Annotated in this window: 99 protein-coding genes and 2 riboswitches (2 of these 101 only partly in view); of the genes, 42 read left to right on the top strand and 57 right to left on the bottom strand. The window is 65.6% G+C overall.

All coding sequences use genetic code 11. The annotated features are described in order from the left end of the window. From thpD to HF684_RS02475, 14 genes are all read right to left on the bottom strand, one after another. A protein-coding gene (thpD, locus tag HF684_RS02540; protein WP_169251216.1) for an ectoine hydroxylase crosses the window boundary here: on the bottom strand, nucleotides 1-118 show its 5' end (the start). It extends 791 nt beyond the left edge of the window; only the first 118 of its 909 coding nucleotides appear in the window; the start codon lies at nucleotides 116-118; its stop codon lies off the left edge, out of view. A 196-nt stretch (nucleotides 119-314) separates the two neighbouring features. Next, on the bottom strand, nucleotides 315-1,013 hold the full coding sequence (locus HF684_RS02535) for a hypothetical protein (RefSeq protein ID WP_169251215.1): 699 nt from the start codon (nucleotides 1,011-1,013) through the stop codon (nucleotides 315-317). A 262-nt stretch (nucleotides 1,014-1,275) separates the two neighbouring features. Beyond that, complete coding sequence (locus HF684_RS02530) at nucleotides 1,276-1,683, bottom strand: ectoine synthase (RefSeq protein ID WP_135810511.1); 408 nt, start codon at nucleotides 1,681-1,683, stop codon at nucleotides 1,276-1,278. Nucleotides 1,684-1,854: 171 nt separating this feature from the next. Beyond that, the gene (gene ectB, locus HF684_RS02525) at nucleotides 1,855-3,159 is read right to left on the bottom strand and encodes a diaminobutyrate--2-oxoglutarate transaminase (protein WP_169251214.1); all 1,305 of its coding nucleotides are present in this window, start codon (nucleotides 3,157-3,159) and stop codon (nucleotides 1,855-1,857) included. Nucleotides 3,160-3,321: 162 nt separating this feature from the next. Further along, a complete protein-coding gene (ectA, locus tag HF684_RS02520; RefSeq protein WP_025778552.1) occupies nucleotides 3,322-3,816 on the bottom strand; it encodes a diaminobutyrate acetyltransferase in 495 nt (164 codons plus the stop codon). 598 nt (nucleotides 3,817-4,414) lie between these two features. Next, complete coding sequence (locus HF684_RS02515) at nucleotides 4,415-5,947, bottom strand: L-serine ammonia-lyase (protein WP_169251213.1); 1,533 nt, start codon at nucleotides 5,945-5,947, stop codon at nucleotides 4,415-4,417. Nucleotides 5,948-6,097: 150 nt separating this feature from the next. After that, entirely contained in the window at nucleotides 6,098-6,496 is a 399-nt protein-coding gene (gene gcvH / locus HF684_RS02510) for a glycine cleavage system protein GcvH (RefSeq protein WP_167193660.1), read from the bottom strand. 108 nt (nucleotides 6,497-6,604) lie between these two features. Next, complete coding sequence (locus HF684_RS02505) at nucleotides 6,605-7,867, bottom strand: glycine cleavage system aminomethyltransferase GcvT (RefSeq protein WP_169251212.1); 1,263 nt, start codon at nucleotides 7,865-7,867, stop codon at nucleotides 6,605-6,607. Beyond that, on the bottom strand, nucleotides 7,867-10,800 hold the full coding sequence (gene gcvP, locus HF684_RS02500; RefSeq protein WP_169251211.1) for an aminomethyl-transferring glycine dehydrogenase: 2,934 nt from the start codon (nucleotides 10,798-10,800) through the stop codon (nucleotides 7,867-7,869). Before gcvP ends, HF684_RS02505 begins: the two co-directional genes overlap by 1 nt. A gap of 98 nt (nucleotides 10,801-10,898) precedes the next feature. Then, nucleotides 10,899-11,013, bottom strand: a riboswitch (glycine riboswitch). Nucleotides 11,014-11,348: 335 nt separating this feature from the next. Next, entirely contained in the window at nucleotides 11,349-12,638 is a 1,290-nt protein-coding gene (locus HF684_RS02495) for an MFS transporter (RefSeq protein WP_169251210.1), read from the bottom strand. 96 nt (nucleotides 12,639-12,734) lie between these two features. Further along, complete coding sequence (locus HF684_RS02490) at nucleotides 12,735-13,817, bottom strand: phosphotransferase family protein (protein ID WP_169251209.1); 1,083 nt, start codon at nucleotides 13,815-13,817, stop codon at nucleotides 12,735-12,737. Continuing rightward, nucleotides 13,814-15,073 carry an acyl-CoA dehydrogenase family protein gene (locus HF684_RS02485; protein ID WP_169251208.1) on the bottom strand — a complete coding sequence of 420 codons (1,260 nt, stop codon included), beginning with the start codon at nucleotides 15,071-15,073 and terminating at the stop codon, nucleotides 13,814-13,816. The genes HF684_RS02490 and HF684_RS02485 overlap by 4 nt, the downstream gene beginning before the upstream one ends. Beyond that, nucleotides 15,070-15,849: an SDR family oxidoreductase gene (locus HF684_RS02480; protein WP_211168053.1), complete on the bottom strand. Its 780-nt coding sequence runs from the start codon at nucleotides 15,847-15,849 to the stop codon at nucleotides 15,070-15,072. Before HF684_RS02480 ends, HF684_RS02485 begins: the two co-directional genes overlap by 4 nt. A gap of 38 nt (nucleotides 15,850-15,887) precedes the next feature. Next, a complete protein-coding gene (locus HF684_RS02475; protein WP_169251207.1) occupies nucleotides 15,888-17,633 on the bottom strand; it encodes an AMP-binding protein in 1,746 nt (581 codons plus the stop codon). A 249-nt stretch (nucleotides 17,634-17,882) separates the two neighbouring features. Here HF684_RS02475 and HF684_RS02470 point away from each other — a divergent pair, with 249 nt between their 5' ends. Then, nucleotides 17,883-18,497: a TetR/AcrR family transcriptional regulator gene (locus tag HF684_RS02470; protein WP_169251206.1), complete on the top strand. Its 615-nt coding sequence runs from the start codon at nucleotides 17,883-17,885 to the stop codon at nucleotides 18,495-18,497. 10 nt (nucleotides 18,498-18,507) lie between these two features. Here HF684_RS02470 and HF684_RS02465 read toward each other — a convergent pair whose 3' ends face one another. Next, nucleotides 18,508-19,326 (bottom strand): SDR family oxidoreductase, encoded by an 819-nt coding sequence (locus HF684_RS02465; RefSeq protein ID WP_169251205.1) that lies wholly within the window; start codon nucleotides 19,324-19,326, stop codon nucleotides 18,508-18,510. A 165-nt stretch (nucleotides 19,327-19,491) separates the two neighbouring features. Here HF684_RS02465 and HF684_RS02460 point away from each other — a divergent pair, with 165 nt between their 5' ends. The 4 genes from HF684_RS02460 to fabG all read left to right on the top strand — a co-directional run bounded on the left by HF684_RS02460 (nucleotide 19,492) and on the right by fabG (nucleotide 24,375). Beyond that, nucleotides 19,492-20,790 carry a DUF1990 family protein gene (locus tag HF684_RS02460; protein ID WP_169251204.1) on the top strand — a complete coding sequence of 433 codons (1,299 nt, stop codon included), beginning with the start codon at nucleotides 19,492-19,494 and terminating at the stop codon, nucleotides 20,788-20,790. 247 nt (nucleotides 20,791-21,037) lie between these two features. Continuing rightward, complete coding sequence (locus tag HF684_RS02455) at nucleotides 21,038-22,273, top strand: CoA transferase (RefSeq protein WP_169251203.1); 1,236 nt, start codon at nucleotides 21,038-21,040, stop codon at nucleotides 22,271-22,273. 31 nt (nucleotides 22,274-22,304) lie between these two features. After that, nucleotides 22,305-23,468 (top strand): acyl-CoA dehydrogenase family protein, encoded by a 1,164-nt coding sequence (locus HF684_RS02450; RefSeq protein WP_169251202.1) that lies wholly within the window; start codon nucleotides 22,305-22,307, stop codon nucleotides 23,466-23,468. 97 nt (nucleotides 23,469-23,565) lie between these two features. Next, complete coding sequence (fabG, locus tag HF684_RS02445; RefSeq protein WP_169251201.1) at nucleotides 23,566-24,375, top strand: 3-oxoacyl-ACP reductase FabG; 810 nt, start codon at nucleotides 23,566-23,568, stop codon at nucleotides 24,373-24,375. A gap of 182 nt (nucleotides 24,376-24,557) precedes the next feature. Here the strand turns inward: fabG and HF684_RS02440 are convergent, their stop codons facing one another. Continuing rightward, complete coding sequence (locus HF684_RS02440) at nucleotides 24,558-25,871, bottom strand: acyltransferase family protein (protein ID WP_169251200.1); 1,314 nt, start codon at nucleotides 25,869-25,871, stop codon at nucleotides 24,558-24,560. Nucleotides 25,872-25,969: 98 nt separating this feature from the next. Next, a complete protein-coding gene (locus HF684_RS02435; RefSeq protein ID WP_169251199.1) occupies nucleotides 25,970-27,898 on the bottom strand; it encodes an amidohydrolase in 1,929 nt (642 codons plus the stop codon). A gap of 181 nt (nucleotides 27,899-28,079) precedes the next feature. Here HF684_RS02435 and HF684_RS02430 point away from each other — a divergent pair, with 181 nt between their 5' ends. Beyond that, on the top strand, nucleotides 28,080-28,577 hold the full coding sequence (locus tag HF684_RS02430) for a hypothetical protein (RefSeq protein ID WP_169251198.1): 498 nt from the start codon (nucleotides 28,080-28,082) through the stop codon (nucleotides 28,575-28,577). Nucleotides 28,578-28,896: 319 nt separating this feature from the next. Here HF684_RS02430 and HF684_RS02425 read toward each other — a convergent pair whose 3' ends face one another. From HF684_RS02425 to HF684_RS02350, 16 genes are all read right to left on the bottom strand, one after another. Continuing rightward, nucleotides 28,897-29,622, bottom strand: coding sequence for an ATP-binding cassette domain-containing protein (locus HF684_RS02425; RefSeq protein WP_169251197.1), 726 nt, complete (start codon nucleotides 29,620-29,622; stop codon nucleotides 28,897-28,899). Then, the gene (locus HF684_RS02420) at nucleotides 29,619-30,725 is read right to left on the bottom strand and encodes an ATP-binding cassette domain-containing protein (RefSeq protein ID WP_169251196.1); all 1,107 of its coding nucleotides are present in this window, start codon (nucleotides 30,723-30,725) and stop codon (nucleotides 29,619-29,621) included. The genes HF684_RS02425 and HF684_RS02420 overlap by 4 nt, the downstream gene beginning before the upstream one ends. Next, nucleotides 30,722-31,504 (bottom strand): ABC transporter permease subunit, encoded by a 783-nt coding sequence (locus HF684_RS02415; RefSeq protein ID WP_169251195.1) that lies wholly within the window; start codon nucleotides 31,502-31,504, stop codon nucleotides 30,722-30,724. The genes HF684_RS02420 and HF684_RS02415 overlap by 4 nt, the downstream gene beginning before the upstream one ends. Further along, a complete protein-coding gene (locus HF684_RS02410; RefSeq protein ID WP_169251194.1) occupies nucleotides 31,501-32,529 on the bottom strand; it encodes an ABC transporter permease subunit in 1,029 nt (342 codons plus the stop codon). The genes HF684_RS02415 and HF684_RS02410 overlap by 4 nt, the downstream gene beginning before the upstream one ends. Continuing rightward, the gene (locus HF684_RS02405; protein WP_169251193.1) at nucleotides 32,496-34,088 is read right to left on the bottom strand and encodes an ABC transporter substrate-binding protein; all 1,593 of its coding nucleotides are present in this window, start codon (nucleotides 34,086-34,088) and stop codon (nucleotides 32,496-32,498) included. The genes HF684_RS02410 and HF684_RS02405 overlap by 34 nt, the downstream gene beginning before the upstream one ends. 241 nt (nucleotides 34,089-34,329) lie before the next feature. Beyond that, nucleotides 34,330-35,112 carry an urease accessory protein UreG gene (gene ureG, locus HF684_RS02400; RefSeq protein WP_282433932.1) on the bottom strand — a complete coding sequence of 261 codons (783 nt, stop codon included), beginning with the start codon at nucleotides 35,110-35,112 and terminating at the stop codon, nucleotides 34,330-34,332. Between the two features lie 124 nt (nucleotides 35,113-35,236). Next, nucleotides 35,237-36,118 carry an urease accessory protein UreD gene (locus HF684_RS02395; RefSeq protein WP_169251192.1) on the bottom strand — a complete coding sequence of 294 codons (882 nt, stop codon included), beginning with the start codon at nucleotides 36,116-36,118 and terminating at the stop codon, nucleotides 35,237-35,239. After that, nucleotides 36,096-36,869 (bottom strand): urease accessory UreF family protein, encoded by a 774-nt coding sequence (locus HF684_RS02390; RefSeq protein WP_169251191.1) that lies wholly within the window; start codon nucleotides 36,867-36,869, stop codon nucleotides 36,096-36,098. Before HF684_RS02390 ends, HF684_RS02395 begins: the two co-directional genes overlap by 23 nt. An 8-nt stretch (nucleotides 36,870-36,877) precedes the next feature. Further along, nucleotides 36,878-38,590: an urease subunit alpha gene (locus tag HF684_RS02385; RefSeq protein ID WP_169251190.1), complete on the bottom strand. Its 1,713-nt coding sequence runs from the start codon at nucleotides 38,588-38,590 to the stop codon at nucleotides 36,878-36,880. After that, nucleotides 38,583-39,200 carry an urease subunit beta gene (locus HF684_RS02380; protein WP_169251189.1) on the bottom strand — a complete coding sequence of 206 codons (618 nt, stop codon included), beginning with the start codon at nucleotides 39,198-39,200 and terminating at the stop codon, nucleotides 38,583-38,585. Before HF684_RS02380 ends, HF684_RS02385 begins: the two co-directional genes overlap by 8 nt. After that, nucleotides 39,200-39,520: an urease subunit gamma gene (locus tag HF684_RS02375; protein WP_211168051.1), complete on the bottom strand. Its 321-nt coding sequence runs from the start codon at nucleotides 39,518-39,520 to the stop codon at nucleotides 39,200-39,202. Before HF684_RS02375 ends, HF684_RS02380 begins: the two co-directional genes overlap by 1 nt. A gap of 398 nt (nucleotides 39,521-39,918) precedes the next feature. Further along, nucleotides 39,919-40,719 carry a gamma-glutamyl-gamma-aminobutyrate hydrolase family protein gene (locus HF684_RS02370; RefSeq protein WP_248279086.1) on the bottom strand — a complete coding sequence of 267 codons (801 nt, stop codon included), beginning with the start codon at nucleotides 40,717-40,719 and terminating at the stop codon, nucleotides 39,919-39,921. An 81-nt stretch (nucleotides 40,720-40,800) separates the two neighbouring features. After that, entirely contained in the window at nucleotides 40,801-41,520 is a 720-nt protein-coding gene (locus HF684_RS02365; RefSeq protein ID WP_169251188.1) for a gamma-glutamyl-gamma-aminobutyrate hydrolase family protein, read from the bottom strand. Beyond that, nucleotides 41,517-42,272 carry an ABC transporter substrate-binding protein gene (locus HF684_RS02360; protein ID WP_248279085.1) on the bottom strand — a complete coding sequence of 252 codons (756 nt, stop codon included), beginning with the start codon at nucleotides 42,270-42,272 and terminating at the stop codon, nucleotides 41,517-41,519. Before HF684_RS02360 ends, HF684_RS02365 begins: the two co-directional genes overlap by 4 nt. Continuing rightward, nucleotides 42,269-43,747 carry a glutamine synthetase family protein gene (locus tag HF684_RS02355; RefSeq protein WP_169251186.1) on the bottom strand — a complete coding sequence of 493 codons (1,479 nt, stop codon included), beginning with the start codon at nucleotides 43,745-43,747 and terminating at the stop codon, nucleotides 42,269-42,271. The genes HF684_RS02360 and HF684_RS02355 overlap by 4 nt, the downstream gene beginning before the upstream one ends. A 120-nt stretch (nucleotides 43,748-43,867) precedes the next feature. Further along, nucleotides 43,868-45,076: a cytochrome P450 gene (locus HF684_RS02350; RefSeq protein WP_169251185.1), complete on the bottom strand. Its 1,209-nt coding sequence runs from the start codon at nucleotides 45,074-45,076 to the stop codon at nucleotides 43,868-43,870. Between the two features lie 402 nt (nucleotides 45,077-45,478). Between HF684_RS02350 and HF684_RS02345 the strand changes: the two genes are divergently transcribed. The 4 genes from HF684_RS02345 (at nucleotide 45,479) to HF684_RS02330 (ending at nucleotide 48,870) form a co-directional block, all read left to right on the top strand. Then, nucleotides 45,479-46,822 (top strand): FAD-dependent oxidoreductase, encoded by a 1,344-nt coding sequence (locus tag HF684_RS02345; RefSeq protein ID WP_169251184.1) that lies wholly within the window; start codon nucleotides 45,479-45,481, stop codon nucleotides 46,820-46,822. Continuing rightward, nucleotides 46,819-47,271: a flavodoxin domain-containing protein gene (locus HF684_RS02340; RefSeq protein WP_169251183.1), complete on the top strand. Its 453-nt coding sequence runs from the start codon at nucleotides 46,819-46,821 to the stop codon at nucleotides 47,269-47,271. Before HF684_RS02345 ends, HF684_RS02340 begins: the two co-directional genes overlap by 4 nt. Nucleotides 47,272-47,377: 106 nt before the next feature. Then, nucleotides 47,378-48,142 (top strand): FCD domain-containing protein, encoded by a 765-nt coding sequence (locus HF684_RS02335; RefSeq protein WP_169251182.1) that lies wholly within the window; start codon nucleotides 47,378-47,380, stop codon nucleotides 48,140-48,142. 11 nt (nucleotides 48,143-48,153) lie between these two features. Further along, nucleotides 48,154-48,870, top strand: coding sequence for a cache domain-containing protein (locus HF684_RS02330; RefSeq protein WP_169251181.1), 717 nt, complete (start codon nucleotides 48,154-48,156; stop codon nucleotides 48,868-48,870). A gap of 155 nt (nucleotides 48,871-49,025) precedes the next feature. Here HF684_RS02330 and HF684_RS02325 read toward each other — a convergent pair whose 3' ends face one another. The 7 genes from HF684_RS02325 to HF684_RS02295 all read right to left on the bottom strand — a co-directional run bounded on the left by HF684_RS02325 (nucleotide 49,026) and on the right by HF684_RS02295 (nucleotide 56,825). Further along, the gene (locus HF684_RS02325; RefSeq protein ID WP_169251180.1) at nucleotides 49,026-50,522 is read right to left on the bottom strand and encodes an amino acid permease; all 1,497 of its coding nucleotides are present in this window, start codon (nucleotides 50,520-50,522) and stop codon (nucleotides 49,026-49,028) included. A gap of 423 nt (nucleotides 50,523-50,945) precedes the next feature. After that, nucleotides 50,946-51,701 carry an ATP-binding cassette domain-containing protein gene (locus tag HF684_RS02320; RefSeq protein ID WP_169251179.1) on the bottom strand — a complete coding sequence of 252 codons (756 nt, stop codon included), beginning with the start codon at nucleotides 51,699-51,701 and terminating at the stop codon, nucleotides 50,946-50,948. Continuing rightward, nucleotides 51,698-52,945, bottom strand: a complete 1,248-nt coding sequence (locus HF684_RS02315) for an iron chelate uptake ABC transporter family permease subunit (RefSeq protein WP_248279084.1) — start codon at nucleotides 52,943-52,945, stop codon at nucleotides 51,698-51,700. The genes HF684_RS02320 and HF684_RS02315 overlap by 4 nt, the downstream gene beginning before the upstream one ends. Further along, nucleotides 52,946-54,052 carry an iron chelate uptake ABC transporter family permease subunit gene (locus HF684_RS02310; RefSeq protein WP_169251178.1) on the bottom strand — a complete coding sequence of 369 codons (1,107 nt, stop codon included), beginning with the start codon at nucleotides 54,050-54,052 and terminating at the stop codon, nucleotides 52,946-52,948. It lies immediately after the preceding gene. After that, a complete protein-coding gene (locus HF684_RS02305; RefSeq protein ID WP_169251177.1) occupies nucleotides 54,052-55,041 on the bottom strand; it encodes an ABC transporter substrate-binding protein in 990 nt (329 codons plus the stop codon). The genes HF684_RS02310 and HF684_RS02305 overlap by 1 nt, the downstream gene beginning before the upstream one ends. Before the next feature lie 162 nt (nucleotides 55,042-55,203). Beyond that, nucleotides 55,204-56,169: an inositol monophosphatase family protein gene (locus HF684_RS02300; protein WP_169251176.1), complete on the bottom strand. Its 966-nt coding sequence runs from the start codon at nucleotides 56,167-56,169 to the stop codon at nucleotides 55,204-55,206. Nucleotides 56,170-56,672: 503 nt separating this feature from the next. Continuing rightward, complete coding sequence (locus HF684_RS02295) at nucleotides 56,673-56,825, bottom strand: hypothetical protein (RefSeq protein ID WP_169251175.1); 153 nt, start codon at nucleotides 56,823-56,825, stop codon at nucleotides 56,673-56,675. 350 nt (nucleotides 56,826-57,175) lie between these two features. Between HF684_RS02295 and HF684_RS02290 the strand changes: the two genes are divergently transcribed. Further along, a complete protein-coding gene (locus HF684_RS02290) occupies nucleotides 57,176-60,274 on the top strand; it encodes an FAD-binding and (Fe-S)-binding domain-containing protein (RefSeq protein WP_248279083.1) in 3,099 nt (1,032 codons plus the stop codon). A gap of 49 nt (nucleotides 60,275-60,323) precedes the next feature. Here HF684_RS02290 and HF684_RS02285 read toward each other — a convergent pair whose 3' ends face one another. Both HF684_RS02285 and HF684_RS02280 read right to left on the bottom strand, forming a co-directional pair. After that, a complete protein-coding gene (locus HF684_RS02285) occupies nucleotides 60,324-60,713 on the bottom strand; it encodes a universal stress protein (RefSeq protein WP_169251174.1) in 390 nt (129 codons plus the stop codon). A 124-nt stretch (nucleotides 60,714-60,837) separates the two neighbouring features. After that, nucleotides 60,838-61,920 (bottom strand): WYL domain-containing protein, encoded by a 1,083-nt coding sequence (locus tag HF684_RS02280; RefSeq protein WP_169251173.1) that lies wholly within the window; start codon nucleotides 61,918-61,920, stop codon nucleotides 60,838-60,840. Nucleotides 61,921-62,075: 155 nt separating this feature from the next. Between HF684_RS02280 and HF684_RS02275 the strand changes: the two genes are divergently transcribed. Beyond that, nucleotides 62,076-62,678: a DUF664 domain-containing protein gene (locus HF684_RS02275; protein WP_169251172.1), complete on the top strand. Its 603-nt coding sequence runs from the start codon at nucleotides 62,076-62,078 to the stop codon at nucleotides 62,676-62,678. 92 nt (nucleotides 62,679-62,770) lie between these two features. Here HF684_RS02275 and aceB read toward each other — a convergent pair whose 3' ends face one another. Continuing rightward, nucleotides 62,771-64,378 (bottom strand): malate synthase A, encoded by a 1,608-nt coding sequence (aceB, locus tag HF684_RS02270; protein ID WP_169251171.1) that lies wholly within the window; start codon nucleotides 64,376-64,378, stop codon nucleotides 62,771-62,773. A 243-nt stretch (nucleotides 64,379-64,621) separates the two neighbouring features. Continuing rightward, nucleotides 64,622-65,932, bottom strand: a complete 1,311-nt coding sequence (aceA, locus tag HF684_RS02265; RefSeq protein ID WP_169251170.1) for an isocitrate lyase — start codon at nucleotides 65,930-65,932, stop codon at nucleotides 64,622-64,624. A 148-nt stretch (nucleotides 65,933-66,080) separates the two neighbouring features. On the opposite strand from aceA, the gene HF684_RS02260 reads away from it, so the two are divergent. Beyond that, complete coding sequence (locus HF684_RS02260; RefSeq protein WP_348981421.1) at nucleotides 66,081-67,565, top strand: helix-turn-helix domain-containing protein; 1,485 nt, start codon at nucleotides 66,081-66,083, stop codon at nucleotides 67,563-67,565. 115 nt (nucleotides 67,566-67,680) lie between these two features. Here the strand turns inward: HF684_RS02260 and HF684_RS02255 are convergent, their stop codons facing one another. Then, nucleotides 67,681-69,333: an FAD-dependent oxidoreductase gene (locus HF684_RS02255; protein WP_248279081.1), complete on the bottom strand. Its 1,653-nt coding sequence runs from the start codon at nucleotides 69,331-69,333 to the stop codon at nucleotides 67,681-67,683. 37 nt (nucleotides 69,334-69,370) lie between these two features. Between HF684_RS02255 and HF684_RS02250 the strand changes: the two genes are divergently transcribed. Then, nucleotides 69,371-70,717, top strand: coding sequence for a site-specific DNA-methyltransferase (locus HF684_RS02250; RefSeq protein ID WP_248279080.1), 1,347 nt, complete (start codon nucleotides 69,371-69,373; stop codon nucleotides 70,715-70,717). Between the two features lie 329 nt (nucleotides 70,718-71,046). Continuing rightward, entirely contained in the window at nucleotides 71,047-71,343 is a 297-nt protein-coding gene (locus HF684_RS02245) for an antibiotic biosynthesis monooxygenase (RefSeq protein WP_169251169.1), read from the top strand. A gap of 117 nt (nucleotides 71,344-71,460) precedes the next feature. Here the strand turns inward: HF684_RS02245 and HF684_RS02240 are convergent, their stop codons facing one another. Then, nucleotides 71,461-72,198: a TrkA family potassium uptake protein gene (locus HF684_RS02240; RefSeq protein WP_169251168.1), complete on the bottom strand. Its 738-nt coding sequence runs from the start codon at nucleotides 72,196-72,198 to the stop codon at nucleotides 71,461-71,463. Between the two features lie 27 nt (nucleotides 72,199-72,225). Then, on the bottom strand, nucleotides 72,226-73,560 hold the full coding sequence (locus tag HF684_RS02235) for a potassium transporter TrkG (protein WP_169251167.1): 1,335 nt from the start codon (nucleotides 73,558-73,560) through the stop codon (nucleotides 72,226-72,228). A 169-nt stretch (nucleotides 73,561-73,729) separates the two neighbouring features. Here HF684_RS02235 and HF684_RS02230 point away from each other — a divergent pair, with 169 nt between their 5' ends. After that, complete coding sequence (locus tag HF684_RS02230; protein WP_169251166.1) at nucleotides 73,730-75,184, top strand: APC family permease; 1,455 nt, start codon at nucleotides 73,730-73,732, stop codon at nucleotides 75,182-75,184. Nucleotides 75,185-75,492: 308 nt separating this feature from the next. On the opposite strand, the gene HF684_RS02225 is transcribed toward HF684_RS02230, so the two are convergent. Continuing rightward, a complete protein-coding gene (locus tag HF684_RS02225) occupies nucleotides 75,493-76,713 on the bottom strand; it encodes a glycine cleavage T C-terminal barrel domain-containing protein (protein WP_211168050.1) in 1,221 nt (406 codons plus the stop codon). Nucleotides 76,714-76,941: 228 nt separating this feature from the next. Between HF684_RS02225 and HF684_RS02220 the strand changes: the two genes are divergently transcribed. Next, the gene (locus tag HF684_RS02220; protein ID WP_169251164.1) at nucleotides 76,942-77,802 is read left to right on the top strand and encodes a methylenetetrahydrofolate reductase; all 861 of its coding nucleotides are present in this window, start codon (nucleotides 76,942-76,944) and stop codon (nucleotides 77,800-77,802) included. A 115-nt stretch (nucleotides 77,803-77,917) separates the two neighbouring features. On the opposite strand, the gene HF684_RS02215 is transcribed toward HF684_RS02220, so the two are convergent. Further along, complete coding sequence (locus HF684_RS02215; RefSeq protein ID WP_169251163.1) at nucleotides 77,918-78,667, bottom strand: IclR family transcriptional regulator; 750 nt, start codon at nucleotides 78,665-78,667, stop codon at nucleotides 77,918-77,920. Nucleotides 78,668-78,785: 118 nt separating this feature from the next. Here HF684_RS02215 and HF684_RS02210 point away from each other — a divergent pair, with 118 nt between their 5' ends. Continuing rightward, nucleotides 78,786-79,562, top strand: a complete 777-nt coding sequence (locus HF684_RS02210) for an IclR family transcriptional regulator (RefSeq protein ID WP_169251162.1) — start codon at nucleotides 78,786-78,788, stop codon at nucleotides 79,560-79,562. A gap of 109 nt (nucleotides 79,563-79,671) precedes the next feature. Here the strand turns inward: HF684_RS02210 and HF684_RS02205 are convergent, their stop codons facing one another. Then, nucleotides 79,672-80,265, bottom strand: coding sequence for a short chain dehydrogenase (locus tag HF684_RS02205; protein ID WP_169251161.1), 594 nt, complete (start codon nucleotides 80,263-80,265; stop codon nucleotides 79,672-79,674). A gap of 236 nt (nucleotides 80,266-80,501) precedes the next feature. Between HF684_RS02205 and HF684_RS02200 the strand changes: the two genes are divergently transcribed. The 6 genes from HF684_RS02200 to HF684_RS02175 all read left to right on the top strand — a co-directional run bounded on the left by HF684_RS02200 (nucleotide 80,502) and on the right by HF684_RS02175 (nucleotide 89,014). Then, the gene (locus HF684_RS02200; protein WP_169251160.1) at nucleotides 80,502-80,729 is read left to right on the top strand and encodes a hypothetical protein; all 228 of its coding nucleotides are present in this window, start codon (nucleotides 80,502-80,504) and stop codon (nucleotides 80,727-80,729) included. Nucleotides 80,730-80,901: 172 nt separating this feature from the next. Beyond that, a complete protein-coding gene (locus HF684_RS02195; protein WP_169251159.1) occupies nucleotides 80,902-83,415 on the top strand; it encodes an FAD-dependent oxidoreductase in 2,514 nt (837 codons plus the stop codon). A 1-nt stretch (nucleotide 83,416) separates the two neighbouring features. Further along, a complete protein-coding gene (locus HF684_RS02190; protein WP_169251158.1) occupies nucleotides 83,417-84,253 on the top strand; it encodes an electron transfer flavoprotein subunit beta/FixA family protein in 837 nt (278 codons plus the stop codon). Beyond that, the gene (locus tag HF684_RS02185; RefSeq protein WP_169251157.1) at nucleotides 84,250-85,254 is read left to right on the top strand and encodes an electron transfer flavoprotein subunit alpha/FixB family protein; all 1,005 of its coding nucleotides are present in this window, start codon (nucleotides 84,250-84,252) and stop codon (nucleotides 85,252-85,254) included. The genes HF684_RS02190 and HF684_RS02185 overlap by 4 nt, the downstream gene beginning before the upstream one ends. A 114-nt stretch (nucleotides 85,255-85,368) precedes the next feature. Next, nucleotides 85,369-87,135, top strand: a complete 1,767-nt coding sequence (locus HF684_RS02180; RefSeq protein WP_169251156.1) for a HAMP domain-containing sensor histidine kinase — start codon at nucleotides 85,369-85,371, stop codon at nucleotides 87,133-87,135. A 22-nt stretch (nucleotides 87,136-87,157) separates the two neighbouring features. After that, a complete protein-coding gene (locus tag HF684_RS02175) occupies nucleotides 87,158-89,014 on the top strand; it encodes a glycosyltransferase (protein WP_248279079.1) in 1,857 nt (618 codons plus the stop codon). Nucleotides 89,015-89,221: 207 nt separating this feature from the next. On the opposite strand, the gene HF684_RS02170 is transcribed toward HF684_RS02175, so the two are convergent. From HF684_RS02170 to HF684_RS02160, 3 genes are all read right to left on the bottom strand, one after another. Next, a complete protein-coding gene (locus HF684_RS02170) occupies nucleotides 89,222-89,584 on the bottom strand; it encodes a response regulator transcription factor (RefSeq protein ID WP_169251155.1) in 363 nt (120 codons plus the stop codon). A gap of 172 nt (nucleotides 89,585-89,756) precedes the next feature. Further along, complete coding sequence (locus tag HF684_RS02165) at nucleotides 89,757-90,854, bottom strand: Zn-dependent alcohol dehydrogenase (RefSeq protein WP_169251154.1); 1,098 nt, start codon at nucleotides 90,852-90,854, stop codon at nucleotides 89,757-89,759. A gap of 60 nt (nucleotides 90,855-90,914) precedes the next feature. Next, nucleotides 90,915-92,345, bottom strand: coding sequence for an aldehyde dehydrogenase family protein (locus HF684_RS02160; protein WP_169251153.1), 1,431 nt, complete (start codon nucleotides 92,343-92,345; stop codon nucleotides 90,915-90,917). 313 nt (nucleotides 92,346-92,658) lie between these two features. Between HF684_RS02160 and HF684_RS02155 the strand changes: the two genes are divergently transcribed. Next, nucleotides 92,659-93,054 (top strand): thioesterase family protein, encoded by a 396-nt coding sequence (locus HF684_RS02155; RefSeq protein ID WP_169251152.1) that lies wholly within the window; start codon nucleotides 92,659-92,661, stop codon nucleotides 93,052-93,054. A 90-nt stretch (nucleotides 93,055-93,144) separates the two neighbouring features. Beyond that, complete coding sequence (locus HF684_RS02150; protein ID WP_169251151.1) at nucleotides 93,145-93,552, top strand: VOC family protein; 408 nt, start codon at nucleotides 93,145-93,147, stop codon at nucleotides 93,550-93,552. A gap of 104 nt (nucleotides 93,553-93,656) precedes the next feature. Here HF684_RS02150 and HF684_RS02145 read toward each other — a convergent pair whose 3' ends face one another. Then, nucleotides 93,657-94,406 (bottom strand): helix-turn-helix domain-containing protein, encoded by a 750-nt coding sequence (locus HF684_RS02145; protein WP_169251150.1) that lies wholly within the window; start codon nucleotides 94,404-94,406, stop codon nucleotides 93,657-93,659. Nucleotides 94,407-94,540: 134 nt separating this feature from the next. Here HF684_RS02145 and HF684_RS02140 point away from each other — a divergent pair, with 134 nt between their 5' ends. From HF684_RS02140 to HF684_RS02110, 7 genes are all read left to right on the top strand, one after another. After that, nucleotides 94,541-95,188, top strand: coding sequence for an HAD domain-containing protein (locus HF684_RS02140; RefSeq protein WP_169251149.1), 648 nt, complete (start codon nucleotides 94,541-94,543; stop codon nucleotides 95,186-95,188). Continuing rightward, nucleotides 95,185-95,967 carry an aspartate/glutamate racemase family protein gene (locus HF684_RS02135; protein WP_169251148.1) on the top strand — a complete coding sequence of 261 codons (783 nt, stop codon included), beginning with the start codon at nucleotides 95,185-95,187 and terminating at the stop codon, nucleotides 95,965-95,967. The genes HF684_RS02140 and HF684_RS02135 overlap by 4 nt, the downstream gene beginning before the upstream one ends. A gap of 96 nt (nucleotides 95,968-96,063) precedes the next feature. Then, nucleotides 96,064-97,098: a slipin family protein gene (locus tag HF684_RS02130; protein WP_211168049.1), complete on the top strand. Its 1,035-nt coding sequence runs from the start codon at nucleotides 96,064-96,066 to the stop codon at nucleotides 97,096-97,098. Between the two features lie 42 nt (nucleotides 97,099-97,140). Beyond that, nucleotides 97,141-97,737 (top strand): DUF308 domain-containing protein, encoded by a 597-nt coding sequence (locus HF684_RS02125; RefSeq protein ID WP_169251147.1) that lies wholly within the window; start codon nucleotides 97,141-97,143, stop codon nucleotides 97,735-97,737. Between the two features lie 357 nt (nucleotides 97,738-98,094). Further along, nucleotides 98,095-99,597 (top strand): inorganic phosphate transporter, encoded by a 1,503-nt coding sequence (locus HF684_RS02120; RefSeq protein WP_169251146.1) that lies wholly within the window; start codon nucleotides 98,095-98,097, stop codon nucleotides 99,595-99,597. A gap of 455 nt (nucleotides 99,598-100,052) precedes the next feature. Then, the gene (erm, locus tag HF684_RS02115; protein ID WP_348981420.1) at nucleotides 100,053-101,165 is read left to right on the top strand and encodes a 23S ribosomal RNA methyltransferase Erm; all 1,113 of its coding nucleotides are present in this window, start codon (nucleotides 100,053-100,055) and stop codon (nucleotides 101,163-101,165) included. Between the two features lie 197 nt (nucleotides 101,166-101,362). Continuing rightward, nucleotides 101,363-101,473, top strand: a riboswitch (SAM riboswitch). A gap of 43 nt (nucleotides 101,474-101,516) precedes the next feature. Further along, nucleotides 101,517-102,029, top strand: coding sequence for a hypothetical protein (locus HF684_RS02110; protein ID WP_169251144.1), 513 nt, complete (start codon nucleotides 101,517-101,519; stop codon nucleotides 102,027-102,029). A gap of 36 nt (nucleotides 102,030-102,065) precedes the next feature. On the opposite strand, the gene HF684_RS02105 is transcribed toward HF684_RS02110, so the two are convergent. Continuing rightward, entirely contained in the window at nucleotides 102,066-102,734 is a 669-nt protein-coding gene (locus HF684_RS02105) for a metal-dependent transcriptional regulator (protein ID WP_169251143.1), read from the bottom strand. Nucleotides 102,735-102,865: 131 nt separating this feature from the next. Here HF684_RS02105 and HF684_RS02100 point away from each other — a divergent pair, with 131 nt between their 5' ends. The 4 genes from HF684_RS02100 to HF684_RS02085 all read left to right on the top strand — a co-directional run bounded on the left by HF684_RS02100 (nucleotide 102,866) and on the right by HF684_RS02085 (nucleotide 108,672). Then, on the top strand, nucleotides 102,866-103,414 hold the full coding sequence (locus HF684_RS02100) for a hypothetical protein (RefSeq protein WP_169251142.1): 549 nt from the start codon (nucleotides 102,866-102,868) through the stop codon (nucleotides 103,412-103,414). Nucleotides 103,415-103,587: 173 nt separating this feature from the next. Further along, complete coding sequence (gene betT / locus HF684_RS02095; RefSeq protein ID WP_169251141.1) at nucleotides 103,588-105,846, top strand: choline BCCT transporter BetT; 2,259 nt, start codon at nucleotides 103,588-103,590, stop codon at nucleotides 105,844-105,846. 144 nt (nucleotides 105,847-105,990) lie between these two features. Continuing rightward, nucleotides 105,991-107,136 carry a hypothetical protein gene (locus HF684_RS02090; RefSeq protein WP_169251140.1) on the top strand — a complete coding sequence of 382 codons (1,146 nt, stop codon included), beginning with the start codon at nucleotides 105,991-105,993 and terminating at the stop codon, nucleotides 107,134-107,136. 3 nt (nucleotides 107,137-107,139) lie between these two features. After that, nucleotides 107,140-108,672, top strand: a complete 1,533-nt coding sequence (locus HF684_RS02085; protein ID WP_169251139.1) for a lipase maturation factor family protein — start codon at nucleotides 107,140-107,142, stop codon at nucleotides 108,670-108,672. A gap of 115 nt (nucleotides 108,673-108,787) precedes the next feature. Here the strand turns inward: HF684_RS02085 and HF684_RS02080 are convergent, their stop codons facing one another. Continuing rightward, complete coding sequence (locus tag HF684_RS02080) at nucleotides 108,788-110,059, bottom strand: Nramp family divalent metal transporter (RefSeq protein WP_169251138.1); 1,272 nt, start codon at nucleotides 110,057-110,059, stop codon at nucleotides 108,788-108,790. Nucleotides 110,060-110,144: 85 nt separating this feature from the next. Between HF684_RS02080 and HF684_RS02075 the strand changes: the two genes are divergently transcribed. The 5 genes from HF684_RS02075 (at nucleotide 110,145) to HF684_RS02055 (ending at nucleotide 114,500) form a co-directional block, all read left to right on the top strand. Next, a complete protein-coding gene (locus HF684_RS02075; protein ID WP_169251137.1) occupies nucleotides 110,145-110,762 on the top strand; it encodes a TetR/AcrR family transcriptional regulator in 618 nt (205 codons plus the stop codon). Between the two features lie 10 nt (nucleotides 110,763-110,772). Beyond that, entirely contained in the window at nucleotides 110,773-111,132 is a 360-nt protein-coding gene (locus tag HF684_RS02070; protein WP_169251136.1) for a DoxX family protein, read from the top strand. Between the two features lie 271 nt (nucleotides 111,133-111,403). Beyond that, the gene (locus HF684_RS02065) at nucleotides 111,404-112,219 is read left to right on the top strand and encodes a methyltransferase type 11 (RefSeq protein ID WP_169251135.1); all 816 of its coding nucleotides are present in this window, start codon (nucleotides 111,404-111,406) and stop codon (nucleotides 112,217-112,219) included. A 90-nt stretch (nucleotides 112,220-112,309) separates the two neighbouring features. Then, complete coding sequence (locus HF684_RS02060) at nucleotides 112,310-112,822, top strand: hypothetical protein (protein WP_169251134.1); 513 nt, start codon at nucleotides 112,310-112,312, stop codon at nucleotides 112,820-112,822. Between the two features lie 205 nt (nucleotides 112,823-113,027). After that, a complete protein-coding gene (locus HF684_RS02055; RefSeq protein WP_169251133.1) occupies nucleotides 113,028-114,500 on the top strand; it encodes a uracil-xanthine permease family protein in 1,473 nt (490 codons plus the stop codon). A 63-nt stretch (nucleotides 114,501-114,563) separates the two neighbouring features. Here the strand turns inward: HF684_RS02055 and HF684_RS02050 are convergent, their stop codons facing one another. Continuing rightward, on the bottom strand, nucleotides 114,564-115,343 hold the 3' portion of the coding sequence (locus HF684_RS02050; protein WP_211168048.1) for a LacI family DNA-binding transcriptional regulator. The gene runs 405 nt beyond the window's last position; 780 of the gene's 1,185 nt are visible here — the last part of the coding sequence; its start codon lies off the right edge, out of view — the gene reads right to left on this strand; the stop codon is at nucleotides 114,564-114,566.

Raw genomic sequence — 115,343 nt, 5'->3', positions numbered from 1 at the left:
GGCCGCCTCCGGGAGAACCGAAGACGATCGGACCCGTGCGCGGGAGAACCTCAGTGGTGTCACCGGAGCGAGTCGGATAGAGATCTGTGGTTGCGGTCGCAGCTGACACTGCTGTCATCATTTCTCCTTCCTTCGCTGTGTGCCGTCTGCCGGGCAACTTCTCATCTGCCCCGCAGATCGGGTTGTGCGGCCACCGTAACAGGAGGACATCGTCCCCGGTACCCCGGTCAGAGCCAGAACAGAGAGACCGGCACCCTCGGTGCGACCCAACAGAGATGAATCGCTTCCAAAGGTGCCGGTCATTCTTTGGACGGTCAGCGTTTGACCGACTTCGAGGTCGCTCCGGTTGCCCAGCTGACCTGGCTGAAGGTGACACGGTAGTACTTCTTGCTCTTCGACTTCACCTTGTAGGTGGCCTTGCCCTTCTTCGCGGAGACCGTCTTCAGCGTCTTCCACTTGCTGCCGGACTTGACCTGGAACTTCACCTTCGGGCTGTACTTGATCTTCCCGTAGCGCTCCGGGTGGTAGACCTTCGACGACGAGGTCAGCGTGACCGTGCTGCCGCTGCGCTTCGAGGACAAAGACGCATACGCTTTGCCGCGAACGTAGAAGTACCCCTTGGTGTAGTCGGTACGGTCGACGTACTTCGAGAAGCTGGAATTGTTCGCCCAGACATCTGACGGACCGAGCGTGTATTTTCCAAGCCCCGACCAGTCCGGGCAGACCATCGAACGCGCTCGCTTCGTGTTGCCGTCATGACTGAAAGACACGTAGTCGACTATTCCGCCGCTCCGAGTGACATCAACATCGACGAGCCATTCGGAAACACCCGATTTCTTGTGAGCCATCGTCACGTCGACGTTGCGGCAGTTCGAATTGGCGACAACCATGCTCTTGGCAGAGAGCTTCGTGACGTCGAACTTCTCACTCGCCGCCTCGGCGGAGACGGCGGGACCGACGGCGAGAGCAAGAGCGGCAACGGACGCCACAAGGGCGCGCTTGAGGAACTTCATGGAGACTCCAACTGAAGATGGGATGGAAGGGGATGCCTGAGTCGGAGTCAACTAATGTGTAATCGGCAACGAGAAGTCACGAACTTGAAAGTTGTATGACCGAAGATTATCACACCTGCAGTCCGTCCGGCCCCGCTCAACGGTGCCGTTCACCCGGAAGCCTCAACCACACGCAAAAGACGGCCCGAGCGCAATGCTCGGGCCGCCTCGGCGAGTGAAGCTCAGTCAGCTTCCGCCGATCCAGTCTTCGACTGGACCTCGATCAGTTCGCGGGTGCCGCTTCATCCTCGAGGATGAGCGGGTACACGCCGTTCTCGTCGTGGACCTCACGGCCGGTGACCGGCGGGTTGAACACGCAGGCCATGCGGAGCTCTTCCTCAGCCACGACGGTGTGCTTCTCGTTTCCGTCGAGCAGGTACATGACGCCATCGTGGAGCGGGTAGACCTTGCCGGTCTCCTCGTCGGTCAGCGTTCCCTTGCCCTGCACGCAGTACACGGCTTCGACGTGGTTCTGGTAGTGGAACGTCGAGGTGGTTCCGGCGTAGATCACGGTGTCGTGGAACGAGAATCCGACGCGCTCCTTGCCGAGCACCATGCGGCGTGAGCGCCAGGTCTCGGACTTCACATCGCGGTCGGTGTCGTTGAGGTCATCGCGGTTGACTACGTACATCTGTGGTCCTTTCGCAAAAGGTCGGTGAAAGTGTTCAGGGGGTGGGCCGCGGACGTCCGTCGCACATCAACGGCGTCCGTCGACCCGGGTGGACGATCGAACAGGTGAGCTCGATTCCGCCCAAAGCTCGGGCCGGCGCCACAGCTGCGACGCCGGCCCGGCAGAGGTGGGTCAGGCCAGTGCGGCCGTGGCTGCGGCGGGAGCGAATTTGGCCACTCCGGCCTCGATGATGTCCAGACCCGCTTGCAGATCGCGCGAGTCGATCGTCAGCGGCGGCATGATCTTGATGACTTCGTCATCGGCGCCCGAGGTCTCGAGCAGGAGACCGTTCTCGAATGCGTAGGCGGCAACCTTCTCGGCCACCTCGAGGTCCTCGAAGCACAGGCCGGCCAGCAGGCCGCGTCCGCGGATCGATGCGCCTTCGGCCTTCTCGACGATTCCGTCGAGGCGCTGGTGCAGAGCGGCGATGGTGTCGGCAAGCTGGTTCTGGAACTCATTGTCGGCCCAGAAGGTCTTGATGGCGGCGGTGGCAGTGACGAACGCGGGGTTGTTACCGCGGAAGGTGCCGTTGTGCTCGCCGGGCTCCCAGACGTCGAGCTCGGGACGGAACAGGGTCAGTGCCAGCGGCAGACCCGAACCGGAGATCGACTTCGACAGGCAGACGATGTCGGGCTCGATGCCGGCTTCTTCGAAGCTGAAGAACGAACCGGTGCGGCCGCAGCCGGCCTGCACGTCATCGACGATGAGGAGGATGTCGTGCTTCTTGCACAGGTCGGACAGAGCGCGCAGCCATTCGGCGCGTGCGGCACGGAGTCCGCCCTCTCCCTGCACGGTCTCGACGATGACAGCGGCAGGTTTGTCGACACCCGAGCCGGAGTCCGCGAGGACCTTCTCCAGCCACAGGAAGTCGGGCACCTCGCCGTCGAAGTAGTCGTCGTAGGGAATCTTCGAGCTGTTGGTCAGCGGGATTCCTGCGCCTTCGCGCTTCATCGAGTTGCCGGTCACCGACAGCGAGCCCAGCGTCATGCCGTGGAAGGCGTTGGTGAACGAGAGCATGTGCTGACGGCCGGTCACCTTGCGGGCGAGCTTGAGAGCCGCCTCGACGGTGTTGGTGCCAGTCGGCCCGGGGAACATGACGGAGTAGTCGAGTCCGCGCGGCTTGAGGATGAGGTCCTGGAAGGTCTGCAGGAACTCACGCTTGGCCGGAGTCTTCATGTCCATCGAGTGCAGCACGGCACCCGACTGCAGGTATTCGATCAGCGGGTTGATCACGGCCGGGTTGTTGTGGCCGTAGTTGAGTGCACCGGCACCGGAGAAGAAGTCGAGGTATTCGTTGCCGTCCTCATCCCACTGCTTGGCGCCCTGCGAACGGGCGAAGGTGGCGGGCCAGGAACGGCAGTAGCTGCGAACAGCTGATTCGCGAGTTTCGAAGATGTCGGGCTTGTCAGTTGGTGTGGGCTTGGCGCTTTCAGTCATGACTTGAGTCCTTTCGACTTCCAAAGTTGTGCGTCTGCATCGGATGCAGTCGCCGAGGCGGTGGCCGCCGGCGCTTATTACGGGCGATCTCTTCCGCCTCCTGGCACCTGGCGCGTCCGCTCCCTTGCAGCAGGGGTCCGCGCGGCACCGGGGTGGGGCTCGTTACAGGGGCGCGATCTCGTAGAGGTACTCGGTGTCGTGGCCGTCCGGGTAGAGGTCCGGAGTGAACAGCGGGCGACGGTCGAAACCGGCCCCGCGCTTCTCCGCGAACGTCTGGAACAGACGGTTGGACGCCGCATTGTCATCGGTGATCGTCGTCTCCATCCGCAGAGCACCGGTGCGGTCGGCCAGCTCGTTGAGCATGGTCGATGCGAGTCCGTGTCCGCGGAAGTTCTCGTCGACGGCGACCTGCCAGATCATCAGGGTGTCCGGATTCTCCGGACGGGTGTAGCCGGTGACGAAGCCGGCGGGCTCTCCGCCGATCCGTGCGATCACCGAGGTGTCCGCGAAGTCACGGCACCACAGCAGGTACGAGTACGAGGAGTTCAGATCGAGCACGGCTGTGTCTTTCGCGAGCCGCCATAGATGTTGCCCGTCCTCCAGCTCAGGAGTCCGGACGTCGATTTGCGTCTTCGGTTCAGCGAGTGCGTTAATCACGCCAACAAACCTAGCGGGATGAGATTGAGCGTCAACCTCGAAACCGTCGATTCCGGGCCACTTTCACAACGTTGCCCCCGGCCTGCCGACATGTAACAGACCGGACTTTCCCCATGGCATCTCTGGGATGCGTCGGGGCGCTTCTTCGCGCTCATACCGCGCCAGAGGTTCGTTATCGTTTCGTTACATTTGCGCGGAGTTGGAACAAGGGTTCCACGTGTTCCATGTCACTTCACTCGAATTTGGATAGCAAGGATGCCTGCTGGTCGGTGAGGCGCCCGAGGCCCTGTGAGCGGCTTCGCGGCGGCTGCGAGGTTGTTCACGCAAGCGCGAAGCTGTTCGCGCAGGAGCGAGGTTGTTCGCGCAGCGCCGCCATCAGCCGGAAGCTGAGCGCCTGCCGCCGCCGACACGAGTTAAGTGTGCGAAGAATGTCGCTGAGAGGCCGATTTTCGGCATTCTTCGCACACTTAAATCTTTCTCCCCGCTGCTTCAGGCCGCTGCAGAGGTACGGAAGCACATGAGTGCGCAAAGCCGGCTCGAAAGGTCGCGACTCAGGTGAGCCCCGCTTGCCTGGCTCCGAACCTCAGACGCACTGGCCTCAGCACTCGACGACGTTGACGGCGAGGCCGCCCATCGCCGTCTCCTTGTACTTCGAGGACATGTCCGCACCGGTCTGGCGCATCGTCTCGATCACCTCGTCGAGGCTGACCCGGTGCTGGCCGTCGCCCCACAGCGCCATACGGGAGGCGTTGATGGCCTTGCCGGCGGCGATCGCATTGCGTTCGATGCACGGCACTTGCACGAGCCCGGAGATCGGGTCGCAGGTCAGGCCGAGGTTGTGCTCCATCGCGATCTCGGCGGCGTTCTCCACCTGCTCAGGGGTCCCGCCCATCACGGCGGCCAGTCCCCCGGCGGCCATCGACGAGGCGGATCCGACCTCGCCCTGGCAGCCCACCTCGGCGCCGGAGATCGACGCGCGTTCCTTATAGAGGACGCCGATGGCCGCCGCGGTGAGCAGGAAGTCGACGATGGCCCGGTGCTTCGCGGACTCGCCGCCTTCCACCACCGCGGGAACGTAGTTGAGCGCATAGTGCAGCACGGCGGGGATGATGCCGGCCGCCCCATTGGTGGGTGCGGTGACGACGCGGCCGCCCGATGCGTTCTCCTCGTTCACGGCCATCGCGATGAGGTTGACCCATTCGAGGTAGTAGCCGGGGTCCCGGTCGGGGTCCTCGGACTTGAGTTTGAGGTACCAGTCGTGTGCGCGGCGGCGCACCTTGAGCCCTCCGGGCAGATAGCCGGAGCGGTCGAGGGACGCGGAAGCGCATTCCTCCATCACCGAGTAGATGTGGAGCAGGCCGTGCCGGATCTCGTCCTCGTCGCGCATCGACAGTTCGTTGGCGTGCATGATCTCCGCGATCGACAGGTCGTTCTCGCGGCAGCGTTGAAGCAGTTCGACACCTGAGTGGAAGGGATACGGCAGCTCTTCGTCGTAGGACTCGAGCTCGGCATCGACGACAGAGTCCGCGACCGCGAACTCGGCGCCGCCGCCGTCGGCAGCTGTGCCGTCGAATCCACCGTCGCTGCTGCCGTCGACAGCCGCGCCGTCGCCGCCGTCGTCACCAGCCTCGGCGGTCTTCTCCTTGTCGAGGAATTCGGTCTCCGAGGTCACGAACCCGCCGCCGACGGAGTAGTAGGTCTCCTCGGCCAGCGTTGCCCCGGCGGCGTCATAGGCGGTCACGGTCATGGCATTCGTGTGGCGCGGCAGCACGGTCAGGGGTCGTTTGACCATGTCATCCTCGGTGAACGAAAGCTCGACGCCGTTGCCGGTCGAGTCGCCGAGGATGATCGTCCCGGTCTCGGACATCCGCGTCCGCCGGGCGGTGAGTTCATTGGCTTCGATGAGATCGGGACGGCACCCCTCGAGGCCGATGAGGATGGCGTCGAAGGTCCCGTGGCCGGCGCCCGTGGCGGCCAGGGAGCCGAACACGTCGACACGCAGATCCGCCACGGATCCAAGCGAATCGCCGAGGAGGTCGATGAAGCTCGCGCCGGCACGCATCGGCCCGACGGTGTGGGAGCTCGACGGTCCGATGCCGACCGTGAAGAGGTCGAAGACACTCAATGGCATGGCAATCACTTCGTTTCTGATGAGATGACGACGGGGCCGACCGAACAGCCGTGCACTCACGTGCATGGCGTGCCGATGCCGACGATGTGTCGGCACCGACCTCGACCGACCCCGCTTCAGGGTTTGTGTCCTCCGCCCGGAGGATGTAGCTCAGAGGGAGTTCGCCTCGGCGTAGCCGGCGGCGTCCATGACTTCGCCGACCTCGGTCACGGCGACCTCGAACAGCCAACCCTCACCGTAGGGGTCGGAGTTGAGCAGTCCGGGTGAGTCCACGGCCGCCTCGTTGATGGTGACGACCTCGCCGGTCACCGGGGTGTAGAGATCGGACACGGACTTCGTGGATTCGACCTCACCGCAGGTCTCACCTGCGGTGATGGTGTCGCCGACCTCGGGCAGGTCGACGTAGACGACCTCGCCGAGGGCGTCGGCGGCGACGGCGGTGATGCCGACCTTGACGGTCTTGCCGACGAGCTCATCGGCCGCGCCGTCGACCCATTCGTGTTCGGCGGAGTAGGTGAAGTTCTGCGGGAGCGGGGGCAGCTGTGCCATCTGTCTTCCTTACTGTGACTGCCGGTCAGCGGCGGTCACGATGTTGTTGTGCCGGATGGGACCAGTCTACGAGTCACCGGTCCCATCCGGATGAACTTTGGGTGAGCCTCAGTGGGCCTGGCGCTTGTAGAACGGCAGTTCGACGACGGTGAAGTCGTGTGCCTTGCCGCGGATGTCCACGGTCACGGCGGTGCCCGCCTCGGCGCGGTCCCGGTCGAGGTAGGCCAGGGCGATCGGGTGGCCGAGCGTCGGTGAGGGCTGACCGGAGGTGACGGTGCCGACCTCGGAGCCGTCGATCGACACTGCGGCTCCGGAGCGGGCGGCACGGCGCCCCTCCGAGCTCAGGCCGACGAGCACGCGCGGCGGTTCGGTCTCACCGAGTTTCGCCAGAGCTTCGCGGGCGAAGAATTCGTCCTTCGTCTTGAACCCGATCATCCGGCCCAGCCCCGCGTCGAACGGGGTGGTGTTCTCATCGAGTTCGTTGCCGTAGAGCGGCATCCCGGCTTCGAGCCGCAGCGAATCGCGCGCGGCCAGTCCGCAGGGCACGAGTCCGTAGTCGGCGCCCGAGGTCACGAGCGTGTTCCACAGGCGGGTGGCGCCGATGTTCGGGATGTAGAGCTCGAACCCGTCCTCACCGGTGTATCCGGTGCGGGCGAGCATGAGGTCGATCCCGGCGATCGTCAGCGGCATCCACGCGTAGTACCCCAGGTCGCGCACCGCCTGACCGATGGTGATGGTGTCATCCCCCGCCGAGGTGGCTCCCCCGTTGGCATCGTCGGTGACCTGGGCCTTCGCCTGGTCTCCGGCACCGGTGCGGGGTCCGAATTCGCCGTGGCCGGACTCGTCGAGGGCGCGCAGGATGATCGCCTCCGAGTTCGGGCCCTGCACGGCGATGAGCGCGGTGGCGTCGGATTCGTCGGTCAGGCGCACATCGGAGCCGGGGGCGACGTCCTGGACGAAGTGCTCCACCCGGTCCTTGAGCGCTGCGACCACGGTGGGCGTGTTCGAGGCGTTGGGGACGATGAGGAACTCCTCGTCGCCGATGCGGTAGGTGATGAGGTCGTCGAGCAGGCCGCCTGACTCGTTGACGATGACTCCGTACTTGGCCTTGCCGATCTTCATCTTCGAGTACTTCGCGACGAGCGCGTAGTCGAGGAAGGCGGCGGCGTCGGTTCCGCTGATGCGCACCTCGCCCATATGGGAGAGGTCGAAGAGGCCTGCGGCCTCACGCACGGCACGGTGTTCGGCGAGTTCCGAACCGTACTTCAGCGGCATGTCCCAGCCGCCGAAATCGGTGAACGAGGCACCGAGCTCGGCGTGGATGCCGTGCAGCGGGGTTTCTTTGGGCGTGTTCGCAGTCTGATCGGTCATCACTTGTCCCCTTCCTCGAACTCTTCGAAGGCCTCTGGCGGCGGGCAGGAGCACACCAGGTTGCGGTCGCCGTAGGCTCCGTCGATGCGGCTGACCGGCGGGAAGTACTTCGTGTGGCGCAGTCCGGGCACGGGGAACACCGCGGTCTCGCGGCTGTATTTGCCGTCCCAGTCGTCCATCACCACGGTCGCCGGGTGCGGCGCAAGCGCCAGCGGCGACTCTTCGTAGGTATACGACTTGCCGATCTCGTCGATCTCGGCACGGATGGTGCGCATGGCTTCGATGAAGCGGTCGAGTTCGTCCTTGTCCTCGGACTCGGTGGGTTCGACCATGAGGGTGCCGGGCACCGGGAAGGCCAGGGTCGGGGCGTGGAAGCCGAAGTCGATCAGCCGCTTGCAGACATCTTCTGCGGTGACTCCCGTCGCCGCGGTGATCGCGCGGAGGTCGAGGATCGTCTCGTGGCCGACGAGTCCGTTCTCACCCGAGTAGAGGATGGGGTAGACGTCGCCGAGCTTCTTCGCCAGGTAGTTCGCCCCCAGCAGGGCGGCCCGCGAGGCTTCGCGCAGCCCTTCGGCACCCATGAGTTCGAGGTAGGCGAAGCTGATGGGCAGGACTCCGGCGGAGCCGAACATCGATGCGGAGATCGGCAGTTCCTTGGCGTCCGGGTCGCCGGCGACGAGTTCCGGCAGGGTGGCGTCGCCGGGCAGGTACGGGGCGAGGTGTTCGCGCACCGCGACGGGGCCGACTCCGGGGCCGCCTCCTCCGTGGGGGATGCAGAAGGTCTTGTGCAGGTTGAGGTGGGAGACGTCGCCGCCGAATTCGCCGGGCTTGGCGAGTCCGACCATGGCGTTGAGGTTCGCACCGTCGACGTAGACCTGGCCGCCGGCGGCGTGCACTTTGTCGCAGACCTCGCGGATCTGCGGTTCGAACACACCGTGGGTCGACGGGTAGGTGATCATGATGCCGGCGATTGTGCCCTCGTGCTTGGCGATCTTCGCATCGAGGTCGTCCATGTCCACGGATCCGTCGTCGGCGGTGCCGACGACCTGGACCTGGAGTCCGGCGAGCACTGCGGAGGCGGCGTTCGTGCCGTGCGCGGACTGCGGGATGAGCACGACGGTGCGGGCATCGTCGCCGTTCGCCACATGGTAGGCACGGATGGCGAGCAGTCCGGCCAGCTCACCCTGCGAGCCGGCGTTGGGCTGCAGGGACACGCGGTCGTAGCCGGTGACCTCGGTCAGCGAGTCCTCGAGGCGGCCGATGAGTGCGCGCCAGCCCTCGGTCTGCTCGGCCGGGGCGAAGGGGTGGATGGAGGCGAATTCCGGCCAGGTGATGGGTTCCATCTCGGCGGCGGCGTTGAGCTTCATCGTGCACGAGCCCAGCGGGATCATCGTCCGGTCGAGTGCGAGGTCCCGGTCGGACAGGGTGCGCAGGTAGCGCATCATCGAGGTCTCGGAGCCGTGGGCGCTGAAGACGGGGTGGGTGAGGAATTCGGTGTCCCGGTGGAACTTCGAATCGTATGCGGGTTCGGGCACGGCGTTGGCTCCGAAGGTCCCCGCCGAGGCGGCTTCGAACTCGTCCGCGTCGACCCGGGCGATGATGCCGAGGGCTTCGAGCAGACCGTTGGCATCGGCGACGGTGTGGGGTTCGCCGAAGGAGACGCCGACGGTGGTGTCGTCGATGACGCGGATGTTGAATCCGGCCTGGTCGGCGACGTAGCGGGCGGCTTCGGCATCGGCCACGCGCAGCGCGACGGTGTCGAAGAAATCCCAGGTGAGAACCTCGGCGCCGGGAGCGGTGTCTGCGGCACCGGCGAACGCGTGCGCGAGGCGGTGGACGCGGGAGGCGATGCGGGTCAGGCCGATCGGGCCGTGGTAGACGGCGTACATGGAGGCGACGTTGGCCAGCAGCGCCTGCGCGGTGCAGATGTTGGAGGTCGCCTTCTGGCGGCGGATGTGCTGCTCGCGGGTCTGCAGGGCCAGGCGGTAGCCGGGCTTGCCCTGGGCGTCCTTGGACACTCCGACGAGGCGGCCGGGCAGCTGGCGCTGGAGTCCGGACTTCACGGCCATGAAGCCGGCGTGGGGGCCGCCGAAGAACAGGGGCACACCGAAGCGCTGGGCCGAGCCGACGGCGATGTCCGCGCCTTGGGAGGCGCAGTCCTTGAGCAGGGTGAGTGCCAGCAGGTCGGCGTCGAAGGTCACGAGCGCCCCGCGGTCATGCGCGCCGTCGACGGCGTCGGTGAAGTCGCGGATGGCACCGGTGGTGCCGGGCTGGGCGCAGACGATGCCGAAGATGTCTTCGCCGACGAGACCTTCGGCGAGGTCGGCGACGGTGACGCGGAAGTCCATGGCCTTGGCACGGGCGCGGACGACGGCGATGGTCTGCGGGTGGAGCTCGGAGTCGAGGACGACGGTTGTCCCCTTCTTCACGGCGCGACGCATGAGCAGGACCGCCTCGGCGACGGCGGTGGCTTCATCGAGGAGGGAGGCATTGGCGATGTCGAGGCCGGTGAGATCCTGGACGACCTGCTGGAAGTTCAGCAGCGCTTCGAGCCGGCCCTGGGAGATCTCGGGCTGGTAGGGGGTGTAGGCGGTGTACCAGGCGGGGTTCTCGACCAGGTTGCGGCGGATGACGGCCGGGGTGATCGTGTCGTAGTAGCCCTGGCCGATGAGCTGGGTGCGCATGACGTTCTGTGAGGCGAGGTCGCGCAGGTCGTTCAGCACATCGAATTCGGAGCGGCCTGCGGCCAGGTTGAGTTCGTCGTTCTGGATGGATTCCGGGACGGCAGCGGATGAGAGCGCTTCCAGGGAGTCATAGCCGAGTTCGGCGAGCATGGCCCGGGCGTCGTCGGCGCGGGGGCCGATGTGGCGGTCGGAGAAGGGGCGTGCGGTGTCCCCTGTTGCCTGCGTCGTATGGGCGAGTGAACTGGTCAATTGCCGTCCTAGGGTCGGTGTCGCGTCCACCGATGGGAGGACGCAGCGTTCGCTGAGTGTCCTCCCCGATCTGTCGGACCGGAGCCCTTCAGATATGCCTGCAATCGGTGGTACTGGGCCTGAGAGTTTCCCGGGGAGGGAATTGCACCTACGGCGCTGCTCGATGCCCGGCTCGGTTCGGCCTGACAGCGGCAGCTCTCCCACGTCTTGTCTTAGCGGCGTATGAAGTTATGCGCACAGCCAAGTGGGCCTCGGTGGACCCCGGCTGAGACTGCGCCTCCGATTCTAGTGAATGAAGTCACCCCCGACAAACCCCCTGCTGGCCCTCTCGCCGTGACCGCTCGTCGGACCGCTGCGAGGCCCAGCTCCCCGCGGCAGCTCCGCCTTGCCGCGTATGCAGAAATAGGTCGCTATCGGATCCTCTGCTTGCTCAGAAGTATCCGATAGCGACCTGGATTCGGGCCGCAGTATCCGATTGCGACCCATATTCTGTGCGGTCAGTTCAGGATCGCCCGCCCCGAGGCGGCTCTCCCGTCCCGCTGCGATGTTCAGATCGCGTTGAGGTCCTTGCCCTTGGTCTCGGGCAGCTTGACCACGGCGACGATCGTTGCCAGGCAGAGCAGAACCACCCAGCCGCTGGAGAGCCAGCTGAGGTCGAGCGAGTTGAACAGTCCGTTGAGATACGGTGCCGTTCCACCGAACACAGCCACAGAGACTGAGTATGCAAACCCGATTCCTTGGGTACGGACCTTCGTCGGGAAGGCCTCGGACAGGACTGCCGACAGCAAGGCTCCTGCCATCGAGACCACGAGCAGTGCCAGCGTCGACGCAACGAACAACGTCCAGCCGGTGTCCGTGATCATGCCCATGAGCGGATACTGCAGGATCGCCATGAGCACTCCGAAGCCGATGAGCACCGGCCGACGACCGATCCGGTCGGAGAGGGATCCCCAGAAGGGCAGCGACGCGAGTGCGATGATCTGCGCACCGACGGTCGCCCAGTAGGCGGTCTGCGCATCCATACCGCGTTCGGTGATCGCCAAGGTCGACGCGTACGACGTCCAGGTGTAGTGAGCCGCGGTGATACCCGAGGTCATGAGCACGACGAGGACGATCGCACGAGCCACACGGCCGCGATCCAGCGGGGTCGGGTCGACAACTTCTTCCGCTTCATCGGATTCGAAGACATCGCTTTCGACCATTCCGCGCCGCATCCACAGCGCAACGAGCGCGAGCAGACCGCCGAGCGCGAACGGAATCCTCCATGCCCAATCGGAAACAGCCGCCTCGGAGAAGACATTCGTGATTACGCCCCCGATCGTGTAGGCGACCACCGAACCGCCGAAGATGGCGACGAATACGATGGAGCCCCAGAAACCGCGTTTGTGGGCCGGAGCGATCTCGGCGATATAGGAGTTCGCCGTTGCCGACTCTCCGCCGTGGGCGAAGCCCTGTGCCACTCGGATGAGGAGGAGGATCAGTGAGGCGAAGACGCCGATCTGTCCGTAGGTGGGCAGGACGGCGATGAGGAACGAACCGCCTGCCATGATGAGCATCGTGACGATGAGAACGAACTTGCGCCCCTTCACATCGGCGATCTTGCCGAACACGATGCCGCCCAGGGGTCTCATGAGGAACCCTACAGCGAAGACGCCGAGGGTTGCGAGGACGGAGGAGACCGGGTCCTCACTGTTGAACATGGCGGCCGCGATGAACGGCGTGAACACCGCGTAGGCGCTCCACTCGTACCATTCGAGGATATTGCCGATGGTGCTCGCAACGACGGATCGCCGTTTCAGCTGCAGAGGCACCTTTGTCTCTGCGATCGTGTCGGTCATGGCTTCCTTTCCACTGCTTCATTGGAGGTGGTGGTGGTGCTGTATATCTCTGTGGTGCTGCTCGGTGGTGCGGATCCTCCTGTCTCCAGTTCGCCCTCAGACGACGGTGGCGGCGATGGCTTCGGCGGCTGCGATGAGTTCGGGGACTCCGGTTTCGAGGTTGCTGGTGAAGTCACCGGCCGCCGGTGCTTCGCCGTTGAGCCACCTCGTGTAGATGGCTTCGGAGAAGATCGCGGCCTTCCACAGCGCGAACGCCTCGTACCAGGGCAGGTCGGACAGATCGAGTCCTGTCTTCTGCTGATAGCGAGCGGCGAGTTCGGATCGGGTGAGGAACCCCTCCCCTGCCGTGACCGGGGTGAGGTCCATGACCGTGCGCGGGTGCTCGGCGTCGGTATAGGTGACGAGGAAGTAGCCGAGGTCGGCGAGCGGATCGCCGAGCGTCGACATCTCCCAGTCGAGGATCGCGGAGACCTCGACCGGCACGGACGAGGCGATCATCGCGTTCCCGGCCCGATAGTCGCCGTGGACGACCGCGTGTCGCTGAGCGGCCGGAATGTTCGCGGCCAGCCATTCGCCGAGGCGGCTGACCTGGGGCAGGTCTCGTTGAGTGTTCTTCTCCCAGAGGGAGGCGAACAGCTTGACCTGGCGCTGCATGTACCCGTCGGGACGGCCGAGGGCTGCCACCGCGGGAATGGAGACGTCGACGGAGTGGAGGTCGACGAGGCGGTCGACGAGGGCTTCGCTGAGTACGCGACGGTCGGCCGCCTCGGCGAGGAAATCGGGCAGGGTGTCGGTGACGACAGTGCCGGGAACGAAGTCCATGACGTAGAACGGCACGCCGAGCACGGACTCGTCCTCGCAGATATGGAGGATGGTCGGCACGGCCACGTCCTGGGCACCGAGGACCTGCTGGATCTTCGCCTCGCGGACCATGTCGTGGGTCGACTTCGGGATCGGGGGACGCGGCCCACGGCGCAGCACCACGTCGATGTCGTCGCGGCGGATGCGGAAGGTCACGTTCGACTGGCCTTCGCCGATGCGGTCCCAGCGGACGGGGCCGGAGCCCATCCCGTGTTCGTCGAGGTAGTCGGTGATGGCGTCGATGATGAGCAGCGGCGGCGTGGTCAGGGCGCGCGCCTCGGCGGCGGTGTCGACGACGTCGACGAGCTTCTCGGTCATCGCGCCTCTCCGACGTTGTCGAGGCGGGGTGCACCCGCGGCGACTTCCTTGCGGCGTTTCGACGAAGCGCGACGGGAGATCGCGAACTTGTGTGTCTCGGTGGCGCCGTCGTAGATGCGGAACGGGCGGACGTCGTTGAGGTACTGGATCAGCGGCAGCTGGTCGGAGACTCCGTCGCCGCCGGTGATCTGAATGGCGCGGTCGATGACGCGGTAGACGGCTTCGGAGCAGTAGACCTTCGCGATCGACGATCGCGAGTTCGCTTCACTCGCGTCGGTCGCGAGCACCTCGGAAGTCTTCGTGATCATCGCATCCGAGGTTTCGATGTCGATGACCGACTGTGCGATGAGCTCCTGGGCGAGTCCCTGGCGTGCCAGGATGTCGCCGAATGCCTCACGGTGTTCGGCGCGGTCGAGTGCCGTGTCCAGTGCGCGGCGGGCCAGTCCCAGCCACCGCATGCAGTGCGTGAGGCGGGCGGGGGCCAGGCGCACCTGAGCATAGGCGAATCCCTTTTCGGGTTCGCCGAGGATCGCCGAGGCGGGGACGCGGACGTCGTCGAAGTGGACGTAGGGGTGACCGCCGGCGATGGTGCGATCGACCGTGTGGATCGACCGGCCGACGCTGACGCCGGGAGTGTCCTTGGGTACGAGGAACATCGTGGCTGCCTGGCCCTTGCGGGCCTGGGCCGAGCCGGAGCCTTCGCCGGTGTCAGCGGAGTCCTCGGCGACGGTGGCGGCCATGACGATGAAGAAGCTGCACAGCTCAGCCCCGGAGATGAAGCGCTTGTCGCCGTTGATGACCCACTCGTCGCCGTCCTTGACCGCGCGGGTCGCCAGCGCCGACGGGTCGGAGCCCGTGCCCGGATGTGGTTCGGTCATGGCGAAGGAGGAGCGGACGTCACCGGCGGCCAGCGGAGCGAGGAACTGCTCCTTCTGCTCCTGTGTGGCGATCTGCTCGAGCATGTGCATATTGCCTTCATCAGGGGCCATGCAGTTGAGGACGGCAGGTCCGATCGGCGAGTAGCCGGCTTCCTGGAAGACAGGGGACCAGAATTCGATCGGCACGCCCTGGCCGCCCCATTGGGTGGGCACGTGTGGGGCGAAGACGCCGGCTTCCTTGGCTTTGGCCTTGAGGTCGGTCAGCACTGCCTCGTCGAGGTAGTCGCCCGGATGGGGTTCGGCGGGTATGACGACCTCGCGGATAAAGGTGCGGGTGCGCTGGCGCAGCTCCTCGACCTCTGCTGGAATTCGGCTCATGCTGTGCCTCCTGCTGTGATGAGTCCGCCGTCGGCGGTGAGAATCTGGGCGGTGACCCAGGCAGAATCGGACGAGGTCAGGTATGCGGCGGCTGCGCCGATATCCTCGGGAGTGCCGAGGCGGCCGGCCGGATAGGCGGCGGTGACTTCTTCTTCCTTGCCTTCGTAGAGGGCGGTGGCGAAGCGGGTCTTGACCACGGCAGGCGCAATGCCGTTGACGCGGATATCGGGCCCGAGTTCGACGGCGAGCGTCTTCACGAGGTGGGCGACGGCGGCCTTTGAGACGCCGTACATGCCGATGCCTTCGCTGGGGCTCTGTCCGGCAACCGAGGAGATGGACAGAATCCGGCCCTTGTTCTCCCGGAACTTCAGTCCCTCGTGATGGACGGCCCCCTGGATCCAGGCCAGGGTGCCGAGGACGTTGACCTCGAGGATCTTGCGGGCGGCATCAAGGTCGATGTCGACGGTTTCGCCGTACACGGGGTTGATGCCGACGTTCGTGACGAGCACATCGAGGTGGCCGTACTTCTCCGCGATAGTGTCGAAGACCTCGGTGCGGTGGGCCGGGTCATCGGCCTTGCCGGCGATGCCGATCGCGGTGCCGTCGGGGAATTCGGCGACGGTCTCGGCGAGCGGTTCGGGCTTGCGGGCGGTGAGGACGACGGTCGCACCTTCGGCCTGCAGCCGCTGGGCGATGCCGAGTCCGATGCCGCGGCTCGATCCCGTGACGAGGGCGACCTGGCCCTCGAAACGGCGTCCGATCGTTGATTCGCTCAATGTCTCTCCTGTGCTGCGTGGTTGTCTGTCAGTGGTGCCTATTTGTTCGACGCTGCTTCTTTTCCGGAGTCGCGCAGCAGTCGGCGTTGGATCTTTCCGGTGTGTGTTTTGGGCAGGTCGGACATGACGTGGACGGTGCGTGGGTATTTGTAGGCGGCAAGCCGTTCTTTCGTGAAGGTGATGAGCTCCTCGGCGCTGGCGCGCTGTCCGGCGCGCAGGGAGACGTAGGCGACGACAGTTTCGCCGCGGTAGTCGTCGGGCTGACCGACGACGGCGGCTTCGAGCACAGCTGGGTGTTCGTAGAGGACGTCTTCGACCTCGCGCGGCCACACTTTGTAGCCGGAGGCGTTGATCTGGTCCTTGATGCGGTCGACGAGGTAGATCCAGCCGGCGGCGTCCATGACTCCGACATCGCCGGTGCGCAGCCAGCCGTCGTCGAAAGCCGCCTCATCGGCCTCAGGTTTGCCCAAGTAGCCGGGCGTGATCTGGGGTCCGCGCAGTTCGAGTTCGCCGGCGATGGAATCGGTGACGACGGTCCCGTCGGAGATGTCGACGATGCGGGCTTCGAGTCCGGGGAACGGCACGCCGATGGCCAGGGTGTCGGTGGCCGGGTCGACAGGGGCTTCGGTGTTCGGCGGGACTCCGATGACCGCCGAGGCAGTTTCGGTCATTCCGTAGATGTTGTGGATGTAATGACCGAACCGGTTCCGGAAGCGCTCGACCGTGGCCGGAGGCACGGGGGCTCCACCGGAGTAGAGGTAGCGAATGTCCTGCAGATCCTCGGCGGTCGCGGACTCATGTTCAAGCAGGGCGTTGTAGACGGTGATCGAGCCGATTGTCACAGTGACCTTGTCATCGCGGATGGCGGTGACGATCTTGTCCGCGTTGACGCGGCCGATGAAGTCGAGCGTGATCGGAAAGATCAGCGAGGTCGCCGCGCAGGCGACGGCTCCGGTGATGTGGAAGAGCGGGGCGATGGCGAGCATGACGTCGCCTTCGCCGAGGTTCATCCACGCTCCGTACGACCGGGCCACGGCAAGCACATTGCGGTGGGTGCCGACGGCGCCCTTGGCCGGTCCGGTGGTGCCGGATGTGTAGGTGAGCAGGGCGGAGTCATCGAGTCCGGGCAGCAGTTCGGTGCGGTGACTGGGAACGTCGCTGCGGTGGGAGTCGAGGAAGGGACCCCACGCGTCGACGGCGATCCCGGACTCGGCGGGGGTCGCCTCGGCGAGGGTGGCCTCTGACTCACGGGAGGCTGCCGCCTTGGCATCGCCGGTGAAGTCAGCAGGGTCGCAGTCGTATTCGTCGTCATCGGTCGTGAGCACCCAAGTCAGCGAGCTGCCGGTGAGGGTCTCGCGAGCCTGGCCGAGATCTGCTTCGTCGCAGATGATCGCCGAGGCGGACGAATCGTCTATGAGCTCGCGCAGTTCGCGACCGCGGTACATGGGATTGAGGACGAGAGGGACGATGCCGACCTTCCACGCCGCCAGCAGTGCGACGGCGAACTGCGGGACGTTCTGGAGGTAGACGCCGACGATGCTCGATTTCTGCAGGCCGCGGGCGAGGAACCCGGCGGCGAGCGCTTCGGCCTCACGGTCGATGTCGGTGGTAGTGAATGTGCGGCCGCGATAGGTCACGGCGGTCTGGTCAGGGTGGGCCTCGACGCGGGCATTCCACGCATGGGCAGTGGACTTGTCGTGGATCTCCGTCGCCTCGCCTACTCCGGCGGGGTAAAGCCGCGTCCACACGTGCTGCGTAGCGGTGGAGGTGTTGTCGGCTGCCATCTGACTGTCGCCCTTCATCATGTCTGGACCGAGCCGGTTCCCCGCGGCCCGACCGAGCGCTCGCTCGGTTAGTTCTGTATCGTAGGTCACACGATGGTCGGGCGCAAGGGCAGACGAAGGAGATGCCTCGGCGGCTTAGGAGAATCAACAGGCGAAGGGATATCTCGGCGACCAAAGGGACCCGCCGGACGAGAATGGCCGTAGATTAGGGATGAGACGACAGTGACACTGAGCAGGCAGGGACGACTCGTGAGCAACGCACCTTCGACCGACTGGCGCGACTACGATGCGCCGTTGCTTTCGCCGATCCTTCAGTCCGCGCTCGACAGCTTCGTCAAAGGCGGATTCCACGGCACGAGCATCCGTCAGCTCGCCGGTGCGGCCGGCCTGTCAGTGCCCGGTCTCTATCACCACTTCGCGTCGAAGCATGCGATCCTCGCCGAGATCGACCGGCTGGCGATGGAGGACCTATGGCAGCGCAGCGTCGCCGCTCTCGCCGACGGCGGGCAGGAGCCGACCGCACGATTCGACAGACTCATCGAATGCCTGCTGCTCTTCCACGCACACCAGTCCGAACTCGCCTTCATCGCATTCAGCGAGATCCGAGCGCTGAAAGATCAGCACCGGGATGCTCATATCGCTGCTCGTGACCGACAGCAGAAACTCCTCGACGAGGTGGTCGAGGAGTGCGTTGCCGACGGCAGCTTCACCACGGAGTTCCCGCGGGACGCCTCACGTGCGATCACGACGATCTGCACGGGCGTCTCGCAGTGGTACCGGGCCGGCGGTGAGCTTGATCCTGCTGGCGTAGCCAGGCGCTATGGCGAGATCTGCGCCCATGCCGCCGGCCTCCCGGTGAGGTAGCGCGTGCCCCTCAGGCGCTGCCGCCGGCGGTGACGACTCCTCCATCGGCGGTGAGCACCTGGGCGGTGATCCAATCGGCGTCGTCCGACGCGAGATAGGCGACGGCACCGGCGATGTCCTCGGGAGTCCCGAGGCGTTTGACCGGGTACGCGGACGCGACCTCCTCCTCCCTGCCCTCGTACAGCGCGGTGGCGAACTTCGTCTTGACCACTGCCGGGGCGACGGCGTTGACACGGACGTCGGGACCGAGCTCGACGGCGAGGGTCTTTGTCAGGTGCGAGACCGCCGCCTTCGAGATTCCGTAGAAGCCGATGCCCTCGCTCGGCACCTGCCCGGCCACCGATGAGATCGCCACCACCCGTCCCCGGTTCTCACGAAAGTTCAGGCCATTATGATGGACCGCGTCCTGCACCCAGGCCAGCGTGCCGAGCACATTGACGTCGAAGATCTTTCGTGCGGCGTCGAGCTCCATGTCGACGAGCGGACCGTAGACCGGGTTGATTCCGGCGTTGGCCACGAGCACATCGAGGCGACCGAACTTCTCAGCGATCGTGTCGAACACCTCTGCCCTGTGTGCCGGGTCGTCGGCCTTGCCGGCGATGCCGATCGCCGTACCCTCGGGGAACTCCGCGACTGCCTCGCCCAGTGCTTCGGGCTTGCGCGCGGTGAGGATGACGGTGGCGCCTTCGGCCTGCAGACGATGCGCGATTCCGAGCCCGATACCGCGGCTGGCACCGGTGATGACGGCGACCTGACCGTCGAAACGACGTCCTGACTTCGGTTCCGCAGAGGCGGCTGTCGGCTGTGCTGCTGAGGTGCTGTCTGACATTGATGAACTCCAGTGTTCGTGCAGTGACATGGTGATTCGGCGCTGACCTGGCGAATCGCCGTGAAGCGAGCGTTCGTTCAGCGATCGGTTCTCATCGTAGGCATAGCCGTCGGAGGAAGACAAGGACTGCCGCGCCAAGCGAGCGCACTGGACGAGAATGGAGTCATGAATCATCTCGAGTTCCACCTCGACGTCGGCCCGGCCGCACAATTCCCACTCGCCCGCGACGCGGTCTTCTCGTGGGCGCTGCAGGACCTCGCAGGCGTCGTCGTCCGCCCGTCTCGCCGGGTGGTCGAGGGCCAGATCGTCGATCTGGGACTCAATCTCCGATGGCCGGCCGCGCCGAGGCGGCTGCGCGGTCGCGATCTGCTCGTGCCCGTGGGTTCGTGCGTCGTGACCCGGGTGATCGATGAGGCAGATCGCGCCGGATTCACCTATCGCACCCTGCCGGGTCACCTCGAGGACGGAGAGGAGACCTTCCTCGTCTCCATCGGCACCGACGGTCGACTGGCCGTGACCATCAGCGCCGACTCCGTTCCCGCGCATCCGCTGCTTCGCCTGGGCGCCCCGGTGACGGTGGCCGGACAGGAGATGATGGCCAGGCGGTATGCCGAGGGCCTGAAACGGCAGCTCAGCACCGCCGACAGCAGACGTCACGGCCGCGCCCTCGCCTCGGCCTCGGCACTGCTCGGTCGCGAGCTGAGCTTCACAGAGACCCTGGCCGGCGGTCAGCACGCACTGACCGTGGCAGTCCGAGACGGAGACGCGGAGCTCGTCGTCCGCGAGTTTCCCACCGGCCACGACGCAGCGATCCGGGAGTCCGCGGTGCTCGATCGGCTGGCCCCGCTCGGCGATCTCGTCCCCCACCTCATCGCCCACAGCGCCGACACCAACGACCCGGTCATCGTCACGACCCGCGTGCCGGGGACGTCTCCGGATCCGGCCACGCCGCTGACCACCATCGCTCGCGAGATGGCCGCGGCATTGGTGCGCATCCACGAACTCGACGGCACCGGCCTGCCGGTGACTCCACAGTCCCCACCTCCTGGAACCTCGGATCTCGCCGTTCGCGCACAACGTGAGTGGGCGAACCTCGACCGCGACGAGGAGGTCCTCACGCACAGGGACTTCTGGGCAGGCAATGCCCTCTGGTCGCAGGGATGCCTCACGGGAGTCGTCGACTGGTCGGGCGCGAGCCGCGGACCACGGGGAGTCGACCTCGCCTGGTGCCGTCAGGATCTCGTGCTGCTCGGCTCCCCCGAGGCCGCCGCCGTCTTCCTCGCCGCATACGAAGAGCGATTGGGCCGCCGCATTCACGACATCCGCGCCTGGGACGTCCAAGCCGCGGCACTCGCCCACGACCGTGTCGAGACCTGGCTGCCGAACTACCACGGAATCGGCCTCACGGACATGACCGCCGAGGATCTCCGCCGCCGCCTCGACGAATGGAACGCCCAGCTGTGAGCACGTCCGGCAGTCGCCGGCGTCCGAAGTCGAACTGAACGGCGGCAGCGCCCGTCGGCCATGCACCCAGCAGCAATCCGATACCTCAACAGTCATGAATGCATGTACATTATTGACTGATTCGATATATGGTGGGATGGACCATACGCGCACCCTGCGTGCTCAAGACAGGATGCGCGAGCCGGGCGTTCCGAACCCGGCAGCACGCGGCGGCGCCGCCGGCCCGACGAGAGGGAGACATTCGACGATGAAGCAGTCGACCACTTCTGAGCACCACGACAGCGGCCCTGGGCACGACCACCACCGGTCGCCTGCCCATGACCGCCTCGAGGAGTTCCTCCCGCGCGCGGGCACAGGTCCGCTGTCGGGGCAGATCGTTGTCGACTTCTCCCGCGTGCTGGCCGGACCGTACTCGACGATGATGCTCGCCGACCTCGGGGCCACCGTCATCAAGGTCGAAGGCCCCAAGGGCGACGACACCCGACATTGGGCTCCACCGGTGCGCGAGGCCGACGCCACCTACTATCTGTCGATCAACCGCAACAAATACGACCTCGTCCTCGACTTCACCGACGCCGATGACCTCGCCACCGCGCAGAAACTCGCAGCGCAGGCCGATATCGTCGTCGAGAACTTCAAACCGGGTGGCCTGGCGAAGTACGGCCTCGACTACGACAGCGTCTCCGCGATCAACCCGACGGTCATCTATGCCTCGGTGACCGGCTTCGGGCGTGAGAATCCACTGCCCGGATACGACCTCCTCGTGCAGGCGCTGTCCGGGATCATGTCGGTCACCGGCAGCCCCGACGGCTCGCCCTACCGCGCCGGAGTCGCCGTCTTCGACGTCATGACCGGGCTGCACACGACGATCGGCATCCTCGCCGCGATCCAGCACCGCACGCTCACCGGCGAGGGCCAGCTCGTCGAAACCAACCTCATGTCCTCGGCGATGTCCGGCCTGGCCAACCAGACCGGTGCCTACGCCGCCGCAGGCGTGAATCCGACCCGAATGGGCAACGCCCACCCGAGCCTCTACCCGTATCAGCCGATGGCCACGCAGTCCGGTGAGATCATCGTCGCCGCCGCCAATGACGGCCAGTTCCGGATCCTCGCCGAGGTGGTCGGACGACCCGATTGGTGCGACGACGAGCGATTCGCCGCCGCGAAGAACCGCAACGCGAACCGCGATGCCCTCGAACCCGAACTGCTCGAGGCCCTGCAGGCCCACACCGCCCAGGAATGGTTCGACAAGCTCTCGGCCGCCGGCCTGCCCTGTGCCCCGATCAACACGATCGCCGAAGGCGTCGAACACGCCGCGAGCCTCGGCCTGTCACCGGTCGTGGACACCGGCAGCGGCGAGCGCATCATCCCGACGGTCCGCAACCCGATCACCCTGTCGAAGTCGCAGGTCTCCTACGACCTCGCTCCCCCGGAGCTCGGAGCCGACTCCGATCGGGTCCGTGCCTGGCTCGACAGCCTCTGAACCGTTCACCACAGACGAAGGAGATCCAACAATGGACAACACGGAACTCGACGACATCCTGTCTGCCGTCCGAGAATTCGTCCGCGAGAAGGTCGTCCCCCTCGAGACCCAGGTCGAGGACGAGGACGCTTTCCCAGAAGCCATCATCAAGGAATCCGCCGAAATGGGACTCTTCGGCTGGGCCCTGCCCGAGGAATACGGCGGCCTCGGCCTCAATGCCGAACAGGACGCGCTGCTCGCTATGGAACTCGGCTACACGACCCCGTCGTTCCGGTCCCTGTTCGGCACGAACAACGGCATCGCCGGACAGGTGCTCGTCAACTACGGCACCGATGAGCAGAAGTCCGAATGGCTGCCCCGCCTGGCCTCCGGAGAGGTCGTCGCCTCCTTCGCCCTCACCGAATCCGAGGCCGGCTCCGACCCCTCGGGCCTGCGCACCAAGGCCGAACGCGTCGGCGACGACTACATCATCAACGGCTCCAAGCGGTTCATCACCAACGCCGAGGCCTCCGACGTCCTCATGGTCTTCGCCCGCACCGACCCGAACGCCACGGGCTCAAAGGGCATCTCGGTCTTCCTCGTGCCCACGAAGTCCGAAGGCGTGACCGTCGGACCGCACGATCACAAGATGGGTCAGGCCGGCGCCTGGACCTCGGAGATCTTCTTCGACGACGTGCGCGTGCCTGCCGCCAACCTCGTCGGCGGTGAGGAGGAGAAGGGCTTCTACGCGGCCATGGCCTCGCTCAACAAGGGACGCCTGCACATCGCCGCGATCTGCGTCGGACAGTCGATCCGCATCCTCGACGAATCCGTGCGCTTCGCCGCCGAGGCGAAGCAGGGCGGCGAGCCGATCGCCCGGTTCCAGCTCGTCCAGGCGATGCTCGCCGACATCTACACCGATGTCGCCGCCGCCAAGTCGCTCGTCCTCACGGCCGCTGAGCGCTGGGACGCCGAGACCGATCGCAAGCTGGGCCCCTCCTCGGCGAAGCTCTTCGCCTCCGAAGCACTCGCCCGCGTCGCCGACAAAGGCGTGCAGATCCAGGGCGGAATGGGCTATATGCGCGAATCCGCGGTCGAACGCTTCTACCGTCACGCCCGCCTCTTCCGCATCTACGAAGGCACCTCCGAGGTCCAGCGCGTCGTCGTCGCCAAGCAGCTGCTGGGTGGCGCACACAAACCGCAGTTCAACCTCTGAGCTGGGCCCTCACTGCACCTGAACGACCAATGGCACGGGCCGCCTCGGCGAGGTCAGCCTCGTGTCGCGGCACCACACCCATACGAAAGGCATCACCATGACTGAATCCACGCCCGCGAATTCCGGCATCACCGTCACCGACACCGGCGGAGTCACCGCCATCCCCGGCCTGCTTGCCGGCAAGGTCGCCGTCGTCACCGGCGGAGCCCAGGGGCTCGGCCTGGCGATGGCGCGCAGCCTCGTCGACTCCGGAGCGAAGGTCGTTCTCGCCGATATGAATGAGGAGAGCCTGCAGGCGGCCGTGATCGAACTCGGCGGAGACGGCGTCGCCACCGGCGCCGTGTGCAACGTCTCCGACCTCGAGGCCGTCGAGAAGCTCGCGAAGGCGGCCACGACCGCATTCGGCGGTATCGACATCTGGGTCAACAACGCCGGAATCACCCGCGATGCGACGATCCGGAAGATGACCGAGCAGCAGTTCGACGACGTCATCTCCGTCCACCTGCGCGGCACGTGGAACGGGCTCAAGGTCGCCACCGCGCTCATGCGCGAGCAGGACCGCGGCGGCTCGATCATCAACGTGTCCTCGATCAGCGGGAAGGTCGGCAACCCCGGACAGTCGAACTACTCGGCGGCGAAGGCCGGCATCGTCGGCATGACCAAGGCCGTGGCCAAGGAGGTCGCGTTCAAGAACATCCGCATCAACGCGATCCAGCCCGGATTCATCAACACCGCTATGACCGCAGCCATGCCCCAGCACGCGATCGATTCGAAGCTCGCCGAGATCCCGCTCGGCCGCCCCGGCGAACCCGAAGAGGTCTCCTCCGTGGTGCTGTTCCTCGCCTCCGGCCTCTCGAGCTACCTCACCGGCACCGTCACCGAGATCTCCGGCGGTCGCAATATCTGATCGTGTTCGCCCTCGCCGAGGCGGCCCGGCGTTCTCGTCGCACCTTTGCCGAGGTGGATCACCCGATCACCGAATGACAACTGCCCGACGTCCCCGCGGGGACGTCGGGCAGTTGTCATTCCGCATCTCCGCGTCCGACGCGGCAACGTTTCACCGTAACGGTCCGGCCGCCTCGGCGAGGATCAGGTCTTGGCGGATCGTCGGCCGGGCAGGCGGACGACGCCGAAGGCGACCATGCCGATGAGCGGCAGCAGCGGCCAGATCCAAGTGACGCCGTGGCCGTCGACCATCCCGGTGTCGGCCAGGATGGCCAGGCCCGCGCAGATCGCCGCCGAGGCGGCGATCGGCATCCACACGGGCGGTGCGGGGCGGTCGTCGGGGGACGGTGTTTCGAACCGGCCGAAGATCGCCACGAGCACCCCGGTGATCGCCAGCAGAACGAGTGCCCAGAGCGGACGGGTGAGCCACCAGATTCCGGTCAGCGGAGTCGGCAGCAGGGCATCGGCGTCGAGGCCGATGAGGACGTTGGCCAGGGCAGTCAGTGCGGTCAGGTGCCAGAGGAACCAGGTCATGATGCGCTGGTTGACGAGCACCGTGAGGAACCACAGTCCGGGGCTGCGCAGGAGTGCGGCCAGTGGGCGCTGAAGCATGAGCACGATTCCGGCCTGAGCCATGCCGAGGAAGGCCATCGTCACTCGGGTCGGGGCGGAATTCGAGATCGTGTCGGTGCCTGCGGTGATCATCGACACCGGGTAGGGGCCGAAGCCGACGAGGAGCCCGAGCCCGAGAGCGCCGATGACGAAGAGCAGCAGGCAGCGTCTGATGCTGGAGAGTCGGCCGTCGAGCCAGGCGTAGCCGAACTGGTGGAAGCTCGCCCAGACGAGAAGGTAGTTCGGATAACCGGCGAGCCTGCTCTCGGTGACGATGCTGATGAGGTCGATGATGCCGGCCAAGCCGATGCCTGCGATGATCGACCACCAGCCCCATCTCTCCCACAGGATCAGACATGGTGGGGCGACGATGACGACGAGCAGGTACGCGGCGAGGAACCACGTCGGTACGAGTGCCATCTGGGACGCCAATTGCACTGCGGCGGGTTCGGCCCCGGCGGCCAGAGCAATGACGCAGGTGACCAGCCAGACGAGCAGCAGTGGGATGAGGGGCAGACCGAGTCGCCGCAGGCGTGCCCGCAGCCATTCGGCGTAGCCGGTCTGCCGCCGCCTGGCCGAACGCCACGACAGGGCGTTGGAGTAGCCGCCGACGAGGAAGAAGATCGGCATCACCTGGAACACCCAGGTCAGAGGGTGCGTCCACGTGGCCTGGTCGAGCAGTCCGTGCGGTTCGATGCCGCCGGTGGCGCTGACGGCGATGATCGTCCAGTGGCCGAGCACGACGACGGTGATCGCTGCGGCGCGGAGGAAGTCGACCTCGCGGCTGCGGGTGTCCGGGGTCGCCTCATCGACCTTGCGGGCTTGGGCCGGGAACGAGCGGGGCATGCGGGGACGTCCTTGTCGGTTGGTCGGGGAACGGCTGTTGAGGGAACGGCCGGTGCGGGTCGCATCCATCGCCGAGGTGGCCGGCCGCCTCGGCGAGGTCAGGCGCGGTATCTGATTTCGCCGCCGACGACGGTGAGCGCGACTCGGGTGTCGCGGATCGCCTCGGCGTGGGTGAACAGGGCTTCCTCGGAAGCGTAGCCGAGGAGCCCGTCGGCCGACGTGCGTGAGACGGCCGGGTCGCTCGACTGCGGGGCCGCCTCGACGGTCACACCGGCAATGGCGCGCGCGGCGAACTCGGGATTGAGCCCTTCGGCCACGCACGGGTCGGTGTCGACGAGGATGAAGTCGGCGTCCATCCCCGGCGCCAGATATCCGCGCCGGTCCTCGAGGCCGGTGGCGAAGGCCGGTCCCTGAGTGTGCAGACGGATGGCCTCGACGGCGCTCATTCGGCGGTGCGGCTGGAAAGTCGTGGATGACTCACCTGAGATGTCCGCCCTGGTCATCGCCGCATAGATCGCGGCGAAGGGGTTGGCGGGTTCGACGGGTCCGTCCGAGCCGAAGACGACGTGCGCGCCCGCCTTGAGCAGGTCCGGCCAGGCATAGGCGGCCAGCTGCGCGGACTCGTCGATGAGGTGGAGCAGATGCAGATCGGAGATGCAGTGGCGTGGCTGCATGGACGCGAGCACCCCGAGCTCGGCGAATCGGGCGACGTCGGACGGTTGGATGAACTGGGCGTGTTCGACGCGGTGGCGCATGGGCCTGCCGAACTTCTCCTCCGCGGCCCGCGTGGTGCCTCGCAGTCGCTCATAGACGGCGAGCACATGGTGGTTCGCCTGGTCGCCGATGGCGTGGATGGCTACGGAGATGCCCGCCTCGGTGGCGATGTGCGCCTGGTCGAAGAGTTCGTCCTCGGTCATCTGCGCGATGCCGAAGTTCTCGGTCTCGCCGTCGGCTTCGGGAAACGGTGAGGACATATGCGAGGTGTGCGAGCCGAGCGCTCCGTCGGAGAACAGCTTCAGCCCGCCGCACTGCAGCCAGTCGTCTCCGTCGCCGGTGTGCCAGCCGGTCTCGATCGCCCACGGCACCTCGGGTGAGCGGAGGAACAGCGTGACCCGCATGTCCTGTCGACCGGCTTCGTGCAGGTCGTTCCACCCCAGTGTCGCTGAGATGCCGTCGAAGTCATGGATCCCGGTCAGGCCCTGCGACAGGAAGAGTTCCTGCGTGGTGGCCAGCCGTTCGACCTGGTCCTCGCGGCTGGGTTCGGGGATGAAGCGGGCGACGAGGTCGGTGGCGTCTTCGCGCACCAGACCGGTGAGCTGGCCGTCGTCGTCGCGGACGAAGCTGCCGCCCGAGGGGTCATCGGTCGTGGAGTCGATTCCCGCGATCTCGAGGGCGTGGGCGTTGACCCACAGGGTGTGCAGGTCGAGTGACCACATCGCCACGGGATGGTCGGGAACCTCGGCGTCGAGGAGGTCCCGGTCCGGATAGGACGGGTCCTCCCATTTGTTGAGGTCCCAGCCGGAGCCGACCACCCAGGCGCCCACCGGGAGCGAATCGGCGCGTTCGCGGATGGCCGCGACCGCCTCGGCGAGCGATTTCGTCTGGGACAGGTCGAGGTCGGTCAGCGAATCGGCGTACATGATCGAGTGGATGTGGCCGTCGACGAATCCGGGCAGGATGACCTGCCCGCCGCAGTCGACCTCGTCGATCTCGAGGCCGGGGATGACCGTGGTCGCACCGACCCCACCCGCCGAGGCGAGCGCCGCCGTCGTCGACGACTGCGCGGCGGCGATGTCGAGCAGTTCGGCCCGGGTGCCGACGGCGACGATGGTCTCCCCGTCGACGAGGATCGCATCGGGGGCCGGCTGTGTGAGGTCGAAGGTCAGGGCGGGAGTCGGGGCGGGGGCCTTGTCTGTGTTCGATGTGCTCGGGTCGGAGGCGATCGACGCAGAAGTGTTCGAGGCGGGGGTACTCGAGGCGGCTTGGGGTGCGAAAGTGCGCACCACGGCGTTGGAGAACAGACGCATGGACACCAGTCTAGAGCGGGTGCGGCGAAGTCGCTGAGTGGGCCGACCACCACCCCCTCCTTGCTACCTGACGGCGGCCCAGATACCTCGCGCGAGGTTGCTGCGCCGCCGTCAGGTAGTAATTGGTGGGCGAAGGTGAAGGGCGCAGTCGGGCTTTTCTACGAGGAGTAGAATCGAGGTCATGACTCACTTCTTCGGCACCGATGACTCGCGGCTGGCGGCGAGCGCTCGGATCATTCTGCCTGCTGTCTGGCTCGGGCTCATCATCGGCATCTCGCTCATCGAGGCGCCGCTGAAGTTCACGGCCCCGGGCATCACGATCCCGCTGGGGTTGGGCATCGGCAGGCTGGTGTTCGGGGTGATGAACTGGGTCGAGTTGGTCATCGCCGTGATCCTGCTGTGGGCGCTGCTCAAGTCGGGTGTCGATCGCGTCTACCGCAGTGTGGCCTGCGGACTCATCGCGGTGCTCATCATCAAGGTCGTCGTCATTCGGCCATTGCTCAATCAACGCACGGATGCGGTTCTCGCCGGCGTCGACGAGGGTGGGTCGTCGCTGCATCTGCTCTACATCGCCGCGGACGGGCTGCTCATCGTGGGGCTGGTTGCCGCACTCGTGCTTGCGGTGCGCCGTTGGGTGACTTTCCGCCCAGCAATCGGAACCAGTTCCTCCGCCGGGTGACGTTCCGCCCGGCCGTGTGACTTTCCGCCCGTCCGGGTGACGATCCGAACGGCTGTGGGCGCAGATTCGCCCGCTGATGAGGCGGCAGCGACACTGTCATCGAGTTTCGTCCCTCGACTCATCGACTTTTGCGCCAGTCATCGGGATTCAACTCGATGCCCTGATCAGAACTCGATGACGAACCTGCGGCTAGTGTCTGACGAACCACAATTGGAGCGCACTACCATCACAATCGGTGCAGGTGCGGCTCACATGTTGTCCCGTACCTCTGTTCGCGCCCGGGGTGACGGACGAATTGTGGTTGCGCCCGCGCTGCGGTTCAGAGCGTGATGTAGGAGTAACCCGTGTCGGTGGCGGCGACGAGGTCTCGGTCGTGGGTCGCCCAGACGATCGTCTTCCCTGCCTCGGCGAGGTCATTGATGAGCCAGGCGATGCGTGCGGCATTCGACGAGTCGAGCGCGGCGGTCGGTTCATCGCAGACGATGGTGTCGATGCCGCTGGCCAGCGCACGGGCGATGCAGACGCGTGCCGCCTGCCCGCCGGAGAGCTCACCGCACCGGTGGTGAGCCAGTTCCGGGCCGAGCAGTGCACGGTCGAGCAGAGCGTCCAGGCAACGGTCATCCCCGGCAGTCCCGGGAGCATCACGACCCCGCTCGGCACCGGTCGCACGGCTTCCGACGCCGCCCGCACCGCTTCCGACGCCGCTCGCACCGCTGCCAGCACGGCCCGCACCACCACCGGCACTTCCTGTACCACCATCGCTCGCGCCCCCGGCACCACGCACGGCCCAGGTGTGTTCGATAACCTCGGCGACGGTGAGTCGTGGGTTGAGCCATTCGCGTGGGTTCTGCGGAACGAGCACCCCGAGGTCGCCTTCGACCTGCCCGCTGCTCGGTGTGAGGAAGCCCGTCAGCGCCAAGCACAGACTGGTCTTGCCGCTGCCCGACGGACCTCGGAGCACCGTCACCGTCCCCGCGGGGACGTCCGCATCGACCGGGCCCACGCGGGTTGAGCCGTAGTCGATGACCACGCCTGTCAGCCTCATTCCGGCCCTCCCCTGCCGTCGAGTCGATTCCGTCCCGTCCCGGCCCCCGGCAGGGTCCGGTCACCCGGCGGAGTCAGGTCACCCGGCAGGTTCCGGTCAACCAGCAAGGTCGGTCCACCCGGCAAGGTCCGGCCGCCGCCCCTGACCTCACCTTCGCCGAGGCGGCGCAGTTCGTCCCCGTCCCGGTACACCCACGGCGCCGGCCGAATCCCGTCGGCCGGCGGCAGCGGGTGCGCACCGGCGGCCGGTGCGGCCGCTGCCAACGCCTGCACATAGGCATTCGCGGCACGGCCGGCGAAGAAGGCCCCGACCGAGCAGTTCTCGACGATATGTCCGTTGAAGGCCACGGCCACTCGGTCGTCGGAACGGGCATTGCGCTGCAGTCCCGACAGGTCATGCGTCACTGCGAGCACCGCGCGGCCGCCTGTCGAAGTCTGCTCATTGAGCACCCCGACGACGGCATCGGCCTGCTCGGGGTCGAGCCCCGCGGTCGGCTCATCGCAGACGAGCAGCCGAGGTGACTTCGCCACGGCTGCGGCCAAGGAGATGCGGGAGATCTGACCTCCCGAGACCTGATGCGGCCGCCTGCGGAGGATCGACTTCTCCAAGCCGTACGCCGCCAGGTCGGGACTCTCGATCCCCGCCCGTGCGAACCAGTCGACCAGACGCATGGTCGGCGGGAACGTGTCCATGGCATTCTGCGGCGCCCAGGCGATCACTCCGGCACGACGCATCCTCGCCAGCGCCCGACGGCCCCGCCCGGCACCGAGGTCGAGGCGACCGTCTCCGGGGACAGCCGCCTCGGCGATGTCGCGCCTCTCACCGGCGGCCCGCTCGCCACGGACGCCGCGCCCACCACGTCCACCACGGACGCCGCGCCGACCTCGATCGCTGACGATCTCACTGAGATCCAGCACCCCGCTGACCTTCGCATCGACGGGGCTGAGTCCGGCGAGCAGATTGCACAGCGTGGACTTCCCGGCCCCCGATTCCCCGACGAGCCAGGTGATCCCTCCGAGGCGCATCTCGAGGTCGAGCGCCGACAGCACCTCGCCGGTTCCGGGCAGACTCAGCGTGATGTCACGAAGATGAAGAGCGGTCACAGCGATCTGGGCCTCTCTCCCAGCCGGCGGGCCAGGATCGTCGGCGGCAGAAGCAGCACCATGAGCGCACATGTCGGGACGACCAGAGTCCACCACGCACCGACCGTCATGTCCGACTGCCCCCAGGCGATGAGCGGCCCGAGCGACACCGCGGCCGGATCGACGCCGATCCCGAGGAACGCCGTCGTCGCCTCGTGCACGACCGCTGACGGGAAGATCACAGCCATCGCCGCCGCCACCCGTCCCCCGGCTGCCGGCAGCACATGCCACTTGAGGATCTGCGCTCGACCGGCACCGAGGCGGCGGTCGAAACGCACCCACCCGGAGTCCCATTCCTCCCGCACCTTCGGCCCGATGAGCTGAGCCGCCAACGGCCAGTGCGTGAGCGCCACGGTCACCATGATCGCCGTCCGACCGCCACCGAGGATGCCGACGACGATGAAGGTGAACAGCATCGAGGGCACGACCAAGGTCGCGATGAGCAGACCCGTCGACACCTTCGACAGGCCGGTCGACAGGGTCGAGACCACACCGATTCCCGCACCGATCGCGGTGGTCACGGCCGCGGTGATGAGCGCGGCCAGGGCCGATCCGCCGGCGGCGTCCCAGACGGTCACGGCCACGCTGCGACCGAAATGGTCGGTCCCGAGCAGGCCGCCGGCGCCGGGCGGCAGGAGTGCACGCGAGAAGTCCGTGCCCTCGCCGGGCAGGAACCGTCCGCAGATGAGCAGGACGAGCACGACCCCGAGGAAGACGGCACCCCACACCCGCCGGCTCATGCGCACCCCTTCCCGAGCACGCCGACACTGGCGCCGGCGGCCAGGAACCGGTCGTCGCCGCCGGCTCCGAACGACCGCACCCCGAGCACCAGCCCAGTCGTCACAGCCGCGGCGATCGCCGTGACCGTGGCCAGCAGCGGCAGATCGGCTCCGGCGGCCGCCTCGACGAGGGCGTTGCCGAGCCCCGGATAGGACAGGACCGCCTCGACGGCGGCCTCGCCGAGGATGACCACCGGCACGTAGATGACCGCCGGTGCCCGCACGGCCGCCACGATCGACGGCAGCACCGTGCGCACCCGTGCCGCAGGGGAGAAACCGCGACCGACGAGGGCGCGCGCCCACGGCGTCGACCACACCTCGGCGGCCGCGGACCGCGCTGCGGCGATGAGCATCGCCGACCACGCCAGGGCGATCGTCACCGCCACGGAGGGGATGAGAGTGATGGGAGCACTCGTGGCCGGGTTCGGCAGCTGCCGACCGAAGAGGACGACGATGATGAGCGCGATGACGAAGGAGGGAACGGCCAACCAGGCGCCGATGAGTCCCGAGGTCGCCGAATTGTGGGCGAGCCCGGGGAATCTCGCCAACAGTATGGAGGCGATGCCCACGATGACCGCGGTGATCACCATGGCGGTCAGGGTCGCGGCCACGGTGTGGAGTCCGCGGCCGAGGACCACCTCGGCGACAGAGGTGTGCAGCAGCCGCGAATACCCGAGGTCGCCCGTGGTCACGGACGTCAGCAGCCACTGCCACCAGGCACCCAGCCAACCGCCTGTGTCATAGGCGGCCGCGAGGTTCTCCCGCGCCTCGGCGGACGCGAATTCCCACCCCGCGACGGTATGAGCCAAGGGGTTGGACGGGGAGGCCGCGGACAGGGCGAACACCCCGGCCCCGCCGGCCAAACCGGCAAGGATCATCCCGCCGAGGACGATGCCGCCTCGGGCCACGATGTGTCGGAACCGGAATGCCCCGGATCCGGTCGGGTGCGATGTCAGTTCTTCTTCCAGTCGGCCAGGTTCCACCACGGTCCCCAGTCGGAGCCGTGGACGTGCGGTTCGAACGTCGTGTCGGGAACATCCCAGCCCTGGGTGTCGGCGACGTAGGTGTGTTCGAGGAAGGCGACGATGAGGTAGCTCGGCGCGTCCATGTACGCCGACTGCACTTCACGGTAGTCGGCATCGGCCTTCGCCTCGTCCGTTTCGACGGCGGCGTGGTCGAGCAGCTCGTCCCCGCCGGGGACGGCGATGTTTGCGGGGTTGTCGAAGACCCCGGAGGTCGTCGTCTGCGTGTGCAGCGCGGCTCTGATCTGGTGGTCGGTGTTATAGGGCTGCTCACCGCCGGCGTAGACGATGGCCTGTCCGGCGAGGTCCTTTTCGATCTCGCCCCATTCCTGGCCCTTGATCTCGAGCTTCACGCCGAGCTGCTCCAGCTGTGCGGAGATCTCGGCGGCGATGTCACCGCGTACCGTGTCGCCGGCCGGATAGGTGACTGGGATGACGGCTCTCTTCCCGTCCTTGACCCGCACTCCACCGGATCCGGCTTTCCACCCGGCCTCGTCGAGCAGCTTCTTCGCCTCATCGAGGTCGACGTCGAACTCGGCGTCGGGGTCGTAGGCGTCGCCGTAGAATTCGCCGACCGGCGTCGAGGCGGGTGTGCCGTGGCCGGCGAGCACCTCATCGACGAGCTTCTCCCGGTCGATCGCGAGATTGAGGGCCTTGCGGACCGTCGCGTCCTTCGTGAAAGGGTTGTCACTGGGCAGGCTGAGTCCGCGCCAATCGGCGGTGCGGGCGGTATAGACCTCCTGCCCTTCGCCCTTGATCTGGTCGACCGAGCGCGGGGGCACGGCGGCGCCGGAGACCTTGCCGTCCTTGACCGCGGCGGCCAGCGCGGAGGTGTCGGCATAGGCCTGCAGGGTCACGGACTTCAGCTCGGGAGTCGTCCGCCAGTAGTCGTCGCGGGCCTTGAGCACGGCCGTGTCCGCTGTCAGCGACTCCAAGGTGTAGGCGCCGGTGCCCACGGGTTCGGAGTTGACCTTCCAGTCCGCGGCCGGGGTGCCTTCTTCGATGGCTTCGGACGGCAGGATGCCGACGGTCAGGCGTGAGGTGAAGGTGGGTGTCGGTTCGTCGAGTTCGAAGACGACCGTGTGGTCGTCGGGGGTCTTCACCGTCGTGATCATGCGGAAGGCGTCGACGGATTCGGAGGCCACTTCCGGGTCGACGATGGCCTCATAGGTGGCGGCGACGTCCTTCGCGTCGAAGTCCGATCCGTCGGAGAAGGTGACATCGTCGCGCAGCTGCACCGTCCACTCGGTGGAGTCGTCGTTCGGCTCCGGGTCTGCCGCGGCCAAGGCCGGTGCCATGTCCGGCATCGCGCCCGATCCGGAGTCCTCCTGGAGTCGCATCAGCCCGTCGTAGAAGGGCGAGTTGCCGTCGACGGAGTAGCCGTTGACCGGGTTGTACCCGCCGAGGTTCTCCGTGCCGATGACCAGCTCCGAGTCTCCCCCGCTGGGGGCCTCGCAGCCGCTGAGCAGGAGCGCAAGTGCTCCCGCACCGGCCGTCCACGCCGTCGCCGTCCGCATTTTCATCCGTTCACCAGCCGCCGAGGCGGCCGTACTCTCCTTCGTCGAATCCCTGTGGATCGATCCCGATCCGTCCCGTCGCCGAGGCTGCCCTCCGCACCGGGCGCCCTCTCACCGAGGCGGCCCTGCCCTTCCCAACCACACCCCCACCGAGGTGGGAGCCGGGTCCCGACCCCTCACCTCGGTGATGGTGTCACCGCGGTGCTCGTGCCACCTCAGTGTTGGTGTCACCTCGGTGATGGTGTCATCAGTGGCTGTGCGCGGCTTCGCCCTCGTCGTGGGTGTGCATGTATCCGCCGCCTTCGCCCGTCTCGTCGGCGTGGAAATGCGGGGCCATCGGGCCCGGATCGACGGGCGTGTGGTCGCCCTTGACGAAGCGGGCGTGGACTTCGCGGACCCAGCCGGCCAGGGCCTCGACGGTCTCGGGGATCTTCCGGGACACACCGAGCACGGGCTGGCCTTCGCGCGCCTCACGTGCATCGTTGAGCATCTGCTCGACGTCGACGTCGACATGCTCGCCGAGGTCGATCTTGTTGATCACGAGCAAGTCGGCGCGGCCGATTCCCGGTCCGCCCTTGCGGGCCACGTCGCCGCCGCCGGCGACGTCGAGGACGAAGAGCTGCGCGTCGACGAGTGCCGGGGAGAAGGTCGCGGTGAGGTTGTCGCCGCCGGATTCGACGAGGACGATGTCGAGCGGGTCGAAGTCCTCTTCCAGGGCTTCGACGGCGAGCAGGTTCATGCTCACATCGTCGCGGATCGCGGTGTGCGGGCAGGCGCCGGTTTCGACGGCGCGGATGCGCTCTTCGGGCAGGACGCCGGCGGCCTTGAGGAAGCGGGCGTCCTCGTCGGTGTAGATGTCGTTGGTGATGACGCCGATGCGGAACTCATCGGCCAGGGCCGTGCAGATGTTCGCGATCGACGAGGATTTGCCGGTCCCGACGGGTCCGGCGATTCCCAGGCGCAGTGCGCGCTTTCCGTGGCTCATGTTCTCCTCCAGTTTGTCGTGTGCGTTGTTGTGTTGGTTCTTCAGAATCTCGCCGAGGCGGCCCCCGCCGATCCGTGTCCGTCCAGGTGAGCGGCCGGTCGGCCGTCACCTCGTCATCCTCCGCCGGGTGCGCCGCGGATCGACCGGTCGGCCGTCACCTCGGCATCCTTCATCGGGGCACCGCGGACCAGCCGGTCTCCCGACCCCAGGGTTCCCCGAGTGCGGCGAGTGCCGCGTCGAGGCGTTTGCGCAGGGCCAGCCCGTCATCACCGAGCGAGTTGACCTGCACACAGGTCTCGTCGATGGGCAGCAGCGCCGATTTCGGATCGGCGATGGTGGTCGCACTCGGCAGTCCCCCGTCGGGTTCGACGATGACGACCGATCCGACGCCCAATGCTCCTCCGACCACGGACGGGGTGTCGAAGCCTTTCCCGGCAGGGCCGAGATCGAAGCGTTGGATGCTCAAGGCACGGCCGCCTCGGCGAACATTGAGTCGGGAACTCATGTTTCCCGGCTCCTCTCCGTGACGGCCGAGCAGCAGCTCTTCGCGGAAGAACAGGCGGGCATCCTCGGCGAGGTCGATGTCGACGCGGTGCGTGTGGTGGCAGCCCTGAGCGGCGATGACGGGTTCGGGCACCCAGATCAGGGTGCCGCCCGACTCGACGGTGACTCGGCAGTGCATGAGCGAGGGGTCGCCGTGGGCACCCGGCAGGACCAGGGTCGCGGAGACCTCCCGCAGCAGCAGGGTCGAGCCGGCGCCGACGTGGACGTCGAAGACATAGTGGTCTCCACCGAGCGGGCCGGCAGCCGCGGTCGTCAGTGCCACCCGGGCGATGTCCGGGTCGCCGTCGACGAAGGGTTCGAAACCGCTGGCGCCGGTGGGGCGCGGAACGAGCGGGGCTTGGCGCCGCAGTCCGTCGATGCGGGAGCGGGTACGGCCGTGCGGTGTCGTGCCGTCCGTGGTCGTCGCGACCGAGGCCCGGCAGGTCATCCCGCTGGCCGAGCCGGTCGGGTTGAGCGCCCAGGTCTCAGGAAGCGAAGAGTCGAACATTGTCCCCCTCGTGCAGTTCGGCGGCGAAGTCCGACAGCGGCGCGCTCAGCGCCGGAATCTCGGCCGGGTCGCCGCGGCCGAAGTCCGCGGCACGCTCAGCTGCTTCGTCGAGGTCGGCGGCGAGATCGATGATCGCACCGTGGGCTTGGAACGGGTCGATGTGCATGAGCTTGACCGCGGCCGTCGCCGGTCCCGTGACCGCCTCGTGGAGGATGGTCGCGGCTGTGTCGGCATCGGACAGGCCCAGTACCCGGCCGACCGCACCGTAGACGAGCGGCTGCTGCAGGTCTTTGGGCAGGGTCTCGAGCAGAGGGTGCGGGTGGATGCTGCGCAACGACCGGGCCATGAGCGTGCCCAGCCAGGCCCCGATCCGGCGCAGCGCCGGGGACGGGGTGCGGGCGATGAGCTCGGCGTTCAGCTCGAGCAGGGCCGCCTCGGCGAGGTTCCCCGTAACCGGGGTCGACTCGGCTGTCTGCGCTGAGGTCGACCTCGAGGTCGACTCGGCGTCCGACGATTCGGTGGGGGCCGCCTCGGCGAGGATGGACTCATCCACGGCCTTCCACGCGGCCACGGCGAAGGCCGCGTTCATCAGCCCCGTCGTGTGCAGGCGGCCGCGCAGGAAGTCGCGCAGCCCGGCGATATCGGTGACCCAGCCTTGGCGGATGGCCTGTTCGAGCCCCGCCGAATGGGCGTACCCGCCGGTCGGCAGGCGCCCGTCGGCGAGGACGAGCAGTGCGGAACGAGATCTCAAGCGCTGCCTCAGAACAGGAAGTAGCGCTGGGACATGGGCACGAAGTCGGCGGGCCGGTGTTCGACGAGTTCCCCGTCGATCTTCACCGCATACGTGTCCGTGTTGACCTCGATGTCGGGACGGGCGGAGTTGCCGATCATGTCGTCCTTCGTGACCTTGCGCGTCGAGGTGATCGGCACGAAGTCGCGCTGGACGCGGTCGAGCTTGCCCGCGATATCGTCGTCGATGGCCTGCTCGGACACGAACGCGAGGCTCGTGGCCGCCGCCGAGGCGGTCCGGTAGTTGAATCCGAGGCGTTCGGACACCGGCTGCGGGGTCGGGATCGAGGCGTTCGGGTCGCCGAGCGCGGCGACGGCGGCCATTCCGCCCTTGAACACGGTGTGCGGACGGACGGCGAACATCGAGGGCTGCCAGAGCACGAAGTCAGCGAGTTTGCCCGGTTCGATCGAACCGACATAGGAGTCGATTCCGTGGGCGATGGCCGGGTTGACCGTGTACTTCGCGATATAACGGCGAGCCCGGTTGTTGTCCGCCCGGTCGTCGCCGGGCAGAGGTCCGCGCAGCTTCTTCATCTGGTGCGCGGTCTGCCAGGTGCGCATGGCGACCTCGCCGATGCGGCCCATCGCCTGCGCGTCCGAGGACATGATCGACAGGGCGCCGAGGTCCTGGAGCACGTCCTCGGCCTCGATGGTGCCGGCGCGGACACGGGACTCGGCGAAGGCGAGGTCGTTGGGCACCTGCGGGTTGAGGTGATGGGCGACCATGACCATGTCGAGGTGCTCGTCGACGGTGTTGACCGTGAACGGGCGGGTCGGGTTCGTCGAGGCCGGGAGCACATTGAGCTCCGAGGCGATCTTGATGATGTCGGGGGCGTGACCGCCGCCGGCACCCTCGGTGTGGAAGGAGTGGAAGGTCCGGCCGGCGACCGCTTTGAGCATGTCCTCGACGAATCCGGCCTCGTTGAGGGTGTCCGAGTGGATGGCGACCTGCACTCCGGTGTCATCGGCCACGGACAGGGCCTTGTCGATGACAGCCGGGGTCGCGCCCCAGTCCTCGTGGATCTTGAAGCCGGCGGCTCCGCCGCGCAGCTGTTCGTACAGGGCCTCTTCGTTCATCGTGTTGCCGCGGCCGAGGAAGAGGACGTTGACCGGCCACGGGTCCATCGACTCGAACATCCGGGCCAGCCACCAGGGGCCTGGGGTGGCCAGGGTGGCCTTCGAACCCTCGGTGGGTCCGGTGCCGCCGCCGACCATCGTCGTGGTGCCGGCCATGAGGCCGACCTCGAACTGGTCGGGGCCGACGAAGTGGATGTGAGTGTCGATGGTGCCGGGTGTCATGATCAGACCATTGCCGCTGGCCACCTCGGTGTTGGGGCCGACGACGAGGTCCGGGTGGACGCCATTCATCGTGTCCGGGTTGCCGGACTTGCCGATGGCGACGAATCTGCCGTCGCGGATGCCGACATCGGCCTTCACGACTCCCCAGTGGTCGAGGATGATCGCCCCGGTGATGATGAGGTCGGGGGTGCCTTCGGCGCGGGTGCGCGAGGACTGCGCCATCGATTCGCGGGCGGACTTGCCGCCGCCGAAGACGACCTCGTCGCCGCCTGCGCAGTAGTCCTTCTCGATCTCGATGACGATGTCGGTATCGGCCAGGCGCACCCGGTCACCGACCGTCGGTCCGAACGACGCGACGTATTCCGAACGCGAAATCTCAGCCATCCAGCTCTCCTCTGCATTCTCCGCGGAATCCCAGTGCGATGCGCGCACCCTGGATCGGGATCAGTTCGACTTCCTCATCGGCTCCGGGTTCGAAGCGCATGGCGCCGCCGGACAGCACGTTGAGGCGTTTGCCCCAGGCGCGGGCACGGTCGAACTCGAGGCCGGGGTTGACCTCGGCGAAATGGAAGTGGGATCCGATCTGGATCGGACGGTCCGAGGTGTTGGCCACCCGCAGCGCCGTCACGGCAAGGCCTGCGTTGATCTCGACCGGTTCGTCTTTGAGGAAGATCTCGCCGGGGACGACGCGATCGGCCGAGGTGACCGGGGCGTCATGTTCCTGCCGCGGCGCCTGACGTGTGCCGGAGCCGGGACGGCGGGGGCTCGACGGGCTGCTCTCACCCGAAGACGGGTGGCGTTCGCGGTCGTCGTCGATGCCGGGCTCGTCGATGACGGTGGTCTCGGCTTCGTCGTACTCGCGGCCCGGGTCGTCGGTGGCGTGTTCGGGTTCGAGGCTGCGTTCCTCGGGCTGGAGCTCGACGTTTTCGAACGGGTTGTCGTCGAGAGGTTTGCTGTCCTCGTTCCGCTCGCCGGGGGCGTTCTCGTTGCTCATCATTGCAGCGGCCCCGTCACCGTCACGAGCTTCGTTCCGTCGGGGAACGTCGCCTCCACCTGAACCTGTGTGAGCATTTCGGGAACCCCTTCCATGACATCTTCTTTGGCCAGCACGTGGCGGCCGGATTCCATGAGGTCGGCGACGGATTTGCCGTCGCGCGCTCCTTCGAGCAGGTACGAGGTGATGATCGCGGTCGCCTCGGGCAGGTTGAGTTTGAGACCCCGCTCTTTGCGCTCGAGCGCAAGCTTTCCGGCGGTGTAGATCATCAACCGCTCTTGTTCATACAGACTGAGAAACACTGCTACTCCCCGTGACATCGGCTGGTCAGCGTCGATTCGCTCGGATGAGGTGGAATGCCTGCGTCGCTTCGGGTGATTCGGACCCGTTTCGCAACCGACATCTCCTATGCCGGAATTCGGCCTCTCACCCGCGAGAATGCGCTCATGCTCGCTACTTTACCCATCGGTCGGGGGCAGTCAAGCCCGCCGAGCGCGGGTCAGATGCGGAGTCCCTGCGAGGTTCCTGCGGAGCCGTTTCGCGCGGGGTCTCTCGGGTCGTCTGTACTGGTTCTGACCGGCCGGATCGGTAGGTTCGGTGCGCAGTATGGCGCCGGGTTGCGGCCGTGTGCGGCCATGGGAGGCGCCTTCACCGAGTGCCGGGGCGCGCCAACTCAGCGGCCTTCTCGGCAAACGCGGCCTGCCCACAGATCCTGACCTCACACGGTCAGCGCAGCCGCCTTCCGCGTCCTCACCTGATCGAGGAAGGCAGCGAAGAGGACCCGGCGGTCATGGTGGTCGGCGCCGTTCTCCTCGGGATGCCACTGGACGCCGAGGATCCAGGAGTTCTCGATCCGTTCAGTGGCTTCGACGACGCCGTCGGCGGCCCGTGCGGCCACGCGCAGCCCGTCCCCCACTCGGCCGACAGCTTGGTGGTGGCCGTTGCGCACCGTGAGTTCGTCCTGCCCGTAGAGGTCGTGGACGATGGTGCCGGGAATCAGCGCCACGGTCTCATCGATGAACAGCGGCTCGCCCGGAGCGCCTTTGTGCAGGTCGAAGGGGTTGAGGTCGGGGATGAGCGATCCCCCGCATGCGACGTTGAGCAGCTGCGAGCCACGGCAGAGCGCCAGCAGAGTGGAATCTTCGGCGATCGCGGTCCGGATGATCGCGATCTCCCGATCATCGGCCCGCCGGTCCTTGCCGTATTCGTTCGGCACCGGCCCGGTGTGCCCGTACAGCTGGGAATCGACATCGCCTCCGCCGAGCACGAGGATGCCGTCGGCTCGAGCAACGGCATCCGAGTCCGGTCCACAGTCGCCTCCGACGTCGTGGATGGACACCCGCGCACCGAGGCGGTGCAGATCGTCGACGACCGTGACGGTGAGGTCCCGCTGCAGGGCGACCGAATCCTCGGTCTGGCCGGGCATATTCAGCTGCACAACCACCGCGATCTCGACATCCGCTGTCTCAGCGGGTGCGGACCGCAGCACCTCATCGTGGGTGAGGACGTTCGGGTTCACTTCGCTCCTTGGACTGGTGGATTCATTCACTGACAGTGTGGCTGATGGCGTGCACCGAGCCGACCGGCTGCGGTGCTTGGTTCAGACGGACGCCCCGAGGCGACTGTGCATGCGCTCTTTCGCCTGAGCGACCACCCAGGTGAAGAGTGCGCTGTCGACGGGGTCGGTCTCCGCACGATCCTCGGGGTGCCATTGCACCGCCACGATCGCATGATTCGAATCCTCGACGGCTTCGATGCAGCCGTCCGCGGCGCGGGCGGTGATTTCCAGCCCATCGCCGAGGCGGTCGATGGCCTGATGATGATAGCTGGAGACATCGACCGCACCGGAAATGCCGAGAGCTGCGGATAGTCGGGAGCCCCCGGCCACCTCGACCGAGTGGACGGAATCGACATGTTCGACGTCGGAGTCCGACCAATGCTGGTGGAGACTGCCACCGCGTTCGACATTCCACAGCTGCAGTCCGCGACAGATGAGCAGGGTGGGGATGCCCTGTTCTTCGGCCGCCGCGATGGCTCTCGCATCGGCCTGGTCTTGGTCGGCGAAGTCCGTTCCGGCATACGTCTCATCGGGCTGCTGTCCGTAGCGTGTCGGATCGATGTCCGAACCGCCCGGAAGCACGATCCCGTCGACACGGGAGAGCAGACCGCTGGCGAGGACAGGGGGAACGACGACCGGCTCGCCCCCGGCCGCCGCGATGGCGCGAAGCACCGCGTCGGCCACGACGCTGCCGGAATAGCGAAGGCCGTTCACCTTCGCCGACGACATCGCGGGGACTCCGATCAACGGCCGCTCGCTCATACTTCGGCTCCTTCAGCAGTCGTCGCCGACGTCGTCGGCTGCCCGGCGGTGAGGGTCTCGACGGGGAACGGAAGATGCGGCATCCATTCCGTCCACACGCGTTCGAGCGAACCGTCCTCGATGACCTGTCGGATCCCGGCGTCGAGTCGTTCGAGCAGCTCCGGTCGCTCCTTGGACACTCCGACGCCCCAGGGGTTCCGGGTCTGAGCGGTGAAGGCCAGATCGAACTCCGGCTCGTCGCCGAGCGGCACGGTGACCACGTCGTCGTCGACCATGGCGTCGACGGTGCGGTCCCTGACCGCCTGGATCATGTCACTGAAGACATCGTCGCTGGGGCCGAAGGGCACGAGTTCGGCTCCGGCGAACGTCTCGGCCAGTGCCATGTTCGCGCTGCCGTCGATCGCAGCGACCTTGTACCCGCGCAGGTCTTCGGGCCCCCGTGCGGAATCACCGACACGCACCAGCACGGATTCGTTGAACACGGCGTAGGGGCGGGTGAAGTCGAGTTGAGCGACCCGGGAGGGGATGATGCCCTGCCCGCACCACACGCCGTCGGCATCGCCGCGCTGAACCGCCGGAATCATCGCGTCCCATGCCACCACATGCCATTCGAGCCTGAGGCCGAGTGCCTCGGCGACCAGCGCGGCGGCGTCGGGTTCGAAGCCGGTGCGGGTCACTCCGCCGTCAGCGGACTTGTCGAACAGGGGCGCCGCAGCCGAATCGATGCACGCTAAGCGCAGCACGCCGCTCACGGGATAGCCTGCCAGTACTGGTCGAATTCCCACTGCGTGAGCGCGCCGCAGTACTGCGCCCATTCGTTCTCTTTCATCTCGAGGTACGTGTCGGCGAGCTGAGGAGGCAGCGCTGTGCGGATGAACTCGTTGTCGCGGAACGCCTCGACGGCGTCGCCGAGCGTGCGCGGCAGGGCGATTCCCTGCGCGCCGGCCTCCGGCGGTTCGACCTGGTTGCCGATCCCGTCGGCTGCCGCGGCAGCCAGCAGCGCGTGGGAGAGGTAGGGGTTGACCGAGGCGTCGGGAACCCGCACCTCGGCGCGTCCTTTCGAGGAGATCCGGATCATCGAAGCGCGATCGTCCAATCCCCAGTCGGCGGTTGCCGGAGCGAATTGGCCCGGATCCCAGAAGCGTTTGTACGAGTTCACCGTGGACGCGAAGATGAGCATCATGGCAGGAGCGTTCTTGATTATGCCGCCGACGACCCAGCGTCCGATCTGCGAGAGGTGGAGGTCTTTGACTCCGTCGTCTTCGAAGGTGTTGCGGCCGCTTTCGTCCCACAGGGAGATGTTGTGGTGGCAGCCTGCGCCCATCTCACCGATAAAGGGCTTGGGCATGAATGAGGCTTCGACATCGAATTCGCGGGCGACCTGCGAGCAGATCTGCCGATAGGTGACCAACCGGTCCGCTGTACGCTCGATCTCGTCGAAGTTCCAGTTGAGTTCGATCTGCCCCTTGTCCTCGTAGTCGCCTTCGATCATGTCGAAGCCGAGGGCGTCGGCGTATTCGTGAACGCGCTTGTAGATGGGGCGCATGCCTTCGAGGTATTCGACCTGATAGGCGGGGTTGTATCCCGGAATCGTGTTCGGTTTGATCGATTCGCCGACCCACACCATCTCCGGTTCGGTGCCGGATTTCATCGTCAGCCCGAAGTGGTCTTTGAGCAGCTGGTGTGTGCGCTTCATATGGGCGCGGGAATCATGGAAGTTGGGGCGCCCCGCAATCTCGCCGAGGTGGTCCGGCTCGTAGGTCGAGCAGAAGATCCGACCGATCGACTTGTCCCAGGGGAGCTGGTTGAACGAGTCGGGCTCGGGCATGGCGACGAATTCCTTCGAGCGGATGTCCGCGCCGATGGGATTTCCGAACACATCGTTCTGGAAGTCCATGAGCGCGTTTCTCGTGAAGTTCACGCCTTTGTCGAGATTGCGCACGATGTGCTTCGCCGGGACCATCTTCGCAACGGTGCGCGAACGCAGCGTCGGAACCATGTAGTAGAGGTATTCGACGCCCGAACGCTCAATCTTCTCTTTGATCTTCTCGACAGTGTCATTGTCCATGTTCGCCGAGTGGTGACGCTCGAGAGCGCTGTTGTCGAGGAGGTCGTCCTGAATCGAGGACTTGAACGCGTCGGCGAGGTTCGTTTCGGCCGAATCTCTCCGGCGCAGGATCTCCTGCACGCAAGGATCCTCAGCGGTGGGCGGGGTTGTGATCGTCATAATTCCTCTTCTCGTGGACCGGCGACGATGCCGGGTTCTGAGTTCGGCTGATGCCGAAGTAGTGTGCGGTCCGTGATGAGCCGAGACTCTTCTCGAATAGGGACGGGTGGGTGTCTGAGTTCAGCTGCGGACGTCGAACGTCAGCGGCAGACTGATCGGTCCGGTGTTGCCGGAGTCCGGCAGCCAGGAGTCGCCGCCGGGGCAGGCGAGATTGGTGATCCTGGCTGCCAGCAGAGGCAGCGCCTGACTCATATCGGCCCGGGCGATGTAGTGACCCAGGCAGTGATGGATTCCGCCGCCGAAAGTGAAATGGGGCTTCCTGTCTTCAGCCGTGATGTCGATGTTCGGATCGGGGTAAGCGCGTTCATCGGTCCCGGAACTGTGAGTGAAAAGATGCACCGTGGTGCCGGCTTCGAAGTGCACTCCTTGGAACTCGAAGTCCTCGATGACTTCCCGCGTCACCCACCTGGTCGTCGGATTGACGCGCAGCACTTCCTCGAGCGCAGACTTGGCCAGCTCAGGCTGCTGCGCCAGGTTCTCCCACTGATCCGGATTCCGGATGAATGTCTGGATTGCCAGGCCGAGCTGATTGCGTGTGGTGTCCATACCGCCGAAGAGCATGAGCACCAGCGCATTTCTGAGCTCTTCGGCATCCAGCTTGTCTCCCGATTCGCTGAATTGGACCAGTCGCGACACGACGTCCTGACCGGGCTCGGCGCGACGTTCTTCGATGAGGTCTTCGACAAAGGCATACAGTTCGCGAACAGCCTGGTCGACTTCGTCGATCTTCTCCTTGACTTCGACCGACAGAGCGTAGCCGACAGTGTTCGCGCGGGAGGCGATGAACGGCCAGTGTTTGTGGTCAAGACCCATCATCGCGCACAGTGCCCGTGTCGCGAAGGGTTCAGCGAAATCGCGCACGAAATCGCATTCGCCCTTGTGCGCGAAGTCGGCAATGAGATCCTCGGCGATCTCGGCGAACTCCGGCTCGAGCTTGCGCGCCATCGAGGGCGAGAACGCGGGGTTGAGCAGCCGCCGGATTCGGTGGTGCTCATCACTTTCAAGGACGAGCAGATTCTTGCTCCACCACTCGTGGAACGCGCCCGAGTGGACCCCGTGGTGTTCAGGCCACCGCGCGCTGCCCTGCGACAGCTTCTGATCTTTGAGCAGTGCAGCGACCTCGTCATAGCGCAGGACGGCAAAACCATAGTTGGTCTTAGCGATCCATGACTGCTCTCGTGCGTTCCGCACCTGCTCGGAGGCCATAGCAAAGGCCGGATCTGAGATATCCAGATACGGAATCTCTGCTGTATCGACCGTGGTGGTCATCGTGTTCACACTCCCGCGAATCCTCGTTGATCTACGCTTGCACTAAACATTCAGTTATGAATGAATTATCTCTATGAATCAAATCACAGCGGATTCGATCTCGCAAGACCTCCACAGCAATTTCCGCTCCGGCAGATTTTGCTCACCTATCGCCACAATCACGCGTACACAGCAGCTTTGATGCGCGGCAGGCGAGCCGACCGGCGGCACAAAGTCAGCGAACCAGGGTTGCCGAATCCTCATCGATCCGCAATGATTGAAAAACAGATGTTATTGATTTCTGTCCCCGATCGCTGTCAGGAGCCTCGGCCCCGCCGACGCTGACAAATACAGCGATCACGACGACTTGCGGTCGAGCACCGCGGTTCAACGGAGAAATCGTCGACCAATGGAGGCCGAACAATGAATGCCCAGACACCTCGCCGCATCGCGGTCGTCGGGAGCGGGCCCGGAGGATGCTTCACTGCCCAGGCGCTCAGACGGCACTGGAAAGATACAGAGATCACGATTTTCGATCGACTCGCAGCGCCGTACGGACTGATCCGCTATGGAGTCGCCGCCGATCATCAGCACACGAAAGCCGTGACTCGGCAGTTCGATCGCAATTTCGGATCCGATGACTTCCGCTTCGCCGGAAATGTCGAAGTCGGAAGCGACATCAGTCTCGCTGAACTCAAAGGCGTGTTCGACATCGTCGTCCTTGCCACGGGACGCTGGCGCGATCGTGCATTAACGGTCCCGGGCTCCCACTTGGATGGAGTTCTGGTCTCCGGCGACATCGTCAACGCGCTCAACACCGTGCCCCGTCCGAATCTGCCGATGCCAGCGATCGGCGAACGAGTCGTCGTCGTCGGAGCCGGCAATGTCGCTCTCGATATAGTGCGCTTCCTCATCAAGACCGCTTCGGACTATGTCGACAGCGACGTCAGCCCAGAGGCGCTCGGCACTTATCTCGAAAGACCCGCCCGCGAGATCACGGTGCTCAGTCGTTCTCCGATCGCTTCAGCCAAGGCCGATGTGGCGATGGTGCGCGAACTCGGAAAGATCCCAGGCGTCGCCTTCTCGGTCGCCAATTCCTCGTCTGCGGCCGAAGACAATACTCTCGGCCTCAAACGCGAGGCGGCTTTCGCAGACCTCACGGCCATCGAACCCGATGAGGCCCGGGCGCAGGTCCGCTTCGTCTTCGGTGCCACTCCTTCTCGCATCGTGGGCACAGACCATGTCGAGTCGGTTCACCTCGCAGAGGCTCCCGCCGGAGTGACGGGCTCCATTCGTGCCGACACCGTCATCTCGGCCATCGGCTTCGACGTCAACGCGCCAGGCCACTGGCACTATGCAGAAGAATACGACTTCGCCCCGTCTGACGGACCCGGACGGCTCGAGTGCGGACTCTACCGCGCAGGCTGGCTCAAGCGCGGCCCGGTAGGAGCGATCCCGGCCAATCGGGCCGACGCTCACCAGGTCGCGAAGGAGATCATCGCCGATGTCGAGTCCGGCAGGTGCCCGGTCGAAGACGACCCCGGCGGCTTCGAAGCTCTGCCAGAATCAGTTCGCGCACAGGCTGTGAGCTTCGCCGATTGGCAGCAGATCGATGCAGCCGAAGTCGCCAATGCCGAACCGGCGCGAACCCGCACGAAATTCAGAACCCATGCCGAGATGCTCGAAGCAGTCGAGGATCTCAGAACGAACGGCAGTACCGCCCCACAGACCGCACCTACGCACTCAATGGTGAAAGGACAGTCATGAACATCGTCGTCCTCTATGGAACCGAGTCGGGAAACTCCGAGCTCATCGCTCAGGACCTCTCGGACAAGATCAATGCCGATGGACAGTCCGCCGAAGTCTTCGATCTGCAGGACTTCGAACCTGAGTCCATCACACCGGAGAGCTTCTACATCGTCGTGTGCTCAACACACGGCGACGGCGAACTGCCGAACACCGCGCAGGACTTCTTCGAGAAGTTCTCGACGTTCGAGGGAGACCTGACCGGAGTCCGCTACGCGATGTTCGGCCTCGGTGACAGTTTCTACGAAGAGACCTACTCCCAGGGCAGCGAGCACATCGACCGCCGCTTCACCGAACTCGGCGCAGAACGGGTCGGCGAGTACGGCCGCCACGACGCGTCTTCCTGGGATCTGCCGAGCGATGTCGCTCTCGAGTGGCTGCCTGCAGTCGTCGCCGCTGCCGACGCCTGAGGCGACGGCGGCCGCACCCCTGAAACAGTCGCCGCAGTCGTCTGGACGACCACGTCCAGACGGTAGGATCGAGCCAGGCGAAGCAACCTCAGGAGGTGCAGGACTGTTGAGCCAGGCATTCAGGTATGTGCTTGCTTCTCACGGATCAAGCGGACCGTTCGGCTATGGCGACGCCCTGGCAGATCAGATCGTCTCGGCGATCTCCCTCGGATCGATCTCCGTCGGCGAGCGCCTGCCTGCCGAGATCGAACTGGCTGGGGAATTCAATGTCGCCGTGGCGACATTGCGGAAGAGTCTTGCCCTGCTGCGAGACAAGGGCATCGTCGAGACTCGTCGTGGCCGCGGCGGTGGGACCTTCATCGTCAGGGTCCCTTTCCCCTCGGACGAACAGATCAGCACCTACCTTGCGAGCCTGTCGATCGTGGCCTACCGCGACTACGGCGATGAGCACACGGCCATCGCCACAGGCATTGCCCGCCTGGCCTGCCAACGAGCCCACTCGCAAGCCATCAGCGAACTCCGTCATGCCGCCCAGCGGCTCGACGAGGCATCGACTCTGGCAGAATGCTCGGCCGCCGATTCCCGATTCCATACTCAGCTGGGTGTCGTCTCCCAATCTCCGAGGCTGCTGCGCGCGTCCATGCGCCTGCAGAGTGAGATCCTGGCCCTGAAATGGTCCCCCGCCGGCGCTGCCGCTCAGAAGAGCGAAGTCCTAGCGGACAACGCCGAGATCGTCGAAGCTGTCGCCGCACACGATATCGAACGCGCCGAGCGTGCAGTCGAGGCCAATATCAGAAAGACCGTCTACAGTCTCATCGACGTTAAGCTGACCATTGAATCCAACGGTGCTGACCCACTGACTGTGGAGTAAGTAGGAGCAACATGACCAACGCGACAGTGCGTGACGCAGCACGTGAGATCTCGGCCTGGGCAGATGGCTTGTTCCACGGACTCGAGGATCTCGAAAGGAAGCTCAGCGCCCATCTCACCGCGGACTTCGCTGGGGAACCGCCGTTCGAGGTCGGACGGAAGGCTCGCGCCGCCCTGGGCGTCGATGTCGCTGATTTCCTTGGAGCTCATTCCGGTTTCGACGGTGCCGGGCTCATCTTCAAGCTCGATCTTCTCGAGCCGTCAACGGCACGAATCGAATGGTGGATCACCGACGGCGATGACATCGCGCGCAGAGATTTCATCCTCGATCGCAGCTCGGACCGATTCTATGACTATGAATACCTCGAGTGGTTCGAAGGCGGCTTCAACGCCGGGACGAGGACCCTGGCAGGCCCGTATATCGATCACCTCGGGGTTGATGACTATATCGTCACGCTCACCGTTCCGTGCCACGTCGGCGACCGCAGGGTCGGGGTAGCAGGAATCGACATCCTCATGAATGACGTCGAATCGCAGCTGATTCGGATGCTTGCACCACTCGGTCATGGGGCAGCGCTGCTCAGCCGACACAATCAGGTCCTCGTCGGAAACTCGGGAGAGCTGAGCACCGGGGTGCGCATCGCCGTGATGCCTCCGGGATTTTCGCGGCTTCCGCTGGAGGTGGCGGGTGTGGATCTCAGTCTGCTCTATCGCGACGACGAGAGCTGAGCCGACGACGCCGTTGCCTGACAGACGGCCGGGTTGGCGTACCAACGAACTGGTGGCTGATCAGACCGGAACGTGAAGAACGCCGAGAGCGGCCCCTGTCGTGATGACAGAGGCCGCTCCGATGATTCGCCGCGCCGGCTCAGGAACCCGTCGGCTCAGCCGAGCTTCGTCGTCTCGGGTACCGCATGCGCGAACGAAGTGGCGTCTCCCCCGATTCTCCCGCGGCGCTCGGGGTGAGAGATGAACAGGTACAGTGCACCGATTCCGACGACGGCCAACGACATGAGACCCACGATCCACGCGTCGTACCAGGGAACATCCGACACCGGCCACACAACGATGATCATGGCGAAGATCTGATAGGTCAGAGCGGTGATCGAAATCAGCCAGCCCCATCGGCCCATCGTGAATTCTCCGCTGGGCTTCCATCCCTTCACTCGTGCCCTGATCGAAGCGAACACCACAGAGGCGAACGCCAGGTAGATTCCGAAGGAGGCGAAGGAGATGATCGCCAGGAGCGCGTTCTCGCTCAGCAGCGAGATGAGGATGACGGCCGACGGGATCGCACCGGCGACAATGAGAGCATACGGAGGAACTGCACGAGTCCGACTGAATTTCGCCAGCAGATGCGAGAACGGAAGCTGATTGTCGCGACCCATCGAGTACATCAGGCGCGAGGCGGCCGCCTGCAGGGAGATCGTGCAGGACAGGAACGATACGAGGACGACCGCCATCACCAGTTTGAAGCCCACCGGGCCGAACGCCTCGAGGAAGATGACGGTGATCGGGTCCGGGATCGTCCCGTTGATGATGTCCTCGAAGCTGCCCACGGCCAGAATCAGGCCGAGCGCGATGAACATCGAAGCGAGGCCGCCGACGTAGATCGTCATCCGCATCGCCTTGGGGATTATTCGACCGGGGTTGCGCACCTCCTCGGCGACGTCGCCATTGGCTTCGAAGCCGTAGTAGAGGTAGATGCCCATGATCGCGGCACCGATGAAAGCGAGCGCGAAGGGCGTCTGATCCTGAATATCTGCCGGGCGGAAGTCCTGGAACAGAACCGAAAGGTCATGCTTGCGTACGGTAAGCAGCAGCCATACGCCGATCGCCGCGGTCGCGAAGATCTCGACGACGAAGCCGACGAAGGCGACATTGGCGAGGAACTTCGTCCCGCACAGGTTGGCGATGGTGGCGAGGAGAATGATGAACAGCGCCAGCAGGACGTTTGCGATCGGGGACATCTCGATGCCCAGGAGGGCACCGAGGAAAGGTCCGGCCCCGTAGGCCACCGAGGCGATGGTGACGTTGATGGCGATCATGTAGATCCAGCCGCTCATCCACCCCCACTTCTTCCCCCACAGATGTTTGTTCCAGGGGTAGATTCCGCCGGCGATCGGGTACTGGGAGACCACTTCGCCGAAGACGGTGGCCACAAGAAGCTGTCCGGCTCCGGCTAGGATCAGCATCCAGAATGCCGGCGGGCCGGCCAGTGCCATTGAGGCGGCGAAAGTCGCATACACGCCGACGACAGGCGACAGATAGGTGAATCCGAGGGCAAGGTTGCCCCAGAATCCCATATCTCGTTTGAAATCTCCGCCCTCGTGGTAAGCATCGCTGCCCACAACGGGGTCGAGTGGTGAGTGAGTGTCCATGCTCCCGATTCCTTCTTTGGAGTCGAAACTCGCCTACCGCGGCGTTCGGTCCGGCAGCAGTCCGTTCGCACCACGTATTCGACGTGGCCGGCGCTGACGGGCGCGAAATGCCGACAGGGCAAGGTTCGCTGAACTAAAACCTATGTAACTGTTTCTTTAAACGCCCTGGACGTCGAATTGGACAAACCGCGAGCGCAAAGTGAATTGCCCCGAAAAGCCTGAAGTTGAACGTCTCCCCCTTGAAATGTCACGGCTTCGAGGTCTCTCTGAGCGGGCGGATCTTCGGTGGTACGCCCGACGGGTCATCAGAATACTATCAATTCTAGATGTTTAAGCAACAGGTTCTTGGCAACATTTGTGACACGGACCACTCACCGGCTCCTCTGCGAGGCCGACAGCGTCAGCCGCATCGTCCGTGACGCCTCAGAAATACACCGCCAGCGGGCCTCGAGGACCGTCGATGACGTCGACGGGGGTGTCGAACACCCGGGACAGCACTTCGCCGGTCATGATCTCCTCGGGCGTGCCGAACTCGACCACCGCACCGTCTTTGACCGCACAGATGTGGTCGGCGTAGTGACCGGCGAAGTTGATGTCGTGGAGGACGATGACGATGGTCCTGCCCATCTCGGCGGCGGCCCGGCGCAGGTGCTGCATCATCTGCACCGATCGCTTCATATCGAGGTTGTTCAACGGCTCATCAAGCAGCACGTAATCGGTGTCCTGTGCCAGCACCATCGCCACGTAGGCGCGCTGCCGTTGCCCGCCGGAGAGTTCGTCGATGAATCGGTTCTCCAGCTCACCGAGCTCGAGGAAGTCGATCGCCTGCGAGATGATCTCCTCATCGGCAGCCGTCAGGCGTCCCTTCGAATGCGGGAAGCGACCGAAGCCGACGAGCTGGCGGATCGTCAGCCGAGTGATGAAGTGGTTCTCCTGCCGCAGTATGGATACGATCTTCGCCAGGTCCTTGGACTTCGTCGACGACACATCGAAACCGGCCACCGAGATCGCACCGGAATCCATCCCGAGCAGCCGCCCGATCATCGTCAGCAACGTCGACTTCCCCGCACCGTTCGGCCCGACCAGGGCGGTGACTCCCCCGGCCGAGATCTGCAGGTCGACTGGCCCGATCGAGACCTCGTCGTCGTAGGATTTGCGGACCGATTCGAGCGTGATCACAGGCGCCCCTTTCGCAGGATGACGAGCAGGAAGGCGCCGCCGCCGACGATCTCGATGATGATCGACACGACCCCCTCGGCGTAGAAGATGTTCTTCATGACGAAGTACGCCCCACCGAGGACGACGAACCCGAGGAGGGCGGCCATCGGGAAGAGACGCTTGTGGTCATAGGTGTCGGCGAACTGGTAGGCGAGCATCGCGACGAGGAAGCCGAGGAAGATCATCGGTCCGATCATCGACACGGACACCGCCATGAGGATGGAGACGAAGAAGAGGACCTTGAGCAGCTCGCCCTTGAAGTTGAGCCCCAGATTGCTCGTCATGTCCCGCCCCAGCGCCATCACATTCAGGCGTGAGGAACAGAGGTAGAGCCCGAGGCAGGCCAGCACACACAGTGGGATCGACACCGGCAGGTAGCTCGAATCCGAATTCGAGATCGACCCGAACAGGCGTGCGGAGAGGATGTCGAACTCGCTCGGCGTCAGCGTCCGCTGCATGAATGTCGCCACCGATCCGAGTCCGCCGCCGATGACCACGCCGATGAGCAGCATGAGCGCCACCGAGGAATGCCGCCCCGACAGCAGCCACCCGTAGAGCGCCAGCGACAGCCCGACCATGAGAATGAGTTGGACGACGAAGGGCACGAGTCCCTTGAGCTCGACGATCGCCGTGACCCCGAAGAAGTACATCGCCGAGGTCTGGATCGCCACGTAGAGGGATTCGAATCCCATGATCGAGGGCGTGATGATCCGGTTGTTCGTCACCGTCTGGAAGGCGACCGTGCCGAACGACTGGCACAGCGCGACCAGGGCGATGACGACGAGGTTCGTCAGCCGCAGCTCCGCGATCAGCCAGAACCCGGGGTCCGTGATCGGCATCGGATTGTCCCAAGCCAGGATGCCCAGAGCGATCCCCGCCGAGGCGACCGCCAGCACGGTGATCATCGTCCAGTACCGCCGCACGGACTTCGCCGTCGGCAGCGGACCCGACGGCCGCTGAGCGGGTGAAGACCCTCGCCGAGGCGGCCGAACGACCCGTGCGTCCGCACCGGCACGATCCGTGCCGGTCAGGTCAGTGACGGCGGAACGATCTCGGTCAACCGCCTCGGTGACGGTGGAACGATCCTGGTCCGTTACGTCAGTGACGGCGGCACGATCCGTGCCGGGAACGTCGGTGGCCGCGGTCGGGTCGGCCGCCTCGGTGCCGGTGTCGACCGGGGATTCGTCCTTCGCGCGCATCGGCACTCACCCGACCTTCCGCTGACGCAGCAGCAGGGCGACGAACACGGCTGCGCCGACGACGCCGAGGATGAGGGAGACGGGCACTTCGAAGGGCATGACGATGATCCTGCCGATGAGGTCGCAGACGGTGACGATCGCGATGCCGAGCAGGCACACCCAGGGCAGGTTCGAGCGCAGGTCGTCGCCGCGGATGAGCGAGACGATGTTGGGCACGATGAGGCCGAGGAACGGCAGGTTGCCGACGACGACGGTGACCACTCCGGTCGCAATCGCCACGAACACGGTGCCCAGCAGCAGGATCTGGTTGTAGTTGAGGCCGACGTTGGTGGCGATCTCCTTGCCGAGTCCGGCCACGGTGAAGCGATCGGCGAGGATGAAGATGGCCACGACGACGGCCGCGACGATCCACAGGGTCTCGTACTGTCCGCGCAGGATCGAGGTGAAGCTGCCGGCGAACCAGATGCCCAGCGACTGCAGCATATCCGTCTGCACCGCGATGAATGTCGAGACGGCGCCGACGACGGCGCCGAGCATGATGCCGACGATGGGCACGATGAGCGAGGATTTCAGAGAGACGCGGCGGAGGAAGACGAAGAAGACGAGGGTGCCGACGAACGCGGCGATGATCGCACCGACCATCCGCGCCACGATCGAGGCGTCGGGGTAGATGATGACGGTGAGCATGAGGCCCAGCCCCGCCCATTCGGTGATGCCGGTCGTCGTCGGTTCGACGAAGCGGTTCTGGGTCAGCAGCTGCATGACCAGTCCGCACATCGCCATGGCGGCACCGGCCAGGACGAGGGCGATCGTGCGCGGGATCCGCGTGATCTGGAACATCTCCGCCCCGCCGTCGCCGCCGAAGACATCATAGACGCCGGTGAGCAGCGAGATCGCGAGGAGGATGGCAACCCCGAGGATGCCCAGCAGAAGCGGCCATCCGAACAATGGTGCCTTCGCCGAGGCGGCCCCACGTGGGGGCGAGACTTCCGTCCCGCTGGGGGACAGAACCGCCGTCCCGGCCGGGGACGGGTCGGCCGTTCCCTGTGGGGACTCAGCCGTCCGGTTGCGTCGGGCTTCGTTCCGACGGCGGGCCGCCTCGGCGAGGGTCATCACTTCTGGTCTTCGAGCTTGTCGGCGAAGTCGTTGAAGAATTCGGTGTACGTCTGGATGCCTTCGTTGAGGTAGGTGTCCTCGGGGAAGTAGACGATCTTGTCGTCCTTGATCGCAGGGACATCCTTCAGCGCTTCGGAGTCTTCGAGAACTTCGGCGGCCGGGGCCGAACCTTCGTCGCGGTCCTCTGGGGCGAAGGAGGCGTCGCGGTCGAGGACGATCATGAGGTCGGGGTTCGACTTCGCGATGGCTTCGACGGAGATGTCGTCGCCCTGGTGGTCTTCGCTGCCCTCTTCGACCTCGAGGGCCGGGTCGAGATCGAGGATGTCGAAGACGGGACCGACGGTGCGGCCGACCGATGGTGCGGCGTAGCCGATGTCGCCGGCGGACGTGATCAGGCCCATCACCTTGTCGCTGTCGTCGTAGGCGGTCTGAGCACGTTCGATGGAGGCATCGAAGTCGTCGACGAGCTCCTTCGCCTCGTCTTGCTTGCCGAAGACCTCGCCGAGCACCTCGGTCTGGCGGCGCAGTTCGGCGTCGAAGTCCTCACCGTCGCGGGGATCGAGTTCGAGCACCGTCGCGTCGGGAGCGAGCTTGGCCAGATCGTCGTGGAACTGGGCGAATCGCTGACCGTTGACGATGAGATCGGGCCCAGCCTCGACGACCTTCTCGAGGTCGGGTTCGCGGTGGTTGCCGAGGTCGAGGATCGAGTCGTCCTGGGTGTAGTCGAGGTCATCGCTCATCAGGGAGACGGCGCCGCCGCTGAGTTCGATGCCCCAGTCGCTGAGGGTCTGGAAGGTGCGATTGTCGGTGGCGACGACGGACTGCGGCGGGGAGGCGACGGTCTGCTTGCCGTTGTTGTCCTCGACCTCGATCGTCGAGCCGGAGTCATCGGCCTGCGCCGAATCGGAGTCGGCAGAGCCGCAGCCTGCCAGGGTGAGAGCGACGACGCCTGCCAGGGCGCTCAGTTGAAGGCGAGTCGAAACCATGGGGTCCCACTTTCAGGAATGAACGTATGAGAAGAGCGTGTGCACACACTGAAAGTAAGCTTAGCCTATGCTTCGAAAATAAAGTCAAAGAAGTGTGACGTTATCTGCATCACACTTGAAGTGGGATCGGGCGGGCGTACGGCGGGCTTCGCTGCGCCCTGGTCAGATGGCGGCGATGAGTCTGTCGACCTCGTCCTGGGTGTCGGCGGCGGCTGTCGGGCCGCCGGATCCTCCGCGGCTGACCTTGAGTCCGGCCTCTTCGACGATGACCGCCCCACCGGCGTAGTCGTAGATGCCCAGGCCGCGTTCGGCGTAGCCGTTGACTCGGCCTTCGGCGACCATGCACAGATCGAGTGCGGCCGAGCCGCAGCGACGGATGTCGTCGTATCCGGTCATGAGGCTCTCGAGCTTGGCCAATTGGGCGCCGCGGTTGCTCAGGGCATACGCGAACCCCGTTGCCAGGAGCCTGCCGGACAGCCCGGGCGGCGTCCCGCGCAGTCGTCGCGCCGGAATGGCGGCACCTGCCTCGCGGTGGTCGACCAGACGCCCGTCGATCCGAAAGGCGCCTAGGCCCGCGGCCGCCAGCCATGTGGCGTCCAGCCCGGGCGAGGCGACGAGTCCGATCTGCCAGTCGCCGAGTCCGAGGCCGGCGTCGTTCTCATCTGCGACCGCGCAGACGCCGACGGAGAAGGCGTGGTGTTCGATGTTGCGGACATAGTTGACGGTGCCGTCGATCGGGTCGATATGCCATTCCAGTCGCCGGCCGTCGTCCGCGATCTCATTGAGTGCACCGGTCTCCGGCTCGAAAGCGTTGAGCCCCAGCAGGAAATCCGCGGGGAAGAATTCGACCGGGTCGAGGGCTTCCGCCCCCTCTTCGCCGACCATGAGGTCGCGGGGCCTGACTCGGTTGAGGTAGCCGCGCACGAGCGCCTCGATCTGCGCGTCCGCGCGAGTGACGAGGTCGTTCGGCGAGGTCTTCGTGTCGACGACACTGGCGTCGAGGCTCGCGCCGAGCAGCGGCCTCCAGGCGAGCATCTGCTCCCACGCCATGAGTGAGAGGTCGGAGGCGATGCGGATCAGAGAGTCGTCGACGATCTCAGCGGGCAGGGATTCGAGCTCGGAGTTCATACGGCCACTCTAGACAACCCGTCGCACCCCTCGCCCGAGTGTCCGCCGACAGGCCGGGAACCACCCGGTTCCGCACCTTGTGTAACAAGACTGCAATACACCGGCGACTATGTACTTCTTGTATCTAATCCACCCCAAGGCGCCAGGAACTCCGATCACACGGCTATTCTCGCCTCCCAGAAACGCACCTGCGGTTGCCGTCACGGCACCTTGCGGCAGGTGATTTCGCAAACACACGACACGTCGAATCCTGAAGTGATTTTCGTGTTTCGAGCAGAAATCACTGGGAGAATGTGTTCGCCCAACAGGCCCATTGTCCCCGGAACGAGAATTCCCGCTTCCGGCGTCTCGATGAATCGGTCACGCAACCGTCAGAGAACGTCCATGAATCGCACAAGGGCGGTGATCCGTACCGATTACGGGTCACCGCCCTGGTTTCTGCGAGGGAAGTGCGGACACAGAGGTGGTCGGCGAGTGCCGTTCTTCCCCTGTGACTCCTGAGGTCAGGCGGGGTCGGAGACTCCGGCCTTCGGCTCACTGCGCTTGACCGGTCCGTGCCTGCGCACGATCTCCTGGACGGCCTGCGAAGAGGTGCCAGCCGCCTCGGCGATCGCACCGAAGGTCGCACCTTCTTCGCGGGCGCGCAGAATCGCCATCACATAGTCGGTGTTGATTTTCGAACGCTGCCGCGCGACCTTTCGGACGACGCCGACTAATGCGGTCTGATCAACTGTCAATTCACGAGCTCGACGAGACATGGTTTCTTCCCCTGCATTCATGTTGTGGCCCGTTGCCACGAATTGGTGTAGTCCCATTAGATACCACGAATATGTCAAGACGCCAAGAATTCCCGGATATAGGAACTCAGGCTACTGTGTAGCACCGTTCTGAGCACGTATGATAACGAACGTATAACTTTCCATGGGTCTGGATGATGACCGTCGCTCACACCTTTCCTGCGTGGACGGTATCGATGTTCCGGCAACCCAAGTGGCACAATGCGGACATGACGACTATGGCCGATCCCACTGGAGCGAATCGGGCGACCGTCGACGAAGACGAGTCCCAGACGCCGCTTCCCACCGCACTCGCCGAACAGTTCCGCGCCGCGGGCATCCGTGATTTCAGCATCGACGATACCGACCGCGCCGCGTACTCCTCCGATGCCTCGCTCTTCCGACTAGTCCCTGCCGCCATCGTCTTCCCCCACGACGAGGGCGAGGTGGCTCGTGTCCTGTCTGTTGCGCGCCGCCTCGGTGTGCCCATCACCAGCCGCGGTGCCGGCACATCGATCGCCGGCAACGCCATCGGCCGCGGCATCGTCCTCGACTTCTCTCTCCATATGAACGCGGTCCTCGACCTCGATCCGGATGAGCAGGCGGCCTGGGTGCAGTCCGGCTGCATCCACGCCCACCTGCAGAAACAGGCCAAACCGCACGGTCTGCGTTTCGGCCCGGACCCGTCCACCCACACCCGCTGCACGATCGGCGGGATGATCGGCAACAATGCCTGCGGGCCCCGGGCGCTGGGCTACGGACGCACGGGCGACAACATTCTCGCGCTGAAGATCATGCTCATCGACGGCACCGTCGTCACCCTCGATGACGCGGACGCCTCCACCACGTTCCCGCGGCTGCATGAACTCGTGGCACAGAACCTCGGCACCATCCGCACGAACTTCGGCACATTCTCCCGCCAGGTCTCCGGGTACGGACTCGAATCCCTCCTTCCGGAGAACGGCTTCGACGTCCGCCGTGCATTCGCCGGCACCGAGGGCACCTGGGGCGTCATCCTCGCGGCGAAGATGCGCCTGGTCAAGGATCCGAGCTTCACCTCGGCGGTGGTGCTCGGCTATGCGGACATGGTCGCCGCCGCCCACGATGCGCCGCTGCTGAAGGACTTCCCCGTCGCCGCCTGCGAGGGACTCGATTCGCGCATGCTCGACCGGGTCATCGACACCAAGGGCGCCGAGGCGGTCCCGCCCCTTCCCGAGGGTGCGGGCTGGCTCGTCGTCGAACTCACCGGCGAGAACGAGGCAAAGCTCGAGGCCGAGACTCAGCGCCTCATCTCCGAGTCGAAGGCACTCGACTCCGCGGTCCTCGACGCCCGAGCAGCGGCCGAGGTATGGGCGATCCGCGCCGATGGCGCCGGCCTGGTCTCGCGCACCCCCGATGGGCGCGATGCCCACGCGGGATGGGAGGATTCGGCGGTTCCGGTGGACCACCTCGGCGATTATCTGCATGACCTCATGGAGCTGCTCGAGGAGCACGGACTGTGGGCCATTCCCTACGGGCACTTCGGTGACGGCTGCCTGCACATGCGCGTGGACTTCCCGCTCGCGGATCCGAACGGCGGGCAGGTGATGCGCGATTTCATGGTCGCGGCCACCAAGCTCGTCGCGCGCTACGGCGGGTCGGTCTCCGGGGAGCACGGGGACGGCCGGGCCCGCTCCGAACTGCTGCGCCTCATGTACACCCCAGCGGCGCTCGACCTGTTTTCCCAGGTCAAGCGGCTCTTCGATCCTCAGCATCTGCTCAATCCCGGTGTCATCGTCGACCCGGACGCGCTCGACGAGTCGGTCCGCCTCACCCAGCTGCCGCTGCGTCAGGAGCTGCCCGGCACCCTCGCGATGGCCTACGAAGGCGAGTCCGCCGGTTTCGCCTCGGCGGTGCACCGGTGCACCGGAGTCGGCAAGTGCCGTGCGGATTCGGCGGCCGGCGGCGGCATCATGTGCCCGTCGTACCAGGCCACACGGGATGAGCGGCATTCGACGCGAGGGCGTGCGCGAGTGCTGCAGGAGATGGTGTCCGGGGAACTGCTCGAGCCTCGCTGGGACTCCCCCGAGGTGCACGAGGCTCTCGACCTGTGCCTGTCGTGCAAGGCCTGCGGGACCGAGTGCCCGACCGGCACGGACATGTCCACGTACAAGGCCGAGGTGCTCTACCAGTCGTACAAGGGCAAGCTGCGGCCGATGAAGCACTATTCGCTCGGGTTCCTTCCGCAGCTCGCCCGTCTCATCACTCCTCTCGCACCCGCGGTCAACCGGGTCTCGGGGCTGCCGGGGCTGACGACGCTGGCGAAGAAGATGGCCGGCATCGACGTCCGCCGGTCGATTCCGCAGTTCGCGGCCACGCCGTTCAGGAAATGGTGGGCCACCACCGCCGAGGCGGCACCGAAGTCGCGTGCGAGCGCCGAGTCACCGGGCGCGGATTCGTCGCCGGCCGCGGACTCGCTGCCGCCCACGGCTGAGGTCGTGCTGTTCGCCGATTCCTGGTCGAACCATTTCGCTCCGCGCATCCTCGCCGCGGCCGTCGCCGTGCTCGAGCAGGCCGGGGTTCATGTGCGGGTGATCGATCAGACGGTGTGCTGCGGACTGCCGCTCATCTCGACCGGTCAGCTCGATGCCGCGAGGGCGAATCTGTCGGAGACGATCACCGCTCTCGATGCCACGGGAGATGTGCCGATCATCGGCGTCGAACCCTCGTGCTTGGCAACGCTCAAGGACGATTCGCTCAAGCTCGTCGCTGATGAGGCCTCGCACCGAGTGGCGAACCGGGTGCAGACCCTGGCTCAGTATCTGCTGAGCATCGGCGCCGAACTACCCGACCTGTCCGGAGTCGAGGCGCTTGTGCAGCCGCACTGCCACCAGTCGGCGATCTTCGGCAACGCGGCCGATCAGGAACTGCTGGCCCGGGCCGGAGCGGATACGGAGTTCCTCGGCGGGTGCTGCGGTCTGGCCGGGAACTTCGGCGTCGAAGACGGTCATTTCGAGACTTCGGTCGCCGTCGCCGAGGTGGCTCTGCTGCCGGCGCTGCGCAGACGCGGACGGGTCACCGGGGTGGAGGCTCGGGCCGATTCCGATACCGTCACCGTTTCCGATACCGATACCGATACCGATACCAATGCTTCAACTCATCGTGCGACGGAGGCTGTCTCAGATGCTTCGCGCGCTCGTGCCACGGGATCCGGCGCGGACGGGCGGCTGCAGGTCGTTCTTGCCGACGGGTATTCGTGCCGCACGCAGATCACGGATCTCAGCGACGCCGCGGGGGTGTCGCTGGCAGAACTCCTCGCGTGGGGGTGGGGGCTGGAACCGCGGCGATGAGTCCGAGGTCAGGGCCGCCTCGGCGAGGTTTCAGGCCCTGGCAGTCGCCTCAGGCCTTGGCCGTCAGCACCGGGACCTCGGCTTCGAGGAGGATGCGCTGGGCCTGCGAGCCGAGGATGAACTTCCCGATCGCCGAGCGTTTGCGCAGGCCGATGACGATGAGTTGGGCGTCGTACTCCTCGGCGAGATCGTTGAGCGTGCCGGGCAGATCGTCTTCGTGATCGGGCTGGAGCACCTCGACCTCGACGTCCGATTCCCTGCCGAGGTCGACGATCCGCTTGATCTCATCCTCACCGATCTCGGTCGGAGCTCCACTGGCACCTCGTCGCTGTGAGTTGATCACGACGGCAGCGCTCGACCGCAGTTTGGCCTCTGCGAAGCCCGCACGCAGAGCAGCCTCACCCTCGGGAGCGGGTAGGTAGCCAATGAGAATCGTCATGGCCCCCAGTATATGGACTCATCCATGATTCGTTCATTTCGGGATCACTCTACGGTCAGGTAACCGCCACCCCACTCCCCCAATTACTACCTGACGGGGGCCCAGCAACCTCGCGCGAGGTTGCTCAGCCGCCGTCAGGTAGTCCTGGGGGAGTGGATGCGTCGACGACCGCCTGCGCTCGTGCGGCGTGGTCGCGCAGGGACTCGATGAGTTCCGGCGGATGGAGCACTGCGATCTCGGCGGGGATGGCCGCCAAGGTGGCCGCGACCCACCTGAGGTCCCAGAATCCGCAGGTGATGCGCACACCATCGGCCGCCTCGGTGATGGTGGCACTCCGGGTGGGGAACCATTCCTTCGCTTCCTGCGCCGAGGCGGGGGTGCGCAGCACGACCGTGTGCGGATACGCGGTGGTGGTGACGGCGGCGGAGACGGCCGCCTCGGCGTCGGGGTGGTCCCGTGGGGTGAAGCTCAGGGTCGTCGCGTGGACCCGGTCCATGCGATCGAGGCGAAAGACCCGATGATCGTCGCGGTCGAGGTCGAAGGCGAACAGATACCAGTGCGCGCCGAGGACGACGAGGCGGATCGGCTCCACACGACGCACGGACGTGCGGCGGGCATCGTCAGGGCCGTCATCAGGGCTGTCGTCCGAACCGGACCGATACGGGATCGGTTCGGCAGTCGGTGCATTTGGCGCGCTCGTGACAGAGAGGTCGTCGGCCCCATTCCGCCGCATCTTCCGATAGTCGAAGGTCGCGATCGTCGACGCGTTGATCGCCGAGGAGAGCGTGATGACCGCATCGATGTCGACTCCGGGGACGTTTCCCTCGGACACGGACACGGCCGCCGCGATATCCGCGACGGCCGTGCGCATCGCGGGCGGGAGCCTCTCCCGCAGCTTGGTCGTCGCCGAATCCGCATACTCGGTGTCCAGGCCGGCCCCGCGCAGGAGTGCCAGCCCCACCGCGGTAGCCAGCGCCTCCCCCGCCTCGAGCTGCAGAGGCGGCAGCACCGTCCGCGATTCGGCGCGGTAGCACCCGGCAGCACCCGTGCCCGAGGAGATGATGTAACCGAGAGCGCGCAGTTCGGCGATATCGCGGCGGATGGTTCGTGGGGTGACGTCGAAGCGGGCGGCGAGCTCGGCAGCTGCGTACCCACGCCCAGATGCGAACATGCCGAGCAGAGCCAGAAGCCTCGCCTCCGAGCGCATCGCACCTCCGGGTTGAATTCGCTCAAGTGGATTCCGATCAGACTGAAATCCCGATGCGGACAGTATATGTCCGCATAGCGGCCCACGATGGGATCACCGGCGCAGCGAATCGACTGCGGCGGACATGCCAAGCGGAGACCTCATAAGGAGAGACCATGCCGTTCTTCACCCCTTCCGTCACGACCGAAGCCGATGCCGCCTTCACATACCTCACTCAGCAGTGCAGGCAGCTCAAGCTCACGTCGCTGGGCCTGACCGATGCGCAGGCTCGCAGCACGCCGACGGCCAGTGGATTGAGCATCCTCGGGCTCATCGTCCACGGCGCCCAGGTGGTCAACAACTGGCTCATCCAAGTCAAGGATCCGACTCGAGAGGTCGGAGAAGACGACTACCGGACGGTCAACGAGAAGGTGGGGCTGACGCTGATGTTCGACGGGTCGGCCCTCCCCGACCTCGACATCGACGAGGCGGTCGCGATCTTCGACACGGTCATCGACGGGATCGAAGAGGCTCGCTCGGCTGTCGAAGAGGCTGGGACCGACCTCGGCACCGAAGTGCCGATGCCGGACAACCCGTGGATGCCCGATGACTTCGATATGACCGTGCGGTGGATCCTATGGCACCTGGCGACCGAGATCGCCCGCCATGCCGGTCACGCCGACATCATCCGCGAATCGATCGACGGGGCGATCGCCTACCAGCTCAACGCCGAGGCCGACGGTGAGCCGTGGCCGCCCGAGGGTACGGACTGGTCCTGAGCCCCCACAGAACCACCGAAACCCCCAGAACTACCTGACGGCGGCCCAGCAACCTCGCGCGAGGTTGCTGGGCCGCCGTCGGGTAGTAATTGTTAGGCGACGAAGGCTTCGCTGGTCTTGGACACCCGGTCGACCAGGTGGTCGGTGTAGGCCGGCATGGTGAGGAACTCGGCGAACTCCTCGCCCAGAGCCGTCTCGCGGAAGATCTCCACGGCCTCATCGAAGTGGTCATCGGCACGGCGTGGAATCAGCGCCAGCTCCTCGCCGAGGTAGCGCTCCACCAGACGCGAAGTCAGCTGCTGACCGTTGTCCAGAGTCACCTCGTGGCGGATCCACTGCCAGATCTGCGAGCGGCAGATCTCGGCCGTCGACACGTCTTCGAGCTGGTTCTCCAGAGCCACGTGCCCGTTGCCGCCGAGCCATTCGTTCATGTACCCGATGGCCACGCGGATGTTCACGCGCACACCCTCTTCGGTCACGACGGGTTCGAGACCGGTGATGTCGAGGATGTTCTCGCTGGTCACCTGCACATCGGGGCGCTTGTTCTCCAGCTGGTGCGGAGCTGATCCCAGAGCGGCGTCGAACACGGCCAGAGCAGCCGGAACCAGTGCCGGATCGGCCACCCAGGTGCCGTCGAAGCCCTGCCAGGCCTCGCGGGCCTTGTCCTCACGCATGCGCTCGAACTCGGCGGCCACGAACTCCTGGTCGGGATGATCGGCCATGAGGTTGGACATGGTGCCGATCGCGTGTGCTCCGCGACGGTGGCAGGTGGCCACGAGGCGGTCGGTGAAGGCCTTCATCAGCGGCAGGTCCATCGTCAGACGTTCGCGATCGGGCAGAACGTAGTCGGTGGTGTTGCGCAGGTTCTTCACCACGGAGAACAGGTAGTCCCAGCCGGCGGCCTCGAGGCCGGCGCAGTGCTCGCGCAGCTCGAAGAGGATCTCTTCCATCTGGAACACCGCGGTGATCGTCTCGATGTGAGCCGTGGCCCGGATGGTGCCGTGCGGAATGCCGAGCATGTTCTGCGCCAGGACGAACACCTTGTTCCACAGGCGTGCCTCCTGCGAGGACTCGAGCTTCGGCAGGTAGAAGTACGGGCCGGAGCCGTTGTCGATGAGGTGGCGGGCGTTGTGGAAGAAGTACAGACCGAAGTCGACCAGCGCTCCGGAGGTCGAGAATTCCTGGCCGTTGTCATCGACGTAGATCAGGTGCTTCTCGGGCAGGTGCCAACCGCGGGGGCGCAGCCCGATGGTCGGCTGGTTGTCGTTGTTGACGCCGGGCAGCTGTCCGCGGATGGCGCGGAAGAGGTTGACCTGCCCGCCGATGACGTTGGCCCAGGTGGGGCTCGTGGCGTCTTCGAGATCGGCCAGCCACACCTTCGCCTGCGAGTTCAGTGCCGCCACGACCTCATCCTCGGTGACCGGGCCGGTGAGTTCCACGCGGCGGTCTTCGAGGCCGGGGGCACCGGCGGATCCGGCGACCGACCAGGAGCGGTCGGCTCGGATGCGTGCGGTCTCGGGCTTGAAACGGGGGAGGGTTCCGCCGTTCATCTCGGCCGCGCGGGCCCGGCGCGTGCGCAGCACGTCGCAGATGGTGCCGGCGAACTCGTCGTGGAGCTTGGCGATGAACGTCAGAGCAGGCTCCGAAAGGACGGTGCCGAAGCCGGCTTCGAGCGGCGCGTTGATCTTGATGTAAGACATGGGCTTCTCCTCACCCGTCGTAGTGTGTGCCTGGAATGTGCGGCTGGTTCTGTGGGGGATCCTCGCCGAGGCGGCTGACACTTGTTCGTGAGCGTTCCCGTGGGATCGTGGCGGGGTTGTCGTTTCGTCTGTGGTGTGACGGAGCGGATCGACAATGTAAACCCCGTGAAAACACTGCCGATCCGCCCCGGGTTCTGGGTGGGTTCATCCCCGCTGGTCAGCGGAGTGCGAACCCGGTGCGGCTCAGTGGAACTGAGCGGTTTCGGTGGAGCCGGCCAGTGCGGTGGTCGAGGACTCCGGGTTGACCGCGGTCGAAACCAGGTCGAAGTATCCGGTGCCGACCTCGCGCTGGTGGCGGGTCGCGGTGTATCCGCGGTCTTCGGCTGCGAACTCGCGTTCCTGCAGGTCGACGTATGCCTTCATCTGTTCGCGGGCGTAGCCGTGAGCCAGATCGAACATCGAGTAGTTGAGAGCGTGGAAGCCGGCCAGGGTGATGAACTGGAACTTGTAGCCCATGGCTCCGAGCTCGCGCTGGAACTTCGCGATGGTCGCATCGTCGAGGTGCTTGCGCCAGTTGAACGACGGCGAGCAGTTGTAGGACAGCATCTGGTCCGGGTACTCGGCGTGGATCGCCTCGGCGAACTTCTTCGCAGCGTCGAGGTCGGGAGTCGAGGTCTCCATCCACAGCATGTCCGCGTAGGGAGCGTAGGACAGTCCGCGGGCGATGCCTGCTTCGATGCCGTTGGTGATCTTGTAGAAGCCTTCGGCGGTGCGCTCACCGGTGACGAACTGCTGGTCGCGCTCGTCGATGTCCGAGGTCATCAGCGTGGCTGCCTCGGCGTCGGTGCGGGCGATGACGAGGCTGGGCACGTTCTCGACGTCGGCCGCGAGGCGGGCGGCGTTGAGGGTGCGGATGTGCTGCGAGGTCGGAACGAGGACCTTGCCGCCGAGGTGGCCGCACTTCTTCTCGGATCCGAGCTGATCCTCGAAGTGCACACCGGCTGCGCCGGCGGCGATCATCGAGCGCATGAGTTCGTAGACGTTGATCGTGCCGCCGAAGCCTGCTTCCGCGTCGGCGACGATCGGAGCGAACCAGTCATCGACCTGCTTGTTGCCTTCCGAGGTCTCGATCTGGTCGGCGCGCATCAGCGCGTTGTTGATGCGGCGGACGACCTGCGGGACCGAGTTGGCCGGGTAGATCGACTGGTCGGGGTAGGTCTGACCGGCGGCGTTCGCGTCGGCGGCGACCTGCCAACCGGAGAGGTAGATGGCGTTGAGGCCGGCCTTGACCTGCTCGACCGCCTGGTTGCCGGTCAGCGCGCCGAGGGCGTTGACGTAGTCCCCGGAGTGGATGTCGCCGGCAGTGATCTGGTTCCACAGGCGCTCGGCTCCGTGACGGGCCAGCGTGTGCTCTTCGATCAGCGAACCGCGCAGTTTGACGACATCCTCGGGCTCGTAGTCGCGAGCGATTCCCGACCAGCGGGCGTTGGTGGCCCAGTCGCGGCGGATGGCTTCAGCATCGTGCAAGCTGTTCTGCGTGGTGTTCTCAGTCATTGTCCTTCTCTTTCTCGATCTCTCGGGGTTGTTGATGTATCCAGTCTGCGGGGGCCGCAAGGGCTCTCGCATTGAATTTCTGGATGAATAATCTCGATATTTCCGGTTTCAGAAATTTCACGGTTCTGTCATACTGTTTTTCACGACTGTGAACCAGCCCACAGAAACCGAGGGAGGCGCCTTGAACAGCGTTGGCGCGGAAGTTGAGAGCGAAGACCAGCAGACCGACCCGCTCAGCATCGGCAGAAGAATCCGTTTTTTTCGCAAGAAGCGTGGTTTGACCCTCAACGAGCTGGGGCAGGAAGTGGGGCGCGCAGCGTCCCAGATCTCGACGATCGAGAACGGCAAGCGAGAAACTTCTGTCACGCTCTTGGCCGCGATTGCGAAGGCACTGAAGACAGATGTCTCCGAGCTCATCGATCCGGCTCCGATCGACGAACGTCAAGCCCTCGAGTTGGAGGCCGAACGCAATCAGGCCTCCCCCATGTACTCCGCACTCGGCCTGCCGCAGGTGCGGATCAAGTCCCTGCCGGCCGATGCCCTCGAAGCGATCGTGGGTCTCCAGCGGCAGCTCGGCGAAGCCCTCGAACGGCGTGCGGCCACCCCGGAGGAAGCGCGTCGGGCCAATCGGGAGCTGCGGGATCGGATGAGGGAGAAGAACAACTACTTCGCCGACCTCGAGGCCACCGCCGCCGAGCTGCTCGACCTCGTCGGCTACGAGTCCGGAACGGTCTCACAGCGGCAGACGGCGCTCATCGCCGAGAAGCTCGGTTTCAGCCTCCACTACGTCTCCGACCTGCCCGAATCGACCCGGTCGATCTCGGACACCGCGAACAAGCGGCTGTATCTGCCCAATGCCGATGCCGCCTTCGATCCGCGTTCTCACCTGCTCATGAGCCTGGCTCCGCATGTCCTCGGCTATGACTCCCCGAAGGACTTCCACGAATTCCTCCAGCAGCGCGTCGAGGCCAACTATCTGGCTGCCGCGATCCTGCTGCCCGAGTCCGCGGCCGTCCCGATGCTCGAGGAGGAGAAGAAGAAGCGAGTGCTCTCCGTCGAGCATCTGCGCGATATGTTCGGCGTCGGCTACGAGATGGCCGCCCACCGGTTCACGAACCTCGCCACCGAGCACCTCGGGCTGCCCGTGCACTTCATGAAGGTCCACAATTCCGGCACCATCCACAAGGCGTATTCGAACGACGGACTGCCGTTCCCCACCGATCCGCTCGGTGCGATCGAGGGACAGTTCGCATGCAAGCGCTTCACCTCGCGCACCGTCTTCCGCGTCGCCGACCGCTTCAGCCCGTACTACCAGTACACCGATACCCCGCACGGATCGTTCTGGTGCACAGCCCGCGTGCTGCCCGGCGGCGACTTCGCCATCAGCGTCGGCGTCCCGTTCTCCCATGTCCGCTGGTTCGAAGGTCGGGAGTCACCGATCCGCTCGCAGTCCGGATGCCCGGATCCGTCCTGCTGCCGGCAGGCCCCGGACGATCTGGCCGAGAAATGGGAGGATCAGGCGCTGCCCTCGGCCCGCATGCACGCCTCCCTCCTCGCCGCGGTTCCGCCCGGTGCGGTGCCCGGAGTCGACGACACCGAGGTCTACGAGTTCCTCGAACGCCATTCCGGCTGATCGTCGACATCGATCGACGATGCAGGAACCCCTCGCCGAGGCGGGACTTCCCGGAGGCCGGTGAGCCCGGGTCAGGTGCCGGGCATCGGGTGTGACGATTCCGTGTCGACGAGGCTCAGCGGGTCGTGTTCTCGAAGGCCCGATCGACGATCGTCTCGGCGATCGCCAGCGCCGAGGTGGCCGCCCACTTCGGCACGGACCTGACCATGGTCAGCCTGCCGCGCTTGGTCACAGTGAGTTCGTCGATGAGTTCGCCGTCGGCGGTCATCGCCTGAGCGCGGACTCCGCGGGTCCCGGGGACCACCGTGGTCGGGTCGAGCTCGGGGACGAAGCGGCGGATTCCGTCGACGAAGGCGGTCCTGCTCACCAGGGGTTTGACTCCGCGGGCCACTGTCTTCGCTGTCTGCGCGGCGAACTTCCAGAATCCCTTGGATCTGGCGGTCGAGCTGATATCGGCGAGGTCGAATCCGTGGCGGTCGTAGGTTTCGCGGCCGAGGGCCACGAAGGTGTTCGGTCCGAGGATGAGCCCGTCGTCGAGTCCCCGGACGATCGAGGTTTCGGTGAAGGGGGCCTGCGGGTCGGGAACGGATCCGACGATGCCGCGGACCACCTCGGTGCCGGTGGGGGAGTCTGTATCAGCAGCAGGGATACGGTAGAAGTCGCTGGTGAAGGGCACGATCCTCGGTTCGGCATCGAGCCCCGCGGCGGTCGCGAGGCGATCGGCCTGGAGGCCGGCGCAGACGATGACGATGTCGAAGGCACCGAGCACTTCTTCGACGGCAGCGTCCCGAACCGAGCCGTCGCGGCGTGACTTGCTGGGTGTGTCACCATCGCGCGATCTTGCGCCACCAGTGCGTGAGTCCTCTCGACGCGACCAGGAGTCCGAGAGCTTCTGCGTCCACTCGCCGATCGTCGATTCGGCCTGTTTGAACCAGTCCTGCCCACCGAAGCGATCGCGCAGCTCGTCGCCGATGCCGATGACGGGTTCGCGGCTTTCCTCCCCGCGGTAGGTGCGCGGCCGGTCGCGGACCTGTTCGTCGCGGCTGTCATGAGCGTCGGCATTCTCCGCGCCGCGACCGTCAGGGCCGGCGGCGCCATCGTGTTCGTCCCGCTCGTCGGCAGTGCCTTCACCCCGGGCGCCATCGCCGGATTCCGAGGCTGCGGCCGCATCCCCCGCCGGCAAGTCTTCTGCCGGGACCGGGCGCCCACGCAGTCGGACTTCGTTGCTCATGGCATCGACGCCGGTGACCTCGGTGCCGAAGCGGAATGTCCCTCCGGCGCCGCGCACATCGGAGGCGAGCGCCGCGGTGAGCGCCGAGAAGTCAGCAACGGCCGCATGGGGTGAGAAGAGTCCGAGGACTCCCCTGACGGCCGGTTCGACGGCTCCGATCTCGTGGCGTTCGAGCAGTCGCGCTCCGGGGACCTCATTGTCCTTGGCGCGGGCGAAGATCTCTTCGAGTCGTTCGGCTTCGTCGGTGTTCTGGGCGATGAGCAGCTGACCGCATTCCCGGTAGGGCACGCCGGCTTCGGCCATATAGGGGAGGAGCAGCTGGAGGCCCCGCTTGGTGAGTTCGGCTGCGGCCGAACCGGGCTCCTGATCGAGTCCGGAGTCGACGATTCCGGAGGTGTGACCGCTCTGATGTGCGGCGACGGCATCTGCTTTGTCGAAGACGGTGACCTCGGCGGCGGGGAACCTCATGGTGACTTCGCGGGCGGCGGCGACACCGAGGATGCCGGCACCGACGACGGCCACTCGTGAAATACTCATACAGCAATCTTGGCACCGTTCGGGGTGAAGGAGAAGGATGACGACCGTCTTGGAGTGGCCGGGCAAGGCCGCCGCCTTCGCCCTCGGCCACCGCCTCATCGCAGATGCCGACACCGAGCCCGGCCCCGGTGAACCGGGACCCGAGCCCCGCCTCGGTGAGGGTGATACGGAACGCGAGCCCCGCCCCAGCGCGGGTGACGAGGGACCCGAGCCCCGCCTCGGCGCGGGTGCCCGTCGTCCGCACCTGCGCAAGGTCGACGGATCGAGTGTCGCTCCCGATCCGCGGGAGAATCTTTTCATCGTCGGGGACAACCTGCCGGCTCTGCAGGCGCTCCTGGCCACGCATCGCGGGCGGGTCAAGGTCGTCTACATCGATCCGCCGTACAACACGGGCAATGCGCACACCTACAAAGATCACGGACACGATCACGCCAGTTGGCTGTCCTTCATGACTCCGCGGCTGCTGCTCGCGCGCGAGCTCATGCGCGACGATGGGGTGCTGTTCCTCCATCTCGACGACAAGGAGAGCGCGTGGGCGCAGCTGCTCGGGCACGAGATCTTCGGTGAGGACAATTCGCTGGGCACCCTCATCCATCAGCGGGCCAAGGGCGGGGGCAATGCGCGCTCCTTCGTGCGCGGGCACGACTATGTGCATGTCTGGGCCCGCGACGCGAGCCGGGTCGGGCCGTTCCTCACGGAGAAGAAGTCGCCGGCGAAGCTCGAGGTCATCGATGGCAGGCGGATGCTCGTGGAGACCGATGTGCTGCGCGCCGGTTTCGGCCGGTATGCGCGCGGGTCGGAGCGGCGGCTGATGTATGAGGACATCGTCGCCGTCAAAGGCGAGAGGAAACTCGCCGAGGTGGACGCGAAGCTGGCATCGGGCGAGTACATCCTCAGGTCGTGGGGAACCGAGGGCAAACACGCGGTGGTGCGGGTGACGCCGGCGGAGAAGGCGAGTTCGAAGATGTACTCGATCATCAAGGCGCTCGGCGGGCAGAACGATCTGGAGCCGCTGGGTCTGGCGGGGGTGTTCAGCTATCCGAAGCCGGTCGAGCTGGTCAAGGCGCTCGTGGCCTCGCAGACGTTCTTCGACCCCGATGCCATCGTCCTCGACTTCTTCGCCGGATCCGGGACCACGGCGCAGGCCGTGATGGAGGCCAATTCGCGCGACGCAGGTGCGCGATCATTCGTGCTCGTGCAGACCCCGGAGCCGCTGCGGTCGAAGACGGCGAAGGCCGTGGTGGTCGGTGACGGAACGGGCCGGACCGGCGACGCCGAGTTCCCGACGATCAGCGAGCTCACCGCCGAACGCATCCGCCGCGCAGCCGCAGCCCACTCCCCCGGCCTGGACTTCACCCAGCTCGAGGTCGACGACGGCGAATAGTGGGCCACCCTACCCACCAGCCGGACACCTGAACACGACTCAGGTCAGCAGGAGCACCGTTCGCACCGCGAGTTCCGGACGATGCGTGACGGTTTTCAGGCGCTGCCCCCGCACGGATCGTCCGAAACTCGGCACAAGCACAGGTACAGGCAGGGGTTCGCGCGCCCAGATACCCAGATACCCAGATACTGGAACCCTGCACGGCACCGGTTCTGAGACTCTGCGGGCGAACAAGCGGACTCCTCAGACAGCATTCGGGTCGGAGTCGTAGGCTCGAGGTGAGCCAGCTGCTCACCGACAACCACTGCCTCTGATGAGAAGGAGCAATCATGTCAGTCGTCGCCATCAACGCGCTCTCCGTCCCCGAACCAGCTCGCGCTGAACTCGAAAAGCGCTTCGCCGAACGCAAGCATTCGGTCGACGGGGCTCCCGGCTTCGAAGGCTTCCAGCTGCTGCGCCCGGTCGCCGGCGGGGACCAGTACTTCGTCTACACCCAGTGGGCGACGAAGAAGGACTTCGAAAACTGGAAGCAGGGCCGCTCATCCTCGCACGAATCGACCGGCAGGGCCCCGGTCTCCGAGCAGGCGAACCTCCTCGAGTTCGAGGTCGTCGACCTCGGCGACTGAAGCCTGCACCAGCGCCCGGAGCGTACGCGCCCGACTCCGGGGCCTCCTCGTCGAAGGACCCTTGAAACCTCAAGCGCCTCCTCGGCGCGGTAATACCAATTGCCCGAGGACGTCGGCCTAAGCGTCGGCGTCCTTGTCCAATTCGCTGAACGCTTCGACTTTCTTCGGGCTGCCGGCCACGAGGATCTCATCGTCGGCGTAGAGGGTGACATCCCGGTCGGCGATGTCCCAATGGCCGCCGCCGCGACGTTTGAACGCGACGATCGTGACGTCATACGTCGAGCGCAATCCCAGCGAAGCCAAAGGCACGTCGGTCGTGCGCACCGGCGGGGTGGTGCGCGCCAGGACGAAATCCTCGTCGATGGGCAAGAAGTCCGAGATATGCCCCCTGATCAGGTGGGCCAGCCGGCGGCCCATATCGTTCTCGGGGCTGATGACGTTGCCGATGCCCAGCTGGTGGAGGATCTCCGCATGGGTTTCGCTGATCGCCTTCGCCCAGATGTGCCGATTGCCGAGCTTGAGGATCCGCGACGCCACGAGGATGCTCGCCTCGAGGTCGCTGCCGATGGCGATCACGACGCGGGAGACCTCGTCGATGCCCAGCTGTCGCAGCACCACCTCGTCGGTGGCATCGGCGCGGGAGGCGTGGGCGAGGACGTCGGCGAACTCGGCCACGACCGATTCGTCGCGGTCGACGCCGATGACCTCGACTCCATGCTCGGCGAGCTCACGTGCCAGTGACCCGCCGAAGCGGCCGAGCCCGATCACGGCCACCGCACCGTCCCTCGCCAGCGGCGAGGGGTCGCCGGTGAAGAACGACGCGGACCGCGCCATCCAGTTCTTCTTCTCGTTCATGGTCTTTTCCTCTCCGGCCCGACGGCCTCAGCCGATCAGCGGGCGTTCCTTCGGCAGTTCATAGCGGATGGGGCGCTCGCGCAGCGCCAGCCCGGAGGCGACGGTAACCGGGCCGAGCCGGCCGAGCACCATGGTCAGGATGAGCACGATCTGGCTGGGGCCGGACAGATCCGCGGTGATCCCGGTCGACAGTCCGACGGTGCCGAAGCCGGAGATGACTTCGAAGAGGACCCGGCTGAGACCGAACCTCGGGTCGACGAGCAGGATGACCATCGTCGCTGTGAGCACCCAGCCGAGCGCCAGAACGATGACCGTCGTCGCCTGTCGGTGCACGTCACGGGAGATGCGGCGGCCGAAGAGGGTCACGGCGCGGCCGCCGCGGATCTCCGTCCACGTCGTGGCCGCGAGCACCGCCATCGTCGTGATCTTGACCCCGCCCGCGGTGCCGGCCGGGCCGCCGCCGATGAACATGAGGATGTCCGTACCGAACCACGACACCGTGTGCATCTGGCTGATGTCGATGGAATTGAACCCGGCAGTGCGCGTGATCGTCGACTGGAAGGCCGCGGCCTGGATCTTCCCCCAGGCATCGAGGTGGCCCATCGTCGCTGAGTTGTTCCATTCGATCGCGGCGATGAAGACGGTTCCGCCGATGAGCAGAACCGGGGTGAGCACGACCATGATGCGCGTGGTCAGGCCCCATTTCAGCGGGGTCCGATACCGGCGGAAGAGTTCGATGAGGACGGGATAGCCGAGCCCGCCGAGGATGACCGCCAGTCCGATCGGACCGCAGATGAAGGGGTCGGCCACGTAGTCGATGAGGCTGTCCTGACGAAGCCCGAATCCGGCGTTGTTGAACGCCGAGATCGCGTGGAAGATCGCATCCCAGAGCGCGGCCGTGACGGGTTCGTCGTAGTGGAAGTAGAACCGGAGGAACAGCGCCGAGGCGACCACGACCTCCGTAGCCAAGGTCAGAGTCGTGATCCGCAGGACGAGCGGTTTGACGCCGCCGATCGCGTCGCTCTTCGTCTCCGAGGCCACGGATTGGCGCAGCCTGAGGCCGGCTTTTCCGGCCAGCAGCAGGGCGAGCAGTGCGGTGAGCAGGAGCACGCCGAGGCCCCCGGCCTGGATGAGGCAGACGATGACGATCTGACCGAAGAGCGTGAAATCCTGACCGGTGTCGAGGACGACGAGTCCGGTGACGCTCAGCGCCGAGGTGGCCGTGAAGAGGGCCTTGAGCAGTGAGATGCCGCCGTCGGCGACGGTGGCCGCCGGGGTCATGAGCAGAGTGGTTCCGGTGACCAGTGCTGCCGTGTAGCCCGCGATGACGCGGACGATCGCTGCGCGATGTGAGCTGTGCACCTGACGAAATGTAGCACCATCGCAACGGTTCGGCGTCCCGCGCAGACAACTCACCGGTAACGGTCAGAATCCTGCTACTCTGCCTTATCGGAACTGCCGTGATTCGGCTCACGCCGGCGGCACGGCCCAGCATCAGTTCGTCCGTTCACACAGAAGTGTCGAGGTACCCATGAGTCAATCGCAGGCAGCAACAACGGATCGAGGCCACGGCTTCGTCAAAGCTCTCGGTTCGATCGATGCGCTCTTCATCGGATTCGGCGCGATGATCGGCTTCGGCTGGGTCGTGCTCACCGGCGAGTGGCTGTCCGGCGCCGGCACCTTGGGCGCCATCCTCGCCTTCGTCGTCGGCGGCATCATCATGTGCTTCGTCGGCACCGTGTACTCCGAGCTCGTGGCCGCCATGCCGCACGCCGGCGGTGAGCACAACTACCTGATCCGGGCGATGGGACCGCAGGTGTCCCTCTTCGGTTCTTGGGCGATCACCGGCGGCTACATCAGCGTCGTCATGTTCGAAGCCGTCGCCGTGCCGAAGACCGCCCTCTACCTCTTCCCGAACCTCGAGTTCGTCAAACTGTGGACGATCGCCGACTTCGACGTGTACCTGACCTGGGCGCTCGTCGGCACCGTCACCGCGATCATCATCTCCTGGATCAACATCCGCGGTGTGAAGATCGCCTCCCTCGTCCAGACCTTCGTCGTCTCCTTCCTCATCATCGTCGCCCTCATGCTCCTGGCCGGCGGCTTCACCGGCGGCGAGGCCGCCAACACCCAGCCGCTGTTCACCGGCGGCGGATCCGGCTTCATCGCCGTCGTCGCGGTCGTGCCGTTCCTCTTCGTCGGCTTCGATGTCATCCCGCAGTCGGCGGAGGAGATCAACCTGCCGCCGGCGAAGATCGGCAAGCTCGTCGTCATCTCGGTGCTCATGGCGATCACCTTCTACGTCATCGTCATCTGGATGACGTCTCTGGCGATGCCCGCCTCCGACCTGGCCACGCATGACCTCGTCACCGCGGATGCGCTGTCGGCCATGTTCAACTCCGCCGTCTGGGGCAAGATCGTCATCGCCGGCGGTCTGGCAGGCATCATCACCTCGTGGAACGCGTTCCTCATGGGCTCGTCTCGCCTGATGTGGGCGATGGCCGTGGCCGGCATGATCCCGGCCTGGTTCGGCAAGCTCCACCCGCGCTACCGCACTCCGGTCAACGCGATCCTCTTCATCGGGGCACTGTCAGCCCTCGCGCCGTTCCTCGGCTCGGCGGCGCTGGGCTGGATCGTCGATGCGGGGTCGCCTGCGATCGTCATCGCCTACTTCCTCGTCAGCGTCGCTTTCCTGGTCCTGCGCAAGCGCGAACCGGCGATGGACCGACCGCTGCGCATCGGAGGCAAGGGCAACTCCGGTTTCGCCATCGGTGTCATCGCGGCCGTGCTCACGCTCGTCCTCTTCGTCCTCTATCTGCCGATCACCCCGGTCTCCGCACAGCTCGCCTGGCAGTCATGGGCGATGTTCGGCCTGTGGCTGGTCATCGGAATCGTCTTCATGTTCCGCCTGCCCCGCGGAGTCAAGGCCGGCCCGAACGCCGAGAACGAACTGCTCGCCAAGGTCAAGGCGCTGCGCGGAAAGTGACCGCGGGCGCGTGGCCGGGCGACCGGCTGGCCCAGGCGCATCCGTCACCGCCAGTCGCACTTCGCACAGTCAGTAGAGCGCCCCTCACCGGTGCCGGCACCCCGCACCAACCGCCGCACCCCTCACCCTCAGCAGCAAATCACCCCTTTGCAACGGGGTGGTGAGCTGCTGACGGTGAGGGGTGCGTAAGTATCTGGAGGAGATGCCGTTATCGGTGAGGGATGCCGGCGAACGAGCTCGGGCATGCGAACGCGGCCGCCGGCTCGAAGCAACGGCGACCGCGCTCGGTCTCGGGAGCGGGAGTCGGCTCAGACTGCGGCGTCGAGGCCGCGCATCTTCAGACGCTCACGCTGGTTGGGGTTGACGCTCGGGCGGAACGGCATCTCGACCACCTCGGCGCGAACCGGGACTCCGGGAGTATCGGCGAACGGCTCCGGCAGATGCACCCAGTACTCCGTGCCGAGCTCGGTTGCCGACACCGGAACGTGCGCCATGGCGATATTCGCTTCGAGTTCCGGCGAGTACCACGGCGAGGTCACGTACCCGACGGCCTCTCCATCAGCTGCGGCGGAGACGAGCCAGAAGTCCGGCGCGTAGTCCGTGATCGGTTTGCCGCCGATCAGCAGGCCCACCAGCTGTGTGCGATACGGCGGAGTGCCGGCTTCGATGAGATCGCGCACCTCCTCGAGGCGGGCCTTGCCGATATAGTCTGCTTCCTTCTTCCGCGGCACCTGGTAGGACAGGTTGACCTGGAACGGGAGTGTCTCGAAATCCATGTCCTGACCCCACGAGAGGATGCCGGCGGCGATCCTGCGGTGGTGGCTGGGGGCGACGACCTTGAGGTTGTACGGCGCGCCGGCGTCCAGGACGGCGTTCCACATATCCTCGGCGTACTTCGTCGCATCCTTCAGGTAGATCTCGTAGCCCTTCTCCCCGGTGAATCCGGTCTGGGAGATGATGACGTCGCGGCCGCCGACCTGGGCTTCCATGAGTCCGTAGCTCGGCAGCGTGCGCCCCTCCTCACCGACGAGGTCGGCGATGACGTCGACGGATTTCGGACCTTGGACCTGCACGGGTGCGACGTCGATCTCGGCGATCGTGACATCGAACCGGCCGCCGACGTTGACCCCCTGCAGCCAGAGCATGAGGTCGGTGTCGGAGAGGCTGAACCAGAACTCGTCGATGCCGACCCGCAGCAGGATCGGATCATTGAGGATGCCGCCGGCTTCGTTGCACAGGATGACGTAGCGGGCACGCATCACCGGGATCTTCGTTGCGTCACGGGTGATGACGAAGTTGACGAACGCCTCGGCGTCGGGACCCTTGACCTGGATCTGCCGTTCGACGGCGACGTTCCACAGGGTCACATCGTTGACGAGGGACTGATACTCGGCCATCATCCCGCCCTCGTCGCGGGTGATGTAGCCACGCGGGTGGTACATCCGGTTGTAGATCGACGCCCGCCAGCAACCCTGCTGCATGGACAGTTCCCAGTACGGGGACTTGCGGACACGGGTGTCGATGAGCATTTCGACCGGGGTCGGGCCGGACTGACGTAGGTTGATCGGGACTTGCCTGTCACTTTGGTCCACTGTGGGGACATTGTTGTCCATGGTGTTCCCCCTGCTCGCACAGTTTTATATTATGGAACTCAATTCCCATATCATGGGTACAATGAGTGTAAGATCGAACACACCGGGACGCAAGGAACTCGCGCTTGCGAGTTTCATGAATCGACCTCCGAGAAGGAGACGAGGATGTCACAGTCAACGCTGCGCACGCTGTTGAGCACCGCCCGCTACGAAGTACTGCCCACGGCCGGAATAGTCGAACGCATCGAAGAGTACGTTGCACCGGGCCGCGAGATCACCGTGACCGCATCGACTGGGCTGACGCTTGAGGCGACGCTGTCCACGGCCGAGCAGCTCCAGGCTTTGGGATTCCGCGCCGTGCCCCACTTGGCCGCACGGATGATCCACGGCAGACCCGAGCTCACGGAGATCGTCGATCGCCTCGCCGAGGCGGCTGTGGACCGGATCTTCGTCCCCGCGGGGGACGCCACTCCCCCGGCCGGCGGGTACGTCGGAGCGCACGACCTCCTCGTCGATCTCTCGTCCATGGCCGCCCCGTTCCGCCATATCGGCGTCAGCGCCTATCCGGAATCGCACCCGATCATCCCCGATGATGTGACCATCCAGGCGATGTGGGACAAACGCGACTATGCCACACACTTGGTGTCGAATCTGTGCTTCGATCCGGCTCTCGTCGCCTCATGGGTGGCCCGGGTGCGCTCGCGCGGCATCGAGCTGCCGCTGGTCCTCGGCATCGCCGGGAAGGTGGAGCTGGCGAAGCTCGCTCGCGTCGCGACGAAGATCGGGGTGGGTGAGTCCACGCGGTTCCTGCGGAAGAACACTGCGACCTTCACGCGAATGGCCAAGCCCGGCGGCTACAACCCGCGGAAGTTCCTCGACAAGATCGGCCCGTTCCTCGACGACCCGGCCATGGGCGTCGCCGGTCTGCACATCTATACGTTCAATCAGATCAAAGACACCGAGGTCTGGCGCCGCAAGCAGCTCGCGGCCCTCGGCGGCGCCGAAGAGGTCTCGACCGCGTGGTGAGCAGCCACCTCAGTCAGAGAATAGGTCGCAATCGGACACGGCCACACGAATCCAGGTCACCATCGGATACTTTCAGCGCCGAAAAGTATCCGAATACGACCTATTTTCGGCTCGTCTACCTGTGGGTGACCTTGCGCTTGAGGGTGCGTGAGAGCAGTCCCGCCTCGTCGACGAGCAGTGCGCCGAGGCGGTCGTGATGGTCGGCGATGCGCATCGTCGGCCCGGAGATTCCCACGGCCGCGACGACGTCTCCGTCGATGCCGAACACCGGTGCCGCCAGAGCGTCGAGGCCGATCTCGAATTCTTCGTGGACGATGGCGAATCCGCGTTCGCGCACCGTTTCGAGATCGTCGGTGAGCTCCTTGCGTGAGCCCAGGGTCTTCTCGGTGCGCCGTTCGAGCCGACCGGTCGGCAGCGGGATCACGTCGTAGGCGAACATGACCTTGCCCAGAGCCGAGCAGTGCGGCGGCACCTCGACGTCGGCCCAGTTCGTGGCCCCGAGGACGAAGGTCGAATCGACCTGAGCGACCTGGACGACCCCCTTGGGGCCCGGCATGGCGAGATTGACGGTCTCCCCGGTCTCCTCGCTGAGGCGCTGCAGGGTCGGATCGGCCGCGGAGACGAGGTTCTCCACTCGGTCGAAGCGGGAGGCATAGGTCGCGAACAGCGATCCGCCGCGATAGAGGCCCTCACCGTCGCGTTCGACGAGACCGTTGCGCTCGAGTGCGGAGAGCAGGCGTGAGACCGTCGACCGAGCCAATTCGGTCTCGTCGACCACCTCGGTGTAGGAGATCGGTTCGTCGGATCTGACGACCAACGACAGGATCTCTGCCGCCCGGTCGATCGACTGGGTCCCATTGCTCATCGTGCTCAGCTCCGTCGGGGAAAGGGGGTCGGCGAAATCGAGGCCCACCGACCGCACTCACCCTACCCCACGCCCTGAGACTCTGGCCGGGTTGCGCGTCGTGAGTTACAGTTTCGAAATGAGCAACAGCGAAGCGGGCTCGGGAGGCGTCCAATCCGTGGATCGGGCCGTGACGATCCTCGAGATCATCGCCCGCACCGGGCTCGCCGGGATCACCGAGATCGCCGGTGAACTCGGGGTGCACAAATCGACGGCGTCACGCATCGTCTCCACCCTCGAGGCCCGCGGACTCGTCGAACAGGATCACCACCGCGGCCGATACCGCTTGGGTCTGTCCATCCTCCGGCTGGCCGGGGCGACGACCGCGCGCCTCGACATCGTCCAGGAGGCCCGCCCGATCACCAAGATGCTCGCCGAGGCGACCGGTGAGACGATCAATGTCGCCGTCCTCTCCGACGGCGCAGCCCTCTACCTCGACCAGGCCTCGTCGACGTCGTCGGTGCAGAGCCACAATTGGGTCGGTCAGCGCATTCCGCTGCATGCAACCTCCAACGGCAAGGTCCTGCTCTCGGGCCTGAGCGAAGACGGCATCCGCGAGACCCTGGGGGCGAAGCTGACCCGCTACACCCCGCACACGGTGACCTCGGTTCCGCAGCTGCTCACCCAGGTCGCCGAGGTGGCCGCCACCGGATTCTCGCTCGTCATCGATGAGCTCGAGGTCGGGCTGACCGCGGTGTCCGCTCCCGTGCGCAATGCCCACGGGGACGTCATCGCCTCGATCTCGGCCTCGGGACCGAGCTTCCGCTTCACCGAGGACAAGGTCGCCTCGGCCAGAGATCTGCTCACTCGGGCGGCCGCCGACATCTCTGCCCGTCTCGGGTGGCGCGAACACTGAACCCCGCCAAGTCGGCACCCCACGAAATCGGCATCCGCCGAAATCGGCACGCACGCGCTCACGGAGGTCCGCCTCGGCGAGGGTGCGATCATCCTCCGCGAGGAGGTCGTCAGTCGAGGACGTACGTGGTGCCGTTGTCGATGCTCTCGACGGCGCGGCGGTAGAGATTGCCCACCGCCTCATCGGAGGCCGGCGGGAATCCGGGGAAGAAGTCGTGGAAGTGCGTGGCCGACTCCAGGACGGTCGGGCTGGCGACGTTGATGCGGATGCCGCGCGGCATCTCACCGGCGGCGGCCATGACGAATGATTCGACGGCTCCGCTGGCCATCGCGGCCGCCGATCCGGTGGGGATCGCGGCGCGGGCCGTGACCCCGGTCGTCAGGGTGATCGAACCGCCGTCCCTGACATGGGGCAGGCCGATGCGCACCAGATCCAGCTGGGCGAGCGTCTTGCCGTAGAACCCCGACTCGAAGTCCTCCCGGGTCAGTTCGGTGACGGGTTTGAACGGGACGTGTCCGGCCGTGCACACGATGGCATCGACGTCACCGACCTCGTTCAGCAGCGCCTCGATCGTCGCCGGATCGTCGAGATCGACCGCCGGATCCGTGCTGCGACCGACCTGAACGAGTTCGTGCCTGCCTTCGAGCGCTCGGACGGCCGCGGTTCCGACGTGTCCCGTGGCTCCGATGATGAGTACCTTCATGGTGTCTGCCTCGCCTCGTTGGTGTCCTGGTCTGCTGCGAGCCTAAGCACAATCGGAGGCGAAGAGAAATACCTCTGGGCAGACATTCATGTCTCGGATGGGCATGGGCGGGACTGGGCAGACACACGCACAGCCTCATCAGGGAATGGCAGACTTCCTCGCAGACACCGATCGATGCGACTCGACCCGACGATCTGGACGCGGCCCTGGCCAAAGCCGATATCGACATCGCCATCGTGAAAGACGAATGGCTGATGGACGTCGTCCTCGACAAAGCCGTCGGAATCACCTCGGCGGCGACCTCATTCACCCATTCGCATCCCGAAGTGGTCTATCGCGAGATCGTCGATTCGCCCGAAGTCGACGTCACCATCGAATGGAGTTCGCACAACGCCCACTCGGCCTGCCCCCGATTCGCCGAATTCGCTCAGCAGTACTTCCGAGAGCTGACCACCCAGCCCTGACGATGTCGTTCGACACGTTCGTCCGACCGCGCAATGACCGCGCAGACGCCCTCTTGACACTCCCGCCTCGGCGGAGGACGATCATCGTACGCAGTTCCACATAGCGCGCATCGTTGCATAATTCGCAACAATGCCGGTGAAGGCGACGAAGCCTTCAGAGAGGAGCCTGCTCATGGCTTCCGTCCCCGCCCAGGCCAGCGTCGTCGTTGTCGGAGCCGGCATCGTCGGCAACAGCCTCGTCCATCATCTCGCCGAACTCGGATGGACCGATATCGTCCAGGTCGACAAAGGCCCGCTGCCGAATCCGGGCGGCTCGACCGGACACGCCTCGAACTTCATCTTCCCCGTCGATCACTCGCGTGAGATCACCGACCTCACCCTCGACAGCATGCGCCAATACAAGGACCTCGGCGTCTTCACCGAGTCCGGCGGCTTCGAGGTCGCCCGCACCGAGGAGCGCATGGAAGAGCTGCGGCGGCGCATGGCCTCGGCACGGGCCTGGGGCGTCGAATCCTCCCTGGTCACCCCCGCCGAGGTCGCCGAGAAGGTGCCGTTCCTCGATCCCGAGGTCATCCTCGGCGCGTTCTGGACCCCGACGGTCGGCGTCGTCGATTCGGTGCGGGCGGGCACGATGATGCGCGAATCCGCCGAATCCAAGGGTGCGCTCACGGTCTCGCCCAACACCGAGGTGACCGGCATCGATGTCGATGGCGGCCAGATCACGGCCGTGCACACGACGAAGGGTGAGATCGCGACGCACCGCATCCTCATCGCCTGCGGTGTGTGGTCTCCGCGCATTGCGGCCATGGCCGGTGCCGCGATCCCGCTGACTCCGGCCGTCCACCAGATGATCAGCGTCGGACCCGTCCCGCAGTTGGCCGAACGTCCCGGCGAGATCTCGTTTCCGATCGTGCGGGACATGGACACCTTCTGCTACGAGCGTCAGCACGGCTCCGACATGGAGATCGGCTCCTATGCCCACCGGCCGATCCTCCACGATCCGGATGAGATTCCCTCGATCGAGGCGGCGAAGCTCTCCCCCACGGAGATGCCGTTCACGGACGAGGACTTCGATCCGCAGCTCGAACAGGCCGTCGAACTCATGCCCGAAGTGCTGTCGAATCCGGACGTCGAGATCCGTTATGCCATCAATGGTCTGCTCTCGCTGACCCCGGACGGGGCGCCCATCCTCGGCGAATCACCTCAGGTCAAGGGCTTGTGGTCGGCGGCGGCCGTGTGGGTGAAGGAAGGGCCGGGCGTCGGTCGGGCCGTGGCCGAATGGATGACGAACGGCCTGCCGGAGATCGACGTGCAAGGTGCCGACATCGCACGCTTCCACTCTCACCAGCGCACCCACACCCACGTGAAGGCGCGCACCTCGGAGGCATTCAACAAGACCTATGGGATCGTCCATCCCGGCGAGCAGTGGAGTTCCGATCGCGACGTCCGCCGCTCACCGATGTGGCAGCGCGAGGTCGAGCTCGGGGCGGTGTTCTTCGAAGCCGGCGGGTGGGAGCGACCGCAGTGGTTCGGGTCGAATGCCGGACTGCTCGACGAGTTCGGTGACGCGGTGATGGACCGCGGCGCCGAATGGGATTCCCGCTGGTGGTCCCCGATCATCAATGCCGAGCACCTGGCGATGCGCAAGCGCGCCGGGCTCGTCGACCTCTCGAGCTTCGTCATCTTCGACGTGTTCGGCCCCGCCGCCCTCGACGCGGTCCAGTCCATCGCCCTGGCGCAGATGGATGTGGCCGTCGGTCGGGTCGTCTACACCCCGATCCTCGATGAGAACGGCGGGTTCCGTTCCGACCTGACCATCATGCGACTGGCACACGACCGCTTCCGCGTCGTCACGGGTGCCGCCCACGGAATGGTCGATCTCAAATGGTTCGCCGACCGCCTGCCCGATATGGGCGCGCAGATCGCCGATCTCACGAGTTCGTGGACGACGATCGGGCTGTGGGGACCGCGAGCCCGCGACATCCTCGGCGAGCTCACCAGTGCCGATGTCTCCCATGAGGGGTTCGGGTTCGGCACCGCCCGGGTCATCGAGATCGGTTCGCTCGAGGTGCTCGCCTCCCGCATCTCCTATGTCGGCGATCTCGGCTGGGAGCTCTACGTGCCGATGGAATCGGGGCTGAAGCTCTGGGATGCGCTCATGGACGCCGGCCGAGGTCACGGACTCGTCCCCGTCGGTCTCGGCGTCTACGGCACCACCGGTCGGATCGAGAAGGGCTACCGCGCGTTCGGGGCCGAGCTCGATTCCGAACGCAGCGTCGTCGAGGTCGGGATGAGCAGACCGAAGGTGAAGTCCCAGGATTTCGTCGGCAGGGCCGCCCACCTGCGCCACCGTGAGGAGGAGCCGAAGGCGGTGCTGTGCTCACTCACCGTTGATGACCACACGAGCGCCAGCGGTCAGATGCGGTACATGCTCGGTGGGGAACCCGTCGTCTCTGCCGACGGCGATCCGCTGATCGACGGGCACGGTCGGAACTCCTATGTCACCTCGGCGGGGTCGGCTCCCAGCCTGGGCAGACACGTGCTCATGGCGTTCCTCCCACCCGCCGAGGCGGTGCTGGGCAACCGTCTGCAGGTCGTGTACATGGAGGAGTTCTATCCCGTCACGGTGGCATCGGTCGATTCGACGCCGCTGTTCGACCCCGACAACGAGTGCATCAGGAGATGAGATGAACATTCTCGTGTGCATCAAACGCGTCCCCGATATCGCCGGCTCCGTCACCCTCGATGCCACCGGCACCGGGATCGACGACTCCGGGCTCGGCCACACCATGTCCTCGCATGAGGAGTGCGCCGTCGAGCTCGCGATCCAGACCGCGGCCGCCACGGGTGGGACGGTCACGGTGCTCACGGTCGGTCCCGCCGAGGCGGTCGAACAGCTGCGAGCCGCCGTGGCCGTGGGTGCGAACGACGGCATACTCGTCGAGGCGGCCGACCCGTCCGTGTTCGCACCCGAGGACATCGCGCAGATCATCGGCGATGTCATCCGCGATCGCGCCGAGGCGGGACAGACCTTCGATCTCGTCCTCACCGGCGACGATGCCGCCGACACCGGCGATTTCCAGGTCGGGATCCGCCTGGCCTACGACCTCGAGTACCCGGTGCTGACGAATATCCAGACGATCAGTGTCGGTGGGACGGATGAGGGTGGCGGCACCGATGCCGGGAACGGTGGCGTTGGGAGCAGCGAAGGCGGCTCCGGTCGCATCGAGGCGCGCGGGATCGGGCCGGCGGGAACGGAGATCTTCTCACTCGGTCTGCCCGCCGTCGTCGCCGTCCACGAGGGCGGGGTCGACCCGCGCTACCCCTCGATCACCGGACGGATGAAGGCGAAGAAGGCGCAGGTCGTCGAATACGACGCCCCGGAGCCCGGGACGGGCAGCCCCCGCATCCGACTCGAGCTGCCCGAGGTGAAGGCGAGTTCAGTGACCATCCTCGGCGAGGGACCTGAGGCGGCTCCCGCCCTGGTCGATGTGCTCGAAGAGATCGGAGTGATCCGGCCATGACTGTGGTCTACGTCGAAACCGACCCGGCAGGCGAGGTCATACTCACCTCCGCCGAAGCCCTCACCTTCGCCCGCAAAAACCCCCATTTACTACCTGACGGCGGCGCAGCAACCTCGCGCGAGGTATCTGGGCCCCCGTCAGGTAGCACGGAAGGGGTGGTGATCGGCCCACTCAGCGATTCCGCCATCGCGGCGCTGGGGCGACTCGGGGTCAGCGTCATCCACCATCTCGAGCACCCGGATCTCGCCGAGTACTCCGCGGCGGCCTGGGCGCAGGCGATCGTCGACGTCACCCCGGATTCCGGCACACTGTTGGCCTCGGGCACCCCGCGCGGTATGGAGCTCATGGCCCACGCCGCCGTCCGCACGGGTGCACGCATGGCGGCCAACGTCATCGCCTGCGACGACGAGGGCCTGCTGCGGCAGGTCCACGGCGGCACCGCCTACGAACGCCTCCGCCTCGACGGGGACCTGCAGGTGCTCACGATCGCCGGCCACGCCTGCACCCCCGAAGAGACGACCCCGGTGACCCCGGAGGTCTATGACTACGACCTCACCGTCGCCGAGGCGGACCTCGCCACCCGTGTCCAGCGCACCGAGGCAGAGGCCGCCGATGATGCGTCCGGACTGACCTCGGCCAGGGCCGTAATCGGCGCCGGTCGCGGAGTCGGCTCGGAGAACGGGTTCGCCGAAGTCCTCGAACTCGTCGACCACCTCGGCGGGGCCTTGGGCGTCTCCCGCGTGGTCACGGGCCTGGGCTGGCGCCCGCACGCCGAACAGGTCGGTCAGACCGGCAGCCGCATCTCCCCCGACGTCTACATCGCCTGCGGCATCTCCGGTGCGATCCAGCACATGGCCGGGATCGAGGGCGCGAAGACGCTCGTGGCCATCAACACCGATGAGGAATCCACGATGGTCCAACGGGCCGACTACGCGATCATCGGCGACCTCCACGAGGTGGTCGGAGCCGTCAATGAGGAGATCGTCCGCCGCCGCGGCTGAGCCCGGTTATAGTTTCCTCAAGGACCTCGGAAGAGACGGGGCCTTCCGGAAGCGGCGAAAGGCGGCTGTCGTGCGCTCTGTCCCCACGAGTTCGACGCGATCGGCGGATCGACGGTGAACCGGCTCGTCCGCATCGCCTACCTCGGCTTCGTCGCCGGGGACTCCAAAGCCTTCACGATCATCCACCAGGTCTCGTTTGCGATCCTGCTCGGGGCGAGCGCAGCCCTGCTCAGCGCATTGCGACCGGATTCCGCAGTGGGCCACGAGTGGCTCATATCGGGTTCCGTCCTACTCGTCATCGCCACGCTCGGAGCCGTCTACTCGGAGAAGTTCTCACGCTCTTGGGTGCCGAATCTCGCGATCCCGCTCCTCGACTTCCTCGCACTGGGCCTGTGCCGTCTGGGAACCTATCCCGATGGGGCGGGGCTGTCGGTCCTCGCTTTCACTCCCGTCGTCTGGCTGGTCACAAGCTTCCGGACACGCGGCGCCGTCATCGCACTCGGGGCAGTGCTCACCACCCTCACCCCAGTGAGCCTGTTCGGCGGAGACACTCCGGTAGATGCCGCCCGAATCGTGCTCGCCCTCATTCTGCCCGTTGCCGTCGTGCTCGTCTCCGGGCTGACCATCGGGCTCGAAAGACGTCTGCGCGCGACGAATCTGCGACTGAGCGCAGCACTCGATCGACAGCGCGCCCTGACGCGGGACCTGCAGAAGACGAGCGCACTGCTGCGCGGCACCGGCGCCAGCGTCGACGTCGGAGTGGTCGTCTTCGACGAGAACGGGGACACCGCGTTCAAGAACCCGGCATTCACCTCTCACCTCGACGCGACGGTCAAGCGTTTGGTCGGCGCTCAGTTCACCTCGGATGGTCCCGGCAACACAGACCCCACCATCGGCGGTCCCGCTGCCACGGGCACCGTCATCGACGAGTCCGCCATCGCCGACGGGGACATGTTCGGCGCCGATGGGCACACCCGGATCGACCCGAGGGAGTCACCGGTGGCCCGTGCCCGCCGCGGCGAACGGTTCGCCGATGAACTCATCTGGGTCGGCCCGCAAGGCGGTGATCAGCTGGCGCTGTCGATCTCCTCGGTGAGTTGGCAGGGGCACCCGAGGATCGCCCCGCACACGATCGTGACCACCCAGGACGTGACATCCACACAGCAGCTCATCCGGGCCCGCGAGCGCATCCTCGCCTCGGTCTCCCACGAGCTGCGGACCCCGTTGACGTCGATCATGGGCTATACGGAGCTCGCGCTCGACGAACTCGACGACGGCTCCTCCGCAGCCGCCTCGGCGATCGCGTCCTATCTGACCGTCGTACAAAGAAACTCCGATCAGCTGCTCGCCATGGTCGAGGACATTCTCAGCACCCAGCAGACACCGTCGAACCGCTTCGAACTGAACATCACCGAATTCGAACTCACCCCGCTCATCGACGACGTCGTCGAACAGCTTCGCTCGACGGCCGCCGACCAGGAAGTCGAACTCGCCGTCGAGTCCGCGGGTTCCCCGACGATTTCGGCCGACTCAAAGCGCATCACGCAGGTGCTGACGAACCTCGTGGTCAACGGCATCAAATACTCCGGCCCCGGACATCGCGTCACCGTCCGAACCCGCTCTGATGCGCTCGGCATCGGATTCGACGTTGTCGACGACGGAACAGGAATGCCCGCCAACGAGGTCGATCAGCTCTTCACGGCCTTCTTCCGCGGCGCCGCCGCCCGGGCCTCGAGTCAGCGCGGCGTCGGACTGGGCCTCGCCCTGGTCAAAGGCATCGTCGACGCACACGGGGGAACGATCACGGTGTCCTCGATTGAAGGCGCCGGCAGCACGTTCAGCGTTCGCATCCCCTCCCGAGACGAAGGAACCCGACCATGACCCGAAACGAAGGTACCCGACCGTGACCGGGCACGACAGCCGCTCCTCGACGAGGCAGATCGGACCGCTCGCGGTGGTTCTGTCCCTCGTCTACGGAGTGCTTGCGGCCTACATCTTCTGCTTCTCTGGATCCTTCGGCCGCCTCGGCGAGTACTGGTGGTTCGACATCGCACTCATCACTATCACGATCACGGCCTCTCTCTCCCTGGCCTACGTCAGCCTGCTGCTCATCGCCTATGTCCGGCAGAAGGCCGTCGACCCCGGTGACCCGACGGACTTCACCTGGCATTTCCTCATCCCCTGCCGTGATGAGGAATCCGTCATCGCCGAGACGGTCTCGGCCGCACGGACGTCCTTCCCCACCGCGCACATCTGGGTCATCGACGACGCCAGCGAAGACTCCACCGCAGCCATCGTCACCGACATCATGGACGTCGACGACCGAACCCATCTCATCTCCCGGGTCCTGCCCGAGGCACGGACGGGGAAAGGCAAGGCACTCAATGCGGCGTACCTCTCGGTGTCCGAGTACGTCGGTGCTGATCCTGCCGACCGTACTCGTGCGGTCATCGGGGTCCTCGACGCCGACGGGTTCCTCTCCGACAATGCTCTGGCCGTGCTCTCGGGACCGGCGGGCTTCGGCGATGACTCCCTCGGCGCAGCCCAGCTCGAAGTGTGGATGAAGAACCGCGGCGACAAGCAGCCACGCCCCGGCCGCGGCCGGTATCTCAATCTCCTCGGGCGGTTCCTCGTCCGGATGCAGGACATCGAGTTCCGCACGTCGAATTCGGCGATGCAGCAGCTGCGCGTGACCACAGGCACCGTCGGCATGGGCGGCAATGGGCAGTTCACCCGGCTGACCGTCCTCGACGCCTTGACCGAAGACCACGGGGAACCGTGGGGCAACAAGCTCAGCGAGGACTACGAACTCGGACTCAATATCCTCACCCGCGGCTTCCGCAACGGCTATTTCCCGCAGGCGCACGTGTCCCAGGAGGCGCTGCCCTATTTCCGCCGGCTGCTCACCCAACGCACGCGCTGGGGCCAGGGGATCATGGAGTGCGCGTCGAATCTGCCCGCCTTGCGCAAGAGCCGTGTCCTGAAGTTTCCCGGGTTCGTCGAGATCCACTACTTCATGAGCCAGCCGTGGCTGATGATGCTCAACCTTCTGCTCATCCCGATCGTCACCGCCGTCGCGATCGCTCAGGGATTCTTCGGCTTCGTCAGCGATGCCGCGACCTGGATCATCGTCCTCACCGGGCTTGTGTTCGTCGTCCTCCCCTACGCCCTGTGGGGTCCGCTCTACCGACGATGGGGTCCCGAACCCATCGGTCGGGTCTCCTCGGTGCTGCTGGGGTTGGGGTATCTCGTCTACGTGTACTTCACGTACTTCTACTATCCGCGCGCGATCGCACGCATGGTCACCGGCCGGAATTCGTGGGCGAAGACGAAGCGCAACGCCGACGACGTGCTCGTCACCTCGACCTTCACCCCGGCAGCGCTGCAGGTCGTTCCGCTGCTCGACCAGAGCAGCCTCACCGACCTCGCCGAGGAGCTCGAAGGCAGGGACGAATACGCCGTGGAGATCGTGTCCCGGTTCGCCCTCATCTGGCCCCGCCGTCTGGCGAACCTGCAGCAGGCCGTGGCCGCCGAGGATGTGCTGGGAATCAGCGATGCGATCGCCAGCATCCGGGTGGCGTCGACGATGGTCGGGGCACGCCGACTGCAGGTCGCGGCCGAAGACTTCACGACGCTGGTCGAGAGCCGCGAATTCGATGCCGCCCGCGCCGCACTGCCGCGCCTGGCCCGCGTCGGAGACGATACGATCGTCGAGATCCGCGCCCGTTTCCTCGACCTGCCGACCCGCGGCCAGCACTGAGGTCCGGGCCGGCGCTCGTCCGGGCCGGCGCTCGTCCGGGCCGGCGCTCGTCCGGGCCGGCGCTCGTCCGGGCCGGCGCTCGTCCGGGCCGGCGCTCGTCCGGGCCGGCGCTCGTCCGGGCCGGCGCTCGTCCGGGCCGGGACCGAGATTCCGCCGGTACCACCTGACGACAGCCCCTGAACCGCCTCGGCGGTCAGCGCGTCCGGCTCATTCCGTGTCCATCGCCTGCAGGAATTCGCGGATCTCGCGTGGTTTGAAGGGTTTGGTGAGGAAGGCATCGGCACCGGCCTCGACGCTGGCGTCGCTGTCACTCTGCGTTGCCCGGGCGCTGATCACCACGATCGTCGCCACGGTGCGGGGTCGGATCTGCCGCAGGAGTTCAAGACCGTCGATATCGGGCAGACCGAGGTCGACGGTGATGAGAGTGCGTTCGACCTCGTCGAAGCGTTCGAGTCCGAGCTTGCCCGTCGCCACCGATTCGACGGTGTATCCGCTCTGTTCCAGAACGACCTCGAGCAGTCGGCGGATATCGTCATCGTCTTCGATGACCAGTGCGTTCTTCGAATCCATCGTGCGTCTCCTTCGTGCTTCCCCATCATTCCTGTACCCCACTTCACGGCTCAGCTTAGCGAGATAGAAGACATCACGTAGGGGTTTGCGCAGAGTCGAGAAGGCCCGGATTCCGCTCCCTTCAAGCAGCAGAACCCGGGCCCAATTCGAGTCGGACTATTCGGTGTCTGGCTCAGTCGAACTTGGTGATGACGACCCGGTTCGTCTCCGGGTCCTTGAGCTTCTCATATCCTTCGTTGATCTCGCTGAGGGAGATCTCGGCCGAAACGAGGTCATCGAGATTGAGGCGACCGTTGAGGTAGAGGTCGGAGAGAATTCGGATGTCGCGCTTCGGCACACCCGATCCCATGAAGACGCCCTGGATTCCCTTACGGTCGAAGGTGTTGGCCAGGTTGTGTGTCTCGATGACTGCATCCGGGCCGGCCATTCCGATCTGGTACAGCACTCCGCCTCGATCAAGCATGTCGTAACCCTGACGCGCGGTCGGGGTGGCTCCAACGAAGTCGAACACGGCACTGACTCCGTATCCGCCGGTCAGCTCCTTCACCGCGGCCACCAGGTCCTGTTCCGAGGAGTTGATGGTGTGGGTGGCACCGAATTTCTTCGCCGTTTCAAGAGTCGGCTCGTTGAGGTCCGACACGATGATCTGCGAAGCTCCGGCGATGACCGCGCCGCTGATCGCGTTGAGCCCGACTCCGCCGGCTCCGATGATCACGATCGAATCGCCGCGCTTGACCTTGGCCGCGTTGAGGACGGCTCCGGTTCCGGTCACGACTCCGCAGCCGAGGATGGAGGCCTGGGCGAACGGCATCTCGTCGGGAATCTTGACGAGCATGTTCTCGTGCACCAGCGATTCCTGGGCGAACCCGCCCAGAGCCATTCCCTGAGTCAGTTCCTTGCCTTCTGCGTCTGTGAGACGAGGGGCCTCGCCCTCACCGCGCAGTGTGTCCTCTGGGTGACGACACAGTCCGACATCCCCCGAGAGGCAGCGTTCGCATTTGCCGCAGAACTGCACGAGGCAGCCTGCGACATGGTCGCCGACAGCGAACTGGGTGACATTCGGACCGATTGCAGTGACGATGCCGGCGATCTCGTGTCCGAGTACGGCTGGTGGCGGATAGTTCACCTCGGAGCGCATCTCCATGAGGTCGCTTCCGCACAGACCAGAGGCCTTGAGCTCCACACGGACCTCATTGCCCACCGGGTCTGCGATTTCGACATCTTCAGGAACCCAGCCTTCGCCGAGTTCCCTGACGACCATTGCCTTCATAGACTTCCTTTCACTTGTCACAGATATTTGGCGCAGCCGCGCTGCGGAACCGAACGGGGCTCAGCCGACGACCACGTGCGGCTGACCCAGCCCCTTGAGTCCGTGAACTCCGAATTCGAGACCGTAACCGGACTGCTTCGCGCCGCCGAAGGGAATCCGCGGATCGATTCCGCCGTGGGAATTGATCCAAGTGGTGCCGGCTTCCAAGCGAGCGGCGACCTCGACTGCGGCTGATCGGTCCGATGACCACACGGACGACCCCAGCCCCACCTCGAGGCTGTTGGCCAGATCGACGGCCTCATCGACGTCGTCGTACCGGATGATCGGCAGGGCCGGGCCGAACTGTTCTTCGGTCACCAGCGGGTTCTGCGGATCGATATCGGCGATCAGCGTCGTCGGGTAGAAGTACCCGGCGGCCTCACGATCGGGATCCCCGCCGAGGATGACCTTCGCGCCGGAGCTCTTCGCCGATTCGACGAGAGAATCGACGATGTCGAACTGGGCCTTGTTCTGCAGCGGGCCGAGTTCATTGCGTTCGTCGCGACCATTGCCCATCGGCACCTTTGCAGCGAAATCGGTCAGCGCCCGACAGACCTCGTCGTAGATATCGGTGTGGACATAGAGCCGTTTGAGAGCGGCGCAGGTCTGTCCGGTATTGATGAAGGCTCCCCAGAAGAGTCCTTCGGCGATGGCCTTCGGGTCGGCGTCCGGCAGAACGATTCCTGCGTCGTTGCCGCCGAGCTCCATCGTCAGTCGCTTCACGTTGCCGGCCGACGAACCGATGATCGCCTTGCCGGTCGAGATCGAACCGGTGAACATGATCTTATCGATGTCGGAGTGGGTCGACATCGCCTCGCCGACCGCTCCGTCTCCGGCCACGACCTGCAGGACGCCTTCGGGCAGGACTGTGTTGAGCACCTCGGCGAGTGCCAGAACTGACAGCGGCGTGTACTCCGAGGGTTTCATGATCACGGAGTTGCCCATCCGCAGTGCCGGCGCCAGCTGCCACACGCTGATCATCATCGGCCAGTTCCACGGTCCGATGGCTCCGACGACACCGAGGGGGCGATAGTGGAGTTCCGCGTAGGTCTGCCCATCATCGACGAGGACTTCGGGGGTGAATTCGAAAGAAGCCGTGGCCCGCAGCCAACTGGCGCAGGCGCCGACCTCGAATCGTGCGTTGGGGCCGTTCAGCGGTTTGCCCTGTTCGCGGGAGAGCAGCTGCGCCAATGGCTCAGCATTCGCTTCGACGGCGTCAGCGGCGAGAGCGAGCAGTCGACTGCGTTCGTCGTGGCCGAGACCTGCCCAAGCCGGTTGTGCCTGTTCTGCCGTCGCGACTGCTTCATCGAGCGCAGATACGGAGGGCACGAATACGCGTCCGACGAGTTCGCCCGTGGCCGGGTCGAGAATCTCACGCCCGCCGGTCTCCGGCTGAACCGCTTCGAGCAGCGATTCGAATGTGAAACCTTGTGTGCTTGCGGTGTCTGTCATCTGTGCCCCTTTCCCTTGTGCACGGAGGCGTTCGGGGCTCACGCAGCGCAACAGATGATTCACGCATCGTGGGCCGAGCACGCTTCCTCCCGTATCGCATACGATTCATTCGAACCGATCTGTCCGATACGGGATCATCTCCCTTAATCTAAACACTTTATAGTTAAAATTTCTACTTCTTCTGGATAAATCAAATCTGATCTCGCTGATTGCAGATATCCGCCGACCTGAGAATTTCCGTTGGTGCCGGCCGCCTGGTTAACTATGGAACGATCGTTCAGACACAATTCCCCATCAGCTCACGGAGGCAGTCATGGCCACATTCGAACTCTCACCAGAAGTGCGCTGGTCGGACCAGGACCTGCTCGGCCACGTCAACAACGCACGGATGATCACGCTCATCGAGGAATGCCGTGTGCGCTGGATGCATGAGATCCGGGCCGGTCACATCACCGGCGGCGGGCTGCTCGTCGCCCGCCAGACCATCGACTACCTCATCCCCGTCATGTACGGCCCCGAGCTGAAGATGACCGTGACGGTGAAGAAGCTCGGCAACTCCTCGTTCACCGTCAACACTCGCGGCGACCAGGACGGACGTCAGGTCTTCGACCACGACTGCGTCCTCGTCCACATCGACCGGGAGACTCAGAAGCCGTCCCCTCTTACCCCCGAACTGCGTGCAGTCTTCGAACCCTACCTGCAGGACTGAGGCGCGAACCGCTTCACTCTGACACCTGGCGCCGCAACCATGGCCGATTCGTTCAAGCCGCGCCACCAACCGTCCGCATAGTCTGAAGTCATGAAACTCGACGCGATCTCCATCATCACCGCAGACATGCCCGCCGCCATCACCTTCTACTCCGCGCTCGGCCTCGAGCTCGCCGACGGCGGCCCGGACGCCCCGCACACCGAGTTCACCTCCGGGTCCCTGCGGGTCCTGCTCGACACCGAGGCGGTCATACTCGGCATCGACCCCGAATGGACCCGGCCGACGGGCGGACACACGATGTCCTTGGCCTTCGACTGCTCCACCGCCGAGGCGGTCGATGCGACATTCGCCCGGCTCACCGGCCGTGGCGCTGAGAACTCCGGTCCCGTGGCCGGAGTCGTCCACGAACCCTGGGACGCATTCTGGGGGCAGCGCTACGCAGTGGTCTCCGATCCCGACGGTAACAAGGTCGACCTCTTCGCCGCCCTCAACTCCTAATTACTACCCGACGGGGGCCCAGCAACCTCGCGCGAGGTTGCTGGGCCCCCGTCGGGTAGTAAATGGGTGGGCGGGCTGGTGGGACGGACGCCTAGAGCGCACCCTCATCCGATGAGCGAGCGCTCGTCTCTTCGCAGGTGAGCGGCGTCGGCATACCCGACCTCGGCCGCGGCCGCCGTGCGCGACCGGCCCGCATCGATGAGGTCTCGCGCGGCCCGCCAACGCAGGATCTTCGCCAGGTGCTTAGGTCCGTAGCCGAACCATTCCGCGCTCAGTCGGCGCAGCTGCCGCGGTGAGTACGCGAACTCCGCGGCCGCCTCGGTGACGGTGTGGGCAGGCGAACTTGAGCGCACGTCCAAGGCCCGAGCCAGGGCCATCGGCCGCAGATCCAGCATTGCTCGGTCGGCCAGATCGCCGGCCGTATCGAGCAGCACCCGAGCGGATCCCGCCACCGAGGCGGCCCCTGCCTCACCGACGTTCGGGGCCCCGGAATGGCTGCCGCCGATCACCGCGTCGAGGGCTGTCACCCGATCGGCCAGTTCCCCCGCCGAGGTGGTCAGCAGCTGCGGAAGCACGCCGGAGTCGAAGCGCAGACCCACCGTCGGTGCGGCCGAACCGTGGAACATCCGTGCCGTGGAATCGGCGCCGGCGATGACGATCCGTCCGTCGATGACGATGAGATCCATGCATCCGTCGGGGACGATGAGCGAGGGAGCTGGAGAATGCACGGCAGCCAGCCCGAAAGTGAGGTTGCGACGGGCCGGGTCGGCCGCCTCGGCGAGGGTATCCGCCGTGTCGGGAACCGAGACCCACAGGCTCGCCCATAGGCGCGGGATCCGGGTTTCTCGGTACATGGACTCGGCCTCTTGATGCTCTCGGCGGTAAACTCGACGGTGTTCGTCTGGTGCGGGCGGCGCGATCTGCCCCCAGAATAGCGCGCGACCGGTCCCGACAGCGGACCGAACGCCCGAGCTCACGGGAAGGAATCATGGCTGCAGCATCCGCAGCGCCGGTGTCGGCACGCAGGCAGGCTCGCCATGTCACCGTCTTCCTCGATGTCGACGGCGTCCTCAACTCCTACCCGGTGCCCAAGCTGCGCGGCATGGCCGAGGGGCGGAAGAAACTGCACGCGTGGCATTACGAACTCCACTACAGGCCGTCCGTCGTCGAATTCTTCGACCGTATAGTCGAGACCCATGAGGTCGATGTCGTGTGGCTGTCGACCTGGTCGCAGCGGTGCAAGTCCGAACTCGAACCGAAGTTCGGTCTGCGCAACTCCTTCGACGTCATCGAAATGCCCGATGAGACGCACAACCGCTTCGCTCACGATCCGCAGCAGTGGTGGAAGGCCCGCGCCGTGGAGGACTGGCTGGCCACCCACGAGCACGGTCGTGCGATCTGGATCGATGACGACCTGGCGTGGCCGGCCACCCGCGAGTACTTCCTCAGCCACTACTCGCCCAACCGCCTCAAACTCATCGCCCCGGACTTCGCCCATGGCCTGACGAAGGCCCATCTCAAGGAGATCCGGGAGTTCGCCTACCCGAAGGCCAGCAGTCCAAAGACCGACGAAGCCAGGACCGGCGAAGCCAAGACCGGCGATCCGACGACATCCGACCCGAAGGGGACTTCATGACGCGCATCGGCCTGCTCGATTCCGGACTCGGACTCCTCGGCACCGCCGACGCGCTGTTCAACCTCGCTCCCGACGCGGATCTCGTCCTAGCGATGGACCCCGACTTCACTCCGTACGGCAGTCTGAGCACCGACACCCTCGAACAGCGGGCCCTGCATTCGGCCGGGGTGCTCGCCGACTGGGAACCCGACGCCATCGTCATCGCCTGCAACACCGCCTCGGTGCAGGCCCTCGAGGCCGTCCGGGCCCGCTACGAACCGGCCATCCCCGTCATCGGCACCGTCCCGGCGGTGAAGATGGCCGCCGGCACCGGGCAGGACTTCGCGATCTGGGCGACCCCGGCGACCACAGGCAGCGAGTATCAGCAGAACCTCATCGACTCCTTCGCCGCCGACCTGCACGTGGCCAAGGTCGCCTGCCCCGGCTTGGCCGAGGCGATCAACGCCGCCGACCTGAATAAGATCGACACCGCCATCGAGGATGCCTTCACCCAGATGGGACCCGGAATGGAGACCGTCGTGCTCGGCTGCACCCACTACGGACTCGTCGCCGACCGGATCATGGCCGCCCGCGCCGGAGCGCTGACCGTCTTCGACTCCCCCATGCCGGTGGCCAAGCAGACCCTGCGTCGCATCGGCCTCGAACCCGCCGGAATCGGCGAGGAGCATTCGGACACCGGACGCGTGCTCGCAACCTTCGCCTCCGGCCGCCGCGTCAGCCTGCCCCGTGCCCTCGACGCCTACCCGGCCGGCAAACGACTGCTCGCCCGAGAGGCATGAGCGCCCCGCCTCCACGTTCCCTCCGAGCCCGGTCTTTCCGCGCCGCACAGGCGTAGAATAGACCGGACAGTCAATCGTCAAAGGAGGCGATTCGACATGTTGGCGCTCAGTATCCTCGCCGCACTTGTCGCCCTCGGAGCAATCACGCTGGGAAACAGCCTGAAGATCGTCAAGCAGTATGAGCGTGGGGTGGTCTTCCGCCTCGGCAGAGTCAATGCCGAGCCCCGTCCGCCCGGGATGACCGCGATCGTCCCCTTCGTCGACAAACTCGAGAAGGTCAACCTCCAGATCGTGACCATGCCGATTCCCGCGCAGGAGGGCATCACCCGCGACAACGTCACCGTCCGCGTCGACGCGGTCATCTATTTCAAGGTCGTCGACCCACGCAAGGCCGTCGTCGACGTCGAGGACTATCAGCTCGCCGTCGGCCAGGTCGCCCAGACCTCGCTGCGCTCGATCATCGGCCAGAGCGAGCTCGATGACCTGCTGACCAACCGCGAACGCCTCAACCAGGGTCTGGCGATCATGATCGACAGCCCCGCCGTGGACTGGGGCGTCCACATCGACCGCGTCGAGATCAAGGACGTCGCCCTGCCGGAGACGATGAAACGCTCGATGTCGCGCCAAGCCGAAGCCGAACGCGAACGCCGTTCCCGGGTCATCATCGCCGATGGTGAGCTGCAGGCGTCGAACAAGCTCGCCCAGGCGTCCGAGGCCATGGCCCACACGCCCTCCGCCCTGCAGCTGCGCCTGCTCCAGACCATCGTCGAGGTCGCCGCGGAACGGAACTCGACCCTGGTCCTGCCCTTCCCCGTCGAACTGCTCCGCTTCCTCGAGAACAGCACCCCTGCCGCTCCTCTCACCACCGCAGCGGGAGCGAGGCCGACCACGGAGGCAGAGACGGACACCCCCGCCGAGGCGGCCGATCGGTCCGAATCGGACGCGACGACGAGTGCCCCGGCCGACCTCGACGCCATCGTCCAGGCCATGTCCGAATCGCTCAAGCTCACCGGGCTGATGCCCGAGCAGGAGCGCGTGACCTCGGACATGCCGGAACAGGAACGGAGCACATCGGAGTCGGCCGACCGGTCCGGCACGACCGAACAGGAGGAGCACCTCGGGCACGCCTGACGTCTTCAGCGTCTGTCCAAACCCGAGGACTAGGCTGGGTGCATGGACCTCAAGCGCACTGGAAGAACAGTCATCGTCAACGGCGTCATCGCCCTCGTGATGGGTGCGCTGATGATGGTCTGGCCCGGCTCCTCCGCCGAGGTGGTGGTGCGGATCTTCGCCTGCTGGCTCGCCGTCATCGCCGTCTCCTCCCTCGTCTTCGCACCGCGCGGAGGCCGCACCGGCAGCATGGTCACACGTGCGGTTCTGCTCATCCTCCTCGGCGTGCTCATCTTCCTCACCCCGATGCTGTTCGCGTCCATGGTCACCGTCCTGACCGGGTTCGCGATCATCTTCTTCAGCTTCCTCGCCCTCACCATGTCCTTCTTCATCCGCCGGATGGGTGTCAGGTCCTGGTGGGTGCTCACCGCCATCGGGGTGCTGGGCATCATCCTCGGCGGTTTCTTCCTCTTCGCCCCGGGCGCCGGAGTGACCGCACTGATCTTCACCCTCGCCGGATTCATCATCCTCGTCGGTCTCGCCCTCATCGCCCTCGGCCGTCGCCTGCGCAGAGTCGACCGGCAGATGAGAACCGACCCGCACCGCAATCGTCCCGACGACGGCGGCGGCGATGTCATCCGCGGGGAGATCATCGACTGATTCCGGCCGCCTCGGCGAGCTTCTCCCACTTCATTTGAGCCCGGGTCCGCGCAGATGCGGATCCGGGCTCAGTCTTACCCACGTTTCGGGCTGCAGTGGTCATTGTCACACAGCGAATCTTGGCCCCCAGCACACCCCTGCCCCACCTCCCTGAAAGGGACCACTGACATAGCACCTGACCTGGAACATTGCGTGAACGGACGGCGAAACCTACCGATTGTGCATGAGCATTTCGTGAGCCTCGGAAGTGGTGTTCACCGTCCGTTCACCTTCGCCGTAACCTGGCGGTCATTCGACCTGCGAATCATGGAGGCAGACAGACACTGCCTCATCGACTGAATTCCGCTAGGAGAACGAATGACCCAGGTTCTGGCCCCGGAGCGCCACACTCCGCCGCCTGCCGTCGGCCGCAGCAACGACCGCCTCTGGCATCTGGCCTTCGGTGGGCTGCTGGCGATCACCCTCATCGCCTTCACCCTGTGGTCCTTCGACTTCGTGGGCCGGGACGCTCCCCGCATGGTGCTCGTCACCACGGTCATCTTCGGCGCCTTCATGGCGTTCAACATCGGCGGCAACGATGTCGCCAACGCCTTCGGCACCTCGGTCGGCGCCGGCACCCTGACGATGAAGCAGGCGCTGCTCGTGGCCGCGATCTTCGAGGTCAGCGGCGCCCTGCTGGCCGGCGGGAATGTCACCGACACGGTCAAGAGCGGCATCGTCGACCTCAGCGGGGTCGCGATCAATCCGATGGACTTCGCCTTCATCATGATGGCAGCCCTCCTCGGCGCAGCAGTGTGGCTGCTCGTGGCGACCCGGATGGGCTGGCCGGTGTCGACGACGCATGCGATCATCGGCGGCATCATCGGTGCGTCTCTGACGATCGGCTTCGTCACCGGCACCGGCGGACTCGCCATGGTGCAGTGGTCCGAGGTCGGTCAGATCGCGATCTCCTGGGTGCTCTCCCCCGCCCTCGGCGGACTCGCCGCGTTCATCATCTACGGGCTGATCAAGAAGTACGTGCTCGGCACGTCACTGTCGCACACGCTCAAGCCGCATATGCTCGCCCCGGTCTCCGCAGCCGAGGGGTCCGTCGACGCGCAGATCGACGCCGCCACCGAGGATGCCCCCACCGGCGAAGGGTCGATCGGCTCTCATTCGGCTCTGCAGCGGTGGGTTCCCCTCATCGCCGCCGGCGGCGCGGTCATCATCACTGCAATGTTGCTGTTCAAGGGCCTGAAGAACCTCGACATGAGCGTGACCACGGTCGGCGGCCTGCTCATCATGGCGATGATCGGCGCGGCCGTGTGGCTGGCCGTGTTCGTCTTCGCCAAGACCCTGCGCAAGCAGACGGTTCCCCGTGCGACCTACATCCTGTTCTCCTGGATGCAGGTGTTCACCGCCTCCGCATTCGCCTTCAGCCACGGGTCGAACGACATCGCCAACGCCGTCGGCCCCTTCGCAGCCGTCCTCGATGTGCTCCGCACCGACAGCATCAGCGGTGAGGCGACCGTGCCGTTCGCAGCCATGCTCACCTGCGGCATCGCACTCATCGTCGGTCTCTGGTTCATCGGCCGCAAGGTCATTGCCACCGTCGGCACGAAACTCACCGAGATCCACCCAGCCTCCGGATTCGCCGCGGAGCTCGCTGCCGCGGGAATCGTCATGGCCGCCTCGGTGAGTGGTCTGCCGGTGTCGTCGACGCATATCCTCATCGGTGCGATCATCGGCGTCGGTCTGGTCAACCGTTCGGCGAACTGGAAGCTCATGAAGCCGATCGCACTGGCATGGATCATCACCCTTCCGGCCGCCGCGGCCATCGGTTCGGTCGGCGTCATCGCCCTGCGCACCATGATGGGCTGACCCACTGACACGAACGCTCATGAGCGTTCCCCGGACCGCGTGCCAGACATCGTGTCGAGCGGATCCGAGCCTCCGCCCCGCCGGCTTCCACACGAAGTCGGCGGGGCGTTTTTCGGCCGAACCCTGGTCTCGGCAAAACTCCCTGTGCTATCTTGTTCGGCATGGGAACATTGAACAGCAGCGCAATGACTGCGCCTTGCTTCTATATTCGTCACCGCAGCGCCTGACAGCGCGCCGGACGGATTCTTCTGCGATCGGCTGACCGACGACGGTCACCCTGATCACCTCTGCAAGCGCGTTGTCCTCCCGGAGAGCCCTCGGCATCCGGGCGATGCGGCAATCGGCTGATCCCATTCCGATCCCCTGACCACTGCGATCATCAGTGATCGACCAGGTCATCGCGGATCGATCTGACTCACCACCATTGCGCCGCCTCGGGTGCCTCCATCTGATTCTTGGAGCACATCCCATTGCGATCCCACACACCACGACACCATTCGACACGCAGACAGTCCCATTCGCACTCGGCCCCGCGGTCACAGCACGGCGGACGACATGAACTCGGCCAGAACTTTCTGCGCTCACCCACCACCATCTCAACGATTGCGAGCCTGGCTCGTTCCACCTCCGGACCGATCATGGAGATCGGTCCCGGGGATGGGGCAGTCACCGCCGAGCTCTACCGACTCGGACGAGAGCTCACGCTCGTCGAACTCGACGAAACGAGGTTGGATCACCTTGAAGACACGTACCCGCGGGCCGAGGTCCGGCACGCCGACATCCTGACCACTCGGCTCGACCGGCCGGTCATCGTCGGCAATCTGCCGTTCCACCTCACCACTGCCATCCTCCGCAGGCTGCTGCGCTCCGGGCGCTGGCAGCGGGCCATCCTGCTCACGCAATGGGAGGTCGCCCGCAAACGCGCAGGAATCGGCGGATCGACCATGATGACCGCGCAATGGACCCCATGGTTCGACTTCCGCCTCATCACCCGCGTCCCTGCCGATGCGTTCACCCCGAAACCCAGCGTCGATGGCGGCATCCTCACCATCGATCGCTGCCCCACCGGATCGATTCCAGTCAAGGCTCGATCCGATTATCAACAGTTCGTCCGTGCGGTCTTCACCGGTCGCGGGCGAGGAATGAAAGGAATCCTCTCGAAGATGAGCATCACCGATCACCGCAGCCTGCAATCGACCATGGACCGCAACGACATCAGAGGAGACACCTTGCCCAAAGACCTCACCCCCGGCCAGTGGACCGGACTGTTCACCGAACTGGCCGACGAATCAGATCAGACGAATGCGAAGAAGGGAAAGACCATGCGAAACAACAAAGGGAAGAAGAACCCCATCACCGAGGCGGCCCCGCAGACACCGTTGATCACCGGAGAGATGCCCATCGTCGGCTCCAAACCGGCGACCGAGAAGCTGCAGGCGCCCATCCCGGGCACCGACCCGAAGGCGAAGAGCCATGACAAGGGCCATCTGCAGGCCGAACGCGGTTTCATGAATCAGCATCAGAAACCGCAGCAGCCCCAGCCGAGGTGGAACCTGCCGCGGAGGTGAGTCTCCGGCGTCCCGGCCCGACGTATCGCAGTCGAGCCGGGACGCTGGCCGGCCCGGGTCCCTGGCCGGCCTGTGCAACGCCTGATCTTTGTGCCGACGGGCCGTTGCAGAAGGACTTGTTCAGCTTCCTCCGCTGCTCCCCGCAGGCATCGTGAGCAGAAGAGTCGTGTCACCCCCTCCGTCTACACTGAGTACACGTTCGCGAGTTGTGGCCATCGGTACCTGGCCGGCCACACGGCAACCCGTCATCGACCGGGTGCCCCAGGGGAAGAACGGGCCCGGGTCAACCGCTCGGGCAAGCTTCGATCCGGGTCAGCGCTACCGAAGCGCGCCCGAGAAGGACGGTGTGCCATGTCCGCAGACTTCGACAACGACTCCGCCGACTCCCGCAACGACGCCGAGAACCGTCGCAGGGCCGCTGAACAGTGGCCGGGATTCGACCCCGACGAGGCCCTGCACTGGTCGAAGGTGCTCCTCCACCACTCCCCCGACCCGCAGCGTGCCGGCATCAAAGCCCAGATGAGCTCGGCGATCAAACGGGGCATCCCGATTGCCGGACCCGGCTGGGTGGGCACGGCCGATGCCGCGCGCAGTGATGGCTTCACACCGGTGCTCTATCAGACCCTGTTCGAAACGCTGCGAACCATTCCCAAGACGGCATTCCGGTCTCACCCGTGGCATCGACGGAACACGCACGGAACCTACCTGCCCGGCACCCCGTATGAGTCCGAGCTCTGGGGTGACTGGCCGAAGCTCTTCCTCGCCGAAGGCTTCGACGCGCATGCGGCTACAAGCCTGACCCTGCTGCGTGCCGAACCGAAGTTCCCACGGCCGCGCACACGCGGCGAAGGCGAGAGTGCCTGACCCCGCTCGGCCAAGGCGAGAGCCCGGTCCCGCCCGTCACCTCGCCGCGGCCGCATCCAGATATACGGCCGCGGCGAGCGCGGCAGCGATCGCCTCCCGCCTCCCGCCGATGTCCACGGTCACCGCGTCATCGGTGCGATCGACGACGTCGAGCGCGACATCGGGAAGCACACCTGCCTCGGCGAGCTTGCCCAGAACAACAGGATCGGCGTCGGAGACCCTCAGCACCGCATAGGACCCGACGGCCGCCTCGGCGAGGAGGGTCGGAGTATGGGTATCGACGGCACCATCGGCACCCGGGATGGGATCGCCGTGCGGGTCGGACGACGGGTGGCCGAGGAACGCGTCGATGCGGTCGATGAGCCGATCCGAGGCGGCGTGCTCGAGGATCTCGGCCTCATCGTGGACCTCGTCCCAGCCGTACCCGAGCGACTTCACGAGGAACGTTTCGATGAGCCTGTGCCTGCGCACCATCGACAGGGCGATCGCCTTGCCCTGCTCGGTGAGCACGGGCGGACGGTAGGGCACGCGAGTGATGAGACCGAGTTCGTCGAGTCGTTTGAGCACCTCGGTGACATTGGCCTTCGTCGTTCCGAACCGCTTCGCGAGCTCGGTGGCCGTCATCGGGTCCCCGCCCCATTCCTGGGCCGACCAGATGGCCTTGAGGTAGTCCTGACTGACCTCGGAGACTTCACCTGCACGCATGTTCCCAGTATCCCATGGACGCATCGGCCCTCCCCGAACTTCACCCGAAGTGAGTGATCGGGCACAGATGTTCCCAAACGATTACGACTGACCCACCCCATCGCCGAGGCGGCCCTGCCAGAATCACATTCATGACCTCCCATTCCCTCCCCTCCGACCCGGTTCACCCAGCCGACGACGGCGACCGACCGGAGTCGGTGCGACCCGCCGTCCCCGACGGCCCGTCCCCCGCCGAGGACGGCTGGTTCCCGTTCCGTGCGTTCCGCCGCTGGGCGAGGACCCGCAGAACGGACTCTCGCCCAGCAGCCCAGCGGGGGTCGACCGCCCCGGACAGCCCGCCTCCGCGACCAGAGCGGCTCACTGCAGCCGGCCTGTTCCGCCCCGGCGAGATCGAATACGCGCGGCTGCGGAGCCTGCCGCCGTTCGACACCGATCTGCTCATCCTCACCAACGCGCGGATCATGCGGGTGCGCACCGACGCTCAGGGTTCCATCGCCCAACTCTCGGAAGCGACGCCTCGGCAGGCAGCTGATGTCCGCGCCGAAGAATCCCGTGGACGGGCCACCGTGACCGTGGAGCTGCACGTCGGATCGTCGATGCGGTTGGAGGAGGCCACCCCCGCCGAGGCGCAGCGCTTCGTCGACACCTTCACCGAGGTGGCCGCCCGCTCACGGACTTGAACGCCGTCTCCCGAACCTGAGCAGCCCCGCTCACGGGCCTGACCCGGACGCCCCCACCCCTTAGTCTGCTTCCTCAAAAGAGGGGGTGATGAATTTGTGAGAAACCTCCACTCGTAGAATGGATCGGGCCCATTTTCGGGCCCTGTCCCTTTTTGTCTACCGGAGGTCGATGCGTGCAGGATCCGAACGAAGAGAAGTTGAAGCGCCCAGTCGTCGAACGTGAGCGATTCGGCGGCACCGACCGGGCGACGCGAACCAGCAGGGACATCGACCCCGAGAAGCGCGCTCCGATCGACAGCACGGAGATGAGCAAAGGCCCTGAGGAGCTCTCCGACGAACGCGGCTCCCGGGTCAACTGGCGAGTCTTCATCGTCGCCTCCCTCATCATCCTCGCCTTCTCCGTGTGGGCGATGGCCATGCCGGCTGCAGCGCAGTCGACGATGAAGACCGTTGTCGACTGGATCGCGGAGAACCTCGGCTGGTTCTATGTCGTCACCGTCACCGCGGTCATCGGCTTCGTCCTCTGGGTCGCACTGTCGAAGGAAGGTTCGGTCCGCCTGGGCCCCGACCACTCCCGCCCGCAGTACAACCTCTTCACCTGGGTCGCCATGCTCTTCGCCGCGGGCGTGGGCATCGACATGCTCTTCTACTCGGTGACCGGACCGATCACCCAGTACCTCCACCCCGTCAACGCCTCCCCCGAATCGGCGGCGGCTTCCCAGGATGCCGTGGTGTGGACGATGTTCCACTACGGCATCGCCGGCTGGTCGATGTATTCGCTGCTGGGCATGGCGATGGGGTACTTCGCCTACCGCTGGGGCATGCCCCTGTCGATCCGCGCGGTCCTCTACCCGCTGCTGGGCAAGCGCGTGCGCGGAACCACCGGTGACGTCATCGACATCTTCGCTCTCGTCGGCACCGTCTTCGGAGTGGCCACCTCGATGGGCATCGGCGTCGTCCTGCTCAACGTCGGATTCGCCACCCTCTTCGGCCTCGAACAGGGCCTGGCCCTGCAGATCGCGCTGGTCATCGTGGCTGTGGTCATGACCGTCGCCGCCTGCACCTCGGGCGTGGACAAGGGCATCCGCCTCGTCTCGGAGCTCAACCTCTGGTCGTGCGCGGCGATGATGCTCTACATCCTCGTCACCGGCAAGACCGCGTTCCTGCTCAACGCCATGGTCGAGAACATCGGCCGGTTCATCTTCACCCTTCCCGAACGCACTCTGTCGACGTTCGCCTATGTCGACGGCGGTTCCGAATGGATGGGCGGCTGGACCCTGTTCTTCTGGGCCTTCTGGCTCGCCTGGGGTCCGTTCGTCGGTCTGTTCCTGGCCCGCATCTCCCGCGGCCGCACCCTGCGTGAGTTCGTCATCGCCGCAATCACCGCGCCCGTCATCTGTGACTTCATCATCGTCACGATCTTCGGCAACTCCGCCCTGTCCGAGGTGTTCAACGGCAATGACGAGTTCGCGCAGACAGCCATCGCCTCCCCGGAACAGGGCTGGTACGACCTGCTCGAGATGTTCCCGGGAGCGACGTTCCTCATCGGACTGGCCACACTGTCGGGTCTGCTGTTCTACCTCACGAGCGCGAACTCCGGTGCCATGGTGATGTCGAACTTCTCCTCCTCGATCCCCAACCCGGAAGAGGACGGCAAGAAGTGGCTGCGCATCTTCTGGGCGCTGGTGACCGCAGTGCTCACGATCGCCATGCTCGTCGCCGGCGGTGTGACGACGATGGAGTACGCGACCCTGATCTTCGCCCTGCCGGTGACGATCATCGCCTACCTCGTCATGGCCTCGTTCTCGAAGGTTCTGCGCATGGAACGCGCCGAACGTGAGGGTCGGATCCGTCGTCGCCGCACCACCGCCGCCCACGGCGGTCGTGCTCCGGAGAAGACCTGGCGTCAGCGTCTGGCCACTCTGCGGTCCTACCCCACGAAGAAGTCCGTCGAACGCTTCGTCGCCGAGGTGGTCGGACCGTCCTTGGACGCCGTAGCCACGGAGTTCCGCGAACTCGGCTACACCGTCGAGCACCTCCAGACCATGGACGAGGACACCGGCATCACGACGAACACGCTCAATGTCGACATGGGCGAGCAGCGCGACTTCCACTATGAGGCTGCGGCCGTCGAAGCGAATGTGCCGTCGTTCGGTGCCCGCAATGCCCCGCGCGGCGACGACAAGTACCTGCGCATCGAGGTCTTCACCCAGACCGGTTCGGAAGGCTACGACCTCATGGGCTTGAGCTCGCAGCAGATCATCGATGACGTGCTCGACCGGTACGAGAACCACCTGTCGTTCCTCGCCTATTCGCACGAGCACTCCTACCAGTCGGTCGTCACCCCTCCCATACCGCCGACCACGGATTCGATTCCGGCGGTGCCCAAGGACCCCGACGACGTCGAAGAGCTCGAAGAGCCGAAACACTGACCCCACCCCTTCGCCGGGGTGGCCGTGTCCACCCGCAGAGGCGGCACACTGTTGATGTGCGAGCGGTCGCTGTGAGGTGGGCTTCGTCGAATCTGAAACATCATCGGCAAGTCGGGCACCCCCTGGATCTGCCAGACTCTGAGTATGAAGTTCCGCAGGTCAGCATTCCGCAGAATCCTCGTATATGGTGCCGTCGTCGCGGCCGTGATCACGGTCTACTTCCTCTGGGCAAATACAGGTTTCATGGCACAACCGAAGAGCTTCGACGGCAGCACCCTCGATGCCTCGTTCGCCAAGACTCTCGCCTTTCAGCTCTATGGCTCAGTCTGCTTGGTTGCTTTCATCGTGTTCCTGCGGATCAGTCCGCGGGACGGCGATGACTCTGGCCCAGATCCTTCAGTCGCGCAGACGCGCGGATCCTTCACCGGCTTCATCAACCAACCGTGGCACATGATTTTCGCTGTCGGTCCCATCTGGGCGGTGATCGGGGTCGCGGCGACGTTCATCTGGCACGCGAGTGCGCAGGACTCTGGGAACTTCGGAACCGTGTGGGGCGACTTCGCGTCCTCACCCTTGCCTGCTGTCGTCATGCTCTTCGCCTATTGGTCTGCGGCCAACCTCAGCTTCATCTGGACGTCGGTCGCCGAGGCGGTCAGCCGCCACCATCGCGGCCTTTACGTGACTATCCTGACGTTCATGTGGCTGTTTGTCATCGCCTCCTCCTTCTTCTTCGGATACGGAGTACCGGAGATGCCGACCTGGATTGCACTCGTCGTATGCGGTTTCATCTTGCTGCTGACGCTGCCCGTCCTCGCGGGCACGCATCGGTGGGCGGTCGCCCGAATCTCCAGTTATGACCACGCGAATCCACCGCAGGACCGGAACTTTCAGGACCGGCAGACCGCCGCTGCCAGACGTCAGAGGGCACGATCCGACAGGGCAAGGGAGGGCGAACCGCCATACGATCTGCTCGCGGCCAACGAGAAGCTCTACCTGTATCACCTCAGCGATCTCGGTCGCGAACCGCAGATGATCGTGCTCACGAACACCCGGATCGTCCGTGCCTCGATCGTCGCCCCGGGCCGCTCGTTCGTCCTCGAACAGGCAGAACCGGGTCAGCTGCTCGGCGCCGAGACGACTCACCGCGGTTCGGAACCGGTCACCCTGCTCTACTTCCGGAACCGCCCGGACATGGAACTCGTCTGCGGGGACCCGGGCGCCGCAAGCACATTCGCCGGAGCGGTGACGTCCCTGGCTGCCACCGGCCGTCTGCCGCACCAGGAGGCATAGGCTATGGACTTCGGCCAGGTGGTCGCCCTGTTCACCGCCGGCGACTACACGATCTCCCGCGAAATCATCCAACGCGGTATCGCGTTGCTCTTCCTCATCGCCTTCGCATCCGCGTTCAACCAGTTCCCGGCTCTTCTCGGCGAAAGGGGACTCACCCCCGCCCCGCGCTTCATCGCTCTGACCTCGGCCAAGCAGGCACCGAGTCTCTTCCGCTGGAAGCGGTTTGCGTATTCGGACCGACGACTCCGCCTCGTCTGCGTGATCGGAATGGTTCTGGCCGCCTCGGCGATCATCGGGCTGCCCCAGGCCGGTCCCGCATGGGTGCCGATCCCGGTGTTCTTAGGCATGTGGGGACTCTACTTCTCGATCGTGTCGATCGGGCAGCGCTTCTACGGCTTCGGCTGGGAATCGCTGCTGCTCGAGGCCGGGTTCCTCGTCGGCTTCCTCGGCTCCCACGAGGTGGCCCCGACGTGGGCGATGATCCTGCTGCTGCGCTGGTTCGTCATCCGCGTCGAATTCGGAGCCGGAATGATCAAGATGCGCGGGGACTCATCCTGGCGCGACCTCACCGCGATGGACTATCACCATCAGACCCAGCCGATGCCGAACCCGCTCTCCCGCCGGGCCCACCTCATGCCCGGCTGGTGGCACAAGACTGAGACCCTGGGCAGTCATATCGTCCAGCTCGCCGCCCCGTGGCTGCTGTTCCTGCCCCAGCCGATCGCATCGTTCGCCGCTGTCGCCATCATCATCACCCAGCTCGCTCTCGTCATCAGCGGCAACTATGCGTGGCTGAACTGGGCGACGATCCTGCTCGCCTGCTCCGGAATCAGCGACACGTTCTTCCGGTGGATCGTCGGCGGCCCGTTCCCCGGATGGGGATGGAATTCCGTCGTCGGAATATTCACCGATCCCACCGTCACCGAGGCGGCCGGTTCGTCCGCGGGTGCCGATCCCTCTCAGCCGATGCCGGTCTGGTGGCTGATCATCGTCCTCGTATTCGTCGCGTGGCAGGCCTGGCTGAACGTGCCGGCGCTGCGCAATCTCTTCTCGCCGAATCAGCTGATGAACGCGAGCTTCAATCGACTCGGACTCGGCAACGCCTATGGCGCTTTCGGGTCGATGACCGAGACCCGCAACGAGATCATCATCGAGGGGTGGGACGGCGAGCGCTGGCAGGAGTACGAGTTCAAGGGCAAACCCGGTGACGTTCTTCGTCGCGGGCCGGTCGTCGCGCCCTATCATCTGCGCCTCGATTGGCTCATGTGGTTCGCCGCGCTCGGCGACTACCGGCAGACGTGGTTCACCGAGCTGCTGCGCGCGATCGGCTCCGGCGATGCGCAGATCCGCCGCCTCATGGGTCCCGATCCCTTCGACGGTGCCGCGCCCGATCTCATCCGCGTCCGCGTCTTCACCTACCGCTATGCCACCCGCGCCGAACGCCGTGCGGCCGTCGCTGCCGGAGAACCGAAGCCGTGGTGGGTGCGCTCGGACCCGCGCATCCTCGTCCGGCCGATCGACCTGCGTCAGGGCTGAGTCCGCTCGAGAACGCGTCACCGTCACCCCCGACCGAACCCGACCGAGGATGTCCGCTGCTCAGGGAATCACCGCAGGGATTTGCCCCCCGACCGAGGACCCGCCTCGGCGACGGTCAGTCCACACCGAGGGCGAGCAGAACGATGAGGACGACGTTGAGGGCGATGATGAGCGCCGAGGCGGCCGCGGCGATGAGGGTGATCCACCGGGAGTTCGCGAATTCGCCCATCACCCGGCGGCTGCTCGTGAGCCTGACCAGGGGGATCATCGCAAATGGGATGCCGAGGCTGAGCACGACCTGGCTGAGCACGAGCGCCCAGGTCGGGTCGACGCCGATGGCGAGGACGATGAGTGCCGGGATCATCGTGAACGCGCGCTGCCACACGATCGGGATGTGCACGCGCAGCAGACCCTGCATGATCGATGCGCCCGCATAGGAGCCGACGGCGCTCGAGGCCAGCCCCGAGGCCAGCAGTCCGATGCCGAAGAAGAGGCCGACGACCTCGCCGAGGTTGGCCGTGACGACCGCGTGCGCTCCCTCGATCGTGTCGGTGCCGGTCTGGCCGCGCAGTGCCGCGGCGGCCAGCAGCAGCATGGCGATATTCACGGAACCGGCGATGACGAGGGAGAGCACGACGTCCCAGCGGCTGGCGCGCAGCAGCTGCCCGGTCGAGGCGGTCGCATTGTCGCGGTGGCGGTCGACCGAGAGCGCCGAGTGGAGGTAGATCGCGTGGGGCATGACGGTGGCGCCGAGCATGCTCGCGGCCAGGACCACGGAGTTCGTGCCCTCGAGCCGCGGCACGATTCCACCTGCGGCTTGCCCCCAGTTCACATCCCCGACGAACAGGCCTGCTAGAAAGCCGATGGCGATGATGACCAGGAATCCGATGATGGCGAACTCGAAGGGACGCTGACCGCGGGTGGATTGGATCGACAGCAGGAACAGCGACACCACTCCGACGATGACTCCGCCGAGGAGGAGCGGCAGATCGAAGAGGATCTTCAGCGCGATCGCCCCACCGATGACTTCGGCGAGGTCGGTGGCGATGGCGACGATCTCGGCCTGCCCCCAGTATGCGAGGCGAGACCGCCTGCGAAGCCGATCACCGAGGAGGCTCGACAGCGACTGCCCGGAGACGAGTCCGAGCTTCGAGGACAGATATTGGACGAGAACGGCGATGAGGTTCGCTGCCACGAGCACCCAGACGAGCAGGTACCCGTATTCCGCACCGGCGGTGAGGTTGGCCGCGACGTTGCCCGGATCGACGTACGCGATGGCCGCGACGAAGGCCGGGCCGAGGAGCACTGCGGTGGAGATCTTCTTCCGGCCGAGCTTCTTCTGCCCATGCTCGCGAGTGCGCACCGATGCAGGGGGATCGACATTCATGAAGTTAAGGTACATTAACTTTCCCGCCGAGGGCAACACGACACTTGGTCTGGAAAGTGAACACGGAAGGGCTTAAGGTTCGAGCATGGCCAGTGAACACGTTCAACTGAGGTCCGGCAAGCGCCGACAGACCGAGGATCGGATCATCGGTGCCGCCGCGAAGCTGTTTCTCGACCATGGTTTCAAAGCCACGACCATCCGGGCGATCGCCAAGGCCGCCGAGGTGTCGGTCGGCCGGGTGATGGCCGTCGGGGACAAAGACGCCATCCTCGTCGCCTGCTTCGACCGGTGGATCGGTCAGCTGCAAGCCGGGACATACACGGCTCCGCCTCGGCGAGGCAGTCTCTCGCAGCGCGGGAGCTCGTCGGTGCAGCGGCATCTGCTCGAACTCTTCCTACCGTTCCTCGAGTTCTTCGCCGAACACGAGGATCTGTCCCGCGACTATGCGGCCGCGATGATGCGGGTCAGGGGCGAGCCGGAGGTATTCAATGCTCTCGCCGTGGACCTGCAGAGCCGCCTGAGCGAGTCGCTGGTCTCGATCGGGATCAATGAGGACTATGCGCGGGCCAGCGCCGCAGCTCTCTACGACTCGTACCTGGGCATCCTCTTCCGGTGGGCGGCGACGACGATGAGTCTCGACGTCGCCGTCGAGGCGATGCTGGCCAGCATCGTCTTCCACACTCGTGTCCGGAGCTCGCTGTGAGGGGTTCACCATGATCTTGCTGCCCGATCCGGTCTGGCCGGTCGTCGTCCTCGCGGTCATCGTCGCCGGCGACGGTCTGCTCACCTTCCGTCCGCCGCGTGCCATTGCCGCCTGCCTCGACGGGGTCGGCTTCCCACGCGAGTGGTGGTGGGTGCTCGCGACAGTGAAGTTCCTCGCCGCAGCCGGCCTGGTGGCAGGGATCTGGATTCCCGGGTTCGGTGCGGCAGCCGCGGTGGGCCTCGTCGCCTACTTCCTCTGCGCCGCTGCCGCGCACCTGCGCGCCAGGTATATCGGCCGGGACTTCTGGCTCAATTGCCTGGGCATGCTCACCGTCTGCCTCGCCGTGTGCATCGTCTGCTTCCTGCTTTAGGCACCGGCTGCTTCCTGCAGACACATGCTTCTTCCTGTAGGCGCCCGCCTCCTCGCGCAGACGCACCCGCCTCCTCGCCAGCGTGTTCCATCGACCCCGCAGTGGCACCCATGTCTCAGTCCGGAGAATTCTTCGCCACATCCCGCACCTCGATCCTGTTTTGGCCTAGAGTCGAAGTACGGCATCGGCGCCACCGCGGCGTTCGGCCGTCCGGCAGAGTTGCAGAACTGCTCGGTGATGGTGCCGAGCCACCCGGCAGAGGAGTGTGGACATGCCCGAATATGCCGACAGCAGTCGCACGCGCGACGAGACTCCCCAAGAACGCCACGAGCGATGGGCCTGGATCCATGAGACGGCGTCGATGACGGGGTGGGACTTCTCCCCACTGTCCGGCCGCCTCGTCGCCGATGATCCGCCCTGGGACTTCGACCAGATCTGCCTCGACGCGATGGCCGAGTCGAGCAGCTGCCTCGACATGGGAACGGGAGGCGGCGAGCGCCTCGGCGAACTCATCGATCGCCTCGAGGATGCCCGGCCTCCCGGCGAACCGTCGCCGACGATCTCCGCGACCGAAGGGTGGGAGCCCAACGTGCCTCTGGCCGCCTCGATGCTGGAGGACTACGGGGTCGAGGTCACCCGGTACGACAGTGATCATCACCCGGAGATGCCGTGGGGCGACGGTGAGTTCGACCTCGTGATGAACCGCCACGAAAGCTATGACCTCGCCGAGGTGGCCCGCGTGCTCTCCCCGGGCGGGCTGTTCCTCACCCAGCAGGTCGACGGCACGGAGGCGCAGGAGTTCCGCGACTTCTTCGGCGGCGGGGTGGGCGATCTGCACCAACAGCTCGAACCGTGCCTCAGCGATGCCGAGAGTCAGGGCCTGTCGATCGAGGCGGCGCGCAAATGGCAGGGGACGATGCGCTTCACCGACGTCGAGGCGGTCATCGAGTACCTCGCCTATATCCCGTGGGACGTCCCCGGGTTCTCCGTGCGGTCCAACCTCGATGTCCTCAGACGCCTGGCCGAGTCGAGTGAGCCGATCACAGTCACGCAGAAGAGGTTCCTCATCGTCGCCCGCAAACCCTGACCCGGCTCCTCCCTCCAGGGAGGTTTTCCCGACCCCGCTCGTGGGATAGCAGGATGGGGCGGCGCCGGTCCGCGTCGGTAGCGTCGAAGTATGACTTCGACTGACTTCTCGTACCCTCAGCCCACCGATGATGAGCTCGCGGCACAGCAGCCCCGATCCCCCGCCCCTCCCTCTCAACCCGTCTATGCCTCCCCTCGTCCCGATGATCTGGCCGACGCCCACGCCTCCGCTGCGGCCCGGATGGATGGCGCCGCCTCGGCGAAGTCACCGACGCTGGGCAAGGTGGCCGTGGTGTTCTCGATCGTCGCCATGGTCCTCAGCCTGGCCGCCTCGGTGATTCTGGGCGCCACCGTCGGCCCCTCCGAGGCGGCTACCGGCTACTACTTCACCGACACTCCGGATTGGTATCAGACTCTGGCGACCGTGCTCGTCGGCGTCCAGGGCCTGTGCGTCTGCTCAGGTCTCACAGCCATCGTCCTCGGCATCACGGCCGCAGCCACCGGGCGGGGCCGAACTCCCGGCATCATCGCCATCGCAATCGCGGCGATCGCCCCGTTCGTCTCATTCGGCACCTTCGTCGCCCTCAGCTTCCTCGCCGCCTGAGTCTCCCCCGACTCCGGCGAAAAACGGGCTGAGTGTCGAGAAACGCATGCGCACACCCGTGTCTCGACGCTCAGCCCGTTTTTCGGCGATCTGTCCGAATTCCGAACCACTCATTGACACCGTCTCTCGCTCGATGCACGATTGAACAAATCGATTTGGCCTCTGTATTTCAGGCCGATCACGATGTGTATCGAGGAGCAGTGCCATGCCCGCAACACCCGATCCGGACCACACCGGCAGCACAGTCGGCAACGACGCCGACACCGCCGTCGACACCGACACAACGCCATCCGCAGACACCACCACGTCCGGCAAGGCCGTCCACCCCGTCGATCAGCTGCGGCCGATCCGCAACCTCATTCCCTTCGCCATTCAGCACGTGCTCGTCATGGTGGCGACCCCGATCTCGTCGGTGTTCCTCATCGCCACCGCACTGGGGCTGGATGCGCAGACCACCTCGGCGGTGCTGTCGGCGGTCTTCGTCTTCTCCGGTCTCGGGTCGATCCTGCAGTCGGTGGGAGTGTGGAAGGTCGGCGTCCGACTGCCGTTCGTCATGCTTCCCGGCGGGGCCGCGACGATTCTGTTCATCACCATCGCGCAGGGCACCGATGTCGAGACCGCGGTCGGGGCAGTGCTGCTCACCGGTGTCTTCTACATTCTCGCGGTGACGCTGTTCGTCAAGGTGCTCAAGTTCTTCCCGCCGCTGGTCATCGGGATCATGGTCATCGTCATCGGCATCAACCTCGTCCAGGTCACCGGCAAACTCATGGTCGGCGAACCGGATTCGCCGGACTTCGGCGACCCGCAGAACCTGCTGCTCGGCCTCATCACGATCCTCATCACCGTCGTGTGCTTCCGGTTCTTCCGCGGGATGCTCGGCAAGCTCTCCATAGCGGTCGGGCTCGTCGGCGGCACCATCGTCGGCGCACTCATGGGTGCCACCGACTTCTCCGGCCAGACCGATGGACCGCTGTTCGCTGTGCCGACCCTCTTCCCGTTCGGCTCGCCGAAGTTCGATCTCATCGCCGCGATCCCCATGCTGCTGTGGGCCCTGGCGTCCATGGCCGAGGCGACCGGACAGACGATCATCAATGCCGAGATCGTCGAGAAGAAGGTCGAGCCCGCCCGCGCAGTGCCCAGGCTCATCCGCGCCGACGGACTCACGACGATCCTCGGCGGCCTCTTCGGCACCCCGGCGATGGTCACCAGCGGCGAGAACGTCGGCATCGTGCGCGCCTCCGGTGTGCGCAGCCGCTACGTGACCGCGATCGCCGGCATCCTTCTCATCCTCATCGGGCTCAGCCCCGTCGCCCGCATCCTCAACGGAGTGCCGTCGGCTGTTGTCGGCGGCACTGCGGTGGTCGTGTTCGCCATCATCGCCGTCCTCGGCATCCAGATGCTCGCGAAGATCGATTTCAATCAGACGGGCAACCTCATCACCGCGACCGTCGGCCTGGCCGCGGGCCTCATGCCGGTGCTCCTGCCCGGAATGTACTCGAAGCTGCCACAGACGGCATCGTCCCTGCTGGGAAGTGGTGTCGCCATGGCCGCGTTCGTCTCGGTGCTGCTCAACCTGCTCTTCCACCACACCGGCAAGCGCAACCGTCACCCGAAGGCCCGGACACCGATCGCCGACCCGAGCAAGCTCGACCAGCGACCGGCCGACTACCGGATCTGAGGATCGTCCCAGAATCGGAACTGGGGTTCACCGGGAACCGAGTCCCCGGCCCGAGTATCTGGTTCAGTCCCTGCTCCGGTCCGGCGAATGGCCGGCTGTCGATTCCCTGACGACGAGAACAGGACCGGATGAACCCGCCGAGGCGGCCGCCCCCGACGCGCCCACCGCGGCGGGTTCCGTGTCGCCTCCGCCCCGGGCAGCGGATTCCGTGTCGCCGTCCAAAGCGGCGGTCGCATTCGGTGAGTGATCGCCGTCGAGCACGGTCACGAGCATCTCGACTGCCGCACCCGAGATCGCCTCGAGTCCGAGGTCGACGGCGGTCAGCGGCGGATTGCTCGTGCGCGCGCGCAGACCGTCATACCGGGTGGCGATGAGCAGGTCGTCGCCGACTGTGCGGCCAGACTCCTGTGCGGCTCTCACCGCTCCGGTGGCGAAGGTGTCGACGGGAGCGAGTATCGCGTCGATATCAGGGTTCGCGGCCAACAGTTCCTCGGCGGCGGCGAAGGCCCCGTCCTCTCCGGCCGTCTCCTCCGCCTCGGCGATGCGAGGGGCGAATCCACGGGCGGCTGCGGTCTCGGCATAGACCTCGCGGGCTGCGATCTGGGCGCCGCGTTGGCTGCGGCTGACGAGCAGGGCCGGTTGTGTGGCGCCCTGGTCGAGGAGGTGATCGAGCAGCAGCTGAGCCGTGCCTCGATGGTGGAGATCAATGCTCCACCTGCTGCCGGCCCCGGTGTGCGTTGTTGATGCCCGTGACATTCCGTCCGCAGCGACGTCCGTACTCGGCCCGTCGATCGTGACGTAGGGGATGCCCCGGTCACGCAGCGCCTCGGTGAGGGGGTCGTC

Source organism: Brevibacterium sp. 'Marine' (genome assembly GCF_012844365.1).
Lineage (GTDB): Bacteria > Actinomycetota > Actinomycetes > Actinomycetales > Brevibacteriaceae > Brevibacterium.
The sequence above is the reverse complement of the archived record's forward strand: the minus strand, read 5'-3'. Positions and strand labels throughout refer to the sequence as shown.

Excerpts from the sequence above, each read along its gene's own strand:
- HF684_RS02535 (WP_169251215.1), bottom strand. The coding sequence starts at position 1,013 with ATGAAGTTCCTCAAGCGCGCCCTTGTGGCGTCCGTTGCCGCTCTTGCT.
- HF684_RS02530 (WP_135810511.1), bottom strand. The coding sequence starts at position 1,683 with ATGTACGTAGTCAACCGCGATGACCTCAACGACACCGACCGCGATGTG.
- ectB (WP_169251214.1), bottom strand. The coding sequence starts at position 3,159 with ATGACTGAAAGCGCCAAGCCCACACCAACTGACAAGCCCGACATCTTC.
- HF684_RS02515 (WP_169251213.1), bottom strand. The coding sequence starts at position 5,947 with ATGCCATTGAGTGTCTTCGACCTCTTCACGGTCGGCATCGGACCGTCG.
- gcvH (WP_167193660.1), bottom strand. The coding sequence starts at position 6,496 with ATGGCACAGCTGCCCCCGCTCCCGCAGAACTTCACCTACTCCGCCGAA.
- HF684_RS02505 (WP_169251212.1), bottom strand. The coding sequence starts at position 7,867 with ATGACCGATCAGACTGCGAACACGCCCAAAGAAACCCCGCTGCACGGC.
- HF684_RS02495 (WP_169251210.1), bottom strand. The coding sequence starts at position 12,638 with ATGACCGACACGATCGCAGAGACAAAGGTGCCTCTGCAGCTGAAACGG.
- HF684_RS02490 (WP_169251209.1), bottom strand. The coding sequence starts at position 13,817 with ATGACCGAGAAGCTCGTCGACGTCGTCGACACCGCCGCCGAGGCGCGC.
- HF684_RS02485 (WP_169251208.1), bottom strand. The coding sequence starts at position 15,073 with ATGAGCCGAATTCCAGCAGAGGTCGAGGAGCTGCGCCAGCGCACCCGC.
- HF684_RS02475 (WP_169251207.1), bottom strand. The coding sequence starts at position 17,633 with ATGGCAGCCGACAACACCTCCACCGCTACGCAGCACGTGTGGACGCGG.
- HF684_RS02465 (WP_169251205.1), bottom strand. The coding sequence starts at position 19,326 with ATGTCAGACAGCACCTCAGCAGCACAGCCGACAGCCGCCTCTGCGGAA.
- HF684_RS02460 (WP_169251204.1), top strand. The coding sequence starts at position 19,492 with ATGAATCATCTCGAGTTCCACCTCGACGTCGGCCCGGCCGCACAATTC.
- HF684_RS02455 (WP_169251203.1), top strand. The coding sequence starts at position 21,038 with ATGAAGCAGTCGACCACTTCTGAGCACCACGACAGCGGCCCTGGGCAC.
- HF684_RS02450 (WP_169251202.1), top strand. The coding sequence starts at position 22,305 with ATGGACAACACGGAACTCGACGACATCCTGTCTGCCGTCCGAGAATTC.
- fabG (WP_169251201.1), top strand. The coding sequence starts at position 23,566 with ATGACTGAATCCACGCCCGCGAATTCCGGCATCACCGTCACCGACACC.
- HF684_RS02440 (WP_169251200.1), bottom strand. The coding sequence starts at position 25,871 with ATGCCCCGCTCGTTCCCGGCCCAAGCCCGCAAGGTCGATGAGGCGACC.
- HF684_RS02435 (WP_169251199.1), bottom strand. The coding sequence starts at position 27,898 with ATGCGTCTGTTCTCCAACGCCGTGGTGCGCACTTTCGCACCCCAAGCC.
- HF684_RS02430 (WP_169251198.1), top strand. The coding sequence starts at position 28,080 with ATGACTCACTTCTTCGGCACCGATGACTCGCGGCTGGCGGCGAGCGCT.
- HF684_RS02425 (WP_169251197.1), bottom strand. The coding sequence starts at position 29,622 with ATGAGGCTGACAGGCGTGGTCATCGACTACGGCTCAACCCGCGTGGGC.
- HF684_RS02415 (WP_169251195.1), bottom strand. The coding sequence starts at position 31,504 with ATGAGCCGGCGGGTGTGGGGTGCCGTCTTCCTCGGGGTCGTGCTCGTC.
- HF684_RS02405 (WP_169251193.1), bottom strand. The coding sequence starts at position 34,088 with ATGAAAATGCGGACGGCGACGGCGTGGACGGCCGGTGCGGGAGCACTT.
- HF684_RS02395 (WP_169251192.1), bottom strand. The coding sequence starts at position 36,118 with ATGTTCGACTCTTCGCTTCCTGAGACCTGGGCGCTCAACCCGACCGGC.
- HF684_RS02385 (WP_169251190.1), bottom strand. The coding sequence starts at position 38,590 with ATGGCTGAGATTTCGCGTTCGGAATACGTCGCGTCGTTCGGACCGACG.
- HF684_RS02380 (WP_169251189.1), bottom strand. The coding sequence starts at position 39,200 with ATGAGCAACGAGAACGCCCCCGGCGAGCGGAACGAGGACAGCAAACCT.
- HF684_RS02375 (WP_211168051.1), bottom strand. The coding sequence starts at position 39,520 with ATGTCACGGGGAGTAGCAGTGTTTCTCAGTCTGTATGAACAAGAGCGG.
- HF684_RS02365 (WP_169251188.1), bottom strand. The coding sequence starts at position 41,520 with ATGAGCGAGCGGCCGTTGATCGGAGTCCCCGCGATGTCGTCGGCGAAG.
- HF684_RS02355 (WP_169251186.1), bottom strand. The coding sequence starts at position 43,747 with ATGACGATCACAACCCCGCCCACCGCTGAGGATCCTTGCGTGCAGGAG.
- HF684_RS02350 (WP_169251185.1), bottom strand. The coding sequence starts at position 45,076 with ATGACCACCACGGTCGATACAGCAGAGATTCCGTATCTGGATATCTCA.
- HF684_RS02345 (WP_169251184.1), top strand. The coding sequence starts at position 45,479 with ATGAATGCCCAGACACCTCGCCGCATCGCGGTCGTCGGGAGCGGGCCC.
- HF684_RS02340 (WP_169251183.1), top strand. The coding sequence starts at position 46,819 with ATGAACATCGTCGTCCTCTATGGAACCGAGTCGGGAAACTCCGAGCTC.
- HF684_RS02330 (WP_169251181.1), top strand. The coding sequence starts at position 48,154 with ATGACCAACGCGACAGTGCGTGACGCAGCACGTGAGATCTCGGCCTGG.
- HF684_RS02325 (WP_169251180.1), bottom strand. The coding sequence starts at position 50,522 with ATGGACACTCACTCACCACTCGACCCCGTTGTGGGCAGCGATGCTTAC.
- HF684_RS02310 (WP_169251178.1), bottom strand. The coding sequence starts at position 54,052 with ATGACCCTCGCCGAGGCGGCCCGCCGTCGGAACGAAGCCCGACGCAAC.
- HF684_RS02305 (WP_169251177.1), bottom strand. The coding sequence starts at position 55,041 with ATGGTTTCGACTCGCCTTCAACTGAGCGCCCTGGCAGGCGTCGTCGCT.
- HF684_RS02300 (WP_169251176.1), bottom strand. The coding sequence starts at position 56,169 with ATGAACTCCGAGCTCGAATCCCTGCCCGCTGAGATCGTCGACGACTCT.
- HF684_RS02295 (WP_169251175.1), bottom strand. The coding sequence starts at position 56,825 with ATGGCGATTCTGCGCGCCCGCGAAGAAGGTGCGACCTTCGGTGCGATC.
- HF684_RS02290 (WP_248279083.1), top strand. The coding sequence starts at position 57,176 with ATGACGACTATGGCCGATCCCACTGGAGCGAATCGGGCGACCGTCGAC.
- HF684_RS02285 (WP_169251174.1), bottom strand. The coding sequence starts at position 60,713 with ATGACGATTCTCATTGGCTACCTACCCGCTCCCGAGGGTGAGGCTGCT.
- HF684_RS02280 (WP_169251173.1), bottom strand. The coding sequence starts at position 61,920 with ATGCGCTCGGAGGCGAGGCTTCTGGCTCTGCTCGGCATGTTCGCATCT.
- HF684_RS02275 (WP_169251172.1), top strand. The coding sequence starts at position 62,076 with ATGCCGTTCTTCACCCCTTCCGTCACGACCGAAGCCGATGCCGCCTTC.
- aceB (WP_169251171.1), bottom strand. The coding sequence starts at position 64,378 with ATGTCTTACATCAAGATCAACGCGCCGCTCGAAGCCGGCTTCGGCACC.
- aceA (WP_169251170.1), bottom strand. The coding sequence starts at position 65,932 with ATGACTGAGAACACCACGCAGAACAGCTTGCACGATGCTGAAGCCATC.
- HF684_RS02255 (WP_248279081.1), bottom strand. The coding sequence starts at position 69,333 with ATGAGTATTTCACGAGTGGCCGTCGTCGGTGCCGGCATCCTCGGTGTC.
- HF684_RS02250 (WP_248279080.1), top strand. The coding sequence starts at position 69,371 with ATGACGACCGTCTTGGAGTGGCCGGGCAAGGCCGCCGCCTTCGCCCTC.
- HF684_RS02245 (WP_169251169.1), top strand. The coding sequence starts at position 71,047 with ATGTCAGTCGTCGCCATCAACGCGCTCTCCGTCCCCGAACCAGCTCGC.
- HF684_RS02240 (WP_169251168.1), bottom strand. The coding sequence starts at position 72,198 with ATGAACGAGAAGAAGAACTGGATGGCGCGGTCCGCGTCGTTCTTCACC.
- HF684_RS02230 (WP_169251166.1), top strand. The coding sequence starts at position 73,730 with ATGAGTCAATCGCAGGCAGCAACAACGGATCGAGGCCACGGCTTCGTC.
- HF684_RS02225 (WP_211168050.1), bottom strand. The coding sequence starts at position 76,713 with ATGCTCATCGACACCCGTGTCCGCAAGTCCCCGTACTGGGAACTGTCC.
- HF684_RS02220 (WP_169251164.1), top strand. The coding sequence starts at position 76,942 with ATGTCACAGTCAACGCTGCGCACGCTGTTGAGCACCGCCCGCTACGAA.
- HF684_RS02215 (WP_169251163.1), bottom strand. The coding sequence starts at position 78,667 with ATGAGCAATGGGACCCAGTCGATCGACCGGGCGGCAGAGATCCTGTCG.
- HF684_RS02210 (WP_169251162.1), top strand. The coding sequence starts at position 78,786 with ATGAGCAACAGCGAAGCGGGCTCGGGAGGCGTCCAATCCGTGGATCGG.
- HF684_RS02205 (WP_169251161.1), bottom strand. The coding sequence starts at position 80,265 with ATGAAGGTACTCATCATCGGAGCCACGGGACACGTCGGAACCGCGGCC.
- HF684_RS02195 (WP_169251159.1), top strand. The coding sequence starts at position 80,902 with ATGGCTTCCGTCCCCGCCCAGGCCAGCGTCGTCGTTGTCGGAGCCGGC.
- HF684_RS02190 (WP_169251158.1), top strand. The coding sequence starts at position 83,417 with ATGAACATTCTCGTGTGCATCAAACGCGTCCCCGATATCGCCGGCTCC.
- HF684_RS02185 (WP_169251157.1), top strand. The coding sequence starts at position 84,250 with ATGACTGTGGTCTACGTCGAAACCGACCCGGCAGGCGAGGTCATACTC.
- HF684_RS02170 (WP_169251155.1), bottom strand. The coding sequence starts at position 89,584 with ATGGATTCGAAGAACGCACTGGTCATCGAAGACGATGACGATATCCGC.
- HF684_RS02165 (WP_169251154.1), bottom strand. The coding sequence starts at position 90,854 with ATGAAGGCAATGGTCGTCAGGGAACTCGGCGAAGGCTGGGTTCCTGAA.
- HF684_RS02160 (WP_169251153.1), bottom strand. The coding sequence starts at position 92,345 with ATGACAGACACCGCAAGCACACAAGGTTTCACATTCGAATCGCTGCTC.
- HF684_RS02155 (WP_169251152.1), top strand. The coding sequence starts at position 92,659 with ATGGCCACATTCGAACTCTCACCAGAAGTGCGCTGGTCGGACCAGGAC.
- HF684_RS02150 (WP_169251151.1), top strand. The coding sequence starts at position 93,145 with ATGAAACTCGACGCGATCTCCATCATCACCGCAGACATGCCCGCCGCC.
- HF684_RS02145 (WP_169251150.1), bottom strand. The coding sequence starts at position 94,406 with ATGTACCGAGAAACCCGGATCCCGCGCCTATGGGCGAGCCTGTGGGTC.
- HF684_RS02140 (WP_169251149.1), top strand. The coding sequence starts at position 94,541 with ATGGCTGCAGCATCCGCAGCGCCGGTGTCGGCACGCAGGCAGGCTCGC.
- HF684_RS02135 (WP_169251148.1), top strand. The coding sequence starts at position 95,185 with ATGACGCGCATCGGCCTGCTCGATTCCGGACTCGGACTCCTCGGCACC.
- HF684_RS02130 (WP_211168049.1), top strand. The coding sequence starts at position 96,064 with ATGTTGGCGCTCAGTATCCTCGCCGCACTTGTCGCCCTCGGAGCAATC.
- HF684_RS02125 (WP_169251147.1), top strand. The coding sequence starts at position 97,141 with ATGGACCTCAAGCGCACTGGAAGAACAGTCATCGTCAACGGCGTCATC.
- HF684_RS02120 (WP_169251146.1), top strand. The coding sequence starts at position 98,095 with ATGACCCAGGTTCTGGCCCCGGAGCGCCACACTCCGCCGCCTGCCGTC.
- HF684_RS02110 (WP_169251144.1), top strand. The coding sequence starts at position 101,517 with ATGTCCGCAGACTTCGACAACGACTCCGCCGACTCCCGCAACGACGCC.
- HF684_RS02105 (WP_169251143.1), bottom strand. The coding sequence starts at position 102,734 with ATGCGTGCAGGTGAAGTCTCCGAGGTCAGTCAGGACTACCTCAAGGCC.
- HF684_RS02100 (WP_169251142.1), top strand. The coding sequence starts at position 102,866 with ATGACCTCCCATTCCCTCCCCTCCGACCCGGTTCACCCAGCCGACGAC.
- HF684_RS02090 (WP_169251140.1), top strand. The coding sequence starts at position 105,991 with ATGAAGTTCCGCAGGTCAGCATTCCGCAGAATCCTCGTATATGGTGCC.
- HF684_RS02085 (WP_169251139.1), top strand. The coding sequence starts at position 107,140 with ATGGACTTCGGCCAGGTGGTCGCCCTGTTCACCGCCGGCGACTACACG.
- HF684_RS02080 (WP_169251138.1), bottom strand. The coding sequence starts at position 110,059 with ATGAATGTCGATCCCCCTGCATCGGTGCGCACTCGCGAGCATGGGCAG.
- HF684_RS02075 (WP_169251137.1), top strand. The coding sequence starts at position 110,145 with ATGGCCAGTGAACACGTTCAACTGAGGTCCGGCAAGCGCCGACAGACC.
- HF684_RS02070 (WP_169251136.1), top strand. The coding sequence starts at position 110,773 with ATGATCTTGCTGCCCGATCCGGTCTGGCCGGTCGTCGTCCTCGCGGTC.
- HF684_RS02065 (WP_169251135.1), top strand. The coding sequence starts at position 111,404 with ATGCCCGAATATGCCGACAGCAGTCGCACGCGCGACGAGACTCCCCAA.
- HF684_RS02060 (WP_169251134.1), top strand. The coding sequence starts at position 112,310 with ATGACTTCGACTGACTTCTCGTACCCTCAGCCCACCGATGATGAGCTC.
- HF684_RS02055 (WP_169251133.1), top strand. The coding sequence starts at position 113,028 with ATGCCCGCAACACCCGATCCGGACCACACCGGCAGCACAGTCGGCAAC.